We start from the raw sequence: 112,511 nt of genomic DNA, 5'->3' as shown, positions 1-112,511 counted from the left end.
CGCATCGACGAAGCGCTCCTCGCCGACGAACTTGACGCCGCTGTGGAAGACCTCGCGCTCGGTGCGCTGCGCGGCGGCGGCCGCGTCGCCGAGCATCAATTCGCCGTCCTGGCGGCCGATCACCTGCTGCACCGAGCGCCCGAGGATGGACGCCGTGCGCGCATTCACGTAGCGGTAGCGCAGGTCCGCATCCTTCATGTAGACATAGGCGTCGACGCTGTCGAGCACCGTGTCAAGCAGGGTGCGCTGCGCCACCGCGCTGCGGCGCGAGCGGTACAGGGTATAAATGTAGCCATAGATCAGCAGGGTGCCTGCCAGGCCGACGGCCAGCGCCAGCCACGGGAAATAACGGTCAAAGCCGCTGTACAGCTCCGTCTTGCGCACGCGGAAATGCGCCTTCCACGCGCCGCCCTGGTACACCACGGGCAGCACCCTGTCGAAATAATCCGCGTCGCTGCCCGGCCGCGGCGGCGCCGCCGCCAGGTCGCCGTCATCGTTGAACAACAGGCGGTCCTGCGGCGCGATGCGCAGCGCGCCTGCGGCCGGCAGCGGTTCGGCGGCGCTGTACAGGGTCAGGTGCAGCGGTTCGAGCGCGCTGCGTTCGAGCGCGCTGTGCACGAGGCGCGCCACGCCAAAGCCGATGCCCACGGAACCGAGGTAGGCGGCGCGGCGCTCTTCCACGCTGGCCTGCGGCATGCCGTTGCGGTACACGGGCAGGCGCATGCCCAGGCCCACGTGCGCGGGCGGGCCCTTGATCATGATGACCTGTCCCGACGCGCTCACTTCGCCGCTGTCGCGCGCCTGCGCCAGGGCCTGCGCCACCAGCGGGTTGGCGCCGATATCGACGCCCATGCGCTCGGCCAGCAGCGAGCCGGGCTCCAGGTAGGTGAGCACCGTGTACTCGGGCCGCTCGCCGGGCGGGCGGATGGAAAAGTCGGGATAGCCGCCCGGCGTCAGGCTGGCGTCGGCGCGCACGCCGGCGATGTAGGCGGCGCGCCGGGCCGGCGTGACGGCGACGGCATAATTGAGCGATTCGATGGCGGGAAACTGGCGCGTGATATCGAGTCCGCCCACGTAGTCGTGGAACTGGCGGCGGGTCAGCTGGTCGGTGGTGCGAAACAGGGCTTCGAGCCCGCGCAGCAGGTCGGAATAGCTTTTCACGCGCGTGGCCAGGCTGTTCTGGGCGCCATAGGTCAGGTTATCGAAGCGCTGCTCGGCATCGTCATGCACCGTGCGCGCCGCCCCCGCATACAGGGCGCCGCCCACCGCCAGCGCCAGCAGCAGGCCCCCCGCCCAGATCATGATGCCTGATACCGTCCCGCCCTTGCTCAAAGTGTGCATTGTCGATCGCTTATTCCGGTTCCTCGAATGTAGGGCGCAATCCCGCACCGCAAGTACGAGGATACTATCAAAGGCCCCTGTCCACGCGCTTGCCCGAGAAAAAAAAGCCTGCGCGACGGTTGCAATGGAAAGCAAGCCGCCTGCCTGCGGCGCACAGACGATGCTCTGCGCGGCGGCTGAAAAGCAGGAGACGAAGAAAAAACGGGAAAAAAGCACAAATCGCGGGAACGCGGCAGAGCAGGCCTGCGCCCAGGGGCGCCCTGGCGCGCGGGGCACGGCCACCGCCTGCGCGCCCGGGTGTTACAGGTTCAGACAGTGGCGGCCAGCATGCCCCGCCCGCCATGCTCGTCCCAGGCGTCGGCGCAGCGTACCACCTCGCCCACGACGATGATGCTGGGGCTGGCCAGGCCGCTGGCCTGCAGGTCGTCCGGCAAGGCTTGCAAGGTGCTCAGCAACTGGCGCTGGGCCGGCAGGCTGGCCGACTGCACCACGGCCACGGGCGTGCCGGGCGCCATGCCGCCGGCCAGCAAGCCGGCCTGGATGGCGGCCACCCTGGCCACGCCCATGTAGATGACGAGGGTCAGCCGGCTTTGCGCCAGGGCCGCCCAGTTCGGTTCCGCGGCCCCCTCCTTGCCATGCCCGGTGACAAAGATGGCGCCCTGGCTCCAGGCGCGGTGCGTGAGCGGCACGCCGATGGCCGAGGGCGCCGCCAGGCCGCTGCTGATGCCGGGGATCACCGTCACCTCCACGCCATGGCTGCGCAGGTAGGCGCGCTCCTCGCCGCCCCGCCCGAACAGGTAGGGGTCGCCCCCTTTCAGGCGCACCACGTGCTGGCCGGCGCGCGCCTCGGCCAGCATCAGGCGCTCGATGAAGGCTTGCGGCGTGGACGCGCAGCCGCCCCGCTTGCCCACCTCGACCACGCGCACGCCGGGTACCGCGTGGGCCAGCACGGCTGGATTGACGAGGTCGTCCATCAGCAGCACAGTCGCCCGCGCGATGGCCCTGACGGCTTTCACGGTCAGCAAATCCGGGTCGCCGGGACCGGCACCCACCAGTGTCACGCTGCCAAGTTGCGCCATGCTGAAACTCCTTCTCGCGATGTGTCAGAAAAAATGGCCGATGGCAAACGATGCGGCGTACGCTTCCGGCGCACTGCCATCCCACACGACGCCGTCACACAGGGTCGAGCTGCGCATGGGGGCCATGGGCAAGGGCGTGTGCGCCATTTCCGCCGCCTGGCGGTACAGGTCGATGCGGTTGACCTGGCGCGCCACGGCCAGATAGTCGGGCTCGTCGCGCAGCAAGCCCCAGCGCCGGTGCTGGGTCATGAACCACATGCCATCGGACAGGTACGGGAAATTGACGGTGCCGCCGCCATAAAATGCCAAGCCGTGCGCCTCGTGCCAGGTCTTGCCCAGTCCATCCTGATAATGGCCGAGTATGCGCGACGCCAGCATTTCCTGCGGCGTGTTCAGGTAGCCTGGCGCGGCCAGCACGCTGGCCGTGGCCAGGCGGTTCTCGTCGCTGGCATCGATCCAGCGCCCCGCATCGAGCACGGCGGCGATCAGCGCGCGGCAGGTATTCGGGTGCTGGTGCGCAAAAGCGGCGCTGGTGCCCAGCACCTTGCCCGGATGCTCGGGCCAGATCTGCCCGCTGGCAGCGGCCGTCACGCCCACGCCATCGACGATGGCCTTGTAGCCCCACGGCTCGCCGGCGCAAAAGCCGTCCATCTGACCGGCGCGCAAGGCGGCCACCATCTGCGACGGCGGCACCGTCATCACGCGCGCGTCGCGCAGCGGATCGATGCCGTGCGCCGCCAGCCAGTATTGCAGCAGCATCGCGTGGTTACCCGTCGGGAAAGTATGCGCGAACGCGAACGGCCGCGATGCTGCCCGCATGTGGCGCGCCAGCGAAGCGCCATCGCGGGCGCCTTCGCGCGCCAGGGCCGCCGACAGGGTCACGGCCTGGCCGCTGTGATTGAGGTTCATCAATACGGCCATGTCGCTCTGCTGTCCGCCGATTCCCATCTGCACGCCATACACGAGGCCGTACAGCACGTGGGCCGCGTCGAGGTCGCCACTTGCCAGCTTGTCGCGCACGCCGGCCCACGACATCTCGCGGCTCAGCTCGATCTTGATGCCGTATTTTTCATCCAGGCCCAGCTTAGCCGCCATCACCAGCGAGCCGCAATCGCTCAGCGGCAGGTAACCGATGCGTATCGTCTGTTTTTCCGGATGCAGGGAGCGCATCACCTGGGCGCTGCCTGCCGCCGGGCTGCCCGCTTGTTCAGTCATACTTCCATCCTTTGCCTGTCCTTGCCGCCCGCGACGCACCAAAACAGTGCATCGCACCACAATATGTCATGCTGCCATCAAAATAAGCGTATCCGTTCATCCCAGCAAGTCTTCCACGTCGAGGATGCGCTGGGCAAGTTCCGCCAGTTTCAGCTTCTTGTTCATGGCCATGCTGCGCAGGCGCTGGTAAGCCTGCTCTTCCGTCAAGCCATGATGCGTCATCAATAGACCCTTGGCCCGCTCGATGACCTTGCGTTCCAACAATTTATGCCGCGTGTCATGCAGTTCCGCGCGCAGTTTTTCTTCCTGGCGAAAGCGCGCCAGGGCCACGTTCAGCACGGGCAGGATGCGTTCCGCCTGCAAGCCGGCCACGATGTAGGCCGAGACGCCCGCCGCCATGGCCGCGTCGATGCTGGACGTGGCGCCGTCCTCCGTAAACAGCACGATGGGACGGCGCTCGTCGCGCGTGGCGATGACGATGTGTTCGAGTACGTCGCGCGCGTCCGATTCGGCGTCAATGATGATGAGGTCGGGCTGCAGTTGCCCGATGCGCTCGGGAAGGTAGAGGTCGGCAGGCAGGGAGGCGATGATGTCAAAGCCCGATTCCAGCAAGCCGATGCGCAAGGCATTGCCGCGTTGCACTTGCGCCGCCAATGCCGCATCCGCGTGCACGCCGTGCTCGACGATGGTATTGACGACAACGATGCGCAAAGGCTGGGTACGGCTGGACGTCATGGGAGCGATCTGCAATGGCTAAACGATTAGCCATTGCAGTAAGCAAGAAGCGAACCAGCTGATTTTACAGCGGGTTTTACAACTGCTTTTACTTGAGGGTAGGCATGGCAAACTCGGCACCGGCCGCCGTCGAGGCCGGCCAGCGCTGGGTGACAGCCTTCTGCTTCGTGTAGAAGCGCACGGATTCCGGACCATGCGCGTGGTGGTCGCCAAACAGGCTGCGCTTCCAGCCACCGAAGCTGTGGAAGGCCATCGGCACGGGGATCGGCACATTCACGCCCACCATGCCGACTTGCACGCGGTGCGTGTATTCGCGCGCCGTATTGCCGTCGCGCGTATAAATCGCCGTGCCATTGCCGTACTCGTGCGCATTGACCAGGTCCAGCGCCGTGGCAAAGTCCGGCACGCGCACGATGCACAGCACGGGGCCGAAGATTTCCTCCTTGTAGATGGTCATCTCGGGCGTGACGTGGTCGAACAGGCTGCCACCGAGGAAAAATCCCTGTTCATGGCCGGGCAGCACGAAGCCGCGTCCGTCACTGACCAGCTTGGCGCCCTCTTCCACGCCCTTGGCGATGTAGCCGGCAATCTTCTCCTTGTGCACTTGCGTCACCACGGGACCCATTTCCGCCGCCAGGTCCATGCCTTGCGTGATTTTCAGCGCGGCGATGCGCGGCACCAGCGCCTCGACCAGCTGGTCGCCCACATTGCCTACCGCCACCACCACGGAAATGGCCATGCAGCGCTCGCCGGCCGAACCGAACGCAGCGCCCATCAGGGCATCGACCGTCTGGGGAATGTCGGCATCGGGCATGACCACCATGTGGTTCTTCGCGCCACCCAAGGCCTGCACGCGCTTGCCCTGGGCGCAGCCGGTCGCATAGATGTATTCGGCGATCGGCGTGGAGCCGACAAAGCTGACGGCGCGCACGTCCGGGTGGTGCAGCAAGCCATCCACCGCCTCTTTATCGCCCTGCACCACGTTGAAGACGCCGTCGGGCAAGCCCGCGTCCGTCAGCAATTGCGCCAGCAGCAGGCTGGCGGACGGATCGCGCTCCGATGGTTTCAGCACAAAGGTGTTGCCGCAGGCAATCGCCATCGGAAACATCCACATGGGCACCATGACGGGAAAGTTGAACGGCGTGATGCCGACGCAGACACCGAGCGCCTGGCGGATCGACCAGGCGTCGATGCCGCCGGCCACCTGCTCCGAATATTCTCCCTTCATCATTTGCGGGATGCCGCAGGCGAACTCCACCACTTCGATGCCGCGCGTGACTTCCCCTTTCGCATCCGTAAACACTTTGCCATGCTCGGCCGTGATCAGGGCCGCCAGCTGGTCGGAATGCTCTTCCAGCAATTCCTTGAACTTGAACATGACGCGGGCGCGGCGCAGGGGCGAGGTTTGCGACCAGGCGGGAAACGCCGCATGGGCGGCGGCCACGGCCGCATTCAGCTCTGACGGCGTGGCCAGCGACACTGTCGCCGTGACGGCGCCCGTGGCGGGATTGAATACCTCGCTGGTGCGCTCGGAGCGCGAAGCCATCGGGTTGCCACCGATAAAGTGGCCGATCTGTTGCGTCGTCATTGGGATTCCTTTATTTGGTATTCATCAGCCACTCGTGGGCCGGGTCGTTTTTAAAGTGCCACACGCGTTTCGGGCCGGCCATCACGTTCAGGTAATAGCCGTCGTAGCCATACGGCACGGTCACGGGGTGGTAGCCGCGCGGCACCATCACCACGTCGTGGTTTTCCACGGCCATGGCTTCGTCGATGCTGCGGTCATCCGTATAGACGCGTTGAAAGGCAAAGCCCTGCTCGGGATTCAAGCGGTGGTAATACGTTTCTTCCAGCGAACTCTCGGTCGGAATATTGTCGTCATCGTGCTTGTGCGGCGGGTAACTGGACGAGTGGCCCGACGGCGTCACCACTTCCACCACCAGCAAGCCATCGGCCTCGGCCGTCTGCGGCAGGATGTCGCACACATAGCGGGTATTGGCGCCCTTGCCGCGCACGGAGCGCGTCATGCTGGCGGGCTCGATCAGGCGCGCCGGACGGTGCGTGGCGGCTGGCGCGCTGCACAGCGCCACCTCGGCGTTGTCCACGGCCGTGATGCTGACCGCCGTTTCCAGCGGCACATAGACGGCATATGGCGAGCGCTCCTCGAACACGCTGGCGCGCCCGCCGATCTCGCGCCACGTCTGCCCGCCCGCCTGCACGGTGACCGTGCCCGTCAGCACGACGATGCACAGCTCGCGGCTGCCCGTGTGCAGGCTCAGCGCTTCGCCGGCCGCCAGCCGGTGCGCGGCGAAACCGACGTGCGTCCAGCCGGCCGACGCGGGCGTGACTTCGACGAGCTTGCCGCCGCCCTTGTCCGCCTTCACCAATAGCGGGCTCATGCCGCCTCCCGGCCCAGGCGCGGGATGGCGTCAACCAGTTGCGCCAGGTAATCGTGGCCCATCTTCGCATATTCGTAGCTGGGCGCGACGGCCGGGTCCTGCTCCGCTTCCACCACCAGCCAGCCTTCGTAGCCGTGCAGATACAAGCGCGTCAAAATCGCCGGAAAGTCGATGCTGCCGTCGCCTGGCACGCTGAAAGCGCCATTGATGACGGCTTGCAGGAAACTCCAGTGGCCATTACGGGCCAGTTTCACCACGTTGGGACGCACGTCCTTGCAATGCACGTGGCAGATGCGATCGATATGCTTGTTCAGCACCGCCAGCGCGTCGCCACCCGCAAAGGTGATGTGGCCCGTGTCGAACAGCAAGCCCACTTCCGCTCCCGTCAGGGCCATCAGCTGGTCCACGTCGGCCGGCGTTTCCACATAGGCGCCCATGTGATGGTGGTAGGCCAGGCGCACGCCGTGGGCCAGCAGATGCGCGGCAAAGGCCGTCAATTTGTCGGCGTAGTGCTGCCATTGCTGCTGTGACTGGAAACGCGGACGCTTGTACAGGGGGCGCGCTTCGCCCTGGATGGCGTCCGCCACTTCGCCGTAGACCATGACGGTGGCGCCGCTGTCGGCAAGCAAGCGTAAATGCGATTGCACCGCCGCAATTTCTTCCTCGACCGACCGGTGTACCAGCCGTCCCGAATACCAGCCGGACACGCACGCCAGGCCATATTTCCCCAGCACGGCATTCAGCGATGGTGCATCCTTGGGAAACTTGTTGCCCAGTTCAAAGCCCACGTAGCCGATCTCGGCGCCCTCCTTCAAGGCTGTTTCCAGAGGCGTCTCGCCGCCCAGCGACGGCAAGTCATCGTTCATCCACGAGATCGGGTTGATGCCGATCTTCACATTCCAGCTTGGTGCGTTCATTTTTGTTGTCCTTGGCGGTCAAGTTCATAACGGGCGCGGGCAGCTTGCACGCCGGGCTGGGTAGAGACCTCGGGTACGGCCACTTCCCACCAGCAACCGCCCTCTTCTGTTGTGCGCGTCGCATCCGTGTCGATGCAGATCAGATACGTGCGGGTGGCGGCCCGGGCGCGCAGCATGGCTTGCTCCAGCGCGGCAATCGAGTCCACGTGTTCGGACAGCGCCCCCAGCGATTGCGCATGCAGGGCAAAATCGATATGCGGCGCGCCGTCAGGCAGCATATTGTTGAACGATGGATTGCCGCACGCTTGCTGCAGGCGGTTGATGCAGCCGTAGCCCCGGTTGTCCAGCACGACGATGATGAGTTTTTTGCCCAGCATCACGGAAGTGGCGATTTCCGAATTCATCATCAGGTAGCTGCCATCGCCCACCATGACGATGACCTCGGCATCGGGCTTGGCCATCTTGACGCCGAGGCCGCCGGCGATTTCATAACCCATGCACGAGTAGCCGTACTCCATGTGGTAGCCACCGGGCGTGCTGGTGCGCCACAGCTTGTGCAGCTCGGCCGGTAGGGTGCCCGCCGCGCAGACGACGATATCGCGCGTGGCGGAGTCCGCTGCGGAGCGTTGCACGGCGCCGATGACTTCGCCGTCATACGGCAAGCCGGCCACTTCGCGCTTGCCGGTAATGCTTGCCACCGTCGCGCGCCAGGCGTGGCCCGCCTGCTGCGCGCGATCCATCCATTGCCCGGCGCTGTTCCAGCTGCCCAGCTGGCGCGACAGGCCTTGCAAGCCTAGTGTCGCGTCCGCCTGCAAGCCCAGGCCACGGCGTTTCAGGGCGTCGAAGGCATTCACATTAAGGCTGAGCAATTGCGCCTGCCCGAACAGGGAATTCGACCCCGTCGTGAAATCCTGCAGGCGCGTGCCCACGGCCAGCACCACGTCCGCCTCGGCCGCCAGGGCATTTGCCGCAGGCGAACCCGTCACGCCGATGGCGCCCAGCTGCAAGGGGTGGTCCCACGGCAGCGCGCTCTTGCCCGCCTGTGTCTCGGCCACGGGAATGCCATGGCGCTCGGCAAAGGCCTGCAAGGCGGCGCTGGCCTTGCCGTACAGCACGCCGCCACCGGCGACGATCAGCGGCTGTTTCGCGTTTTTCAACAGCGCTGCCGCCTCTTCCAGTTCCTGCTCGACGGGCGGCACGGCGCGGAAGCGCACAGTCCTCGGCGCAAAGAATTCTTCAGGGTAGTCATACGCCATCGTCTGCACGTCTTGCGGCAAGGACAGGGTCACGGGACCGCAGGCGGCCGGGTCCGTCAAGGCGGCAATGGCACGCGGCAAGGCCGTCAGCAATTGCTCCGGATACACGATGCGGTCGAAATAGCGCGACAGCGGCTTGAAGGCATCGTTGACGGACACGCTGCCGTCGCCCGCATCTTCCAGCTGCTGCAGCACCGGGTCCGGCGCGCGCGAGACAAACACGTCGCCGGGCAAGAGCAATACCGGCAAGCGGTTCACGTGGGCCAGCGCGGCGGCCGTCAGCAAATTGGTGGCGCCCGGGCCGATGGAACTAGTGACGGCCATCATGCGCCGGCGCATGTGCGCTTTCGCATAGGCAATGGCCGCATGCGCCATCGCCTGTTCGTTGTGCGCGCGGTAGGTCGGGAAGCTGTCATTGTACTGGTACAGCGCCTCGCCCAGGCCCGCCACGTTGCCGTGGCCAAAGATGGCGAAGGCGCCGCCGAACAACGCTTCGCCCTCTTCCGTGCGCAAGGCAGCCAGGTAGCGCACCAGCGCCTGCGCCATGGTCAAGCGCACGGTTTTGTGTGGGATGGCGCTCATGCCGCACGCTCCAGGCGGTTGCGGGTGCGCTGCCACAGGGAAATCAGTTGTTCGAAGTTGGCGCGCACTGCGGCGATCAGGCCCGCATCGTCGAGTTCGCCCGCCAGCCAGCGGCGGCTCGGTTCCTGGAAGATGGTGCGCCCCACCATGAAGCCGCGGCAGGTGGTGCTGGCGCTGGCCTGCTCGAAACTGGCGGCCAGCGCATCGATGGGCGCATTCAAGCCCAGCAGCACGACGCCACGGCAATACGGATCGCGCTCCTGCACCAGCGCGTCGATGGCTTGCCATTGCTTGGCCGTCATGCTTTCCAGCTTCCACCACTCCGGATAGATGCCCAGGTTGTACAGGCGTTTGACGGCGCGCAGCACTGTATCGTCGCTGTGCGGCAAGGCCTCCGACGGTATGACTTCAAGCAAGAGTTCGTGACCGCTCACTTGCGCCGCGTCATACAGGGCCTTGATCTGCGCTTCCTGTTCCAGCCGGTTTTCCACGGCGTCGTCCGGATGCAGCTGCACCAGGCATTTGATCACATGCTCCTTTGGCCAGCTGAGCAGGTGCGAGCCGATGGAGCGGCCCCAGTCGAATTGCAGCGGGTTGGAACCCGGCAATTCCACGGGACGGCCGATCCACCAGCCGCGCCCGGTCGCATCATTGAGCGCATCGACGCCATAGCGGCCATCGATCAGCACGCCCGTCTTGCCGGCCAGTTTCAACGCCGTTTCCGTCTGTGCCACGGCTTGCACCATCAGCTGCTTCAAGGCGGCGATGCGCGCTTCGGGCGCACCCGTCTGCTGCGCCAGTTCGAAGAACTGCGTGCGGTGGTCGAAAGCAAACACGCACAATTCGTCCCACTGCTGGCGCGCCACCGTCGTGCGGTGCAAGCGCGACAAGGTGGCGTCCTGGTCCGGCTGCGCCAGCCTGGCCGCGTTGGCCAGGAAATAGTCGAGCTCGACGGGCGACGGCATGGCCGGCGCGCAAGCGTGGCGCGACACCACCAGCGCACCGCAGGCATTCGCGTAGCGGCAGCATGCTTCATAGCCTTCGCCGCGCAGCCAGCCTTTCAGGAAGCCGGACAGAAACGCGTCGCCCGCGCCCAGCACGTTGAGCACGTCGACGCGCACGCCGCGGTAGTTATACGCGTCATCCAGACTGGCCGGCACCACATTGTCGATGACGGCGCTGCCCAGCGGCCCGCGCTTGACGACCAGGGTGGCCAGGGTGGCGGCCCGCACGGCGCGCAAGGACGCCATGATGTCGGCGCCGCCGCCGGCGATCATGAATTCCTCTTCCGTGCCGACGATCAAATCAAAATGCGGCAGGATGGCTTGCAAGTGCCTGGTCACGCCTTCGTTGGAAACGAAACGCGTTTCGCCATCGGCCTTGCCCGACAAGCCCCACAGCACGGGCCGGTAATCGATGTCGAGCACGGTGCGCACGTTATTGGCGCGGGCCAGTTTCAAGGCTTGCGTGCTGACGGCGTGCATGGCGCTGGTAGAGAAATGCGTGCCGGTGATCAGCAATGCCTTGCTCGACGCAATGAAGGCCGCATCCACCGATGCGGGATCGATGGCCATGTCGGCGCAATTTTCACGGTAGAAAATCAGCGGAAAGGTATTTTTATCCTTGATTCCGAGCATCACCAGCGCCGTCAGGCGATCCTGGTCGATGCCCACATGGCTGACATCGCAGCCTTCCCTGGACAAGGTAGCCGTCAGGAAGCGGCCCATGTGGTCGTCGCCCACTTTCGACAGCATGGCGGACTTCAAGCCCAGCCGCGCCGTGCCGAAGGCGATGTTCGCCGACGAGCCGCCCAGGTATTTGGCGAAGCTGCTGACGTCTTCCAGCGGGCTGCCGATCTGCTGCGCGTACAGGTCCACCGCCAGGCGGCCCAGGCAGATGACATCCAGCGCCCGGCCCTGGGCAAATTGTGTGGAATTATTCATGGCTATCCTTAAATCGTGACACCGTCGAGTTCACTCATCAGCGTTTGCATTTCCGCGCCGCCCGCCATCATGTCCAGCAAGGCGTCCTTGCTCACCGTTTCCTTGGTGAAGGTGCCCAGCGACTTGCCCCGGTTCAGCAAGGTAAACGAATCGCCGACCGGATACGCATGGTGCACATTGTGCGTGATAAAGATCACGGAAATGCCGCGCTCGCGCGCCTTGTAGATCAGTTTCAGCACATTGAACGACTGCTTCACGCCCAGCGCGGCCGTTGGCTCGTCGAGGATCAGCACGCGGGCGCCGAAGTGGATGGCGCGGGCAATGGCCAGGCACTGCTTTTCGCCGCCGGACATGGTGCCGATGGCCTGGTGCGGGTCGCGCACCATGATGCCCATCTCGGCCAGCTTGGCGCGCGCCGTCTCGGCCGCATAATCGATATCCATCACGGGCACCAGGCCCAGCAGCTTTCTCATCGGCTCGCGGCCCATGAAGAAATTGCGCGCCACGGACAGCAATGGCACCAGCGCCAGGTCCTGGTAGACGGTGGCCACCCCCATGTCCAGCGCTTCGCTGGGCGAATTGAAGACGACGGGCCGGCCATCGACCAGGTATTGCCCGTCGGTCGGCTTGTGCACGCCGGCCAGGGTCTTGATCAGGGTCGACTTGCCGGCGCCGTTATCGCCCAGCAAACAATGCACCTCCCCTTCCTTCAGCCGCATGGTGATGTTTTGCAGGGCCAGCACGGAGCCGAAGCGCTTGCTGACATTTTCCAGGGCAAGAATATGCTCGCTCATGATTTATCTCGCTTCCGTGACGCGTGAGCGTACAAAGTTATTGAACAGCACGGCGATCAGCAGCATCACGCCGAGGAACACGCGGAACCAGTCCGAATTGATGTTGGTGTAGGTGATGCCGATCTGCACCACGCCGAAGATCAGCGCGCCGAAGCAGGCGCCGACGACGGAACCGTAGCCGCCCGTCAGCAAGGCGCCGCCGATGACGGCCGCGATGATGGCTTCGAATTCCTTTTGCATGCCACGGTCGGCGGCGGCCGAACCGATATCGCACACTTGCAAGGTGGCAAACAGGCAGGCGCAGAAAGCCGTGAAGACAAACAGGGAAATCTTTACCTTGCGCACCGGCACGCCCACATTCTTGGCCGCGTTGGCGTCGCCGCCCACGGCAAACATCCAGTTGCCGAAGCGGGTGCGCGACAAGACAAACGCGGCGCCGGCGGCCAGCACCAGCCACCAGGCGATGACTTTGGGAATGCCTTTCACCAGCGGCGAGCCATCGTCGAGCACGGCGATCCAGCCATGCGTGCCCATCCAGTGGAACAGGCCGGTGGCGACATTGCCCTGGAACAGCAGGCTGGCCAGCCAGTCGTTGGCGGCCAGGTCGCCCACGCCGCTGACGATGGTGCGGTTGGCGAACATGATCGACAGGGCCAGGGTCAGGCCGCGCAGGATGAACAGGAAAGCCAGGGTGACGATGAACGATGGCAAGCGCGTCTTGATGACGATATAGCCGTTGAGCCAGCCCAGCGCCATGGAACCGGCGAAAGCGAAAATAATGGCGGCCCACAATGGCCACTGGAAATAGATGGTCGGGATGGCGATCATCATGCCGGCAAAGCCGATCATGGAGCCGATCGACAGGTCGAATTCACCGGCGATCATCAACAGGCAGGCGCCGATGGCGATGATGCCCAGGTAGGATGCCACTTGCATCCAGTTGACGACGCCATCGAGGTTGAACATGCCGGAATCGCCGGCCGTGATGACGAAGAAGGCAAACACGAGCACGGCGCCGGAAATCGAGGCGAACTCGGGACGGCCAAAAAACCGTTTGACCCAGCTGGTCGTGCCCACGCGCTCATCGGCGGCTGGTGCGGGTGTGCTGGAGGCGCCGGATGGCGGAGGAGGATTCATGCCGGGGCTGGCCAGGCTGGATTTGAGCGCAGTCATACAAAGTCCTTTCACTGTTACTTGATGCTATTACTTATCGCCAGCATCGCTGGCGCCAGGCGTGTGCCTCCCGGGCGCCGCCCGCGGGAGGCGGTGCGGCGCTGGGCAAACCCGGTGGCGACTGTGTGGATTAGCGGTATTGGCCGGCGTACTTTTCGACCTTGGCGATGTTGTCCTTGGTCACGAAACCAGGGCCGGAGCTGATGTGGCGCGGGCCATAGATGGGCGTCAAGCCGTATTCCGCCAGGCGGGCCTGGTATTTCGGGTTGGCGATCAGGATTTCCTTGACCTTGGCCAGGTCCGTGATCTTCTGCTGCTTCATGATGGCCATCACGGCGACAGGAATGTAGCCTTGCAGGTAGGGCTGCTGGTCGATGGCGAACTGGATGCTGCCATCCTTGATGCCCTTGGCGATCTCTTCCGACAAGTCGAAGCTGGCGAAGTACATCTTGCCTTTCAAGCCCAGCTTCTCGACGGCGCGCATGGCCGGCGGGGCCGAATCCGGACCCAGCGCCAGCACGGCCTGGGTCTTCGGATTGCTGCGCAGATAGGCGCTGACCTTGCTTTCGATCACGCCTGGGTCGACGCCATTGGTGTCCAGCGTGGACGACTTGAAGTCGACGCCGAGCGCGTCGGCAAAGCCGCGGCAGCGTTCGAACGACGAGGCATTCATCGCATAGTGATTCACGCACACAAAGGACTTGATGCCCGCTTCCTTGGCGCGCTTGCCGGCGCCCAGGCCCGCGTCATACTCGGGCTGGCCCACGTGCATGATGGCTTTCAGCTGTTCACTCTGCGCCAGGGTGCCGGAATTGATGGTCACCAGCATGATCTTCTTGGCCACCACCGTGCCCAGCGGCTTTTGCAGCACGCTGAAGTCGGCAATGTCGGCGATCAAGCCATCGTAGTTGCGGGCCGCCGATTGCTCGATCAGGCGCGCCATGTCGGCCAGGTCGCCATTCGGTGGATTGCGGTAGTCGACGGAGACATTGAAGTCCTCGCCCGCCTGCTTGATGGCGTTCTTGATGGTGTTCCACCAGGAATCGGAATCGGGCGCGTGGCTGACCATGACGAATTTCTCGCCGGCAGCGTGGCTGGCGCCGGTGCTCAAGCCCAGGCTCAGACCCAGGCTGGCGATGGCCAGGCACTTCATCAAACCCTTGCTTTTATTGCTATGCATGAATGTCTCCTAGACGGATTAATTTTTATAGTTGCGAGCTTTTATGAAGGGTGTCACCGGCTTGCCATTGCGGCATGCAAACCGATGCACTGCGCACAGCTTAGGCCACAAAAAAGACAAATGCAATAAAATTTTCAAATTAAATTTAAATAGAAATTCGTTTCTATTTTCGGATTTCCCTCCTATAATTCTCGCCAGAACCAGCCGTGCCGATGGCACGGCCCAGCAAGCAGACCAAGGAAAAAATCATGGCAGCCACCGCCCCCATCGAACAATTGATGCAGCACATTGCCGCCGAGTACGACAACCTGTCGCGCCAGTTGAAAGTCATCGCCCAGTACATCGAGAAGCACCGGGCCAGCCTGATGCTCGAACGCATCAGCGATATCGCCGCCGCCTGCGACGTGCAGCCGTCGGCCATCGTGCGCTTCGCGCAGCGCTTCGGCTATACGGGCTTTAGCGAAATGCAGGATGTGTTCCGCCAGGCTTATACGGACCAGGCCGGCGCCACGCCCGACTACCAGCAGCGCATCCGCAAGCTCATTTCCACGCGCGACGCCGCCCTCAGCGCGGGCGACCTGACGCGCGAATTCGTCGGCGCCAGCCGCGCCGGCCTCGATGACCTGGCGGCAGGTCTCGATGACGCGCAGCTGGAAGCGGCCGTCAACCTGCTGCTGAAAGCGGAAAATATCTATGTGATCGGCGTGCGCCGGTCCTTCCCGATCGCCTCCTACATCGCCTATGCGCTCGAGCATACCGACAAGCGCGTGCACCTGATCAGCGGACTGGGCGGCATGCACCGCGAGCAGATGCGCAGCGTGCGCGAACGCGATGTGGCGATCGCCATCAGTTTCTCGCCTTACGGCAAGGAAACCCAGCAGTGCATCAAGGCGGCGCAGGACAAGGGCGCCAAGGTCCTGGTGATTACCGACAGCAAGCTGGCCCCGCTCGCGCGGGCCGCCGACGCGCTGCTCACCGTCACCGAGGGCAGCGCCTTCGCCTTCCGCTCGCTGACCAGCACCATCTGCCTGTGCCAGGCGCTGTTCATCGCGCTGGCCTACAAACTAGAGCTCGACATCGAAGAAATCCACACCCCAGGAGAACATGATGATTGAAGTAGCGTTGTTCGGCGCCGGACGTATCGGCAAAATCCATGCGGCCAATCTGGCCGCGCAACCCGGCGTGCAGTTCAAGTACGTGGTCGACGTCAACCAGGAAGCGGCGGCCGCCTTGGCCGGCCTGCACGGCGGCAGCAGCGCCACGGTGGAAACGGCATTGGCCGATCCGGCCATCAAGGCCGTCGTCATCGCCTCCAGCACGGACACGCACGCGGACCTGATCCTGCGTTCGGCCGCCGCCGGCAAGGCCATCTTTTGCGAAAAGCCCGTCGACCTGACGATAGACCGGGCGCGCGCCTGCGCCGCCGCCGTCAAGGAAGCCAAGGTGCTGTGCATGCTGGGTTTCCAGCGCCGCTACGACCCCACTTTCAATGCTGTCAAGACACGCATTGAAGCGGGCGAGATCGGCACGCCGGAATTGCTGGTCGTCACCAGCCGCGACCCGGGCCCGCCGCCCGTCAGCTACATCAAGGTCTCGGGCGGCATCTTCAAGGATATGCTGATCCACGATTTCGACATCTTCCGCTGGATACTCGACGATGAAGCCGTCAGCGTGCATGCGACGGGCAGCTGCCTCGTCGATCCGGCCATCGGCGAGGCGGGCGACCTGGACACGGCCGTCGTCACCATCCGCACGGCCAAGGGCCGTTTGTGCCAGATCAATGCCTCGCGCCGCGCCGCCTACGGCTACGACCAGCGCTTCGAGGTGCTGGGCAGCGCCGGCATGCTGCAGGCGGGCAATCACAAACCGACGGAAGTGACGGCCTATGGCGCTATCAACGTCAGCGTGGACAAGCCGGAAGATTTTTTCCTGGAACGCTACCGCGTGGCCTACGCGCAGGAAATGGCGCATTTCTTTGATGCCCTCAGCCACGGCACGCCGCTGCGCACCACCGTGCACGATGGCTTGAAGGCACTGGAACTGGCCGAGGCAGCCACCCTGTCGTGGCGCGAAGGCCGTGTCGTCACTTTATAAACAAAAATAAAAATACCTGGAGACACCATGTCATCCCCAACATTAAACGTCGGCATCGTCGGCCTGGGCCGGCTGGGCCAGCGCCACGCCATCAACCTGGCGCAGCGCGTGCCAAACGCGCAGGTGGTCGCCGCCTGCAGTCCCGTGCAGGCCGAACTGGACTGGGCAGCCAGCCAGCTCGGCATCACCACCGGCTATGCCGACTACGACGCCCTGCTGGCCCATCCGGGCCTGGACGCCGTCTTCCTCGTCACGCCCACCTCGCTGCATGCGGACCAGATCATCGCCGCCCTGCGCGCCGGCAAGCATGTGTTTTGCGAGAAACCGCTGTCGCTGGACCTGGCCGACTGCCTGAAGGTGGAAGCGGAAGCGGCGCGCCACCCACGACTGACGGTCATGATCGGCTTCGTGCGGCGCTTCGACGCCAGCTACCATGACGCGCAGCAAAAGATCGCCCAAGGACTCATCGGCAAGCCCTACCTGGTGCGTTCGCAAACCTGCGACCAGAACGATCCCAGCGGCGCCTTCATGCGCTTCGCCCCCACCAGCGGCGGCATCTTTCTCGATTGCAGCGTGCACGATATCGACCTGGCGCGCTGGCTGCTGGGCAACCCCGTGCCCAAGCGCGTGTATGCGAGCGGCACCAACGCCATCCACACGGGCTTGCAGGCGTTCGGCGACGTCGACAATGGCCTGGCAACCGTCGAGTTCAGCGATGGCAGCATGGCCAGTTTCATGGCGTCGCGCACCATGGCGCATGGCCATGAAACCCTGACGGAAGTATTCGGCACGGGTGGCCGCCTGGCCGTGGGCAGCAATCCGCGCCTGAACCGGGTGGAAATTTCAGATGCGCATGGCGTGCGCAATGAATGCACGCCGGACTTCTATGCCCGCTTCGCCGACGCCTTTCTGATCGAGGCGCAGGAGTTCACGGATGCGGCACTGGGCCATCGCAGCTTGTCACTGACCTTGCACGATGCCACCGAAGCGACACGCATCGGCCTGGCCATGACGCAAGCGATGCGCGAGGCACGGCCCGTGGAGTTTTAATCCCAAGGCAGGGACTCAGGCAGCCGGAGCGGGAAATGGACGTTCGGGCTGCCTGGGTTCCACCGCCAGGCGCAAGCCCATGGCGTCGAGGATGGCCGTCAAGGTGGCGAGCGATGGATTGCCGTCGGGCGACAGGGTACGGTACAGCTGGGTAGGATTGAGCCTGGCCGCCCGCGCCACGGCGGGCACGCCTCCAAAGGCGCGCGTCAGCTGGCGCAGCACGGCCAGCAGTTCGCCATGCTCGCCATCGGCGAGGATGTTGTTGATGAGTTCCAGGGCGAAGGCGGGATCGTCGCGGTACAGCTCAGCCATCGCATCGTCATGCGAGCGGTCGCTCGGTGGTTTGCCGGGTACCTCTTTCATGTCCTCTCTCCTTCCAGTCGTGCCAGCAGGCACAGGCGTATTCGATATCTTTCGGCTGCGTGCGCTTGTCGCCACGCGCTTGCGCCGCCGCATAACAATAAAATGATCTGTTCGCCGGCAATGGCATAGTAGATACGGTACCCGGCCCCCACATCGATACGCAACTCCCACACGCCATCGTGACAAAATTTGTGGTCGCCGAAATTGCCGGGGATCATACGCAACACGCGGCGCACGATGGCCACCCGGGCTGTATTGTCGCGCTGGCGTTTCAGCCATTCCGTATATAAATCCCTGCCCGATGACGTCAGGTAGTGCCGGATCTCGTACATCATATTCGTCCATAAACGAAGAAAGATCAAGGGGGGGGGGAAACACGCAGATACGCAAAAAAAGAAAACCCCGCCATCTTGCTGCCAAACCCGCTCGCGCAGGCCGTGAATGCCGGGTTCACTGAGCTATATCAAGATGCGTTTCCCCAGTTACTGTAACGAAATGATGTGGCGCGTACACGCCTCACGCCTGTGCCAATGCGCTATACAATAAGCGCCTGCCAACCGTGAGAACCCTGCCGCCATGACGCCTGACGATAGCAACCCTCCCCTCCTCGCCGACGTGGCCGAACGCTACGTCAAGCTGGTCCTGGCCATGGGCCTGCACGATGCCTCATATGTGGATGCGTATTACGGCCCGCCCGCCTGGCGGCAGGAAGCGCTAGACCAGCAAGCCAGCCTGAGCGGCATCAAGGCAGCCACGAACGAGACGCTGGCACTGCTGGCGGACGAACACTGCCTGCGCGCCGTCAACCTGCGCAAGCAGTTGCAGGCCGTGCTGGCCAAGGCGGAGATGCTGCAGGGAATGCGCCTGGATTTCGATACGGAAAGCGCGCGCCTGTACGACGCCGTTTCGCCCCATCACAGCCGTGCTTACTACGAAGCACTGGTGGCGCAGATCGACACCCTGCTGCCGGGCGACGGCTCGGTCAGCGACCGGGTCAACGCCTTCCGCGCGCAATTCGTCATTCCCGCAGACAAGCTGCGCGCCGTCATGGACGCGGCCATTCGCGCCGGCCGCGAACGCACCTTGCAGTACATCGCCCTGCCTGTGGAAGAAGATTTCGTGCTGGAATTTGTCAGCGACAAGCCGTGGAGCGGCTACAACTGGTACAAGGGCAACTACCAGAGCGTGATCCAGATTAATACGGACTTGCCCGTGTATATCGATCGCGCCGTCGATCTCGGTTGCCACGAAGCCTATCCGGGCCACCACGTGTATAACGTGCTGCTGGAGCGCGACCTGGTGCGCGCCAAGGGCTGGATGGAATACTGCATCTATCCGCTGTACTCGCCGCAATCCCTGATCGCCGAAGGCACGGCCAATTACGGCATCGAACTGAGCTTCACGGATGCCGAGCGGCTCGACTTCGAACAGCGGGTGCTGTACCCGCTGGCCGGCCTCGACCCGGCGCTGGCGCCCCGCTACACGCAGCTCAACCACCTGCTGGCCAAGCTCAGCTATGCGGACAACGACATCGCGCGCCAGTACCTCGAAGGCAGCCTGACGCGCGAGGAAGCGCTGGAATGGCTGGTCAACGTGCGCCTGTACCCGGCCGAAAAATCCGCGCAGCGGCTGCAGTTCTACGACGCCATGGGCGCATATGTCATCAATTACAACCTGGGACAGGACATGGCGAAAGCCTACGTGGAACGCCAGGGCACGACGCGCGCCGAGCACTGGGCCGCGTTCCGCGACCTGATGTCCTCGCCCCGCGTGCCCAGCGGTTTGCGCGACTAGGATTATTTCGACGGCAGCCAGTACAGCGGCAAGGCCACCGCCAGGCATGCCAGTCCCGCCAGCAGCATGGCCAGCTGGAAGCCGGCGGCCAGTGCGGCAACGTGTCCCGCCCGCTCCAGCATGGCGGCGGCACGCATGCTCATCACGCTGCCCAGCACGGCCACGCCCAGGGTCATGCCCGCCTGCCGCAGGGCATTCATGATGGCCGACGCCATGGCGCCACGCTCGCTGCCCACGCTGGCCATGGCCAGCAAGCCGGTGGCCGGCACGGCCAGTCCCAGGGCCACGCCCAGCAAGCCGAACAGGGTGCCGACGATGGCATACGGCGTGCGCGGCGCCAGCGTTGCCGTGGCCAGCAGCGCCAGTCCCGCCAGCAGGTAGCCGCCCAGCATCAGGCGGCGCAAAGGCACGTGGCGGCTGAGACGCCCAAAACCCAGTGAAACGATGCCCATGGCAGCGAACTGCGGCAGCATGCGCCAGCCGCTGGCGCCCGCCGCCCAGCCCTGGATTTGCTGCAGGTAAAGCGAGAAAAAGAACAGGCTGCTGTAGCCGGCAAAGCCCAGCACCAGCGAGGCCAGGTTGACCAGTGCGAAGCTTCGCTCGCGAAACAGCTGCAACGGCAACAAGGGGCGCGGCGCGCGTGCTTCGACGGCAAGGAAGGCGAGAAAGGCCAGCAGGGCCGCTGCCAATGGCGGCCAGGCAGGCGCATCGTTTGAACCCAGCGCGATCAAGCCATACGTGAGCGCACCCAGCCAGACAATGCTGAGTACCTGTCCGGCCCGGTCCAGCGCCGCCTCTTCGCGGTAGCGGCGCTCCGTGATGCCCCAGGCGCCCAGCGACATGGCCAGCAAACCCAGCGGCAAATTGATCAGGAAGATGCTCTGCCATCCCCTGCTTTCCAGCAGCATGCCGCCCAGCAACGGCCCCAGAATCAGCGCCAGCGCGCTGAAGGCCGACCAGCCGCCGATCACATGTGCCCGTTCGCGCGGATCGGGAAAGGCGTGGCTGAGTATTGGCATGGCGCCTGGAATCAGCAAAGCCCCCGCCACGCCCTGCACGGCGCGCCCCGCCAGCAGCAGCGGCAGGCTGGCGGCCAGCGCGCACAGCAGCGAACCGGCGGTAAACAAGGCGACGCCCAGCAGCCAGATCCGCTTGTGCCCATGCCGGTCGCCCAGCGGCCCGGCCGACAGCATGCAGGCCGACAGGCATAGCGCATACGCATTGACCACCCACTGCAAGCCGGCCATGTCCGTCGCCAGCGCCGTCTGCAATGTGGGCAGGGCCACGTTGACGATGCTGATGTCGAGCGACGCGAGAAAAGTGCCCAGGTAGGCGGCGGCCACCAGGGCCGTGCGGCGATAACGATGCATGGAGTCGCTCCCATTGTTGATATCCTCGCATCTTACATATTGACTGACCGTCGGTCAATTTAAGGTCAAACGTGTGCGCGCTGTGCTTGGGCCGTGCCGGTGCTTCATTTATACTGGCTGCATGACTATTTCTCCTCCTGCCATGCCCGTCCCTGTCTGCGCCGTGCCAGCGCCCGCCCGACCCCGCACCAAGCCGGCCGAAGTGCGCCTCGATGAATTGATGGCTGCCGCCGAGCGCCTGTTCCTGGACAAGGGCGTGGAAGCGACCACCGTCAGCGACATCACCGCCCTGGCGGGTGTGGCAAAAGGCACCTTCTATCATTATTTTCCGTCCAAGCACGAAATGCTGGCGGCGCTGGCCACCCGCTACACCAGCCACTTCCTGGCCAGCCTGGAAGCGTCTGTCGACCGTTGCCTGCCGCACGACTGGGAAGGCCGGCTGCGCGCCTGGGTACAGGCCAATGTCGCCACCTATCTGCGCACTTGGCGGCTGCACGACATCGTCTACACGAGCCACCGGCGCAGCGTCGGCACCGAAGCGGCGGACAACCCCGACAAGAATGCCATCCTGGTCCATCTGGGGACCATCCTGGCGGGCGGCGCGGCGGCGGGCGCATGGCCGTTGCCGCAGCCGCGCCTGGCCGCCCTGATGATTTATTCCGCCGTGCATGGCGTGACGGACGACGCTATCGCGGCGCAGCTGCAGGATAGCAGCGCCTTTGCCGCTGACGTGGCCGACGCATGCCTGCGCATGCTGGGGCGCTAACGACAGGCTGCATGACTTGCTCCCGGTCTGCGCGGCATCAAACGCCACCGGGTGGGGCTGTTCATACTATGGTTTTGGAGACGATGGCAATGCACGGCTTTTTCTTCCGTATCCCTGCCCTGCCGCTGGCCCTGGCCTGCGGCGCGGCAATCCTGCCGCCGGCGCTGGCGCGCGATGCCGCCACCTTGCCCGCCCTGAACGCACGCCAGCAGGCCCTGATGGCCACCGTGGTGGGCAATGCCGCCCACCCGCGCATCCTGCAAGTGAGCCTGGCGGAACTGCACCCGACCCAGCCGGCAGTCGGCTACGACCAGGTGCACTACAAGCTGGGACGCTATGCGGCCGAAGACAAGCACCTCGCCGACGTCGCCAAGCCGAAAAAATTCGCCGACTTGTGCGAAGCTAATGGCCAGGGCGACGTCTTGCCCGGCACGGCCAATGTCGCCGGTGCCACGCTCAGTGCCCCGCCAGCCAGCTACCGCTGCAAGGCGGCCGTGGGCAGCCGCCCGGACGACATGAAAACCGTCGTCATCGGCCCGCGTGGCATCGTGTACCTGACCGATGGCCACCACACGTTTTCCACCTTCCGCGATGCCGATGGCGGGCGCAACGCGCACCTGAAAGTGTGGGTCAAGGTCAGCGACAATTTCAGCGCGCTCGATGACGCCGCCTTCTGGGCGCGCATGCGCGCGGAAAACAAGGTGTGGCTGAAAAACGGCCGCAACGCGCCCATCACGCCGCGGCAGCTGCCCTCGGCCGTCGGTCTGGCCGCGCTGGGCGATGATCCGTACCGCTCGCTCGTCTACTTCACGCGCGGGGTCGGCTACGCGCCGCCCGAACACGCCACGGAATTCCTCGAATTCTATTGGGCCGACTGGCTGCGCGGCAAGCCCGCGCCTGACCTGGCGAAGATCGACCTGCTTGACCCGGCCGCGTATGCCAACGCCATCCTGCTGGCCGCCCAGGCGATGGTGGCGCTCCAGCCCGATGCGATGGTCAGCAACGGCAAGCGCGCCCGCGAGCTGGGCGCGCTGCAGGACATCGACCGCGAGGCGCTCGACGAACTGACCGAAGACAAGGGCAAGCTGGACTACGCCATCAATTACCGCAAGTCGCTGCGGCGCTGACGGCGCCTGGGCGTGTCATCATCCTGACACATGCGCCCGCTAGCATGTCGGCACTTTTCAGCCGACATCACGGGACAGACATGCTCAAGAACAGCAACACCCTGCGCAGCCGCAGCAGCCGCAGCACACTCTCGATTGCCATCGCCATCGCACTGGGCGCCAGCCTGGCCGCCTGTGGTGGCGGCGACACGCCGGCAAGCGAGAATGCAGCGGTCGGCCCGGCCCGCATCGTCAGCGTCGTGGCCGCCACGGGCAAGGCCGTCGCCGGCAGTGTCATCGATGTGTACGATGCCAGCAAGACCAAGGTCGGCTCCAGCGCGGCGGACGCCAGCGGCAAGGTCAACATCGCCATCAGCGCGGGCGCCAAGGCCCCGTTCCTGATTACCACCACTACCGCCAGCGGCGAGGTGCTGTACGCCGTCTCGCTGCAGGAAAAAAGCGTCAACCTGACGCCGCTCACTTCCGTCATCGCCATGCAGCTGCTGGGCAACACGCCGGCCAGCGCCCCCGCCGCCAGCCTGGCGGCCATCGATGCTGCCAAACTGCAAGCGGCGCAAACGCAGCTGGGCACGGCCCTCGCGGCGCCCATGCAAACCCTGGGCATGGCAGCCAACTACGACTTTGTCAATGGCGTCCTGACGCCAGACAGCAAAGACCCGGCCGACGTGCTGCTGGACAACCTGCAAGTGAAGCAAAGCGGCAGTGATATCGACATCGTCAATGCCAGCGGCGGCATCGTTGCGCAAATCGTCAATGGCGGTGTGCCGCTGGCCACCGGCAAGAGCGTGCTGGAAACCCCGCCCGTGCTCAGCGCGCGCCAGCAACTCCTCGCCGCCACGGCCGCCGGCACCGATGCGGCGCCCGTCTTCCTGCAAGTGTCGCTCGACGAATTGCATCCCACCCAGCCGGCCGTCGGCTACGACCAGATTTACTACAAGCTGGGCCGCTACGGCGCGGAAGACCTGGTCATGGCCAAGACCAACAAGCCAAAGAAATTCGCCGAGCTGTGCGAAACCAATGGCCAGGACGACGTGGTCACCAAAACGGCCAACGTGGCCGGCGCCACCCTGAGCAATCCACCCGCCACCTTCCAGTGCAAGTCCGCCGTGGGTACCAAGCCGGGCGACATGAAGACCGTCGTCATCGGCCCGAACGGCACCCTGTACCTGACGGATGGCCACCACACGTTTTCCGCCTTCCGGGATGCCGACAAGGGGCAGAACCATCAATTGAAAGTCTGGGTCAAGGTGACGGACAATTTCAGCAAGCTCAATGAATACGATTTCTGGGCGCAGATGAAGAAGGCCAGCAAGGTCTGGCTGAAAGATGGCAGCAACAAGGCGATCGCCACCAGCCAGTTGCCGGCGTCCATCGGCCTCGCCTCCCTGGGTAACGACCCGTACCGCGCGCTCGTCTACTTCACGCGCGACGCCGGCTACGTGGTGCCGTCAAGGTCCACGGAATTCCTGGAATTTTACTGGGCCGACTGGCTGCGCAAGCAGGCCACGGTCGACCTGAGCAAGACGGATACGCGCGACGCGGCCAGCTACATGGCCACCATCAGGACGGCATCGCTGGCGATGGCGGGCCTGAAAGCGGCCGACATCGTCAGCGGCGGCGTCACGGCGCAAACCCTGGGCTGGACGGGCACCTTCAGCCAGGCCGCCCTGGACGACCTGGTGACGCCGACCGGCAAGCTGACTTACGCCATCGCGTACAAAAAGTCGCTGGCCAAATAAGCGCCGCGCAAACGACAACGGCCCGCCTGTCAACTGACAGGCGGGCCGTTTTTTATGCACCGGTGCTTACGCGATGCGTTCGCCGTTGGCCGGATCAAACATGGCCGCCTTCGACAGGTTGAACGACAGCTGCATGGTCTGCCCCGGCAGCACGGCTTCGCGCGGGTGCGTGCGGCAAGTAACAGCAGCGCCGTTCAGGCGCGTCGTCAGCAGGGTGTCCGGACCGGTCGGCTCGACCAGGTCGATCAGACAGCCCAGTTCCTGGCCCACGTCGCCGTGCGCGCTGCTCATGTCCGTGATCTGTTCCGGACGTACGCCCAGGATCACGTCGCGGCCCGCATAGCTGCGCAGCTTGTCGGCGGCGAATGGCAGGGACAGGCGCAGGCTCTTGCCCGCGTTCTCGATGGCGACAGACACCTCGTTGCCTTCGATGACAGGCTTGACGGTGATGAAGTTCATCGACGGCGAGCCGATGAAGCCGGCCACGAACAGGTTGGCGGGATTGTCGTAGATTTCCTGCGGCGTGCCCAGTTGCTGCACTACGCCATCCTTCATGACGGCGATCAGGTCGCCCATGGTCATCGCCTCGATCTGGTCATGCGTGACATAGACGATGGTGGCTTTCAGGCGCTGGTGCAGCAGCTTGATCTCGGCGCGCATTTCCACGCGCAGCTTGGCGTCCAGGTTCGACAGCGGTTCGTCGAACAGGAACAGCGACGGCTTGCGCGAGATGGCGCGGCCCATGGCCACGCGCTGGCGCTGGCCGCCGGACAGCTGCGCCGGACGGCGGTCGAGCAAGTGCGTGATCTGCAGGGTTTCGGCGACGCGGGCGACGATTTCTTCCTGCTCCGCCTTCGGCACTTTTTTCACGTTCAAGCCGAAGGCGATGTTTTCGCGCACCGTCATCGACGGATACAGCGCGTAGGACTGGAACACCATGGCAATGTCGCGGTCTTTCGGCGGCAGGTCGTTGACGACCTTGCCATCGATGAGGATTTCGCCGGAAGTGACGCTCTCCAGGCCTGCCACCATGTTGAGCAGGGTCGATTTGCCGGAGCCGGAGCCGCCGACGAGGATCAGGAACTGGCCATCCTTGATGTCGATGTCGATGCCTTTCAGGACTTCGACGCCATTCGTGTACACCTTGCGGATGCTGCGTATCGATAAACTGGACATATTCTTTCCTTAACCTTTGACTGCGCCTGCGGTCAGGCCGCGCACAAAATAACGGCCTGCGACCAGATAGACCAGCAGGGTCGGCAGCGCGGCAATCACCGCGGCGGCCATGTTGACGTTGTATTCCTTCACGCCCGTGGACGTGTTGACCAGGTTGTTCAAGCCCACCGTGATCGGCTGCGAATCGCCGCTGGCGAACACGATCCCGAACAGGAAGTCGTTCCAGATCTGCGTGAATTGCCAGATGATGCAGACGACGAAAATCGGACCCGAAATCGGCAGCACGATCTTGCGGAAGATCAGGAAGAAGCCGGCGCCGTCGATACGCGCCGCCTTGATCAGTTCTTCCGGCACGCCGATGTAGTAGTTACGGAAGAACAAAGTCGTGAAAGCCGTGCCGTACACCACGTGGACGAAGACCAGGCCGGCGGTCGTGTTGGCCAGGCCGAATTCGCCCAGCAAACGCGCCATTGGCAGGATCACCACCTGGAACGGGATGAAGCAGCCCACCAGCAAGGCGGCGAACAGCGCTTCGGAGCCGCGGAAACGCCAGTGCGCGAAGACATAGCCGTTGAAGGCGCCCAGGAAGGTCGAGATCAGCACGGCGGGAATCACCATCTTGATCGAGTTCCAGAAGAACGGCTGCATGCCGTCGCAGGTGACGCCGGTACAGGCCGACGACCAGGCCTTGGACCAGGAATCGAACTGCCACACGTGCGGCAGTGCCAGCAGGTTGCCGCTGCGGATCTCGTCGAGCGACTTGAACGACGTCGACAGGGTCACGTACAGCGGTACGATGTAATACACCGCGAACAGAATCAGCAGCAGGTATAAAACCACCCGTCCGAGGGTGAGGCGGTTGTTGCGTGTGTGTGTCATCTCATCGCCTTTGCGCTGCGCGTTTCCAGGTACATCAGCGGCACGAGCACGGCCACGATGGTGGCCAGCATCATCATTGCCGACGCCGAGCCCAGGCCCAGCTGGCCGCGGGTGAAGGAAAACTGGTACATGAAGATGGCCGGCACGGACGACGAGTTGCCAGGTCCGCCAGCCGTCAGTGCGATGACCAGGTCGAAGCTCTTGATGGCGATATGCGCGAGGATCAGCAGCACGCTGAAGAACACGGGCCGCATGGCGGGAATCACGATGCGCCAGTAGATCGTCGGCAGGGACGCGCCGTCGACTTGCGCCGCCTTGATGATTTCATCATCGATGCCGCGCAGGCCGGCCAGGAACAGGGCCATGACGAAGCCCGACGATTGCCATACGCCGGCGATCACCACCGTGTAGATGGCCATGTCGGAATTGACCAGCCAGTCGAAGGTAAACGAGGTCCAGCCCCAGTCATGCATGACTTTTTCCAGCCCCAGGCTGGGATTGAGCATCCATTTCCAGGCCGTGCCGGTGACGATGAAGGACAGTGCCATCGGATACAGGTAGATGGCGCGCAGCGCGCCTTCGGCGCGGATTTTCTGGTCCAGCAGGATCGCCAGGAACAGGCCGATGGCGATGCTGCAACCGATGAACAGGACACCGAAGATGCCGAGGTTCTTGAGCGAGGTCCACCAGCGCTCATTGTCGAACAGCTCGACGTATTGCACCAGGCCGGCGAACTCGTAGTTCGGCATCAGCCGCGATTCGGTCAGCGAGAGCCAACCGGTCAAAAAGATAAAACCATAGACGAAGATCAGGCTGGCGATGAGCGTGGGGCCCAGTACCATCTGTGGTATCCATCGGTCGAAATGCTTGCGTAAGGACATAGGACAGCCGTAGAAGTAGAACGGTGAGTGGCGCCGGCGTAACCGGCGACCGCCAAGCTGCAGCAAGGCGCCGCGCTGGCGCGCGCAGGGGAAGCTGCGACACGTTCCCTGCGCGCGCCAGCGGGCGCCCGTGCCGATTACTTCACTTTTGCCGCTTTGGCCAGTTCGGCAACCGCGTCTTTCGAGCTCATGTTGGTGTTCATGAACTTGGCGACGACGTCAAACACGGCGCCTTGCGTGGCCGATGGCAGCGCCATGCCGTGCGCGAACGATGGCAGCAGGCCGCCCGTCTTGTTGGTGGCGTCCATGTCTTCCATCGATTTCAGGGCGCAAGCGTCGAACTTGTCCTTCGATACGCCGGAACGCACAGGGATGGAACCCTTGTTCAGGTTAAAGATCGACTGGAACTTCGGATTCATGATGGCGTTGGCCAGGGCGATCTGCCCTTTCTTCGCATTCGCATCCTTTTGCGTGAACATGGCAAACGAATCGATGTTGAAGGTGTAGGCTTTTTCCGTGCCTGGCGCGGCGACGCACAGGTAGTCCTTGCCCGGCACTTTGCCGGCGGCCGTGAATTCGCCCTTGGCCCAGTCACCCATGAACTGGAAGCCGGCCTTGTTGTTGATGACCATGGCGGTCGCCAAATTCCAGTCGCGGCCGGCAGCATCCTTGTCGATGTAGGTCTTGACCTTGCCCAGGGTGTCGAACACCTTGATCATGGTCGGACCGGTCAATTCCTTCTGGTCCAGCTTGAGGATGGCTTTCTTGTAGAACTCCGTGCCGCCCACGCCCAGCGCGACGGATTCAAACACGGTGGCGTCCTGCCATGGCTGGCCGCCGTGGGCGATCGCGATGCCGCCCGATTTCTTGATCTTCTCGGCCGCTTCGAAGAAGGCAGGCCAGGTCGTTGGCGTGGTCGTCACGCCGGCTTTTTTCAGCACTTCCGGGTTGACCCACATCCAGTTGACGCGGTGGACGTTGACTGGCGCGGCAACGTAGTGGCCCTTGTATTTCATGATGTCTGCGACGACTTTCGGCAGCACGGCATCCCATTTGCCTGGAATGGCGGCATCATCGATATTCGCCAGCACGCCTTCCGCGCCCCACTCCTGGATCGACGGGCCCTTGATCTGGGCGGCCGTTGGCGGATTGCCGGAAATGACGCGGGTCTTCAGCGCGGTCGCGGCGTTTTCGCCAGCGCCACCAGCCACGGCGAAGTCTTTCCAGCCAAAGCCGCTTTCTTTCACGATTTGCTGCAACTGGCCCACGGACTTGGCTTCGCCGCCGGACGTCCAGTAGTGCAGCACTTCCACGTCGGTCGCGAATGCGCTGCCGGCGAATGCCAGGGTGGTCAATGCGGCCAGTTGGGTAATCTTGAATTTCAGTTTCATCTCCACATTCCTTTTTGATCAAGCTTTTAGGGGGCTTCGGCATACGGGGGCCGAAAAAGGTGAAATCTGCGCCTGTACCGGCGCTCTTGTGCTCAGACCCGCTTGCAAACGGGCATCATCTTGGTATAAAGACGGCGCCGTGATCCATGACATGACTACATTGCATTTATATCACGGGACGGCGCCAAAAACGCATCCGCGAAGGATGCGCCAGGTTGATCTGCACTTGGCAACATCAACACCGGACAAAACCGTCGCGAGCGGCAGCGGTGGGTGGCCGCCAGAGCAACCGTACTGGACAAGGGGGTACCCAGTCGGTGCGCATGGCCGGCCGCACACATGGCGCGCGACAGTTCAAGTCCCTGTGTTTAGAACCAGGTTTCTACTTGGAAACCATACGACGTGCCGCTGGTATTGTTGTTGTAGATCGGGCCGCCGTTGTTCGACGCATTGACCGAAGCGGTGGCCGCATCGTTCCATTTGCCGTACGTCACGAAAGCGCGCAGTTCGGGACGCGACCACAGGCCAGGGCCGGCCGAGATCGTCGGCGCGATGGTCAGCTTGGTCAGGCGCTTGGCCGGCAGGCCGCCCGCTTGCGTCACGCGGTCCGTGCCCAGCTCGCCCACCAGCTTGAAGTTGTTGGTGAACGCGTACACAGGGCGCACGCCTACCGAGGTCCAGGTCGAGGAACCGGTGGCGTTCGACTCGTCTTTTTGCCACAGGGCGACAAATTCCATGCCGAAGTTTTCCATCGGCTGGATCGCCATGTCATTGAAGACGCGCGTGCGCTTGCGGTCCGAACCGAAGGCCGTGTTGCCCGAAGCACCGAACTGGCCGTTGCCGTCGCCGCCGACACCTGGGCCGACGCCGTACTGCACGCCGAAGGTGTTGCCGCCGCCAAAGACCTTGCCTTGACGGTGGAAGGCCGACAGTTGCCAGCCGTTATGTTTCGGGCCGTAGATATCGGTATCCTTGCCTTCTGCCGTGATGATGGTGGCGGCCAGGTCCAGGGTACCGTTGGTGTTGACGGGAATTTCGCCGTAGATGAAGTTCTGGCGCACGGCCGAACGGGTGCCAAGGATGGCACCCGTGTTCGGATCGCGGGCATTGATGTCGTTATCCTTGAAGAAGGCATACGAGAATTTACCCGGGCCGACAGGAATGCGGTCCAGGCCGGCACCGGTACCATTCATGTTGATGTATTGCAGATCCAGCATGTGGATGTCGGGACGGTAGTAGAAACGTTTACCGACCCAGGCCGTGCCGCCGCCCAGGAAATCGAGTCCCTGTGCTTCGACGTAGGCTTTGACGATGCCCAGCTTGCGGTCGCCGAAATCGGAGTTCGGTGCATAGGCATTGACCCAGATGGTAGCCAGGTAGTTCACGCCGCCGGACTTGGCGATGGATTTGGTGTAGCCGAATTCCGTGTAGGCGTCGCACTCATTGCCCAGACGGTATTTCATGGTGTTGCCGCCCAGGCCGAAACAGCCTTGCGAACCGCCGTCGCCGGAGGTATTGCTGCCGGCGCCGGCGCGCAGGTAGCCGTGGAAGCCTTCAGCGTCGGAGGGGTACATCGGGTCGGCCATGGCGGACGTGCTGGCGATGGCCAGGAGCAGGGCAGGCAAAACTTTCAATGCAGTACGGTTCATGCGGTCTCCAGAAGAATGTAGGTGGTAGCGGTGGCGTCCGGAAGGGCAGCACCGCGCACGGTCTAATGCCGAAAACCAAGTCTAGCAGCGCATTTTTAACCACCCTGATACAAAACGAACAAGTCGCGATACTTTCTTTCAAAGTGTTGTTTTTACTCAATGTCGATACTCTCGCGCATAGCGGCCTTGCAAAAGAGTATTGAATTGCGGTTTTGGAGTATCAGAAAGTATCAAACTCCGGTGCTACATTGTGGTCGTGGTGCTAAGTATTCACGCATTGCCAACGACAAAAAACACTGGAGACACACAATGAAACGTACCGCCATTGCCGCGCTGTGCGCCGGCGCCTTCTGCTTCGCCTCGTCCGCCTTCGCCGCAACCGACCTGGTCATTGCCACCGTCAATAACGGCCACATGATCGAAATGCAAAAGCTCAGCAAGTTCTTCGAGCAAGCCAATCCCGACATCAAGCTCAAGTGGGTGACCCTGGAAGAGGGCGTCTTGCGCCAGCGCATGACGACCGATATTGCCACCAAGGGCGGCCAGTTCGACGTGATGACCATCGGCCTGTATGAAACGCCCATCTGGGGCAAGAAAAACTGGCTGATTCCCATCAAGCCGGACGCCAAGTACGATATCGACGATTTGCTGCCCGCCATCCGCGAAGGCCTGTCCGGCGACGGCAAGCTGTACGCGTCGCCGTTTTATGGCGAAAGCTCGATGATCATGTACCGGAGCGACCTGGTCAAAAAAGCGGGCGTGAGCATCGAAGACCGTCCCACCTGGAACCAGCTGCGCGACGTGGCGGCCAAGCTGCACGATCCGGCCAACGGCGTGTACGGCATCTGCCTGCGCGGCAAGCCGGGCTGGGGCGACAACATGGCGCTCATCACCACCATGGCCAATTCCTATGGCGGCCAGCTGTTCGACATGCAGTGGAAGCCGCAATTCACCAGCAAGCCGTGGAAGGACGCCGTCAATATGTACGTCGACCTGATGAAGAAATACGGCCCGCCGGGCGCGGCCGCCAACAGCTTCAATGAGAACCTGGCGCTGTTTAACCAGGGCAAGTGCGGCATCTGGATCGACGCGACGATCGCCGCCTCCTTCATCACCGATCCCAAGCAAAGCAAGGTGGCCGACAAGGTGGCGTTCGCCCAGTCGCCCGTGGGCGTGACGGAGCGGGGCGCCAACTGGCTGTGGATCTGGTCGCTGGCGATTCCCGCCAGCTCCAAGCATCCGAACGAAGCGCAACGCTTCATCAACTGGGCTACCTCGCCCGACTACGTGAAACTGGTGGCCAAGGAAACCAGCTGGGCCAACGTGCCGACGGGCACGCGCAAGTCCACGTATGCCAGCCCCGAGTTCCAGAAAGCGGCGAAATTCGCCGCCGCCGAGGGCAAGGCCCTGGCCACCACGCGCGCCGTGCAAAGCACCTTGCCGCCATCGCCGTACGTGGGCGTGCAATTTGCCTCCATCCCCGAATTCCAGGTCATCGGCGTGGCCGCCGGCCAGCAGATGGCGGCAGCGCTGCTGGGCAAGGTGACGGTGGACCAGGCGCTGGAGTTGTCGCAGCAGACGGCGGAGCGGGAGATGCGCAAGGGTGGGTACTACAAGTAGGAAGATAGCCTGACCAAACCTACTGCGCGTCGCGCTTTGCGGCCGGCGATGCTCACCGTACTACAGTACGGTTGCGCTTCTCGGCCACAAATCACTGCCGCTCGCTACGGTTTTTCCAGGCATCTTTGCTGTGCCGTTTGGTTTGTAAAACAGGTGACGTGACTGGCCTTGCTATTGCGCAAGATCACTCACTCACCTCACGCCCCAAGAGAACATTATGAAACGCATTATCCCCCGGACTTTGCTGACGCCGGCCGTGCTTGCCGTCTCCGTCATTTCCGTGATCCCGCTGCTGATCACCCTGTATTACTCGTTCGTGCGTTATTCCATGCTCGATCCGAGCGGCCATCCTTTCCATGGCCTGGCCAATTTCCACTTTTTCTTTACCGATGCCTCGTTTTTGCCGGCATTGCAGAATACTTTTACCCTGCTGTTTTCCGTCATGCTGATCACCGTGGTGCTGGGTACGGCGCTGGGCTTGCTGATCAATGAAGCGTTCCCGGGCCGCGCCATCGTGCGCGTGCTCCTGATTTCGCCGTTCCTCGTCATGCCGGCCGTGAATGCCCTGATGTGGAAGAACATGCTGCTCAACCCGATCTACGGCCTGTTCGCGCAGATCAGCATCTTTTTTGGCGCCACGCCCGTCGACTGGCTGTCGGCCCATCCGCTGTTTTCCATCATCATGATGGTCTCGTGGCAATGGCTGCCGTTTGCCTGCCTGATCTTCATGACGGCCCTGCAATCGATGGACCGCGAACAGCTGGAAGCGGCGCGCATGGATGGCGCCACCTATCTGCAGCAACTGCGCTACCTCTACATCCCCCACCTGGGCCGCGCCGTCTCGGTGGTGCTGATGATCGAGATGATCTTTTTGCTGTCGATCTTTGCGGAAATCTTTACCACCACGGGCGGCGGTCCCGGCTTCGACACGACCACCATCACCTTCATGATTTACCAGCAGGCACTGCTGTCCTACGACATTGGAGCGGCCTCGGCCGGCGCCCTGTTCGCCGTGCTCATCGCCAACATCGCCGCCTTCTTCCTGATGCGCGTCATCGGCAAGAACTTGTCGAAATAAGGAGACCTTGATGCATAGCAAACTCAATCTGTACGGCCGCACGGCCGCCGCCTGGCTGTTCGCGCTGCTGCTGTTCTTTCCCATCTTCTGGCTGGGCCTGATGGCCTTCAAGACGGAAGGGCAAGCGATATCCACGCCGCCGCTGCTGTTCTTCACGCCGACACTCGACAGCTTCCGCGAAGTACTGGCGCGCGACAATTACTTCGGCTACGCGTGGAACTCGTTGTTTACCAGCGTGGTCTCGACGGCCATCGGCCTCTTGATCGCCATTCCGGCCGCTTATTCGATGGCGTTTTTCCCCACGGGCGGCACCATCGGCTTGCTGAAGTTCATGCTCAGCTCGCGCTACATGCCCGGCGTGGGCGCCCTGATGCCGATCTATATCTGCTACCAGTATTTCGGCCTGCTCGATACGCGCATCGGCCTGACCATCATGTTCATGTTGATGAATCTGCCCATCATGATCTGGCTGCTGTACACCAGCATGAAGGAGCTGCCGCGCGAAATCCTCGAAGCGTCGCGCATGGATGGCGCCACCGTATGGGATGAATTCCGCCACGTCGTGCTGCCACTGTCCGTGGGCGGCATCGCTTCCACGGCGCTGGTGTGCATGGTGTGGTCGTGGAATGAATCGTTCTGGTCGCTGAACCTGGGCGCCTCCAACGCGGGCACCCTGGCCTGGCTCATCGCCTCGTATTCCAGCCCGGAAGGCCTGTTCTGGGCCAAATTGTCGGCCGCGTCGCTGATGGCCATCGCGCCCATCATGGCGCTGGGCTGGTTCTGCCAAAAGCAACTGGTCCAGGGCATGACCTTTGGCGCCGTCAAGTAAATGATGCCTCCATAAACCTACTGCGCGGCCCAATTTCTGCTCTCCGTTGCTCACTGTGCATCCGCACAGCTCCGCTACTCAAACCGAACTTGAACCGCTCGCTACGGTTTCTGAAAGCATCGAATACAATTTAAAAATGAGACTATCATGGCCTACCTTCAACTGAGCAATATCGAAAAATTCTTTGGCGAGCACCGCGCCATCAAGGGCATCGACCTGGAAATCCAGCAGGGCGAGTTCGTCGTCTTCGTGGGGCCGTCCGGCTGCGGCAAGTCGACCCTGCTGCGCCTGATCGCGGGCCTGGAACCGATCGACGGCGGCAAGCTGTCGCTCGACGGGCGCGACATCACGGCCCTGCCATCGTCCAAGCGCGACCTGGCGATGGTGTTCCAGTCGTATGCGCTGTACCCGCACATGACGGTGTTCCAGAACATGTCGTTCGCGCTGAAGCTGGCCGGTGTCGATCCGGCCATCATCCGCGAGAAAGTCGACAAGGCGGCCGCCATCCTCGATTTGGGCAAATACCTGGAGCGCACGCCGAAGGAACTGTCGGGCGGCCAGCGCCAGCGCGTGGCCATCGGCCGCGCCATCGTGCGCGACCCGAAAGTGTTCCTGTTCGACGAGCCGCTGTCGAACCTCGACGCGGCCCTGCGCGTGCAGACGCGCATCGAGATCGCCAAGCTGCACCGCGAGCTGGGCGCCACCACCATCTATGTCACGCATGACCAGGTCGAAGCGATGACCCTGGCCGACAGGGTGGTGGTGCTGCGCGACGGGCAGATCGAGCAGCATGGCTCGCCGCTGGAATTGTATGACCGTCCGGCCAACCGTTTTGTCGCGCAATTCATCGGCACGCCCAGCATGAACGTGGTGCCTGCCGACGCGGCGCCGCAGTTGCTGGCGCAGGCGGGCAGCGCGGCGCAGGCCGATGGCTTTGTCGGCATCCGCCCCGAACACGTGCACCTGGGCGCGGCGCAGCCGGGCAGCTTGCCCGTCACCGTCGACCTGGTGGAATCCTTGGGCGTGGAAACCCTGACCTATGTGCGCCTGCCGAACAATGTGCAGGTGGTTTCGCGCGGCGCGGAACGCAGCAGCCTGCAGCCGGGCCAGCAGACGCACCTGACGTTCGAACCGGGTTTCGTGCATTATTTTGACCGCGCCGGCAAGACCTACGCGGCGGCGAAAGGAGCGCTGTAATGGATGCCATCGCACTGAAACAGGCAAACCTGGCGCAGCTGCCGGACACCATCGCCGTGCCAGCGTATGCGCGGGAGTCGCTCGTGCCCGGTATCGTGCATATCGGCGTGGGCGGTTTTTACCGTGCCCACCAGGCGGTGTACCTGGATGATCTGCTGGCCCTGCCGGGGAATGCCGAGTGGGGTTATTGCGGCGTGGGCTTGCTGGCACACGACGCGGCCATGCGCGACGCCATGCGCTCGCAGGACGGCTTGTACACGGTGGTCGAGCGCAGCGCGGCGGGCGACTTTGCGCGCGTCATCGGCTGCGTGGGCGACTATCTGTATGCGCCCGACGATCCGCAAGCCGTGCTGGAAAAACTGGCCGATCCTGGCACGCGCATCGTTTCGCTGACCATCACGGAAGGCGGCTATTACGTCAACCAGGGCACGGGCGAATTCGACGCACAACACCCCGATATCGTCCATGAACTGGCGCATCCCGACGCACCGCGCTGCTCGTTCGGCTACCTGGCCGCCGCGCTGGCCCTGCGCCACCAGCGGGGCTTGCCGCCATTTACCATCATGTCTTGCGATAACCTGCAAAACAATGGCGACGTGACGCGCAAGATGCTGCTGGCCTTTGTCGCCCTGCGCGATTTGGAACTGGCGCGCTGGCTGGCTGCGCACTGCAGCTTCCCCAACAGCATGGTCGACCGCATCACGCCAGCCACCACGGATGAACACCGGGCGCTGGTGCGCGATACGTTCGGCATCGTCGACGCCTGGCCCGTCGTGTGCGAGCCGTTCCGCCAATGGGTGATCGAGGATGAATTCCCGCAGGGCCGGCCGGCCTGGGAGAAAGTGGGCGCGCAGATGACGCACGACGTGCTGCCATATGAAAAGATGAAGCTGCGCCTGCTCAACGCCAGCCACCAGGCCCTGTGCTATATCGGCATGCAGCTCGGTTACACCTACGCGCACGAAGCGATGAGCGACGCCGGTATTCGCGCGCTGGTGCGGCGCTTGATGGATGACGAGGTCACGCCGCTGCTGGACGAAGTGGAAGGCATCGACCTGGCCAGCTATAAAGATACCCTGATTGAGCGCTTTTCGAATCCGGCCGTGCGCGACCAGCTGGCGCGCATCGGCACGGAGGGTTCCGCGCGCATCCCGAAATTCGTGCTGCCCTCCGTGCGCGAAGCGCTGGCTCAGGGCGGCGCCATCAAGCTGCTGGCCTTCACGGTGGCGTGCTGGTTCCGCTACCTGGAAGGTCACGACGAGCAGGGGCGCGACATGCCGCTGAACGATCCGTACGCGGCGCGCCTGCGCGCGCTGGCGCTGCAGGGCGGCGCCGATGCCACGGCGCTGCTGTCTCTGCGCGAGCTGTTCGGCGACCTGAGCGACGCGCCCGCATTCACGCAGGCGGTGGGCGAGGCGCTGGCCAGCCTGTATGGACTGGGCGCGCGCGCGGCGCTCGAACAGCGCGTGGCCTGACAGGGGAGGGCGCCATGCAACGCAAGGCCGAATATCCACAGCCGCAGATGGAGCTGGAACAGCAGCGCGACGCCACGCCCGGTTTCGAGCCGAAAGGCAGTTTCGGTTTCATCCGCTACCTGGAGCACGGCTTTCCGAATTCGCTGGTACGCTGGCATTACCACGACGAGTACGAGCTGCACCTGATCGTCGAGAGCAGCGGCAAGGTGTTTGTCGGCGACTATATCGGCCAGTTCACGCCCGGCCATCTGGTGCTGACAGGGCCGCGCGTGCCGCACAACTGGGTCTCGCTCGACACGCCGCCCGAAGGCGTGGCGCTGCGCGACATGGTGATCCAGTTTTCGCATCCGCCGCTGGCCTCGATGGCGGCCGTCATCCCGGAATTGAAAGGCATTTTTCCGCTGCTGCAGCGCGCCTTGCACGGCGTGGAATTTTTCGGCGTCAGCGAACAGTCGCTGCGTCGCTTCCAGCGCATCCGCGACAGCAACGGCCTGCCACGCTTCATCGAGTTTCTGACCTTGCTGGGCGAGCTGGCGCAGACCAGCGACTACCAGCTGCTGTCGACGGTGCCCATGCAGTCGAGCGACGACGACGTGGCCCTGGCGCGCATCAGTTCAGCCATCAACTTCATCGTGCACAATTACAGCAGCCAGTTCTCGCTGAAACAGCTGGCCGAGCAGGTGGACATGCCGGAGCGGACCTTTTCGCGCTTTTTCCGCAGCGCCACCGGCAACAGCTTCACGGATTTCGTCAACCGCCTGCGCATCAACAAGGCGTGCCAGCTGCTGATGGAGACGGAGAGGTATGTGAGCAACATCTGCTACGAGGCGGGTTTTAATAACGTGGCCAATTTCAACCGGCGCTTCCTGGAACTGAAAGGCATGACGCCGAAGGAGTTCCGCCAGCAGGCGCTGGGCCGCTTTGGCGAATAATGGAAATTGGGGTACATTGGACGGCAAAGGCGGGAGACAGCCTGCAAAGAGACGAACATGGAACACACATGGCAGAACGGCTACCGTGACAGCGAGCGCAAGGCGCCCGAGCTGGAACGCGAAAGCTACGACGGCATCATCAATTACCTGGAACACGGCTATCCCAGCTCGCGCGTGCGCTGGCACTGCCACGAGGAATACGAGCTGCACCTGATTGTCGCCACCAGCGGGCGGCTGTTCGTCGGCGACTACATCGGCGAATTCTCGCCCGGCCACCTGGTGCTGACAGGGCCGCGCCTGCCGCACAACTGGATCTCGAACGTCATGCCGGAAGGCGGCGTGGCCCTGCGCGACATGATCGTGCAATTCGCCCACGCGCCGCTGGCCGGCGCCGCGCGCGTCATCCCGGAATTGCGCGAACTGCTGCCGCTGCTCGAGCGTTCCAGCTATGGCGTGGAGTTTTTCGGCATGGGGGCCGAGGCGGAGCAGCACCTGGCGCGCATCCGCGCCACGCATGGCGCCGAACGCTTCGCCGCATTTGTGCAGCTGATGAGCAAACTCGCGCGCACGGCCAACTACCGCCTGCTGTCGAGCGCGTCCCTGCGTTCCTACGACGATGACGCCACCCTGGCCAAGGTCAATTCCGTCCTCAACTACATCACGGAGAATTACCGCGAACCGATTTCGGCGGAAATGCTGGCCGAGCAGGTGGGCATGTCGCTGAGTAAATTCTCGCGCTTCTTCCGCAAGGCGACGGGCAACAGTTTTACGGACTTCATCAGCCGCCTGCGCATCAACAAGGCGTGCCAGCTGCTGATGGACACGGATCAATACGTGTCGAACGTCTGCTATGACGTGGGCTTCCAGAACGTGGCCAATTTCAACCGCCGCTTCCTGCAGGTGAAGGGCGTCACGCCGAAGGAATTCCGGCGCCAGGCCGATGGCCGTTTCGGCGGCATCGGCGGCCCGGAACGCCTGGATGTTGCCTCAGCAACACATTTTTCAACGACTTGATCTATGTTGCTTATTTGAAACTACTTGTTAAACTGTAACGCGCTTGTCACTTTTGCCAGATACACTCCTCGCATTTGACCATCCCAAACCCGAGGAAGCTGATGAACCGTGTCTTGAAACCGATCCCGAAATTGTCCGTACTTGCCATCGCCGCCGGACTGGCCCTGGCCGCCTGCGGCGGCAGCGACAGCCATGATGAACCGGCCAAGCCGGTGGCACTGACGGGCGTGTTCCTCGACGGCGCGGTGGAAGGCCTCGATTACGTGGCGGGCAGCGCGGCCAAGGCCAGCACCAATGCCAAGGGCGAATTCACCTGCACGCCAGGCGATACGCTGACCTTCAGCGTGGGCGGCCTGGCGCTGGGCACTTCGCAGTGCGGCACCCTGATCACGCCGCTGGCGCTGGCCGCCACGGCCAATGTGCAGGACGACAAGGTCGTCAACCGCCTGCTGGCGCTGCAACTGCTCGACGACGACAGCGACCCGTCGAACGGCATCAAGCTCACGGCCGAAGTCAAGGCGGCGCTGGCCGGCAAGACCCTGGACTTCAATGCGGCTCCGGCCACCTTCAACACGGCGCTGGCCGCGCACCTGGCGGCGCTGGGCGGTAAATTCGCCGGCCGCACGGTCGATGCGGAGCGCCGCGCCCTGGTGCGCGAGCATTTCGAAGACACGCTGGCGTCGAAAATCGGCGCGCCCGTCAACGAAGCGCTGACGCAGGCCAACCCGGTCGGCGAAGTGAAAGTCACCGTGACGCGCTACCAGATCCAGGCGGCCGATAAATTCTACGTGCCGTACGAAGGCGCGAACGCGAAAATCAAGGGCGAATTCCCGAACGGCTTCCTGCCGTCGTACGGCTCGGGCCTGGCCTACAAGGGCAAGAACGCGGCGGGCGACCTGGAATTCTATGGTCTGACGGACCGCGGCCCGAACGGCGATGGCCCGCTGGTGCCCGACCCGGCGGGCAAGGGCACGATCGGCAGCAAGATTTTTCCATCACCGAGTTTTACGCCATCGTTCGGCGTGATCACCGTGGGCAAGGGCGGCGCCGTGCTGGCCTCGTCGACGCCGATCAAGGTGTCGGCCACCGTCAACAGTTCGGGCTTGCCCGTGCCCGTGGGCGCGGTCGGCAATTCGGCCGAGATTCCCGTCATGGATGCGATGAAGTTCGACGCCGCTGGCAAGGCTGTCTTCAATGCGGGCGGCCTCGATTCGGAAGCCATCGTTGTTGACGCCAAGCGCAATGCGCTGTGGGTCTCCGATGAATACGGTCCTTTCATTGTCAAGATCGATGCGGCCACCGGCATCATCCAGGCCAAGTACGAACCGGGCAAGGGCTTGCCGGCGCTGTTCGCCAAGCGCCGCGCCAACCGCGGCATGGAAGGCATGACGCTGGACGCCAGCAACGACAAGCTGTACGCCTTTTTGCAAAGCCCCCTGAGCGATGGCACGGCCATGTATTCGGTCACCAAGAAGGCCGAGCAGGTAGAGCGCTTCGCCCGCTTCACGCGCTGGATCGAATTTGACCCAACGACAGGCACGAGCGGCAAGATGTATGCGTATCCGCTGGACGCGGCCGACTACCAGGATGGCCGCACGGGCAATGCCAAGCTGGGCGACATGGTAGCGCTGGGCGGCGGCAAGTTCCTCGTCATCGAGCAGGGCGCCGCGCCATCGGGCAAGGTGTTCAACAAGCTGATGCTGGTGGAACTGAAGTCTGCCACGGATATCGCGGCCGCCGCCTTCAACGCCACCACCTCGGACCTGGAAAAAAGCAGCATGGGCGGCGTGGCCGTCAACGGCGCTGACTGGGCCGCCGTCACGCCGCTGAAGAAAACCCTGCTGCTTGACTTGAACGCCATCGGCTGGGCGGCGGAAAAGGCCGAAGGCCTGACCCTGATCGACGAGTCCACCATCGCGCTGGCCAACGACAATGACTTCGGCCTGAAAACCAAGGTGTATGACGCCGCTGGCGTGGAAGTGAAGGATGCCGACGTGACCAAGTGCACGGTCGACGCGAACGGCGCCATCGTTACCAGCAGCGCGGCCGGCTGCAACGCCGCCAACACCATCCGCGTGGCGCGCGGCGACGACCGCGAGCGTCCTAGCCGCTTGTGGATCGTGAAGTTCGCCAAGGCGCTTAATACGTATTGAGCGAGGGTAGTGGTGATGTCGGATTACGCGCCGCTGTGCGGCGCTAATCCGACCTACATGACAAAAAGCCGCGCGGTGCAGAAATGCAGCGCGCGGCTTTTTTACGTAGGTCGGATTAGGCGGGGCCGCCGAGACCGAAGGCCGTAATCCGACATGTATCCGCTTACTTCTTCGTGTAGGTATTCAACCAATCCAAAACGGTGTGATGCCACAGCAGCGAATTGGCTGGCTTCAGCACCCAGTGGTTCTCGTCCGGGAAGACCAGCAGCTTGCTCGGGATGCCCTGGCGCTGCAGCGCCGTGAAGGTGCCCAGGCCTTGCGTGGTCGGGATGCGGAAATCGAGGTCGCCCTGGACCACCAGCATTGGCGTCTTCCAGTTCTTCACGTAGTTCACGGGATTGAACTGTTCGTACTTGGCCGGCGCGTCGTAGTAGGTGCCGCCGTTTTCCCACTCGGTGAACCACAGTTCTTCCGTCGCGTAAGCCATGCCGCGGTTGTCGAACACGCCATCGTGGTTGACCAGGCACTTGAAGCCTTCCGGCCAGTTGCCGGCGATCCAGTTCATCATGTAGCCGCCGTAGGAGGCACCCAGCGCGCAGCTGCGTTCGCGGTCCAGCCAGGCGAACTTCTTGGTGGCCGCTTCCAGGCCTTTTTGCAGGTCGACCAGCGGCTTGCCGCCCCAGTCGCCGCTGATGGAGTCCGTGAACTTCTGGCCATAGCCGGTCGAACCGTGGAAGTCGATGAAGACGGTGGCGTAGCCGGCGCCCGCATACACCTGCGGATTCCAGCGGTAGCTCCAGCTGTTGCCGAAGCTGCCTTGCGGGCCGCCGTGGACTAAAAAGGCGATCGGATACTTTTCGCCGGCCTTGGCATTCCATGGCTTCATCACGTGGCCATACACGGTGGCGCCATCGGCGCCGGCAAACGAGAACTGCTCGTACTCGCCGAAACGCACGTCAGCCAGGGCCGCCGCATTCTGTTTCGTCAGCTGCACCATCGGCGCCGTTTCCGACCTGGCGTCGAGCTTGCGCGTGTACAGCTGCGCGCCCGACGTCAGGCTCGCTTGCGCCAGCACGATGGTGTTGCCGCGCACGTCGAATCCAGCCACGGCGCCCTTGCCCGTCAGGGCGGTGACCTTGCCGCTGGCCGCGTCGATGTTGAACAAGCGGTGCTGGCCCACGTCGTCGGCCGTCACCAGGAAGGCCTTGCCGTCCGGCGTCCAGCGGAAGTCGGACACGGAACGGTCCCAGTCATCGGCGACGGTGCGCTTCTTGCCGGTGGCGACATCCATCAGCACCAGGTGGAAACGGTCCGCCTCGAAGCCGGGGCGGGTCATGGCGACATAGGCCAGGGTGCGACCGTCCGGCGAGTAGGTCGCTTTCGCATCCCAGGCGGGATTGTCGCTGGTCAGATTGCGCGGCGCCTGGCCGCCGGTGGCGGGTATCGTGTAGACGTCGAAGTTGGTCGACCACGATTCCGTGCGGCCGGCCACGCGCACGGAAAAGGCCACGCTCTTGCCGTCCGGGCTGAAGTTGTATTCGCTGTTGTCGCCGAACGGCTTCGATGGCGCATCGCCATTCAGGGTGCCGCTCAGGCTGACGGGTGTGGCGCTGACCTTGCCGGTGGCGTCGATGGGCGCCGAGTACAGCGCATTGCGGCGGCCGTCGGCCCAGGTATCCCAGTGGCGCACGAACATTTCATCGTAGACCATGCCGGTGGCCTTGTTCCTGGCTTTTTCATCGAGGCGCTTCTTCGTGCAGGCGATGTCCGCGCAATCGAGGAAGACGCCCATGCTGAAGGCCAGGCGGTCGCCCTGCGGCGACAGACGGTAGGTGTCGACGTCCAGCGCCAGGTCGGTGACCTTGGCCGCTTCGCCGCCGTTCAGGGGCAGCTGCCACACTTGCGAGGAACCGGAACGGCCGGACAGGAAGTAGATGGCGTCGCCGTTCGGCGACCATTGCGGGTCGCTGGCGCTGGCATCGCCGCGCGTGAGCTGGCGTGGCGCCGCGTTCGGCGCGCGCAGGTCGATCATCCACAGCTGCGTGTTGCCGCGGTTTTTATCCAGGTTGGTGGTGCGCACCGTGTAGACGACGCGCGTGGCGTCCGGCGACAGCACGGGGCTGCCCACGCGCTCCATGGCAACCATGTCTTCGACGGTGAAACCGCGCGGCGCGGCCAATGCCGGCACGGCGGCAGTGGTGGCCATGGCGGCACTGAATGCTCCCAAGAGCAGCAGACGTAAACTCATTCAAACTCCCAATGTTATTGCGACGTTGTCGATGTGGTATGAACGTGGCCGGCTGTACCGCCGGCAGGCCGACATCATAGCAATAAAGATGGGGCTGCTGCGGGAGTTGACCGCCGGTTAGCCGGCCGGCACTGCCAGTTGGTCGAGCGCCACGTGGCCGCGGAAGCCGCCCTGGCTGGCCGCCGGCAAGCCGTTTTCGATGGCGTGGGCGAAGCGGATGCCGGGGTCCTGTTCCAGTGCCGCCAGCAGGCGCGCCACGTCGGGATAGTCGCGAAGCTGCGCCAGCTGCAGTGGTTCGGCCCAGCGCGCCGTGGCCGCCAGATAAGCGTCGGCGATGCCCGGCGCCGTGTCCGAGGCCAGCCAGGCGCGTCCCATCAGCAGGCGCTCCAGGTGCGCCAGGCATTTATTTACCTTCTCGATGGCCATCTCGCGCCAGACGGCGGCGCGTGCATCGTTGTCTGCCGCGCGCGCGGCCTGGAAGGCGGGCATGAAGGCCGCGTGAAAGCTCGTGTGCAGGAACGACAGGACGCTGTTCAGGCGGTCGTATTCCGGCGTGCCCTGCATGAAACCCAGGCTGCTGCCTGGCGCGCGGGCCGCGATATGCAGCAGGATCGCCATGCTTTCCAGCAGCGGCGCGCCCGTGTGCGTGAGCAGGGCCGGCGTCTGGCTCAGGGGATTGATGGCGAGAAAGGCCGGATGCTGCTTGCTGGCCGGGTCGCGCGCTTCCACGCGTGCCAGGTGAAACGGCAAGCCGCTCCATTCGAGTGCGGCGATGGCGGCAAACGAGCAGCCGAAGGGCACGCTGTAGATCAGGGTGGTTTCCATGCTGGACTTCCGTATGAGCTGAGGGAAGGGCACTCTAGCCGCTATGGTTACTATTTGGAAGAAGGCAGAATAATGTGGTATAGGTACATTTTTTATACCATGTCGAAGGCGTACCATGAAAGACAATGTCTCCGGCTGTGCCGTGGAAGAAGCCATGCGCCTGCTGGGCGGGCGCTGGAGAGTCGTGCTGCTCAGCTACCTGATGGCGGGGCCGAAGCGTTTCAGCGAAATCCGCCGCGCCGTGCCGAACATTTCGCAGCGCATGCTGACCCTGGACTTGCGCGCGCTGGAAGACGCGGGCTTGCTCACGCGCACCGTCTACGCGCAAGTGCCCGTGAAGGTGGAATACCGGCTGACGGACGAGGGGCTGCGCCTGCGCGAACTGGTCGAGATGCTGCGGGCCATCGGCTTGCGCCTGCGGGGTCAGGCGGACGCGGGTGGCGCCTTTCTCGCGCCCGATGCCGGCTAGATGTCTCTACAGAAACAACTGTTTTTATGTAAAGTGCTAGACTGCCGACCTTTGATCACTGCCCCTACTTGCCATGCGCCTGACTTCCCTCGCCCTGTCCGCCTCCGTCCTGTTCGCCACCCTGCCTGCGCACGCCGCTACCATGCCGACGCTGGAGCAAATCCACGCCGCCGTGCAGGCGGGCGTGGCCAAGACTCAGGCGAGGACCCAATCGCCGATGCCGTTCGCCATCAAGGTCACCAGTCTGGCCGGCTGCCAGGATTCGCAGGAAGTGGCGGGCGAGGTGGTATGCCTGGTGAGCATGAGCGCCGGCATGCGCGACGGTTTTACCGTGCTGCCGCTGCGTAACGAGAACGGTACCTGGGTCGGCGTCGAGCGCAAGCACGCCAAATTCGCGGGACCGTCGCCAGCCGAGGCGCAAGCGATGATACGCGCGTGGGCCAAGGAAGAAGTGGCGCGCGACCCGGAAGCGGCCAAGGACGTGCAGATGCAGGAAGCGCAGTCCACCATGCAGGTGAAAGCCATCAACGAGTGCGACGTCAAGCGCAAGACGGGCTACCTGGCATGCAATACGGAACTGAGCGTGCCGAGCCGCCCGGACGGCATCAAGACGGAACTGAGCTTCATGCTCGAGAACGGCGGCTGGCGCTACGTGCCCCGCTAAACCCTGACGTGTTTCTCGCCGGGACAGCCACGCTGTCCCGGCGCTGCGTTCACCACCTTCCCGCGGCCACACGGCCTCTGCAATATTTGCAGATTCGCAAGGCAATTTCGCCCGTAAAAATTGCCCATATAAATTAATAATTCAATATTAAAATTAATGTAACGGTGCAGGCTGCCGCCGGCTTCCCGCCGTCCGGCATTTGCCCGCTTCCCCGTGCCCGCAAGGGCGACAGCCAAGGATCCGACCATGCGACTTAATCTTCCCGTCAGCGATACCGAGATCAATCTGAGCGATACCGAGACCATTGTCTCGACTACCGACTTGCAAGGCAATATCACGTATGCGAATCCATATTTCATCGCCGTCAGCGGTTATAGCGCGGAGGAACTGATCGGCGCGCCGCAAAATATCCTGCGCCACCCGGACATGCCGGTCGAAGCGTTCGCCGATTTCTGGGCCACCATCCGCTCGGGCCGCTCGTGGAGCGGCATGGTGAAGAACCGCTGCAAGAATGGCGATTACTACTGGGTGCTGGCGAACGTCACGCCCGTGGTGGAAGATGGCGTGGCCGTCGGCTACATGTCCGTGCGCACCAAGCCCACGCGCCAGCAGGTGGCGCAGGCGTCTGCCCTGTACGCGCGCATCAAGGCGGGGCAGGCCGATGGCGTCGTCATCAGCCAGGGCGCGGCCGTGCGCACGGGCTGGCTGGCGCGTGTCGCGGCGCTGCGCGACCTGGCGCTGGCCAGGCGCATCGGCTGGAACCTGGGCTTGCTGACCCTGGTGTTGCTGCTGCAGCTGGCGTGGAACGCGGGCGTGCTGCCGGCCGCCGCTCACGGCTGGCTGACGGGCCTGTCCGTGCTGGCCGTGCTGACGACCCTGTATTTCTGGTACAGCCTGCACCGCGCCGTGCTGCAGCCGCTGCGCCAGGCGCGCCAGGCCTGCGACGTGATGGCGGGCGGCGACCTGACGGGCGAACTCGATACGACGCGGCGCGACGAGATGGGCCAGCTGCTGCGCTCCCTGCGCCAGCTACGCGTGAATCTGCATTCCATCGTTGGCGACGTGCGCGGCAACTTCCTGCGCATCAGCACGGCCAGCCAGGAAATTGCCGCCGGCAATATGGACTTGTCGGGCCGCACGGAAGCGCAGGCTTCGGCCCTGCAGCAGACGGCGTCGAGCATGGAGCAGCTGGCCGCGACGGTGCAGCAAAACAGCGGCAATGCCATACAGGCCAGCGACATGGCGGGCAAGGTGCACGGCCTGGCCGGGCGCGGCGGCGAGATCGTCGGCCAGGTGGTCACGATGATGGCGGAAATTAACGCCTCATCGAAGAAGATCGGCGACATCACGGGCATCATCGAAGGCATCGCCTTCCAGACGAATATCCTTGCCTTGAACGCGGCCGTCGAAGCGGCGCGCGCGGGCGACCAGGGCCGCGGCTTTGCCGTGGTGGCGGGCGAAGTGCGCAGCCTGGCCCAGCGCAGCGCCTCGGCCGCCACGGAAATCAAGCAGTTGATCACGGCGTCGCTGGCGCAGGTGCAGGCGGGCGCGAAGCTGGCGGAGCAGGCGGGCGCCAGCAGCGCGGAAATGCTGGGCGCCGTGCAGGGCGTGCACGGCATCATGGAAGAGATCGCTTCAGCTTCGCGCGAGCAAAGCCATGGCATCGGTCAAGTGAATATGGCCGTCACGCAGATGGATGAAGTGACGCAGCAGAATGCTGCGCTGGTGGAGGAATCGGCTGCCGCTTCCGCCTCGCTGCAAGACCAGACCTTGCAGCTGGAGCAGGCGATGGCCCTGTTCAAGCTGGAACGGCGGCGCGGCGGCCCTGTGCCTGTGCGGCTGGGCGAGCGCCGCCGTGCTACAGCAGGCGCTCTGACAGCGCCTTGAAGGCGACCCCGGGTACGAGAAAGGCGAACGGCGTGGACAGGGGCGGCAATTGCGCCAGCAAGCCGCACTGCGCGTGCGACGCTGCCAGCGCTTGCACCTGATCCAGGTTGACGGGCAGGTCGATCTCGCCGAAGACCAGCTTGCCGTTGCGCGGCACGTGGGCGATGGCCGCATCCTGGCAGGCGAGGAATGCGACGGCGTCGCGCCAGTTGCCGAAGAGCGCTTGCCAATCCGCATCGAGGACCTGTTCCGCAACGATGTCCGTCTGCACGTCCAGCGATGGCGCGCTGCCGGCGCCGGGTGCAATCGCACAGCGTGCCTGCGTGGCGGACACGTCCAGCGTCATGCCGGCGGCCAGGTGTGTCGGCAGGATATCGCTGAACAGGCGCGTGCCCAGCGCGTGCGGCAGGCTGTCCATGATATTTTTCAAAAAATACACGCAGGGCACGGCGGGCGCGCCTGGCGGCGTGTGGTGCAGATACAAGCGCCAGTTGCTTTGCAGCGGAGACGGCAGGAGCCGGCGCAGCGGACCCGGCAGCGCCGGGCCGAAATGCCCGTGGCGGTAGGTCAGCACCGTGAATGGGGTCTTGCCATCGCGCTGCCACAGAACCACGCCGGCCGGCAGCAAGCGCTGCGCGGCAGCGGCGTCCACCAGCCAGCTCACGTACACGACATCGCGCACGTCGCTATGCAGGGTCAGGAAGGGCAGGCGGGACAGGATGGCCTGGCGCACGTTGGCAAGGCGCGTGCAGTTGGCGAGCGCGGCAAAGAGTCGCCCCGGCCAGCCCGCGCGCGGGTGGCGGTAAGTGTTGTCGTGCAATGGAAAAGCTTTCGGAAATGGAACGGAGGAGATAGGCCTACGCTGCAACGTCCGTCCACATCATCGCGAGCGGCAGCGATGTGGGGCCGAGACGCGCAGCTGTGCTGGAGCACAGCGGGCATCGCAGGCCGCACAGAGTGCCGCGCAGCCGATGTGGGCGGGCGTGACTATTATTGCATGTGCCAGCCGTGGCTGACGACGATCGACTGGCCGCTCAGGGCCGTCGACGGGAACGCCGCCAGGAACACGGCCGTTTGCGCCACGTCCTGCGTGGTGGTGAATTCGCCGTCGATGGTGTCTTTCAGCATGACTTTCTTGATGACGTCTTCCTCGCTGATGTTCAGCTGGGCCGCCTGTTCGGGGATTTGCTTGTCGACCAGCGGCGTGCGCACGAAGCCGGGACAGATGACGTTGGCGCGGATGCCGTCCTTTGCGCCTTCCTTGGCCACCACCTTGGCCAGGCCCAGCAAGCCGTGCTTGGCGGCCACGTAGGCGCTCTTGAACGGCGAGCCTTCGTGCGAGTGCACGGAACCCATGTAGATGATGGCGCCGCCGCGGCCCGCCTTGATCATTTCGCGCATGCAGGCGCGCGTGGTGAGGAAGGCGCCGTCCATGTGAATGGCCAGCATCTTTTTCCATTGATCGAACGGGTAGTCGACGACGGGGCTGATGATCTGGATGCCCGCGTTGCTGATCAGGATATCGATGCCGCCGAAGTGGGCCGCCGCATCCGCCACGCCCTTGTCGACTTGCGCTTCGCTGGAGACATCCATGGCGACGGCAAACGCCTGGCCGCCCGACTGCTTGATTTCCTCGGCCGTCTTGCTGGCCGCTTCCAGGGCCAGGTCGGCGATGACGACCTTGGCGCCTTGTTTTGCGTATTCAATAGCCATTTCCTTGCCGATACCACTGGCGGCGCCGGTAATCAGTGCGACTTTGTCTTTGAGTTGCATATTAATCCTTTGCATTGCGGGTTGGAGTGATCATGGAAAACCTGACTATGCCAGTATAGCCAGAAAACGTGCCGTGCATGCCCCGCGCGCGCCTAGGGAACTTGCTGCCCGTCAAGCCGCCGCTCAAGCATTTGCTGCAGGCGCCAGGCGCCGGGATTGGTGCCGGCCCAGGTGCGGAACGCGTGGTTGAACGCGCTTTGCTCCTGGTAGCCGAGCAGGAAGGCAATGTCGACCAGCGACAGCTCCGGCTGGCGCAGGTAGTCGCGCGCCAGGCCAAAGCGGACCTGGTCCAGCACGGCCTGGAAACTGGTGCCGGCGTCGGCCAGCTTGCGCTGCAGGGTGCGCGGCGTGACGGCCAGGGCGGCGGCGATGGTGGCCAGCTTGGCCGCACCGTGGCGCAGGCCGGCCACGATGGCCGAGCGCACTTGCGCTTCGATGCCGCGCGCGCCATCGGCGTGCATTTCGCCATGGCGCTGCGCCAGCAGCTGTTCCGCATGCCGGCACAGCACCGGGTACAGGCTGACGTCGGCGTTGGGCACGGGCCAGTCCAGCAGGCGCGCATCGAAGGTGGCCGCGTTGGCGCCCGCGTTGAAGGCCGGCAGGCTGCCCAGCACGCGCACATATTCGTCGCGGTGCGCCGCGTGGCGCAGCAGCTCTCCGCCGCCATCGTGGCTGAACGCCAGCTGGGCCGGCGGCAGCGGCATGCCGGCCAGCCAGTCGCCGCACACCTTGACACCGGCAAAGACGCTGTCGACCAGGTGGCGGCTGGCGCCCGGGAAGTTGCTGGCCCAGCGGTAATGCGCGATGGCGCCGTCGCGCTGCAGGGTGGAGCGGCCCAGGTCGTGCGCCAGCCGTTCATAGCGGGCCGTCTGTTCCAGCGCCTGGCCAAAATCCTTGCAACTGAGCAAAATCAAGCCATACGCGCTGTAGGTGCCCATGCGCGCGCGCTGGCCCACGTGCAGGCCGAAATGCGCGTCGCCCGCCAGCCGCGCGCCCGCGTCGAGCAGGCGCACGTAATCGCGCGCGGCCAGGGTGGCCGCCGGCGCTTCCAGGCTGTGCGGCAGCACGCCCGCCGCCTGCGCCAGGGTAGCGCAGGCGATGCCATGCGCGCTGGCCGCTTCCAGCAGCGGCTGCAGATAGGCGATGGCCACCCGGCCTTCCGCGTGGCGGCCGTCAGTGCCTGGCATGATGGAACAATACGATTGTCATGAAAAACCAATACCCGTGGTCTGTGGCGGCATATGCTATTGATCTGGCAAGAGATCAGCAAGAACAGTATAGCAAGCCGCCGTGGCGCGCAACTGGGCGCGCCTGGACCAATCAAGGGGAAATCGATGCAACGCTGGAATGGCTGGGGAGATGAAAACATCGTGTATGCGCTGAGCGACGAGGCGCTGGCATTCCTGGGCGCGCGCCTTGGGCCGGGCAGCCCCATGGTGGAGGCCACGTTCGACGGCGCCTGCGCGCAGGTGCCCACGTCGCGCCTGGCGCCGCATCCGCTGATCGATACCCAGCCTGCCACGCGCGTGCGCCATGCCCTGGGCCAGAGCCTGCCCGACTGGTTCAAGCTGCGCCATGGCCGCATCGGCGCGGTGCCCGATGGCGTGGCCTTTCCCGACAGCGCGCAGCAGGTGCGCCAGCTGCTCGAGTACGCGCGCCAGGCTTGCGTGGCCGTGATTCCCTACGGCGGCGGCACCAGCGTGGCCGGGCATTTGACGGTGGCGCCGGGGCCGCGTCCCGTGCTGGTGCTGAGCCTCGCGCGCCTGTGCGCGCTGGGCCACCTGGACCGCGAAGCGCAGCTGGCCACGTTTGGCGCGGGCGTGTATGGCCCCGACCTGGAGGCGCAGCTGCGCGCGCATGGCTACACCCTGGGACACTATCCGCAATCGTTCGAGTATTCGACCCTGGGCGGCTGGATCGCCACGCGCTCGTCGGGGCAGCAGTCGTTGCGCTATGGCCGCATCGAGCAGCTGTTCGCCGGCGGCGAAGTGGAAACGCCGGCCGGCACCTTGAGCATTCCCACCTTTCCCGCCTCGGCGGCCGGCATCGACCTGCGCGAAATGGTGCTGGGCTCCGAAGGCCGCCTGGGCGTCCTGACGCAGGCGACCGTGCGCGTCTCGCCGCTGCCGCCCTATGAAGCCTTCCACGCCGTGTTCTTTGCCGGCTGGGGCCAGGCGCAAGCGGCCGTGCGGGCGCTGGCGCAGGCCGGGCTGCAGCTGTCCATGCTGCGCCTGTCGAACGCGCTCGAGACGCAAACCATGCTGACCCTGGCCGGCCACAAGAAACTCGTGGGCTTGCTGGAGCGCTACCTGTCGCTGCGCGGCTGCGGCGACGGCAAGTGCATGCTGATGGTGGGCGTCAGCGGCGAAGCGAAAGGCGCGCGCGCAGCCTTGCGCGCCGCCTTGGCGCTGGCGCGCCGCCATGGCGGCGTGCACGTGGGACGGCACATGGGCGACAAGTGGAAGCAGGGGCGCTTTCGCAATGTGTATTTGCGCAATGGCGCCTGGGAACACGGCTATGTGATCGACACGGTGGAAACGGCCGTCGACTGGCCCCGCGTGACACTCATGATGGCGGCGCTGGAGCGGGCGGGCAGCGGCGCGCTGGCGCAGCACGGCGAGCAGGTGCACGCGTACACGCATCTGTCGCATGTGTATGCGCAGGGCGCCAGCGTGTACACCACGTATGTGTACCGGCTGGCGCCCACGTACGAGGAAAACATGGCGCGCTGGCGCAGCCTGAAGGATGCCGCCAGTGCCGCCATCGTCGCCAATGGCGGCACCATCAGCCACCAGCATGGCGTGGGCACCGACCACGCGCCGTGGCTGGCGGCGGAAAAGGGCGATCTCGGCATCGCCGCCATGCGCGCGCTGTTCCGCCAGGTGGACCCGCAGGGCATGATGAATCCCGGCAAGCTGCTGCCCGAGGCGGGAGGCATATTGTGAATTCCGTCGCGCGCAGCGAGGAATTGCCTGGCATCCTGGCGCGCGAGTGGGACGTGCTGATCGTCGGCGGCGGCATCACGGGCGCCGGCATCCTGCTGGAAGCATCGCGGCGCGGCTTGAAGGCGCTGCTGGTGGAGCAGCGCGATTTCGCCTGGGGCACGTCGAGCCGTTCCTCCAAACTGGTGCATGGCGGCTTGCGCTACCTGAAGCAGGGCCAGTTCGGCATGACGCGCGAGTCCGTGCACGAGCGGCAAGCCTTGCTGGCCGATGCGGCGGGGCTGGTCGAGCCGCAGGGCTTCGCCTTTGGCGACTACGCGGGCCGGAAGCCGGGCCGGCGCCAGTTCATGCTGGGGCTGGCCATCTACGACGTGATGGCTGGCCGGCGTGCGCGCCGCTATGTCGAGGCGGCGGATTTTGCCATGCTGGCGCCGCACATCGAACGCGCGGGCCTGCGCGGCGGCATGCTGTACCAGGATGCGAAGACGGATGACGCGCGCCTGGTGCTGCGCGTGCTGCGGGAAGCGCGGCGCCATGGCGGCGTGGCCGTCAATTACCTGGGCGTGGCGTCGCTGCTGCGCGAGGGCGACAAGGTCGTCGGCGCCACCTTGCACGATGCGGCCGATGGCGCGGCGCCTGCCGTGCGTGCGCGCCTGGTGATCAGCGCCACGGGTGCCTGGGCCGACAAGCTGCGCGGGCAGGTGGGGCAAGCGCCGAAACTGCGGCCCTTGCGCGGCAGCCATCTGCTGCTGCCGGCCTGGCGGCTGCCGCTGGCGCAGGCCGTCAGCCTGATGCATCCGCATGATGGCCGGCCCGTGTTTGCCTATCCGTGGGAGGGCGTGAGCCTGGTGGGTACCACCGATGTCGACCATGCGGGCGGGCTGGACAGCGAGGCGGCCATCACGCGCGGCGAACTCGATTATTTGCTGGTGGCGCTGCGCTGGCAGTTTCCCGGCCTCGACCTGGGTGAACATGATGTGCTGGCCACGTTTGCCGGCGTGCGGCCCGTGATCGACAGCGGCCAGCTTGACCCGTCGAAGGAAGCGCGCGAACATGCGCTGTGGCTGGAAAACGGCTTGCTGACGGTGGCCGGCGGCAAGCTGACGACCTTCCGCGTGATCGCGCTAGACGCATTGCGCCGCGCCGCGCCGCTGCTGCCGGGCTGGCAGGCGGATTTGCGTCCGCTGCCCATTTTTGACGCGGCGCCGCCGCTGTCGGGCAAGGCCCTGCTGCTTGACGCGCAGCAGCGCGAACGCCTGCTGGGCCGCCACGGCGCGGATGCGCAAGCGCTGTGCGACGCGGCGCACGATGGCGAGTTGTCGCCGATACCGGGCACGCAGACCCTGTGGGCGCAACTGCGCTGGGGCGCGCGCATGGAAGATGTGCGGCACCTGGACGACTTGCTGCTGCGGCGCACGCGCCTCGGTTTGCAGCTGGCAGGCGGCGCGCTTGCTATCATGCCGCGCCTGCGTGCCATTTGCCGGACGGAGCTGGGCTGGGACGATGCGCGCTGGGACGCGGAACAGCTGCGCTACCTGACGCTGTGGCAGCGCCACTACAGCGTGCCGCAGGGCGCGTAAAAACATCAGAATAAACCAGAGGAGAGCATCATCGAGACCACCGTGTTTGGCGAGAGCCTGGAACTGGGCGACGCCCGCATCACCTATGACAGCCTGTCGCCGCTGGACTTGCGCCAGCCGGTGCACGCCATCGTCGACGACCTGGGCGAAGACCTGCTGCAAATCACCTGCGCGAATGGCGATATCGTCGACGTGGGCTGGTACCCGGCATGGAATGAACAGGGGCGCTTGCGCGTGGTGGCCGTGCGCGGCCAGGACTGGGAAGCGCCCGTGTTCAGCGCCCGGCCGGAAAAAGATCCGCAGGCGCTATTGCAGGCGCTGCGCGCCGCGCTGGCCGCATTGACTCAGGCGGGCTAAGGCCATGGCCAGCCTACCCGGCCCCGGCCCCGGGCCGTATATCCTTTCCATCGACAATGGCACGCAAAGCGTGCGCGCGCTGCTGTTCGACCGGGACGGCAACCTGGCGGCCAAGGCGCAAGTGTTCCTGGAAGCGTATTACTCGGACCACCCCGGCTGGGCAGAGCACGACGCCAACGGCTACTGGCAAGCCGTGTGCGCAGCGTGCCAGCAGCTGTGGCGCGGCACGGACATCGACAAATCGTCGGTCGCCGGCGTGGCCGTCACCACGCAGCGCGGCACGGTCGTCAACGTGGACGAAGATGGCCAGCCCTTGCGCCCCGCGATCACCTGGCTGGACCAGCGCAGCACGCGCGCGATTCCGCAACTGGCGCCGTGGTGGCGCGCCATCTTCCGCGCCACGCGGCTCGACGGCACCATCGCCTACTTCCGCCGCGAAGCGGAGATCAACTGGATCAGCGCGCGGCAGCCCGATATCTGGCGCCGCACGCACAAATTCCTGCTGCTGTCGGGTTTTTTGAACCATCGCCTGTGCGGCAACTACGTCGATTCGACCGGCTCGCAAGTGGCGTACATCCCGTTCGACTACAAGCGCCATGCGTGGGCCGGGCGCTTCGACTGGAAGTGGCAGGCGCTGGCCATTCGCCGCGCCATGCTGCCCGAGCTGGTGACGCCGGGCACGCGCATGGGCGCCATCACGGCCGCTGCCGCTGCCGCGACGGGCATCCTGGAGGGCACACCCTTGCTGGCGGCCGCCGCCGACAAGGCCTGCGAAGTGCTGGGCGCCGGCTGCGTCGAGCCGCACGTGGCGTGCCTCAGCTACGGCACGACGGCCACCATCAACACCACCAACCGCAAGTACGTGGAAGTGACGCGCTTCATTCCGCCATATCCGGCCGCCATGCCGGGTGCCTACAGCACGGAAGTGCAGATTTTTCGCGGCTACTGGATGGTCAACTGGTTCAAGGAGCAGTTCGGCGACCGCGAGCGGGCGGCGGCCGCCGAAGACGGCACGGGCCTGTCGGCAGAAGCGCTGTTCGACCGCCTGGTCGACGCCGTGCCGCCCGGTTCCATGGGCCTGATGCTGCAGCCATACTGGAGCCCCGGCATCAAGGTGCCGGGGCCGGAAGCGAAGGGTGCCATGATCGGCTTTGGCGACGTGCATACGCGCGCGCACATCTACCGCGCCATCCTCGAGGGCCTCGCGTATGCGCTGCGCGAAGGCAAGGAGCGCATCGAGCGGCGCAGCGGCATCGCCATCACGGAGCTGCGCATCGCGGGCGGCGGTTCGCAAAGCGACGCGGCCATGCAGCTGACGGCCGACATCTTCAGCCTGCCGGCCGCGCGCGCACACGTCTATGAAAGCTCGGGCCTGGGCGCGGCCATCGCCGCCAGCGTGGGCCTGGGCTGGCACGCGGATTTCCCCTCCGCCGTGCAGGCGATGACGCGCAAGGGCAAGGTGTTCCAGCCCCATCCCGAGCACCGCAAGATCTACGAGCAGCTGTACCGGCGCGTGTACCAGAAGATGTATGCGCGGCTGCAGCCCCTGTACCGCGAGATTGCGGCCATCACGGGCTATCCGGAATAGCCGCGCATTAAATCGTATTGCGAATCATTCGCATCTATTATATGATGTGCTCCGCATTTCACTTAGGCAACTTATCCCGGTGACTGCAGTGCGCCGCCGGCCATGCGCCGGCGGCGTGTCCGCGCGGGCAGAATTCCGCCGCAACGCTTCCTTCAACGCCGCCGCTTGATCGTGCACAGTCTGTTTTCTCTGCCCTGCGTTTTTTCATTCCACAAGCATGAAGTAGCCGGCAAGGACAGCAATGAAGACGAACCGCAAGCACCGCATGCGCGCCAGCGCATTAACCCCGATGGCCGCCGCACTGGCGCTGGTACTGGCCAGCATGGGCGGCAGCGCCCGCGCCGAAAATGCCACCGATGCCGCCAATCCGGACAATGCCGCGCAGATGCCCGCCATCAGCGTCTTTGGCGACGCCATCAGCGCCGGCACGGCTGGGCGCTCGTATATCAGCAGCGCTGACATCGAGCGCCAGCAGGCCGACAACGTCGCCTCCCTGCTCGACACCCTGCCTGGCGTGGACCTGGCCGGCACGGCCCGCCCCAGCGGCCAGAGCCTGAATATCTGGGGTTTTAATAAAGTACAGGACGTCAAGGTCATTCTCGACGGCGTGCCGAAGGGCTTTGAAAAATACCGCCAGGGTTCCATCTTCATCGAGCCAGAACTGATCAAGCAGATCGAAGTGAACAAGGGCGCACATACCAGCTTGTATGGCAATGGCGGCTTTGGCGGCGTCATCACGGTCGAAACCAAGGATGCCAAGGACATGCTCGAAGGCGACGAGAAAATCGGCGCCATGCTCAAGTATTCGCGCCACTCGAACAACGCGGAAAACGATGCCACCGTGGCCGTGTATGGCCGCTCGGAAGATGGCCGCTACGACGCGATGGCCTTCACCACGCGGCGCAAGTCTGACGATTTGCGCAAACCCGATGGCAAGCCATTCCGCTTTTCCGCCATCGACGCGCCATCGAGCCTGGCGAAACTGAATATCCGTCTGACGCCCGAGCAGCTGCTGACCCTGACGGCGATGAAGAGCGGCAGCACGGGCTGGGGCCCGTTCGCCGCCATGGGCGAAGACGTGCCTACGCCGACGGAGGCGGAAATCAGGAAGTACGGCCTGGAAGAAGCGTGGCAGCGCAAGGCTGTCTACCGCGACCAGAACGACGACACGTATTCCGTGAAATGGCAGTACGCGCCGCAGAATAATCCGTGGATCAAGCTGACGGCCAGCGCCGGCTATTCGCACACGGACCAGCATGACAAGCGCCTGCCTTCGGCTTCGCTGGGTTCCTACCTGGGCTCCCTCGGCAACGAGAGCTGGGCCTCGTACGTGGACCGCATTGCCGAAGTGCGCAACGAAAGCGTATTCAGCACGGGTGGCGTCTCGCACGTGCTGCAAACGGGCCTGCAATGGCACAAGAACGTGCGCGATACCCTGATGTACTACCCGTCGTCGACGGCGCTGAAAGACCCGACATACAACTACGGTTATTTTCAGCCCTACTACATGCCGGCCGGGCGCCAGGAAACCACGGGCCTGTACCTGCAGGATGCGATGACGTATGGCGATGTGACCTTGACGGCGGCACTGCGCCACGACCGTGTCGTTTCCGAGGGCGTGCCGAACAAGGCGTCGCGCTACAACAGCCCGCTGGCGGCGGCCGGCCATGACTTCAGCGAGAAAGTCCATGCCGACTGGTCTCCCCGCCTGGGCCTGTTCTGGAAGGCGTCCAGCGCGGTGGCGCTGTTCGGCGACTTGAGCCGCACCTGGCGCGCGCAACCATCGACGAGATGTATTCGAATGAATACTATGTCTCGTCGCGGCTCGGCTCCTCGACGCCGGGCACCAGCCGCGACCTGGCCGTGGAGCGGGTGACGGCCGTGCGCGCTGGTGTCATGCTGCACCGGCAGAACGTGCTCATGGAGCGCGACGACGTGCAGCTGCGCCTGACGGCTTACCAGAACCGCGTCAGCGACAATATCGGCCCGCGCCTGGGCATCCTGATCGAAGGCTATGTGCCGGGATCGGGCAAGGTGCCGCCGGCCCTGTCGTCCTACCGCAACCTGGCCGGCTTCCACACCCGGGGCGTGGAGGTCGAGTCCTATTACAACTCGCCGCGCCTGTTCGCCAGCGCTTCGCTGTCGAAGCAGCGCGGCACGCGCAGCGGTTCCCAGCGCGACCCGTGGGGCCAGGACGAACCCGTGTCGACCATTGCGCCGGACAAGCTGATGGCGGGCCTGGGCTGGCGCATGCCGGACCTTGGCGCCAGCATCGGCTGGCAGGGTCGCTTCGTCGCCAAGCAGGACCGCGTGCTGCCGGTGGGCAATGTGTACCGCTTGCCGCCGTCGAAGGGCTATGCGCTGCATACCCTGTTCGCCTCGTGGAATGGGCGGCAAGGCATCTGGCGCGGCACGGAAGTGCGGCTGACGGTGGATAATATTTTCAACCGCAATTACATGCCGTATCTGAGTGAAGCGGTTACCGGTGTGGGACGCAATGCAAAGTTGAGCGTGTCACGTAAGTTTTGATCAGTTTTAAGAATGGCGGGCCGGAGACGCCCGCTTGGCCGGGGTGCCTTTTTTTGTGACTTGGGCCTACTCCCGGTTCGCCGTATCCTTAACGTAACACCAACGCTTTGACCGTCTCCCAGGCCGTGCTGCCCGAGTGGGTGGCGCAGACCTGGTTGCGGCCGCCTTCCTTGGCCACGTACATGGCGCGGTCGGCGGCGACGAACAGCGCCTTGCGGTCGTCCAGCTGGTGCGGTTCGATGGTGGCCACGCCGATGCTGACGGTGATCCAGGGCGAAGTGCCAGAGCGCGGATGCGGCAGCTGCAGCGCTTCGATATGCGCGCGGATGGTTTCGGCCAGGGCCAGGGCGCTGGCGGCGTCCGTGTCGGCAAGCAGCATGACGAATTCCTCGCCGCCGTAGCGCGCCGCCAGGTCGCCCGGGCGGCCGGCGTGGGCGTCGATGGCTTGCGCCACCTGCTGCAGGCAGCTGTCGCCGGCCGGATGGCCCAGGCTGTCGTTGTACAGCTTGAAATGGTCGACGTCGAGCACCACCAGCGACAGCGCGCCGCCATGGCGCACGGCGCGCTGCCATTCTTTTTCCAGGAAGCTGTCGAAATGCCGGCGGTTGGCGATCTTGGTCAGCGGATCGAGATAGGCGGCCCGCTGCAGTGCATCTTCCGACTGCTTGTGGTGCGTGATGTCGTGCAGCAGGCCGATATACAGGGGCTGGCGCAGATACATGGGCGTCAGGGTCAGGTCCATGCTCAGGGCTTCGCCATTGCGGTGGCGGATCGCCACTTCGCGCGTGCCGTGGTTATGCGCCGTTTCCGGACTGGCCGCGTACTTGGCAAAGTAATCGAGGTATTCCTGCGTCACCATGGGGCTGAGCAGCTCGCCGATCGAACGCCCCGCCAGTTCATTTTCGCGGTAGCCCAGGTACTGGTCGCAGGCCGGGTTAGTGTACTGGATGCGCCCGTCGGCCTCGATGATCAGCAAGCCCTCCGCCATGTTGTTGACGATGGTGCGCAGGCGCTCGGCCTGCTCCTGCTGGGTTTCATTGTTGCTGCGGATTTGCAGCTGGGCGCGCACCCTGGCGCACACTTCGGCCATGCGCAGCGGCTTGCTGATGTAGTCGACGGCGCCGCAGTCGAAGCCGGCCACCACGTCGTCCGTTTCCGTCTTGGCGCTCATGAAGATGACGGGGATGCGCTGCGTCAGCGGGTGCTGCTTGAGGCGCCGGCAGGTTTCGATGCCGTCCATGTCCGGCATCAGCACGTCGAGCAGGATCAGGTCGGGATGGGCGCGCTGGGCGATCGCCAGCGCCCGTTCGCCGGACGTGGCGACGTAGGTTTGATAACCCTGTTCGCTCATGAGCTTGCGCAACAGCTCAAGGTTGGCCGGCGCATCATCGACAATCAATATGGCGGCTTCGCGCCGTTGGGGAGACCCCACACTGCCTGGACTCATTGCTACCGGCCTTTCGGATGTGCTGCGCGGGGCCAGCGTTTGCTGCACTTTCGGAGATGCCGAAGCCCGGCAAGCCGCGCCCGCAGGTAGCGGCCGGGCAGGTTGGCGCCGGGAGTGTCGCCCTGGCCGCAGACCGCGGACCGTGAGCGCATGTACACGTGTAGTCAAAGGCTGACCGGATTCAAATCTGACACTTTGGCCAAATCATACCGCTTTGCCAATTTTTTGGGTGAAAAATCGATGCTCTGCGCCGCAGTAAACTATTATTTTTATACTATTTTTAAAAATAAATACACGGAGTTGTTGCCGTAAAGACTGTTTTTAGTGGAAAAAGGCGCGTACCCGTCGTCAGGCATTCCGGGCAGGAGGGAAGCCCCGCGCAAGGCGGGGCGTGCAGCGGTATTACATTTTTGCGGCGATCAGCTTGCCCAGGATCGCGATGCCTTCACGGATGCGTTCCGGCGGCACCGTCACGAACGACAGGCGCAGGGTGTGCGTGTCCGGCGTATTCGCATAGAACGGCGCGCCCGGCACGAAGGCCACCTTGTTGGCGATGGCTTCGTCGAGCAGCTTCATGGCGTCGATGTGTTTCGGCAGGGTGACCCAGATGAACATGCCGCCTTCCGGCTTCGTCCAGCTCACGCCGGCCGGGAAATGCTCTTCCAGGGCCGACAGCATGGCCTGGCACTGGTTGCCGTACAGGCTGCGGATGCTGGGGATGTGGCGCTCCAGGAAGCCGTCCTTGATCACTTCATGCACCACCATCTGCGTCAGCTGCGAGGTGTGCAGGTCGGCCGCCTGCTTGGCCAGCTCCAGGCGGCGCACCAGCGGCGGCGGGGCCACCACGTAGCCGAGGCGGATGCCGGGCGTGAGCACTTTGGAGAACGATCCCATGTAGATCACGCCGTCCGGATTCATGTTGAGCATCTTCGGGTACGGCTCGCCGCTGTAGCTGAGGGCGCCGTAGGGATCATCCTCGATCAGCGGCAGGCCGTGGCGGGCGCAGGTTTCCACCAATTCCACGCGGCGTGCCACGGACAGGCTGCGGCCTGTCGGGTTCTGGAAGTTCGGCAGCGCGTACAGCAGGCGCGCGCCATCCGCGACGGGGTCGATGGACGATGGCACCAGGCCTTCGTCATCGGTATCGACGGACACGAATTCGGGACGGTAGACGGAAAACGCCTGCAGGGCGCCCAGGTAGCTGGGGGTTTCCACCAGCACGCGGCTGCCTTCGTCGATGAGGACCTTGCCCAGCAAGTCCAGCGCCTGCTGCGAGCCGGACGTCATCAGCACCTGTTCCGGCGCGATCGTACTGCCCTGGCTGGACAGCGAGTCGGCGATCCACTGGCGCAGCGGCAGGTAGCCGTCGGTGGGGCCGTATTGCAGTGCCACCTTGCCATGGTCCGACAGGACCTTGTCGAAGGCCGTCTTCATTTCTTCGACGGGGAAGGTGGCGGGCGAGGGCAGGCCGCCGGCAAACGAGATGATTTCAGGGCGCTGCGTGATCTTCAGGATTTCGCGGATGAACGAGCTTTGCAGCTGTTCCGCGCGTTCGGCAAAGCGCCATTGGATCGGATTCGGATTTTCAATTTTCATGCGAGTCTCACGGAAGATGCCGAGCTGCGCCGGCTGGTTTTGTTGGCCCGCTTGTGGCGGTGCTTGCGCAAGCGGTGCCGGATAGGCGCCGCCATGGTGCCGGGGTATTGTACGGCTTGCAAGCCGGTCTGCCCATCCGCACGCGAAAACAGCGTTGCAAACGGGCGTCATCGCCGCCTATTTCAGCTTGCGCCCGGCCGCCACCACGGCGATCACGGCGCCCGCGAACAGCAGGCTGTCCGCCGTCAATGGCTCGCCCAGCAGCACGGCGGCGCCCAGCAGGGTGAGGAAGGGCTGCAGCAGCTGCGTCTGGCCCACGCGCGCCACGCCGCCCAGCGCCATGCCCCGGTACCAGAAAAAGAAGCCGATAAACATGGAAAACACGGAGATATACGCAAAGCCCAGCCAGGCTGCGCCGCTGGCCTGCGCCATCAGCGCGCGCTGCGGCCAGGCGTTCCACAGCACCACGGGCAAGACAAAAGGCACGGCCAGCAGCAACGCCCAGGAAATCACATGCTGGCCCGGCATGGCTTGCGCCAGGCGCCCGCCTTCCGCATAGCCGAGTGCCGCCAGCAGCACGGCGGCAAAGATCAGCCAGTCGGCCACGTGGAAGCTGCCGCCGCCCTGGCGCAGCGCGAAGGCCACCACCAGCGCCGTGCCGATGACGGCCATCAGCCAGAAGCCGGGCGATGGACGTTCTTTGCCGCGCAGCACGGCAAAGACGGCTGTGGCCAGCGGCAATATGCCCACCAGCACGGCGCCGTGCGAGGCGGGCAGGCTGCGCATGGCGATCGACGTCAGCCAGGGAAAACCCAGCACGCAGCCCAGCGACACGAGCGCCAGCGGCAGCCATTGTTCGCGCCGCGGCAGCGGCGCGCGCTGGTGCCACAGCCACAGGCCTGCCAGGCTGGCGGCCACCAGGGCGCGGCCCAGCGCGACAAAGGTGGGATCGAGCTCGGCCACGGCCAGCCGCGTGAAGGGCAGGGTCAGGCTGAAGAGGGCGACGGCGATCAATCCCAGCAGCAGACCCTGGCGGTCGGCGCCGAGGCGAGGTGGCTGGCTGGCGGCGATGGTACTGGTGCTGGTATGCGTAGGCATGGGGTTCCCGGGGCTGGCGTGACTGGACATGGGCATGGATTAATCCGCCCTGTACTGTTATCCTAGAGTCGAATAGCAGTACAGTACAAATACACTTCAACGCATAATTTCCCATACTGTAATGGCCATATGAGCAATACACCCGCATCACCGTCGCTACCTTTGCTGTCGCGCGCCTCGGGCGAAACCCTGATCGACCAGATCGTGCGCTCGCTGGCGGCGCGCATCGACGACAAGCTGCTGCGCGGCGGCGCGCGCATGCCCTCGATCCGCCAGTGCGCGGCCAGCATGAACGTGTCCTGCGCCACGGTGGTGGCCAGCTACGACAAGCTGGTGGCACGCGATTACCTGGAATCGCGGCGCGGCGCCGGTTTTTTCGTGCGCGAACGCGCGCCGCTGAACACGCCCATGCCGCCGTCCGGCGCGCCGGAGGCCGGTGCGCAGCCCATGGATGTCGTCTGGCTGATCCGCAATATGTTCCGCCAGACGCCGGCCATTCCCGCACCCGGCACGGGCATGCTGCCGGCCGAATGGCTCGATGGCGACCTGGTGGCGCGCGCCTTGCGCGACGTCAGCCGCCAGCCTGGCAATCTGCTGCTCGGCTATGGCGCGCCGCAGGGCTTTTTGCCATTGCGCCAGCAGTTGCAGCTGAAACTGGCGGGGCTGGAAATCGCCTGTCCGCCCGAGCAGATCGTCACCACGGTGGGCGTGATGCAGGCGCTGGACCTGGTGGCGCGCGAGTTTGCCCGTCCCGGCGACACCATTTTCGTCGACGATCCCGCCTACTGGCTGATGTTCGGCGCCTTTGCCGCCATGGGCATGCAGGTGATCGGCATCCCGCGCCTGGGTGACGGCCCCGATATCGGCGTGCTGGAACAGCTGGCGGCCGTGCACCGGCCCAAGCTGTATGTGATCAATTCGGTGCTGCACAATCCCAGTTCCACCTCGCTGTCGGCGGCCAAGGCCTTCCAGGTGCTGCGCCTGGCCGAGCAGCACGATTTCCTCATCGTCGAAGACGATATCTACTGCGACATGCATCCCGGTGGCGCGGTGCAGCCGGCCACGCGCCTGGCCGCGCTGGATCAATTGCGCCGCGTGATTTACCTGGGCGGCTTTTCCAAGAGCCTGTCGGCCAATCTGCGCGTGGGCTTCATCGCCACATCACAGGAACGGGCGCAGCGACTGGCCGACCGCAAGATGCTGGCCACCTTGACCACCAGCGATATCGGCGAACGGGTGGTGTATAAGATCCTTTCGCAGGGCCTGTACCGCAAGCATGCGGAGCGCCTGCGCGCGCGCCTCGACAAGGTGCGCGAGGGCACGTACCGCCGCGCCGAGCGGGCCGGCCTGCGCTTCGATCCGGCGCCGGCCGGCATGTTCATCTGGGCCGATGCGGACTGCGACACGAATGTGCTGGCCGAGCAGGCGCTGGCCGAAGGGCTGGTGCTGGGGCCGGGCAGCCTGTTCTCGCCGCGCCAGCTGCCGTCGACCCGCATGCGCCTGAACCTGGCCACGGTGCAGGACGAGCGCATCTGGGCGTTTCTTGCCCGCGCACTGGGCTAAAACAGCGCATTTGCCGGGGGCTCTTGAAATCGCTTGTACCATCCCCAACTCCGTAGTATCCGTCCCATCCACAAGACTATGAGGTAAAAATGGCTGTCTCCGAAAAGCAAACCCTGGGTTTTCAGACCGAAGTAAAGCAAATGCTGCATCTGATGATCCATTCCCTGTACTCGAACAAGGAAATCTTCCTGCGCGAATTGATCTCGAACGCGTCCGACGCGGCCGACAAGCTGCGCTTTGAAGCGATCGATAACGATGCCCTGTATGGCAACGATCACGAATTGAAGATCAAGGTCAGCTTCGACAAGGATGCGCGCACCATCACCATTTCCGACAACGGCATCGGCATGACCCGTGACGAGGCGATCTCGCACCTGGGCACCATCGCCAAGTCGGGCACCAAGGAATTTTTCGGCAAGCTTTCCGGCGACCAGCAGCAGGACGCGGCCCTGATCGGCCAGTTCGGCGTGGGCTTCTATTCGGGCTTCATCGTCGCCGACAAGATCACCGTTGAAACGCGCCGCGCCGGCGTGGACGCCTCGGAAGGCGTGCGCTGGGAGTCAAGCGGCGAAGGCGATTACAGCATCGAGAGCATCGACAAGCCATCGCGCGGCACGGACATCATCCTGCACCTGCGCGAAGGCGAAGACGAATTGCTGTCGAGCTGGAAGATCAAATCCATCATCCGCAAATATTCGGACCATATCTCGCTGCCGATCGTGATGCAGAAAGAAGAGTGGGACGAAGAGAAAAAAGAAACCGTCCTGAAAGACGAATTCGAAACCGTCAACCAGGCCAGCGCCCTGTGGGCCCGCAACAAGGCCGACATCACGCCGGAACAGTACGACGAGTTCTACAAGCACGTGTCGCACGACTTCCAGGCACCGCTCACGCATACGCATAACCGCGTCGAAGGCCGCAGCGAATACACGCAGCTGCTGTACATCCCGGCCAAGGCGCCGTTCGACATGTGGGACCGCAACAAGCGCGGCGGCATCAAGCTGTACGTCAAGCGCGTCTTCATCATGGACGATGCCGAGCAACTGATGCCAACCTATCTGCGCTTCGTGCGCGGGGTGATCGACTCGGCCGACCTGCCGCTGAACGTATCGCGTGAAATCCTGCAGGAGTCGCGCGACGTGAAAGTCATCCGCGAAGGCTCGACCAAGCGCGTGCTGGGCATGCTGGAAGAACTGGCGAACGCGGACGAGCAGGACAAGAAGGACAAGTACGCCGTCTTCTGGAAGGAATTCGGCCAGGTACTGAAAGAGGGCATCGGCGAAGACGCGGCCAACAAGGAACGCCTGGCCAAGCTGCTGCGCTTTGCCTCGACCGCCAACGACAGCGACGAACAGATCACCTCGTTCGCCGACTACGTGGCGCGCATGAAGGAAGGCCAGGACAAGATTTACTATGTCACGGCCGACAATTACGCCGCTGCGAAAAACAGCCCGCACCTGGAAATCTTCCGCAAGAAGGGCGTCGAAGTGCTGCTGCTGACGGACCGTGTCGATGAATGGATGCTGTCCTTCCTGCAGGATTTCGAGGGCAAGGAACTGGTTTCCGTGGCCAAGGGCGGCCTGGACCTGGGTGCGCTGGAAGACGAAGCGGAAAAGAAAGAGCACGAAGAAACGGAAACCTCGTACGCCGACCTGGTGGGCAAGATGAAGACGGTGCTGGCCGACAAGGCCAAGGACGTGCGCGTGACGTTCCGCCTGACCGATTCGCCAGCCTGCCTGGTGGCCGATGAAAACGAATTGTCGGGCAACCTGCTGCGCATGCTCAAGGCTGCTGGCCAGAGCGCGCCGGAATCGAAGCCGATTTTGGAAATCAACCCGAACCACCCGCTGGTGACGCGCCTGAAGTACGAAGACGCGGAAGGCGGCAAGTTCGGCGACTGGGCCAACATCCTGTTTGACCAGGCCATGCTGGCCGAAGGCGGCTCGCTGGCCGATCCTGCCAGTTTTGTGAAACGCCTCAACGAATTGCTGCTCAATTCGGCGAAGTAATCACCGCCGCGCACCTGAAATGTAGGTCGGATTAGCGCAAGTGTAATCCGACAAGCGCAGCATGAATGGTGTAGTCAAGCCGGCCCTTTCCTCGTGAAAGGGCCGGCTTTTTTTATGCTACAGTGACGATTATTTTATTTTGTGGAAAAAGCAATGGCGCATTGCCCGGCATGTGATAGTTCCAACGTTCAACGCCTCTCCATGGTGCATGCCTCCGGTATTTCCCGCACCTCCACGCATATGTCGGGCAGGATCGATGGTGATTTCATCCACGGCCATGCGCATACGCGCAGCCAGACCTTGCTATCCCGGCAGGCTGCCAGGCCGACGATGCAGGCAGGCCAGAAGGTCGGGCTGATTGTGTTGGGCGTGATCGCTTTTGTCATCGCCGCCGTCGTCTTTTATCGCGCTGGCGCAAATGGCCTGTTCTGGATATTTGTGGCAGGGGGCGTCGTCTCTATTGCCTGGTCGCAAACGGCCTTTATCGCCAGTTGGGACAAGGATGCCGCTGCCTTGCAGGACAAATATGCGCGTACCTTCATGTGCCATGCCTGCGGCCACCGCTTCGTTCCCGTACTCAATCAACCATGAAATTCGTTTGATTGCAGGTCTGGGCGCGTATGCGCCGGGCTGCCTTGAGTCGGCATGGCTCGGATTGGCGGGTCCGCCGAGGCGAAGCGTCATCCGACACGGCGGCTGATGCAAAGGCCGGCCCTTTCCTCGTGAAAGGGCCGGCTTTTTCACGTCTGCCGTTCAGCGCCGCATGCGCGTGCCCCGATCCCTGGCTGCAGCTACTTCAGGCATAATTGCCCCTTGTTGAATTTAATCCGTCAATGGCCGGCATGGCCGTTGGTGCAGGAGCCAGTCATGTCAGTGAGTACCCGCGACGCCCTATTGAAAAGCGCAGAGATCCACCTGCGTTCGAAAGGCTACGCCGCTTTCAGTTATGCCGATTTGTCGGAAGAAATCGGCATACGCAAGGCCAGTATCCACCATCATTTCCCCACCAAGGAAAACCTTGGCGTGGCCTTGATCACGCAATACATCGAGGTGTTTACGGAAAAGCTGCAAACGATCGATGCGGCGCATGCCGATCCGGTCGAACGCCTGCGCGAGTTCGCTGGGCTGTTCCTGGCCAGCGCCAATGACCATTTGCTGCCGCTGTGCGGCGCGCTCGCGGCCGAAATGGCGGCGCTGCCCGAATCGCTGCAGGCCCTGGGCCGGCAGCTGATGGCGCAGCAGCTGGACTGGATGGAGAGCAATCTCAAACAGGCGGCGCAGCTGCATGGCTGGACCTTGCGAAAACCTGCGAGGGATTACGCCTTCATGCTGCTCAGCGCCTTGGAGGGCGCCAGCTTCATCGGCTGGGCCCTGGGGCCATCGACCGATCCGCTGGCAGCGTTTCATTACATGCTCGACAATCTGGCGTAGCGCAGGCCAGCCTGTTCAGGCCAACAGGGCCGGTTTGGCGATCATCAGTGCGCAGACGATCAAAAAGACGGCCAGCTTGATGCACAGCCAGATTCCCAGCCTGGCGCCCGCCTGCGCGTATCCCTGTTCCACCTTCGCTTCTACCTTCGCTTCCACCTTGTCCGCCCAGAAATGGTCGATGGCTTGCGCGCCGATAAACAGCGCGAGGGACAGCCGCATCCAGCCCATCTGCAGCCAGGCCCACTGTTGCTGGTACAGCAGGACCAGCCCGCCGGCAAGCAGTGCCCAGCCTGCGACGGCGATCTGCTGATGGAGTTTATGTAATGTGTCGCGGCCGGCGGCATCGCGCATCAGATGCAGCAGGCGCGGCGTCAGCAGCATCGGGCCGATGAAGGCGATGGCGGCGACTACGTGCAGTATCAGCAGGAATGTATGGGTGTTCATGACGTTCTCGTATCGGCAAGGACAGTTGTTTATGGAACGTTTAGAATAAGATTGACCACCTACTTACGCTACTCGCATTCATGGCAAAAACTGCAGCACATGCGGAGCCCCGCAAACGGCCTTCCCAGGCCCGGTCGGCTGCCACCGTCGCGGCGATGCTGGAGGCGGCTGCTCGCATTATTGAAGTGCGGGGATGGGCCGCGTTGACGACAAATCACGTTGCCGAGCTGTCTGGCGCCAGCATCGGCTCCCTGTACCAGTACTTCCCGTCGAAAGAGGCGCTGCTGGCCGAACTGGTGCGCCGCGAACGCGCAATGCTGCTGCACGACGTGGCGCAAGCCATGGCGCCGGAGGGCGAACTGCCGTTTGCGATAGAACAAGGTATCCTGGCCGGTCTGGCGCACCAGTTCAGGCGCTCCGCGCTTGCGCTTGCGCTGGAATCGGCGCCATCGTCGCCATCGTTGCAGCGTGAGGACGAGGCCTTGCGGCAGGCACTTGCGGGCCAGCTCGCGGGGCGGCTGGCGCGTCATGCCGTCGCCGATCCTGATATGGCCGCCGCCGACGTGATTGCGCTATGCCGCGGCATCATCGACGCCGCGGCGCTGCGGGGAGAAACGGATATGGCGTCGCTTGCGCGGCGCCTGGGACGCGCGACCCGCGGCTACCTGGACACGGCGGTACCTGCCAGGGAAGCTGCCGCCAGCGCTTAAGGGAGGGTGCAGCCGTCCAGGCCACAGACCTCGCCGGAAGATGCGGCCAGCTCCTGCCGCGATTGCGCATGGAGATTTTCCAGCGCCTGCCTGAAAACTTCTGGCGGCTGTGCCCCCGAAATGTGCGTCCCGTTGCCAAAGACGAACAGCGGCACGCCGGAGGCGATGCGCGAGGCGCTGCGCTCATCGTCCTGCACCTGCTGGCGCCATTGCGGTGTCGACCAGGCCTGCTCCACCACCTCGGCAGGCACGCCCGCTTGCGCCGCGAGCACGGCGAGAGAGCCGCGGTCGAACAGCGACTTGCCGTGCGAAATACTCTGCGCATACAGCACTTCGGCCAGGCGCTGCTGCGATGCCGTGTCGCCGGCGGCCTTGACCAGCATGTGCGCGTCCATGGTGTCGCCAAACAGCATGGTGTCGAAGCGGTAGTCCAGGCCTTCGGCCGCTCCATGCGACTGCACCGAGTACAGCATGCCCTCGGCGGCCAGCGGATCGCGAAACTTTTTCAGCAAGGCTGCCTTGATCGGTTCGGCTGGATGGTCCGGCGCGATGCGGTACGCGCGCAGCCTGACCTGCACGGCGTCCCTGTGTTCAAAGCCGGCAAGGGCCTTCTCGAAGCGGCGCTTGGCGATCCAGCACCAGGGGCAGACGAAATCGGACCAGATGTCGACGACCAGCGCCTGTGTGTTGTTTTTCATGGTTGCTCCTTGAGTGGCCGGCCAGGCGTGCGCGCATGCCCGGCCGGCTGACGCGGCGCTATCAAGCCTTGTCGAACGCGTCCAGCACGTGGGTGCTGTACACAACGGCGGCGCCGGCATTCAGATTGATCGCCACGCCGAGCGCCTCGGCGATTTCCTCGGTGGTGATGCCCAGCTTCTTGGCGGCGGCCGCGTGGAAGGCGATGCAGCCATCGCAGCGCGTGGTGACGGCGACGGCCAGCGAGATCAGTTCCCGCGTTTTCGCGTCGAGATGGTTGGTCTTGTCGCCGGCGCCGCCCAGTGCGGCGATGCCTTTCATGGTGTCGGGCGTCAATGCGGCGAGTTGCATCGCGCGCGTGTTGATATCTTGCCGGGCTTGTTTCCAGTCTTCCATCATTTCCTCGCTATGTAGGCGCTTGCGCGCGGGTTGGGTTGATTCCAGAGAGGGGAATCAGGCCTCGATTATTTCCAGGGTGGGCAGCATGCGGATGGCCTTCGAGAAATTGGCCAGATTGACCGACGTTTTGGTGACGGCCTGGTGCAGCGCTTCGACACGCTCGCGCGAGGCATCCGTGCGCAGCCGCACCACGTAGCTGACTTCGTCGTAGCCGGGATTGACGTTCTCGTCCAGGCCGAGGAAGCCACGCAGGTCCAGCTTGCCGTCCGTGTCGATTTCCAGACTGTGCACGGTGATGCCCATGGCCGCCGCATTGGCCGCGTAACCGACCGACAGACAGGCGTTGAGGGCGGCCATCAGCAGCTCTTGCGGATTGGGCGCCGTGTTTTGGCCCAGCAATTCATGCGGTTCGTCGGAAGCGATCTCGAAATGGCGCGCATGCTTTTCGCCGCCCAACACATAGTGGCTGACGGTGGCCACGCTGCGCGTCTGGTGTTGCCAGCGGGTCTTGACGTTGAAACGCGCTTCGCCTTTGGCGGGATGGCTTGCCACGCCCTGCGCGAATTGCTGCAATGCTTCTACGTCGATGCCATTGAGCATGTTGGCGCCGGCCGCCGGGCCATGGGTCGGATAGTCGGTATAACCGTGGGACAGGGGACCGCTGGCGCCGTAGTAGGTCGAGCGGTCGCTGTCGGCCAGCGGCCAGTTGTTTTGCATGCGTTCCACCAGATCCGGGTTGGAAATGAACGGCATGCCGAAGGCGATCAGATCGAGGTCGCCTTTTTCCAGCTCGCCGCGCGCCAGTTCCTGCGTGAAGCCGCCCGCGCCGATCAGGGTGCCGTGATAGTCCTGGCGGAACCGCGCGCCAAAGCCAGCTGGCACTTCCGCCGTCGTGATGGTCGGCTGGTAGTTCAGGTGTACATAGGCCAGCTTCCTTGTATCGAGCGCCTGCGACACGCTGCGCCACACCTGCGCTTCGTCCGCATAGGCGCGCATGTCGTACAGGCGGCCGAACGGCGAGATACGCACGCCGACTTTGCCGCTGCCGATGGCGGCCGACACGGCGTCTATGGTGTCGAGCAAGAAGCGCTGGCGGTTGGCGATACTGCCGCCGTACTGGTCGGTGCGCGTATTGACGGCGCTGCTGAGGAACTGGTCGAACAGGAAACCGTTGGCCGCCATGATCTCGATCCCGTCAAAGCCAGCTTCGATAGCGACTTTTGCCGCATGTACGAAGTCGGCGGTGACGCGCGCGATCTCGTCGACAGTCAGCGCGCGCGGCACGCTGGGCAGCACCGGTCCGGCCTTGCCCGCTTCGATCCAGGCATACACCGTGGTGTTTTCCGCCGCCACGTCGCTTGGTCCGACGGGGGCCACGTTGCCAGGCTGGATAGAGACATGCGACATGCGTCCCACGTGCCACAGCTGGGCGAAGATCTTGCCGCCCTTGGCATGCACGGCATCGGTGACCTGGCGCCAGCCCTGGCCTTGGGTGCTGCTGTAGATGCCGGGCGTGTACAGATAGCCGCGGCCCTCATCGGAGACTGGCAAGCCTTCGGTGACGATCAGGCCGGCCGAGGCGCGCTGCGCGTAATACAGGGCGGTGAGCGCATCGGGATTGTTTTCGAGGGTGCGCGTGCGCGTCATCGGCGCCATGACAACGCGGTTGGCCAGGGAAATGCCGGACAGGTCATAGGGAGTGAACAGTTGATGCATGTAATGCCTCGCAAAGGATCGAATGCGCCGTGGCGCGGAAGGATTGCCGGGTGAAATGCCGGCTTCGAAATAAGTCTACCATCTAGTAGGTAGACAAGTCAACCGGTCGCAGCGCCCGCGGAATCGCTATGATGCGGCTTTGCATGGGACGATACGGATGATGATAATGAAGAACCGCCTGATGGCCGGCCTGGGCGCGCATGCGCTGGGCTGCGTGGTGTTTATTGTGTTGAGCTGGCTGGGTTTTTTCCTGTACACGCAGCTGTTCGGCAGCCTCGGCTCGCGCGGCGTGGCGGGCGGCCTGGCGCTGCTGCTGGTGTTTTACGTGTATGCGGGCACAAACCTGCTGCTGGCGCTGCTGCCGCCCGGCAGGTGGAAAGCTGTGCTGTGTGCCTTGCTGGGCGTGGCCGTGCTGGCCTATTTGCTGCCCCAGCATCCGCTGCGGGCGATTTACTTCAGCGTGCTGTCGGGCACCTTGAGCTGGCTGGCCGTGCTGGCCAGCGCGCGTTTAGCTGAACGTCTGCGCGGCTGACAGCCTGTCGACAAAGTCGGCGACGGCGACGCTGGCCGCTTCCGGCGCCGCCTGCAGCAGCATGTGCGGCGCGGCGATATCGACCAGTTGCGCGCCCGGTGCCAGGCGCAGTATCTGCATGGCGTTCGTCGGCGGCACCAGGCGGTCGTGGCGCGCGCGCAGGTACAGCACGGGCAGGCTGCCACGCGCAAATAGTCGCGTGGCGTCGGTCTCGATCACGGCGCGCAGGCGCTGGCGCAGCACGGCTGGCGGCACCAGCGCCAGCGCGGCGGCCAGTTCCGCCTGCAGCGCCGGCGTGGCGAATGGCGCCAGCAGCGTCTGGCGCAGGGCGATGCCTGGCATGGCGCCGAAGGGCACAAGACCGAGCAGGTGGCGCAGCGGCGCCAGCATCGGGCGCGGATTGCGCACGAAGGAGCAGCACAGGATCAGGGCGCGCATGCCGGCAGGCGGATCGGCGCGCAAAGCTGCCCCCAGCGGTCCGGAAAACGATTCAGCCAGCAGCACATAGGGGCGCTCTTGCGGCAAGCGTTCGCGCACGAAGGTTTCCAGCGCCGCATAATCGAGCGGCGCGGCGGGGAAGGCGATGGCCTGGGTGGTGATGGCTGTGCGCGCGCGCATGGCCGCGTCAAAGCGCTGGAACAGCCGGCCAGTGCCATCCATGCCAGGCAGCAGGACTAGCAGGGGCGGGGCGTCGGTCGATGTCGTCATTGATGTCGTCATTGCGGCCATCATAGCAGCCCATCGCCCCGGCGTACCGCGCGACTGCCGCACGGCGTGGGCGCTGGCGCCATGCTAGAATCGCCGACGCGCCACGCGTGGCCGGAATAACGGGTAGATCCCGGGCAGACAGAAACATGCATATCACTTTATCGACATACCGTTCCCTGGGCGGCGCCTTGCTGGTGGCCGCCAGCATCCTATCCCTGCCGGCCAGCGCCAGTACGGCGGCATCGCCGGCCTCCGGAAAAAAGCTCGCTTCGCTGCTGGCCGGCGGCCCTTTGCCGCGCCTGAGCGAAGAGCCGCAAGTGCGCGCCGCGCTGTTTGATTTTTTCGGCTACGCGCGCGGCAGCTATACGGAAGACGATGAATTGCTGCTGGCGCAAGCGCTCGAAGCCATCAGCGAAAAGCGCGACGCCACGCGCACCATGCTGCCCGACGGCCGCCAGTTGCTGGCCTCGATGAATGACCGCAACCAGGGCCGCGAACGGGGTGCCATGCTGATCGACAAGCGCGGCACCGTCGTCGCCTTTGGCCTCGTCAATGGCCATTGCCGCCTCGGGGGCCAGCCCTTGGCCAAGGTCTGCAATCCCGATCCGAACACGGTACTGACGGTGTTTCACCGCAAGGGCATGCTGGTCGGCGAAGCGGCGCCCCTGCTGGCGTGGGCCCGGCAGCTGCCGCCCATGCTGGCGCTGATCGCGGGCGACAAGGACACGGCCGCCGAAGGGCAGAAGATCGCCACTGTCGAATACGTGCTGGCGCGGCCCGCGCTGCCAGGCTGGAACCGCGCCCAGTTGCCGCCCGCGTTTCCGCCGGCGCTGCTGCCGCTGCTGCTGGATAAATCCACGGTGCTGACTTCGGCGCGGCGCCGGCGTGTTTGCCTATCCGCTCACCCTGAAGGGCAAAAAACAGAACAATGTGCTGGACCAGGCCGAGGGGCGTCCGCCGCGCGACCTGGAAGTGGCGCTGCGCAGCTATGCCAGTTTCGATACGGTGGTCGAGCGCTACCGGCAGATGGCCAAGGGCGCGCGGGTGCAGCGCAACGAACGCACCGCCTACCTCGATGGCGACATGGGGCAGGGCAGCTACCGCGTCTACATCCGCAACACCGGCGATGATGGCGTGATGATCGACGTGGCCTTGTGGCAGCGCAAGCTGTCCGCCGGCCGCTAGCCTGCCGTCATATCTGCGTCAGTAAAAGCGCGCCCTGGCGTAGCCCAGCTGCTCAATCCGGGCGCGGATTTCTTCGTCACGCTTTCTTTTTCCCGTCGCCAGGGTCAAGTGGGTCAGTGTCGCCGGCAAGCCATCGGCCAGCAGCGCGTCGATGTCGAGCTGCGTCAGCTGCACGCCCAGGTTGTCGAGCGCCGGCAGGGCAGCGAGGCCAGGCAGGCGCGCCAGCGTCTTGCAGTTGCGCAGCACCAGCCATGCCAGCGCGGGGTTGGACCCCAGGCGCACTTCCTGCAGCTTGATCTGGTCTTCCACCGCCAGGCGCCGCAAGCGCGGGAAGCGGCCGATGTCGCCCAGGTCTTCCAGGCCCCGCACGCGCACCACTTCCAGTTCTTCCAGCAGCGGCGCCGTGACGTGGGCGACCGACGTGCGTCCGCCCAGGATGAAGCGCAGGCGCGCCAGCGCCGGCATGGCGCTGATGAAGTCTACCTCGTCCTTGCTCTTGACCTGCGACAGCGACAGCTGCGCCAGCGCGGGCAGTACCGTGATGGCGGCGATGTTTTTCACGTGGCCCGTGGTGTGTAGCTGCGCCAGCTGCGGCCAATGCCGCAGCGGCGCCAGGTCGACGTTGGCCTTGCGCGTCTCGCCCAGGCTCAGGTATTCCAGCGCACGCAGATTCTCCAGCGCCAGGATGTCGTGTTCCTGCATTTCGTAGACGCCCAGCTGCAGCTGCCGCAGCTGCCGCAGTTCGCCCAGGCACTCCAGGTTGATGGCGCTGGTATGGCAATCGAGCGAGAGGTTGGCCACATGCGGCAGCGCGCGCAGGATGGCGGCGTCGAACGGCGAGAAGTGGTAGCCGTAGAAGCGGATTTCCAGCGCCGCGCCGCAGTCCGCCGCCAGCGCATCGAGGTCCGCCAGTAGCGGTGCCGCATCAAAATGTTCGCCGAACTGCACGATGACCTTGCCGTCGGCGGCGATGGCGGCGCGCAGGGCGGCCGCATCGATGCTGGCCGGGTTGTGGATGCGCTGCGGCTGCCGTGTCTGCGTCATCGTCATAGTCCTATCGGATAGTCCACTTTCCTGGGGGGAGGACAGCCCTCCGGCCCGGGGAAGGTCTGCTTGCCTGTCTCGTCGTAGCGCTTGCCGCACTCGACCAGCACGCGTTTGCGGAAGGTATAGATGCTGGCCACCTTGCCGTTCGGGTGGTAGCAGATATTGTCGCCATCGCGGTCGGCCGACGCGTAGCTGATCATGGTCTCGCCGTTGACCGTGCGCGTGCTGTGGCCGCTGCGCGGCTCCGTGCATTTGAGCTGGCCGCTTTCGTAATACGCGTTGACGACGGAGGTGTCGGCGGCGCGGTCGACCAGCAGTTCGTCCTTGCGCTTGCCATTCGGGTAGTTCGAATAGCCTTCCTGGCGCTGGCCGTACTGGAAGGCGTAGTAGTACTGCGGCTTGCCGTCCGGGTAGTACATGTGGTGGTATTCGCACACGTCGTCGCGCGTGCTGCCGTATTCCTTGAAGGTGCAGCGGTGGATGTCGTTGAGCAGCTGGCCGTCTTCATAGTATTCGCGCAGGTGGGTAAGCAGCCGGCCCTTGTCGACGACGGCCAGGCGTTCGGGCTTGCCGTTCGGGTAGTAGCGCGCGTCCAGGCCCTGCTTCTTGCCATTGTCCCACAGGGTATCGAGGCGCAGGATCTTGCCGCTGTCGTCAAACGCCTGTTCGCGGCCATCGAGCTGGCCATTGCGGTAGGTGGCCGTGTAGACGACGTATTCCTTGCCCACCGGGCCAAGATAGCGCGTGCGGCTGCCTTCGAGCACGCCCGCCTGGTAATGGTCGCGCTGGCGCAGCGCGCCCTGGGCATCCGTGTCCACCGCCTCGCCCTGTTTTTTGCCTTTCACGAAAGTGACGCTTTGCGTGGCCTTGTCCTTGAGCTTGAGCTTCCACGGCCCGTCGCGCAAGCCTTCGATGAAATTGCCGTCGCCGTCTTCCGTGATCCACGGCCCATGGCGCGAGCCGTCGACGTAGTTGCCGCGCGTTTGCACCTTGCCGCCCATGCGGCGCTCATGCGGGCCATTCAGCTGGCCGCCCGCGTAGGTGTCGAAACCCGTCACTTCCTCCGCATCGGCGTAATTCACGACCGTCCATCGGCCTTCGCGCTTGCCGGCCCGGTACATGCCGCTCTCGCCCTGTTTGGGATAGTTGAAGTACCACATGCCCTCTTGCAGGCCGTTGACGAAATGCCCCTTTTCAGTGCCTTCGTGCATGCCTTCGCGCACCCACAGGCCCTGGCGCTTGCCCTTCAGGTACTGGCCCCGTTCGACCACCGAGCCGTCATCCCAGGCCAGGCTGTAGATGACGGACGGGCCCTCCGCGCTGCCCGTGAATTGCTTAGGCGCCGTTTCCCACGTCACTTGCCACAAGCGGTAGTTGGGCAGGATGCCCGCGCCCGCGTCGCTGTACAGGGTGTAGCTGGCGGTGAGAAAAAGCGCGCCTTTTTTCTGGAAGGTTTTCTTGTAGGTGATGGCGTCCTTGCCGCCGGCCGCCACCGGCTCGCCGTCATCGTTGTAGTAGCCGACGATGCTGCCCTGCGTGTGATCGATGGCGTCGAAGTCGGCGTTGCCGCTCTTGCCGCGCGCGACGCTGTAGTCCATCGGCGCCAGCTTGGCCAGCGCCGCCTTGACCTGGCCCGCGTTGGGCGCGCTGCTTTGCGCCACGATGCGGTCCAGTGCCGGCTGCAGGCCATCGAGGCGCCGGTACTTGCCGGAACCGCGGTGGTAGCGGTAGGCGCGCAAGCCGTGCTTGCGGTCCTGGCGGAACAGCACCAGCATGGTCTGCACGCTGCTGTCCGACTCCTTGTCCAGCGAGGCATAGAAGACGGAGCGGATGACGGCGTTGCCGAACTGGTCGAGCAGGACGGGTTTCGAGGTGTCGCGCTTGCACTCGCAGTAATAGCCATTCACGCCATCTTTTTCCTTCAGGAAGGCGACGTCAAGCCCGCTGTCCTGCGAGGCGCTGATGGCGGGATGGGCAAGGCTCTTGCCTTCGTAAAAGGGCGCGCCGTGGGCCAGCGCGGAGCAGAGCAGCAAGGGCAGAAGCAGACGTTTCATCGTGTGGCTGGCGCCGGGGCGCCGCAATGGAAAGGCCACGATTCTGCCTGCGTTCTTCCTTGTCGGCAAATGTATGCGCGTCTATCGTGCGCCCGTGCGCGCCCTGCTCAGGGCTGGTGCGCGGCGCAGAAGTCCAGCAGCAGCTGTTCGCCTTCCGGCCAGGGACCGTAGCCGGCATCGCCATTGATATGGCCGGCGTCGCCGATCATGGTGAAATCGCTGCCCCAGGCGGCGGCAAACGCGCGCGCCCGCGCGAAGCTGACGTAGGGATCATTGCCGCTGGCGACCACCAGGCTCGGAAACGGCAAGGCTTGCATCGGCATCGGTGCAAAGCCCGTCGTGCCGGCGGGGTAGGAGGGGGCATCCACATCGCTGGGGGCGACGAAAAAGGCGCCGGCGATCCTGTGCGGCGAGCCGCTGGCAGCCCAGTGGGCCACCATCACGCAGGCCAGGCTGTGCGCCGCCAGCACGGGTGGACGCGGGCAGGCGGCGATGGCGCGATCGAGTTCGGCCACCCATGCGTCCTTGTCCGGCGTCTGCCATTCACCATGATCCACGCGCGACCATTGCGGGTGGCGCGCTTCCCAGTGGGTTTGCCAGTGCTGCGGCCCGGAATTCCACAGGCCGGCCAGGGTCAGGACCAGAGGCGACATCATTTTTTCTCCTTTTATAATGCCTGATAAAATCGTAGCGAGCGGCAACGCATTGTGGCCGAGACGCGCAGCTGTGCGCAAGCACAGTGAGCATCGCAGGCCGCAAGACGCGCCGCGCAGCAGATTTGATCTGGCATTTTCAGAGCTCCGTGCGTAAGGCAAAGAGCTCCGGGAACAATACCACGTCGAGCATCTTGCGCAAGTAGCTCACGCCCGCCGTGCCGCCCGTACCCGTCTTGAAGCCGATGATGCGCTCCACCGTCGTCACGTGGCGGAAGCGCCAGAAGCGGAAGGCCGTCTCCAGGTCGACCAGCTTTTCGGCCAGTTCATACAGGGCCCAGTGCTTCGACGGGTCGCGGTAGACTTCCAGCCAGGCCGCCTTGACGGTGGCATCGGCGGCGGTCGGCAGGCTCCAGTCGGCGTCCAGGCGTTCCGGGGCGATATGCAGACCGCTGCGCGCCAGCAGCTTGATGGATTCATCGTAGACGGATGGCGTGCGCAGGGCCGCGTCCAGCACCTTGTAGGTTTCGGGCGCCGTGGCATGCACGTTGAGCAGGGCCGCGTTCTTGTTCCCCAAAATGAATTCGATTTCGCGGTACTGGTAGGACTGGAAGCCGGACGAGGCGCCCAGGTAGGGGCGGATGGCCGTGTATTCGGGCGGCGTCATGGTGGCCAGCACGTCCCAGGCGTGCACCAACTGGTCCATGATGCGCGCCACGCGGGCCAGCATCTTGAAAGCGGGCGCCAGGTCGCCGCTTTGCAGGTTGGCGCGCACGGCGTGCATTTCGTGCAGCATCAGCTTCATCCACAGTTCGCTGGTCTGGTGCTGCACGATGAAGAGCATTTCGTTGTGGTTGGGGGAGAGCGGATGCTGGGCCGTCAGGATGCGGTCGAGCGCCAGGTAATTGCCATAGCTCATCGATTCGCTGAAGTCCATCTGCGCGCCATGCCACTGTGCATCCTGGCTGCCCGCGTGCATGGGGCAGCCGCTGCTGTTTTCCTTGTTCATATTCTTGTCGTCGCTCATGGGGGGATTCAGGTGACGGCATCGCGCTTGGCGGCGATGTCGTAGGCTTGCGTGTCGAGGATGTCGCGCAGGATCTCGACGGCATCCCAAACGTCGGCAAAGCTGGTGTACAGGGGCGTGAAGCCGAAGCGCATGATGGCCGGCTCGCGGTAGTCGCCGATCACGCCGCGCGCGATCAGCGCCTGCATCACGGCATAGCCGTGCGGATGCGTGAAGCTGACCTGGCTGCCGCGGCGCGCATGCTCGCGCGGCGTGACGAGGCCCAGCGGATGGCTGGCGCAGCGCTGTTCCACCAGGGCGATGAACAGATCGGTCAGGGCCAGCGATTTGTGGCGGATGGCGTCCATGCTGGTTTGCGCAAAGATCTCCAGGCCGCATTCGACCAGGGCCAGCGAGACTATCGGCTGCGTGCCGCACAGGGCGCGGGCGATGCCGTCGGCCGGCGCGAAGCCCGGCTCCATGGCGAACGGCGCCGCATGGCCCCACCAGCCGGACAGCGGCTGGCGGAAGCGTGCCTGGTGCTTTTCCGGCACCCAGATGAAGGCGGGCGAGCCGGGGCCGCCATTCAGGTATTTGTAGGTGCAGCCGACGGCCAGGTCGGCCCCCGCGCCATTCAGGTCCAGCGGTACGGCGCCGGCCGAATGGGCCAGGTCCCACAGCGCCAGTGCGCCTTGCGCGTGGCAATGGCTGCTGATGGCGGCCATGTCGTGCTGGTAGCCGCTGCGGTAATTGACGTGCGTGAGCATGGCGACGGCGCAGTCGGCATCGATGGCCTGCGCCAGTTCCGCAGGACTGTCGACCAGGCGCAACTGGTAGCCGCGGTCCAGCCAGGCCGCCAGGCCTTGTGCCATGTACAGGTCGGTGGGGAAGTTGCTGCGTTCGCTGACGATGATGCGCCGCGCGGCACGTGCCGGATCGCTTGCCTGCATCTGCAGGGCGGCGGCCAGGGCCTTGAACAGGTTGACGGAGGTGGTGTCGGTGATCACCACTTCGCCCGTGGCGGCGCCCAGCAGCGGCGCCAGGCGGTCGCCCAGGCGCTTGGGCAAGTCGAACCAGCCGGCCGTGTTCCAGCTGCGGATCAGGTCCGTGCCCCATTCGGTCGCGATGACGTGCTGGGCGCGGGCCAGCGCCGCTTTCGGCCGCGCGCCAAGCGAGTTGCCGTCGAGGTAAATCACGCCGGCGGGCAAGTCGAACTGCAGGCGCAGGGGCGCCAGCGGGTCGTCGAGGTCGCGCGCACTGCAATCGTGTCGAGAAATCATGGTGGCTTTCATGTTGATACTTGTCTGGATGGCATGATATTGTTTGAAGCTTAAAGTATCACGCAAGAGCTGGCAGTGTAACAAATCCCGCCGATAACGCCAGATTTCCAGCACGTAAGGCCTGCGGAAATGGCCTGACTGCGGGGCGTCAACGAAAAAAATCACGATTTTTAAAAATATTTTCAGAAAACCCTAAAGTTCTCGCAAACGCCGCCGTCAATGAATACATGAACGGCGGAAATCGGGCAGGACACCGCAGCCGGAATGTTGAAATATTTTTTAAAAAGCCCCTAAAGTTCCTGTTGAGGTTGCCGTTACATAGGTAGATAGGCTTGATTCAGGTCAAGTTGTTGTAAAAATGTGATATTAAATGCAGGTCAAAAGTCAGTCAAACCTGACGCCTTGCATACCTCCCGAATCCGCGCCGTTACTGGCGTGCGACCATGATCGAGCAGTGTTTGTCAGACAAACACCTACGGTCCTTTCCGCTATTCCCCGACCAAAAATACAGAGCTGCGCCTCTGTTGCGTTTGATGTTGCTCCTGCAGAATGTATCTCACTGGCAACACACAAAGCCAGCTGAATTCAACGGATTGAGGAGATGGAAATGACTGCTAACGATATGATGGCCGAGATTCGCGACGCTAACCTGAGCTACCTGATGCTGGCCCAGCAAATGATTCGTGCAGACAAGGTGACCGCCATCTTCCGTTTGGGCATTGCCGCCGACATCGCTGAACTGATCGAAGGCATGAGCAATGCGCAGATCCTGAAACTGGCTGGCGGCAACATGATGCTGGCCCGCTTCCGCTTCGACGACAGCGCCATCCTGGGCATGCTGACGAACTACAATAAAGACCGCTCGCTTGCCCAGTCGCATGCCGCCATCCTGATGGCAGGCCAGGGCGTCGAAGAAATCGCCTAAGGTTTCCCCTCAAGACGTCCATGGCGGCGTTGCATTGCCTTGCCGTACCTTTGTACTGGCTTCGGCAGCGCGCCTTGCCCTGAACATTTTGCCGGAAACCTGTAGTCAATATCAGTAAAATGCGGAGCAACTAGCATGGCCAAGAAAAGTGTCGTATCGGAAGCGCAGGAAATTCAGCTGGCCATCGAATTGATACAGCTGGGTGCCCGTTTGCAACTGCTGGAGACGGAAGTCTCGCTGTCACGCGAACGTCTGCTCAATCTGTACAAGGAATTGAAGGGCGTCTCGCCGCCCAAGGGCATGCTGCCGTTTTCCACCGACTGGTTCCTCACCTGGCAGCCGAATATCCATTCCTCGCTGTTCATCAACATCCATAAATTCCTCATCGACCACGCCGGCGCCACCGGCATCGAGGCGGTGATGAAGGCCTATAAGCTGTACCTGGAGCAAATGCCGCCGGAAGCGGGCGAAGAACCGCTGCTCTCGCTGACCCGCGCCTGGACCCTCGTGCGCTTCTTCAGCAGCAAGATGCTGGACATGGCGCCGTGCGGCAAGTGCGGCGGCAAGTTTGTCGTCAATTGCCTAGACCTCAACGCCGATTATGTCTGCGGCCTGTGCCACATGCCTTCGCGTGCCGGCAAGACCAAGAAGGCGCGCGACGAAGCGGCCGCCGCGGTGCCGGGCGTGGCCGCCTGAGTCACAGCATATATATACAGAGAAAGCCGGAGCCGGTCGCCTGACCGCTCCGGCTTTTTCTTGCCGCCATTGCCACGCTTCAATCGATTACACTGGCGTTTTCTTCCATGCACCTGCCCATGCTGCAACAGATCCTGCGCGCGCCCGCGCTCAAGGCCATCCTCATCCAGGTGCTGGCCTTTCCCCTGATGCTGCTGCTGGTGTATGCGCTGGCGCGCGCCGGGCGTCGGGCTGTCGCTGCTGGCCGTGGCCGGCGTGCAGGGGCGCGCTGGCGGCGCTGATTACCTGGCGGGCCGGGCTGGCGCGCTGGTGGTGCGCCATCGGCCTGCTGTTCGCGCCCGCCTTGCTGGGCGCCAGTCGGCTGGACTTGCCCCCCATCGTCTTCCTGCTGGCTTTTATCTTTCTGCTGAGCTTGTACTGGTCCACCTTCCGCACGCAAGTACCGTTCTATCCCTCGGGGCCGAAGGTGTGGCAAGCCGTGGCGGAACTGATCGCCGCGCGGCCCGGCGTGCGCGTGGTCGACATCGGCAGCGGCCTGGGCGGCCTGGTGCTGGACCTGGCGCGGCGCCGTCCCGACGGGCAGTTTGACGGCATCGAACTGGCGCCGCTGCCGTGGCTGGTGAGCCGCCTGCGCGCGAAACTGGCAGGCAGCCGTGCGCGTTTCCTGCGCGGCGACTACGAATCACTCGATTTCAGCCAGTACGATGCGGTGTTCGCCTACCTGTCGCCGGCGGCGATGGCGGCCCTGTGGCGCAAGGCGGAAGCGGAAATGTTGCCCGGTAGCATGCTTCTTAGTTACGAATTCAAGATTGCCGCGCGTGCACCCGATAAGACCATTGCCGCCACAGAGCGTGGCCCCTTGCTCTACATATGGTGCTTTTAAGCAATTGTCTGCGTTATTTGCTTGCCCGTAGGGCAATCTCACGTTATTGTAGTTCCACACGGCATTTTCTCAGGATAGTGTTGAAATGCAGGTCGTTTCAATCTACCTTTGGTTACTTTTTTGTCGCTGTTCCCCGCCCGCGGCACAGCCGCAGGCCGCCGGGAACTGCTTAGAGCATGCCGGGCGCGCAAGCCCGGTCTTATTTGGGAGTCAGGGCACTTGTTAGTCATAATCGGATACATCATCGTTTGCGCCTCGGTATTTGGCGGCTTCGCCATGGCGGGCGGCCATCTGGCGGCGCTGTTCCAGCCGCTGGAGCTGCTGATGATCGGCGGCGCCGCCCTGGGCGCTTTCCTTGTTGGTAACAATAACAAGGCCATCAAGGCGACGATCGCCGCCTTGCCCAGCCTGTTCAAGGGTTCGCGCTATACCAAAGAGCTGTACATGGAGCTGATGTCGCTGCTGTTCGAAGTGCTCAGCAAGGTGCGCAAGGAAGGCTTGATGTCGATCGAAGGCGATATCGACAAGCCGGAGGAAAGCCCGCTGTTCTCCAAGTATCCGGCCGTGCTGGCCGACCACCATATCGTCGAGTTCATGACCGACTACCTGCGCCTGATGGTATCGGGGAACATGGATGCGTTCCAGATCGAGAACCTGATGGACAACGAGATCGAGACGCACCATCACGAAGGCGCCGTGCCGGCCCACGTGATCGCCAAGGTGGGCGATGGCTTGCCCGCCTTCGGTATCGTCGCCGCCGTGATGGGCGTGGTGCATACCATGGAATCGGTGGGCATCCCGCCGGCCGAGCTGGGCATGCTGATCGCGCACGCGCTGGTCGGCACCTTCCTCGGCATCCTGCTGGCCTACGGTTTCGTCGGGCCGCTGGCCAGCCTGCTGGAACAGAAGCTGGAAGAGTCGAGCAAGATGTTCCAGTGCGTAAAAGTCACCCTGCTGGCCAGCCTGAACGGCTATGCGCCGGCGCTGGCCGTGGAGTTCGGCCGCAAAGTGCTGTTCTCGACCGAGCGCCCGACGTTCAACGAGCTGGAAGACCACATCAAGAAATCGAAAACGAAGTAAGCAGTGAATACACGCTTGGACATCATGAGTCATTTGCAGCACACGGAAGGGGGACGCCATGGCCGATGAAGGCATGCGCCCGATTATCGTCAAGCGTATCAAGAAGACGGCTGGCGGCCACCATGGCGGGGCGTGGAAAATCGCTTACGCCGACTTTGTCACGGCCATGATGGCCTTCTTCCTGCTGATGTGGCTGTTAGGTTCCACCTCGAAGGGCGACCTGAACGGCATCTCCGAATTCTTCAAGACGCCGCTGAAAGTGGCGATGGCGGGCGGCTCCGGCAGCGGCGAAAGCAATTCCGTGATCCAGGGCGGCGGCCAGGATCTGTCGCGCCAGGATGGCCAGGTGCGCAAGGCGCAGGAAGACCAGCAGCGCAAGTCGTTCGACCTCAATTCGGCCAAGGCCGCGCTGGAACGCGAAGAGGGCCGCCGCCTGCAGGCGCTGAAGGCACGCATCGAGGCGACCATCGACGCCAATCCCCTGCTGAAAAAGTACAAGAACCAGTTGCTGCTCGATATCACCAGCGAAGGCTTGCGCATCCAGATCGTCGACGAGCAGAACCGTCCGATGTTTGCGCTGGCCAACGCCAATCTGCAACCGTACACCAAGGAAATCCTGCATGCCATCGGCTCCGTGCTCAATGAGGTGCCGAACCGCATCGGCCTGTCCGGCCATACGGATTCGACGCCCTACATGAGCGATGCCGGCTACAGCAACTGGGAACTGTCGGCCGACCGCGCAAATGCGTCGCGGCGCGAACTGGTAATCGGCGGCATGATTGAAGACAAGGTCTTGCGCGTGGTGGGGCTCGGTTCGGCCGCGCACCTGGACAAGCTCGACCCGTTCAACCCGATCAACCGGCGCATCAGCATCATCGTCATGAACAAGCGCACGGAAGAAAACGTCCTGCGCGATGGTTCGGCGATGGAGTTGCCGGTGACCGACGCCGCCTCCGCCGCTGTGGCTTCCGGGCTGGTAGCCGGTTCGCCGCCCCCCGCGGCGCCCGTCCCCAGCCCGGCAGCGGCGAAAAAATAACACGCAAGGCCCGTCAACGCGTGGTGTATTGAAACAATGAGACCTTTATGACAAGAAAGAAAATACTTGGCTCGCATGTAAAGCGCCTGCTGTCTGGCGTGTCGGACCATGGCCGCAAGCACTTGACGGAGGTGGAAACCGACCTGGTGCAGACCGGCATCTTGCTGGAAGAGGCGATCGAGAAGCTGTCCTTCAATTTCATGGCGATCCATGCGGCCGTCGCGGCGCAGCAGGACACCATCGCCATGCTGCTCGAAGGCGGCGTGCCGCCGGCGCAGCAGCGGGAAAAACTGCTGGCGTTGCAGGATGAGGTAGGGGGCTATGTGAATGCCGCCATCACCAGCCTGCAGTTCCAGGACATGACCAGCCAGCTGATCGAACGCACCCTGAAGCGCGTGACGGGCTTGCGCGAGTTCCTGGGAACCCTGGGTTCGCATGGTGCGGAAATGCTGCCGGAGAGCGACAACGAAGAGATTGTCGCCTTGCTGGGGCGGGTCAGCATGGCGCTGGCGATTCAAAGCCTGGAGTTGCGCAGCGTGCTGCGCAAGGCTGTCAGTCAACAGCATTTGGAAAGCGGCGACATCGAGCTGTTCTAGCATGAGGATGCGGAACGCTTGCGGTTGCATGGATTGATTAATCAAATATTCGGGCAGGATGCCCGGAACAAGTGGGAGCAAAGATGGCCAAAACGATACTTGCAGTGGACGATTCCAGCTCATTGCGCCAGATGGTGGCGTTCAGCCTGAAAGCCGCCGGTTACCAGGTGGTGGAGGCCGTTGACGGCCAGGATGGACTGGAAAAAGCCAAGCTGCAAACCGTGGACCTGGTGTTGACGGACCAGAACATGCCGCGCATGGACGGCCTGGAGCTGATCAAGCTGCTGCGTGAACTGCCAACCTACCAGAAGGTGCCCATCCTGATGCTGACGACGGAATCGTCGGATGAAATGAAGTCGAAGGGGCGTGCCGCCGGCGCCAATGGCTGGCTGGTGAAACCGTTCGATCCGCAACGCCTGATCGAAGTGGTCAAGAAGGTGATTGGCTGATGCCAGCCGCGCAGCGCAACGATGCACATGACGGAGTCACCCTATGACCATCGATATTAGCCAGTTTTTTCAGGTCTTTTTCGATGAGGCCGAAGAACTGCTGGCTGAAAAAGAACGGCTGCTGCTGGCCGTCGATATTGCGGCGCCCGACGCCGAAGACCTGAATGCCATTTTCCGCACCGCCCATTCGATCAAGGGGGGCGCATCGACGTTCGGCCTCTCCGACATGAGCGAGGTAACGCATATCCTCGAGTCCCTGCTCGACCGCATCCGCCAGGGCCAGATGGCCCTGACGGCGGAACACGTCGACGCCTTTTTGGCGGCCAAGGATATCCTCAAGATGCAGCTCGACGGCCACCGCCTGGGCAGCCCGGTCGACCAGGATGCCGTCGCCGATGTGCGCATGATGCTGCAGTCGTTTTCGCAGGATGTGCCGATGGCGGCGCTCACGCCTGTCGCGCCGGCTTTCCACACGGCGGAAAAGGAAGTCGTCAGCCATGCCGGCGGCCAGCGTTTCCGCCTCGAGCTGCCGCAGATGGAAGAGCGCGAAGTCGAAGCGCTGGCGGCCGAACTGGGCTTGCTGGGCGACGTCGTGGTGTCAAGCCTGGCCGACGCGCGCAAGGTGCTGGAAGTGACGACGCATGAAAGCCTGGACGATATCCTGGCCATCTGCTCCTTCGTGCTCAATCCGGACGACATGGTGATCACGCAGGCGCCGCCTCTGGCGCCAGGCGAAGCCGATGCGACCCGCGCGGCCCAGGAAAAAGCCCAGGGCTACGGTTTCTTCGACCCGTTGCCGGGTGCGCCCACCGCCGCGCAGGCGCCGGCGGACCCCGGCTATGGCTTTTTCCAGCCGCTCGAAGACATCCGCGCCGCGGCCGGCGTGCAGAGCGACGCCGAACGCGGTTATGGTTTCTTCCAGCCGTTGGAGCAGATCCGCGCCGACGCTGCCAAGGCCAGTCCCGCCGTTGCGGCGCCGGTCGCTGTCGTGGCTGCCGCCGACGCGGAGCAGGACAAGAAGCCGGCCAAGAAAGAGGGCGACAAGGCAGGTGCCGAATCGTCGTCGATTCGCGTCTCGATCGAGAAAGTCGACCAGCTGATCAACCTGGTGGGCGAGCTGGTGATCACGCAAGCCATGATCGAGCAGCGCGCCGGCGCGCTCGATCCGATGCTGCATGAAAAACTGCTCGACAGCGTCAGCCACCTGACGCGCAATACGCGCGACTTGCAGGAAGCGGTAATGTCGATCCGCATGATGCCGATGGATTTCGTCTTCTCGCGCTTCCCGCGCATGGTGCGCGACCTGGCCACCAAATTGGGCAAGAAGGTCGATTTCATCACCAACGGCGCCGCCACGGAACTCGACAAGGGCCTCATCGAGCGCATCGTCGATCCGCTGACGCACCTGGTGCGCAACAGTATCGACCATGGCGTGGAAATGCCGGCCGCCCGCGTGGCCGCCGGCAAGACGGAAGCGGGTCGCTTGTTCCTGTCGGCCAGCCACCAGGGCGGCAACATCATCATCGAGGTGTCCGATGACGGCGCTGGCCTGAACCGCGAGCGCATCCTGGCCAAGGCCATGCAGCAGGGCCTGGACGTGTCGGACACGATGAGCGACGCCGAAGTATGGCAGCTGATCTTCGCGCCCGGCTTTTCCACCGCCGAAGCCGTCACCGACGTGTCGGGCCGCGGCGTGGGCATGGATGTCGTCAAGCGCAATATCAGCGCCATGGGCGGCGTCGTCGACATCCGCTCGGCCAAGGGTTTTGGCACGACGATTTCCATCTCGCTGCCGCTGACCTTGGCCATTCTGGACGGCATGTCGATCCGCGTGGGCGACGAGGTGTATATTTTACCGCTGGGCTTTGTCATCGAATCGCTGCAGCCGGCCGTTGAAGACATCAAGGACATCGCTGGCCGCGGCCAGGTGGTGAAGGTGCGCGGCGAATACCTGCCACTGATCCCGCTGTACCAGATGTTCGACATCGCGCCGCGCTTTACCAGCCCGTCGGAAGGCATCTGCGTGATCCTCGAGACGGAAGGGCGCAAGGCGGCGCTGTTCGTCGACGACCTGGTGGGCCAGCAGCAAGTCGTGGTGAAAAACCTCGAATCGAATTACCGCAAGGTGGTGGGCATTTCCGGCGCCACCATTCTGGGCGACGGCGGCGTGTCGCTGATTCTCGACGTCGCCGCACTGATCCGCTCCTCCCGCCAGCTGGCGGACGAGTCCATTTTTTCGTAACACCGATAGATCAAGATAGGAAAACACACCATGTCAGATAATCAACAAGCATCCGGCAGCAAACCGGGCGACGGCAAGGATATCGCCGGCCGTGAATTCCTGGCCTTTACCCTGGGCTCCGAAGAATACGGCATCGATATCCTGAAGGTCCAGGAAATCCGCGGCTACGAAGCCGTCACGCGCATCGCCAATGCGCCTGAATTCATCAAGGGCGTGATCAACCTGCGCGGCATCATCATTCCCGTGGTCGACATGCGCATCAAGTTCAACCTGGGCACGCCCGTGTACGACCAGTTCACGGTGGTGATCATCCTGAACATCGGCGGGCGCATCGTCGGCATGGTGGTCGACAGCGTTTCCGACGTCACCACCCTGACGCCGGAGCAGGTGAAGCCGGCGCCGGAAATGGGCACCGCCTTCTCGACCGACTACATGATCGGCCTGGGCACCATCGACGAGCGCATGCTGATCCTGGTCGACATCGACAAGCTGATGTCGAGCAGCGAGATGGGCCTGATCGACAAGCTGGCAGCGTAACGCCGGCGGGCGGCGCCAGGTGCGCCGCCGTTTTACCACGCAAAGAATCACTACAGATATGCATGTACTGGCGCGGGCATCAGCCTGAGGCGCGCCGGCAGGCTGCAAGGTCCGTCAGAGACCAGGCCATAACACGGTGCAGTCCGGTTGAACGGGCGCCGTTCACATAAATATTGGAGACTGTAATGAGTTTGCGCGATTTTAAGATTGGTACGCGGTTGGGCATTGGTTTTGGCAGCATCCTGGCCATCCTGGTGGTGGTGATCGTGTCGGCGAATGCGCTGAATTACCGCAACAAGGCCGAGTTGCTGACTGGCCTGGCGCTGGCAGGAGAAAAGAATACGCAGGCCTCGCTGATGAAAAGCGCCATGCTGGAAACGGGTATCGCCATGCGCAATATCGGTTTGCAGGGCGACGTGGGCCTGATGCAGGTGGAAGAGGGCAAGGTGCGCGAGCACCGCAAGGTCTATGACGGCGCGCGCGGCAAGCTGGCCAGCCTGGGACTGTCCGACAGCGAAAAGGCGCTGCTGGCCAACATCGCTAAGGTCGACGGCGAAGTCGATGCCGCCTTCAAGGAAGCGATGGGGCAGGTGCTGGCGTTTAACAGCGAAGGCGCGGCCAAGGTCATCGCCACGCGCATCGATCCCTTGAACAAGAAGACCCTGGCCGATATCAACAAGCTGCTCGACTTGCAGCACGTGGCGCAGCAAAGTTTCATGGATGGCTCGCTGGCGGCCGATGCGCGCCTGATGCTGGTACTGTTCATCCTGGGCGGCGCGGCGGTGGCGATCGGCGCCTGGTGCGCCATCTTCATCACCCGCTCGATCACGGTGCCGCTGTCCGGCGCCCTGGCCGTGGCGCAGAAAGTGGCGGCGGGGGAACTCACTTCGCGCGTGGTGGTCGAAGGCAAGGATGAAACGAGCGCGCTGCAGCAGGCGCTCAAGGACATGAACGAGAGCCTGGTGAAGACGGTCAGCGACGTGCGCAATGGCACGCAGACGATCACCGTGGCATCGCGCGAGATCGCCAGCGGCAACGCCGACCTGTCGGCGCGCACGGAAACGCAGGCCAGTTCGCTGGAAGAGACGGCATCGTCAATGGAAGAACTGACGTCGACCGTGAAGCAGAACGCGGACAATGCGCGCCAGGCCAACCAGCTGGCCGTATCGGCGTCGTCGGTGGCGCAGCAGGGCGGCAAGGTGGTAGCGCAAGTGGTCGATACGATGGGTTCCATCAAGGACAGTTCGCGCAAGATCGTCGATATTATCGGTGTCATCGACGGTATCGCCTTCCAGACGAATATCCTGGCCCTGAATGCGGCTGTCGAGGCGGCGCGCGCGGGTGAGCAGGGACGCGGCTTTGCCGTGGTGGCCTCCGAAGTGCGTAATCTTGCACAGCGCTCCGCCGGCGCGGCGAAAGAGATCAAGGGCCTGATCGGCGATTCGGTCGACAAGGTCGACGCCGGCAGCCGTCTGGTGGACGAGGCAGGACAGACCATGGGCCTGATTGTCACGTCGATCCGGCAAGTGGCCGATATCATGGGCGAGATCACGGCGGCGACGCAGGAGCAAAGCCATGGCATCGAGGAAGTGAACCAGGCCATCGCGCAGATGGACCAGATGACGCAGCAGAACGCGGCGCTGGTCGAGGAAGCGGCGGCCGCCGCCGAGAGCATGCAGGACCAGGCGCAGAAGCTGGCCGATGCCGTCAGCATCTTCAAGCTTGGCAGCGAGCATCAGCAGGTGCAGGCAGCCATCCCCGCGCAAGTCAAGGCGGTGGCGGCGCGTCCGGCCCTCAAGGCGGCAAGTGGCAAGCGGGTGGCGCAGGCGGTGAAGACCGCCACGCCGCCATCCGCAAAAAAGCTGGCGGCAGCCGGCGGCGACGATTGGGAAGAGTTCTAAGGTATTCCCGGCCCCGCTAGTTATACTGCAAAGGCATTGTTCAGAGTAGTTATGGAGAGGTAAAAACAAATGCCGCAAACTAAAACGGATTCGGTCAAGGAATTTGATTTCACCGGCAAGGACTTCGAGCGGGTCCGCGCCATGATTTACAAGCGGGCCGGCATCGCGCTGGCCGACAGCAAGCAGGAGATGGTCTACAGCCGCCTGGCGCGGCGCCTGCGCGCGACCGGCATTTCCTCGTTCGTCCGCTATCTGGACGACCTGGAAGCGGGCCGCATGGGCGACGAGTGGGAAGCGTTCACGAATGCGCTGACGACCAACCTGACGTCCTTCTTCCGCGAGGCGCACCACTTCCCGCTGCTGGCCGAACACGTGAAGAAACTGAGCGGGCCGATCACCATCTGGTGTTCGGCCAGTTCCACCGGCGAAGAGCCGTATTCGATCGCCATGACGGTGTGCGAGGCGTTCAATACGCTTACGCCGCCGGTGACCATCATCGCCACGGATATCGACACGAACGTGCTGGCCACGGCCGCCAATGGCGTCTACAACCTGGACCGCCTGGACAAGATGCCGGCCGACCGCGCGCGGCGCTTTTTCTTGCGCGGCAAGGGCGACCGCGAGGGGCAGGTCAGGGTGCGCCCGGAACTGCGCCAGATGATCACCTTCAAGCCGCTCAACCTGCTGGCCGACAGCTGGCCGTTGACGGGGCAGTTCGATGTCATCTTCTGCCGCAACGTGATGATTTATTTTGACAAGGCGACCCAGCGCAAGATCCTGTCGCGCTTTGTGCCATTGATGAAACCCGATGCCCTGCTGTTCGCGGGACATTCGGAGAATTTTCTGTACGTGTCGGATTCATTGAAGCTGCGCGGTAAAACAGTCTATGAGCTCGACCAGCCACGGGGCAGCGCACCCAAGGCATCGTCGCATCGTACATGAGAGTGAAATATGAGCCTGGAACCCAAAGAGCAATTTGCCACTAACGTCTATTACGACAGGACGTTCAATTGTGACGCCGCCAAGATCCTGCCTGGTGAGTACTACTTCACCAACAAGGACATGCTTATCGTTACCGTGCTCGGCTCCTGCGTATCGGCCTGCATCCGCGATCGCGTGACTGGCCTGGGCGGCATGAACCATTTCATGCTGCCGGATGGCGGCAGCGATCCGAACAGCCCGATCTCGGCCTCCATGCGCTATGGCACCTACGCCATGGAGATCCTGATCAATGATCTGCTGAAGGCGGGCGCGCGGCGCGAAAACATGGAAGCGAAGGTATTCGGCGGCGGCGCCGTGCTGCGCGGCTTCACGGCGATCAACGTCGGCGAGCGCAATGCTGCCTTCGTCATCAACTACCTGAAGGCGGAGAAAATGCGCGTGGTGGCGGAAGACCTGAACGACATCCATCCCCGAAAAGTGTATTTTTTCCCCCGCAGCGGCAAGGTGCTGGTGAAAAAGCTGATGCAGACGCATAACGATACGCTGGTCCGCCGCGAACTCGATTACGCCAGCCGCCTCAAGGTGGCGCCGGTCGGCGGCGAGGTCGAGCTGTTCTGATAACGCCAGACCAAAGCTGCTGCGCATCGCGCTGTGCGGCTTGCGGCGGTTTGTCCGGTGTACTAATTTAATAAAGAATAAGGGCCGCAAGGCCTGGAAGGAAAACTATGAAGATCAAGGTATTGATCGTGGATGACTCGGCGCTGATCCGCAGCGTCATGACGGAGATCGTGAATAGCCAGCCCGACATGGAAGTGGTGGGCGCGGCGCCCGACCCGCTGGTGGCGCGCGAGATGATCAAGCAGACCAATCCCGACGTGCTGACCCTGGACGTCGAGATGCCGAAGATGGATGGCCTCGATTTCCTGGAAAAGCTGATGCGTTTGCGCCCGATGCCGGTGCTGATGGTGTCGTCGCTGACGGAGCGCGGTTCGGAAATCACCATGCGCGCGCTGGAACTGGGCGCCGTCGATTTCGTCACCAAGCCGAAGATTTCGATCCAGAGCGGCATGCGCGAATACACGGACATGATCGCCGACAAAATCCGCGCCGCCTCGAAAGCACGCATCCGCGCGCGCACCCTGCCGTCGGCCGGCGACAAGACGGCCGCGCCGCTGCCTGCCTTGCGCAGCCCGCTGACGTCGAGCGAAAAGCTGATCATCGTGGGTGCCTCGACGGGCGGCACGGAAGCGATCCGCGAATTCCTCATGCAGATGCCGTCCGATTGTCCCGGCATCCTGATCACGCAGCACATGCCCGAAGGGTTTACCCGTTCGTTCGCGCGCCGCCTTGATTCGCTGTGCAAGATCTCGGTGCAGGAAGCGGCGGGCGGTGAACGCGTGCTGCCGGGACACGCCTACATCGCGCCCGGCCATTCGCACCTGACGCTGACGCGCAGCGGCGCCAACTACATGACCAAGATCGACCAGGGAGAACCGGTGAACCGCCACCGCCCGTCCGTCGACGTGCTGTTCCGCTCGGCCGCGCAATCGGCCGGCAAGAATGCCGTCGGCGTGATCCTTACCGGCATGGGCAAGGATGGCGCGCAGGGCATGCTGGAGATGAAGGCCGCAGGAGCGTATAATTTCGCCCAGGATGAAGCCAGTTGCGTGGTGTTTGGCATGCCGCGCGAGGCGATTGCCATCGGTGCTGCACATGAGGTCGGCGCCCTGACGGCGCTGCCCGGCATGGTGCTGGGCCATCTGGCGGCACATGGCATGCGTGCTTTGCGCGTGTAAGCCACGTTTTATATGATCTGAGGCAAGTTTGTTCGCCTAAAAGCAACGAAAATGCTATCCTACAACTTGCTGCCGTAGTGTCGACCATAATGTCGGCATTCATGTCGATATTATTAACAAACCGCTACAGAAACAACGGAGTTATTCATGGCTGATCCAAAGATGAAATTTTTAGTCGTTGACGATTTTTCGACGATGCGCCGCATTGTCCGGAATCTGTTGAAGGAACTGGGTTATGCCAACGTCGACGAGGCGGAAGACGGCGTCATGGGCCTGGCCAAGCTGCGCGCGGAATCCTACGATTTCGTTGTCTCGGACTGGAACATGCCGAACATGGATGGCCTGACGATGCTGCAGCATATCCGCGCCGATCCGGCACTGGCCAAGCTGCCCGTGCTGATGGTGACGGCTGAAGCGAAAAAGGAAAACATCATCGCCGCCGCGCAAGCGGGCGCCAGCGGTTATGTGGTCAAGCCGTTCACGGCCGCGACCCTGGATGAAAAGCTGAACAAGATTTTCGAGAAGCTGGAAAAAGCCGGCGCTTGATCCGGGTCTGACCGTTATCAGGAAAAACGCTGCCAGTGCGAACTGGCAGCGTTTTTTTTCGTCAGCTTGCGTCTTGCTTACACCAGGCCGCCATTCGCGCGCAGGGTTTGCCCGTTGATCCACCGCCCATCCGGCCCTGCCAGAAAAGCCACGGCGGCGGCGATGTCGTCCGGCGTGCCCAGGCGTTCCAGCGGCGCCATCTTGCTCATGCGTTCGATGGTTTCTTGCGTCTTGCCGTTCAGGAATAGCGCCGTGGCCGTGGGGCCGGGGGCCACGGCGTTGACGGTGATGTGCTTGCCGCGCAATTCCTTGGCGAAGATATTCGTCATTGTCTCGATGGCCGCCTTGGTGGCACCGTAGACGGCGTAGCCGGGCAGGGCCAGGCCGATCACGCTGGTCGAAAAATTGACCACGCTGCCGCCGTGGCGCAGGCGCGCCGCCGCCTGGCGCATGGTGTTGAAGCTGCCCTTGACGTTGATGGAGAACAGGCTGTCGAAGGTGGCGTCGTCCGTGTCGGCCAGGGTGGGCAGCGTTGGCGGCATGATGCCCGCATTATTGACCAGCACGTCGACGCCGCCGAAGGCTGCCACGGCCGCATCGAACAGCGCTTGCACCTCGGCCGCATCGGCCACGTTGGCTTGCACGGCGATGGCTTGCCCGCCATCGGCGGCGATGGCGGCAACCAGCTGCTCCGCCGCCACCTTGCCGCTGGCGTAATTGACGACGACCTGCATGCCGTCGCGTGCCAGGCGGCGGGCGATGGCCGCGCCTATGCCGCGCGACGCGCCCGTGACGATGGCAACCTTGGCGTGGGTGGATGCGGTGTGCATGGTGCTTCTCCTGTGTGGTGGGAGGCCCGGGATAAGAGCCAGTGGCGCCATTGTGGTCTTTATTTTCGGATGGATAAAGATGGTGTATCTGGCTTCAGTGTGCAATTTCTGTTAATAATCATTGTTGCGCTGCCTGATGCAGGCCCGGCAATATGATGCTGACTGCAAGATTGCGCAAAGGAATAAAATATTTCCCAAAGTTAACTTTAAACGTCAAATAATTTGGCCCATGATCGCTGCAGTATTTCCCCTTTGTCCCCGCCCCCGACAAGAAGGAGCGCAGCATGCGCCGAGCACCCGTATTATTTTTTGCCCTGAGCACGGCCTTGCTGGCCGCTTGCGGCGTGAGCCTTGAACAAGCCGCCGTCGCGCCGGTTGCGCCGGTGGCGTCTGTTGCGTCAGTCGGCAATGAAGCGCCGCCGTCCGATGCCCAGGAAGCCGCCGTGCCGCCGGCCAACGACGGTGAAGGCGATGGCAGGCATGCCTATCTGCACCGCGTGGGTGGCCACGACTATGTCAGCCTGAGCCAGAGCGGCCCGCAGGGCGGCTTACCCATCCTGACGGGGATGCGGCGCCACGCGCGCGCCATCCGCCTGCTGGCTGCCGATCCGGCGCAGGCACGCGCCATGCTGCGCAGCCTGAGATTGCCCGCGCACCAGCGCAAGCTGTGGGGTGGCCAGGAAATCGTGCTCGATGCGGCCAGCTATGACATGCTGCAGGCGGCGCGTGGCAGGGGCAAGGCGTTGTACGCCGAGCTCAGGCTGGTAGGGCTGGAAAAGTAGCACACATAAGAGAACGGGGCCGTATGGCCCCGTCGTGGTGATGCTGAAAAGACCCTGTCAAATCTCCAGGTTGTCGATCAGGCGCGTCTGTCCCAGCTTGGCGGCGGCCAGCACCACCAGCGGTTCACCAGCGGCCAGCTCTGCCGCGTTCGGCGCTTGCAGGTTGGCGCGCTTGCGCACGGCGATGTAGTCCGATTTCCAGCCGCGGCCGTCCAGCAGCCGCATGGCCGCCTGTTCCAGTTCTTCCACGGCCAGGTTGCCCTTGCGTACTTCCTCGGCGACGAAATTAAGGCCCTTGAACAGTTCCGGCGCTTCCGCGCGCTCACTTTCAGACAGGTACATATTGCGCGACGACAAGGCCAAGCCATCGTCTGCACGGTACGTCTCGGCGGCGATGATTTCCGTCGGCAGCGCGAACTGGCGCGCCATGTTGCGGATGATCATCAGCTGCTGGTAATCCTTCTTGCCGAACACGGCCACGCGTGGGCCCACGCACGAAAACAGCTTGGTGACGACGGTGCACACGCCTTCGAAGAAACCGGGGCGGAATTCGCCTTCCAGCGTATTGCCCAGGTCATCGGGCGGGCGCACGCGGTATTCCTGCGGTTCCGGATACAGTTCCTTTTCCGTTGGCGCGAACAGCACGTACACACCTTCCTTTTCCAGCTTGGCGATATCGGCGGCCATGGTGCGCGGATATTTTTCAAAGTCTTCGTTCGGGCCGAATTGCAGGCGGTTCACGAAGATCGAGGCGACGACGGGGTCGCCATGCTTGCGTGCCAGGCGCATCAGCGACAGATGGCCTTCATGCAGGTTGCCCATGGTGGGGACAAATGCCGTGCGCAGCTGTCCGCTGAGCTGGTCGCGCAATTCTTCGATGTCGGAAATAATTTTCATGGATTGCTTTCGCTAAAACCCCGTTGTACGGTGGTCAGTGACAAAGGGAGGGAGTCAGGCAGGCGAATAGGCCAGCCGGACGTAGATGGGTGCAAACGGTTCGGCTTGCGTGATTTCGATCAGGGTTTCCTTGGCCAGTTCCAGCAGGGCAACGAAATTGACCACCACCACGGGCACGCCGCCGGCAATGTCGAACAGTTCGCTGAATTCCACGAAGCGCGACGATTGCAAGTGGCGCAGGATGCTCGACATGTGCTCGCGCACGGACAGTTCCTGGCGGCTGATGCGGTGATGCTGGGTCAGCTTGGCGCGTTTCAGCACGTCGAGCCACGCCTGCTGCAAGTCCACCGGTTCCACGTCGGGCCAGGTGGGTGTCAGGCTTTGCTCGATGAAAATCTGCGTGCGCACGAAATCGCGCTCGAACTGCGGGATGGCGTTCAGGTCGTAGGCGGCCAGCTTGATCTGCTCGTACTCGAGCAGGCGGCGCACCAGTTCGGCTCGGGGGTCGCCGCCATCTTCCTCGACGTCGCTCTTGCGCGAAGGCAAGAGCATGCGCGACTTGATCTCGATCAGCATGGCCGCCATCAACAGATACTCGGCCGCCAGTTCCAGGTTGCGCACGCGGATCTGGTCGACATATTTCAGATATTGCAGGGTTACCTGCGCCATCGGGATATCGAGAATGTTGAAGTTTTGCTTGCGGATCAGGTAGAGCAGCAAGTCGAGCGGGCCTTCGAAGGCTTCGAGGAAGATTTCCAGCGCGTCCGGCGGAATGTACAAGTCCGTCGGCATGCGCATCATCGGCTCGCCATACAGGCGGGCGATGCCCAGCGGGTCGGCGGCGGGCGCCGCGTCCGTTACTGCCGTGGCGGATGCTGCAGGGTCGCCGCTGCCGTCGCCGTCAGCGACAGGTTGGGGCGACTCGATGACTGCGCCGGCGCCGGAAGCGTCGGCTTCCGGCGTGACTGCAGACTCTTCAGGCAACATCGTGCCGGTTCCAGATATTAGTTCTTGTTCTGGTAAACGTAAGCCTGTTGCTTGACGGCCGATGCCATCTGGCGTTCCTGCTCATCCATGCTGACGGGCGGCTTGTCCCACAGCAGGGCGCGGCCCGCTTGCTGGCCCGCTTCCATGCCAGGGTTCTTGGCCTTCAGTTCGGCGATGAACAGGGTGTGGTCGGATACGTAGTTGTTGTGTTTTGCAGGCAGTTTCATAGTGTCTTCTGAGTGTCTTATAAGTAAGGTCAGCCGGCCGTATTCTACCGCGCCGGATGCACTGGCGGGTTGTTGTATGGGCAAGCCGGGGGCAAAAATGCTAAAAATCAATACCTTAGCAGGCGTCGCATCACCATCGGCGCCGGTTCGGCGGGGTTGGCGTGCGAATATTCCAGTTCTTCGGCGAGGTCGAATTCAAAGGCCGCGTAAAAATCGATCAGCTTGCGCTGGTCGCGCCGCACGGCCAGGCGCAGTTCTTCCGCCTGGCACGACAGGCCGTGATGAATAATGGCTTCGAGCAAATGCTGCGATACGTTGCCGCCCCGGTAGGCGGGCAGCACGCCCATGCGTGAAATCTTCCAGATGGCGGGATCGCTGTCGAGCGGCATCCAGCGCAGCGAACCGGCTGGCACATCGTCGATCAGCAGCACGAAACCACCGCCGTGGCGCAACTGCTCCGCCACCAGTTCGGCTGTTTCGTGGTGCCCGCTCGATGACGGGGCCACCTTGCCGGCCCATGCTGCGCGGGTCAGCTCGGCGATCAGTTGTGCATCGGCATCTGTTGCTTCGCGCACCACGATATTCATCATCGGTCCTTGTGCGGGCTTAGCGGATGCGCATGCCAGGTTCGGCGCCCGGCCACGGGTTCAGGATGTAGATGCCCGGATTGGCCTTCTCGTCGGCACTCGATGCGGCCATGACCATGCCTTCGGAAATACCGAACTTCATCTTGCGCGGCGCCAGGTTGGCCACCAGCACCGTCAGCTTGCCGACCAGTTCTTCCGGCTGGTAGGCCGAGCGGATGCCCGAGAACACGTTGCGCAAGCGGCCTTCGCCCGCATCGAGGGTCAGGCGCAGAAGCTTGTCGGAGCCGTCGACCAGTTCGCAGTTGACGATCCTGGCGATGCGCAGGTCGACCTTGAGGAAATCGTCGATCTTGATCTCGGGTGCCAGTTCCTCGATGGCCGTGGCCGGTACTGCCGCGGCGGGTGCTGGAGCGGCGTCATTCGCAGCGTCGCCTGCCGGTGCGGCAATGGCGGGGACCGCTTGCGGCGCGTCGAACAGCGCTTCGATCATCTTCGCATCCATGCGCGTCATCAGGTGGCTGTAGGCGCCGATGGTGCGGCCCAGCATGCTGTTCGAGACGGCGTCGCCGAACACCTGCGTGTCGGCCCAAGTAAATTCTGCGTCATTGAGGAACGATGCCACGTTATTCGCCACGCCCGGCAGCACCGGCGACAGCAAAATCGTCAGCTGGCGGAACAGGATCAGGGCCGTCGTGCACACGTCGTGCAGCTCGGCGGTCTTGTCCGCATCCTTGGCCAGGATCCACGGTTTGTTTTCATCGACATACTGGTTGGTGATGTCGGCGATTTCCATGATTTCGCGCAAGGCCTTGCCGAATTCGCGGTTCTCGAAGTGCGCGGCGATGCTGGCCTGGCGCTCGACGATGACGCCGTTGACGTCCACCGTCAGTGCGCGGTTGATCCAGCCTTGCGCGCTGTCCGACAGCGATGATGCCAGCTTGCCGTCGAATTTCTTGGCGATGAAGCCGGCGCAGCGGCTGGCGATGTTGACGTATTTGCCGATCAGGTCGCTGTTCACGCGGGCAACAAAATCTTCGCCGTTGAAGTCCAGGTCTTCCACTTTCGAGTTCAGCTTGAAGGCGATGTAGTAGCGCAGCCATTCCGGGTTCATGCCCAGGTCCAGGTAGCGCAGCGGCGAAATGCCGGTGCCGCGCGATTTCGACATTTTCTCGTTGTTGACTGTCAGGAAGCCGTGGACATTGACTTTCAGTTTGTCGATCACCGGGTGGCCGGCGAATTTCAGCATGGCGGGCCAGAACAGCAGGTGGAAGGAAACGATGTCCTTGCCGATGAAGTGGATCTGTTCCGTCGACGGGTCATTCAGGAGGGCGTCGAAATCGATGCCTTTCTTGTCGCAATAGTTTTTCAGGCTGGCCAGGTAGCCGACAGGCGCATCCATCCACACATAGAAGAACTTGCCCGGCGCGTCCGGGATCGGGATGCCGAAGTAGGGCGCATCGCGCGAGATATCCCAGTCGGCCAGCTTTTCACCGGCTTCGCCCAGCCATTCGCTGACCTTGTTGACCATTTCCGGCTGCAGGCGGCCGGGTGTATTCAGCCAGCTTTTCAGGAATTCGAAGCAGCGCGGGTCGGACAGCTTGAAGAAATACTGTTCCGACGGCTTCATCACGGGCGTCGCGTTGGTGAAGACGGAGAATGGATTGACCAGGTCGGTCGGCTGGTAGGCGGCGCCGCACACTTCGCAGTTGTCGCCGTACTGGTTCTTGGCGCCGCATTTCGGGCATTCGCCCTTGATGTTGCGGTCGGCCAGGAACATGCCTTTGACGGGGTCGAAGAAGCGGTCGACGGTTTTCGTGACGATCAGGCCCGTATCGCGCAGCTTGCGGTAGATCGATTGCGACAGGTCGACGTTTTCCGGCGAGTCGGTCGAATACCAGTTATCAAAGGCGATATGGAAACCGTCCAGGTACTGGGCGCGGCCGGCGGCGATGTTGGCGACGAATTGCTGAGGCGTGATGCCTTCCTTTTCGGCGGCGATCATGATGGGCGTGCCATGCGTATCGTCGGCGCCCACAAAGTGCACTTCACGGCCGGCTGCGCCATCGCGTTGCATTCGCTGGAACCGGACCCAGATATCGGCCTGGATGTATTCCATGATATGGCCAATGTGAAAAGCGGCGTTTGCGTAAGGCAGGGCAGTGGTGACGAACAGCTTGCGAGTCATGATTGATGCACTTTTGGGATGGATAATAGGGCATTTTAACAGCGGAAACGCAATATGAGCAGATGCCGGGCCGGCAAGTAGTGCTTTTGTCTCCATCGCGCCATGCAAATTTACGCTAGACTGCGCGTATTGCATACGGAGATTGTCATGAGCATCACAGTAGAAGACGTCAAGGCCGCACTGGCCCAGGTTATTGATCCAAATACACATAAAGATTTCGTTTCCAGTAAAACCGTCAAGAATCTGAAGGTCGATGGCGATGATATTTCGCTCGATATCGAGCTTGGCTATCCGGCGAAAAGCCAGATCGACCTGATCCGCAAATCCGTGCTGGCCGCGCTGCGCGTGCTGCCGGGCGTGGGCAATGTCAGCGTTGGCGTGTCGTCGAAGATCATTTCGCACACGGTGCAGCGCGGCTTGAAGCCGATGAGCAACGTGAAAAACATCATTGCCGTCGCTTCCGGCAAGGGCGGCGTGGGCAAATCGACGACGGCCGTCAACCTGGCCCTGGCCTTGGCGGCCGAAGGCGCCACCGTCGGCATGCTGGACGCCGACATCTATGGCCCGTCGCAGCCGATGATGCTGGGCATCAGCGGTCAGCCGAAGACCCTCGATGGCAAGAGTATGGAGCCGATGGAAAACCACGGCCTGCAAGTGTCGTCGATCGGCTTCATGATCGATCCGGACGAGCCGATGGTGTGGCGCGGCCCGATGGTTACCCAAGCCCTGCAGCAGTTGCTGGACCAGACCAACTGGCGCGACCTCGATTACCTGATCGTCGACATGCCGCCAGGCACGGGCGACATCCAGCTGACCCTGTCGCAAAAAGTGCCTGTCACGGGCGCCGTCATCGTCACGACGCCGCAGGACATTGCCCTGCTGGACGCGCGCAAGGGCTTGAAAATGTTCGAGAAAGTCGGCATTCCTATCCTCGGCGTGGTGGAAAACATGAGCACGCACATCTGCTCGAACTGCGGCCATGCGGAAGAAATCTTCGGCGCCGGCGGCGGCGCGAAGATGTGCGCGGACTTTGGCGTGGAATTCCTCGGCGCCTTGCCGCTGACCATGGCGATTCGCCAGCAGACGGATTCGGGCACGCCGACCGTCGTGGCCGAGCCGGAAGGCCCTGTCGCCGTGATCTACAAGCAGATCGCCCGCACCATCGCCATCAAGGTGGCGGAAAAGGCGAAGGACATGACGAGCAAGTTCCCGAGCATCGTGATCAAGAACGATTGATGATCGGCCATGGGGTCAGACCCACCGGGGGAGTGCATCCCAATGGGATGCGCTCCGATCGCGAAGCGACTGACCCCAGCAGCACCCCGGCGCCATGGTCGCCAGGAATATGGTTTCATGCAGTCCGTGTTGTTATTAAACAAGAGGAGACATTATGCAATTGACTACCGTATTCCTGCGCCGGGCCGGCGTCGTGATTGCCGGCAGCCTGCTGGCCGCCAGCGCCTTTGCCCAGTCCGTGTCATTCGTCGAACCCCTTGACGGGGCCACGGTGAGCAGCCCGTTCAAGGTCAAATTCGCCGTCAAGGGCATGGATGTCAAGCCGGCCGGCGATATGACGGCCAAGACGGGCCACCATCATTTGCTGATCAACAAGGGCGCCATGAAGGCGGGCGAGATGATCCCGATGGACGATATGCACCTGCATTTCGGCAAGGGGCAGACGGAAACGGAAGTCAAGTTGCCGCCGGGCCAGTACACGCTGACCATGCAATTTGCCAATGGCGCCCATCAGTCGTACGGACCGGAATGGGCCAAAAGCATCCAGGTGACGGTCAAGTAGCCAGCAGCCAGTTTTGCAGCGCCTCGACAGGCCGGACTCCCAAGGGATTCCGGCCTTGTTTTTTTCATAGTGTTGCTTATTGTCATCATTGCGTCATATAGTCTGCGTATGCTGCCCGCTGGCCAGCATAGGGCTACCCGATAGCATCCCGATAATGTGTATTGATAAACGAGCGGATATGACGAAGAATTTCTCCCTTTCCCGGCAACTGGCGCAGGCGCTGCTGCTGGTGGCAAGCGTGGCGGCATGCCAGGCGCATGCGGCCAAGGCCGTTCCTGTGGCGTCGGCTGCCGTGGCGCAGCCCAAGCTGGTAGTCGTGCTGGTGGTCGACGGCTTGCCGCAAGAGCAGGTGACGCGCTACCGCGGCCAGTTTGTCCAGGGTGGCTTCCGCCGGCTGCTGGAGCAGGGCGCGTGGTTCAGCGATGCGCACCAGGCGCATGGCATCACCGTTACCGCCATCGGCCATTCGGCCGTGCTGTCGGGCGCCTACCCTTACCAGCATGGCGTGATCGGCAATAACTGGATCGATCCCGTCACGAAAAAATCCGTGTACTGCACCGAAGACGGCAATTTCCATTACATCGGCGAAGAAACGCAGCCAGACGACGGTACGGCGCCGACCAAGCTGCGCGTCAGCACCCTGGGCGACGAGCTGCGCTACTCGACGGGCAACCAGGCCAAGGTCGTGACGGTGTCGGGCAAGGACCGCGGCGCCATCCTGCTGGCCGGGAAAACCGGCACCGCCTATATGTACATGGAAAAGACGGGCAACTTCGCCAGCAGCACATACTATATGCAGCAGCACCCGCAATGGGTGCAGCGCTACCAGGCGGCCAGGCCGCAGGACCGCTATTACGGCAAGAGCTGGACGCCGCTGCTGGCAGATGGCGCCTACGCCAATGACGCGCGCGACGACATCGTTCCCGCCAAGGCGGGTACGCGCAACACCTTCCCGTTCGCCTACTACAGCGACAGCGGCAAGCTCGATGGCGAGTACTACAGCCGCCTGAAGTCCGGTCCCTTCCTCGACGAGCTGACCCTGGAATTCGCTCGTGCCGCCATCGATGGCGAAAACCTGGGCCGCAACCCGGCGGGCGTGCCCGATATCCTGGGCGTGAGCCTGTCCGCGCACGATTATGTGAACCATGCCTACGGTCCGGAAAGCAAGATGTCGCACGACCACCTGCAGCGCCTGGACCGCATGCTGGCCGGTTTCTTTGCCGACCTGGATAAAAAAGTCGGCATGGACAATGTGCTGGTGGTGCTGACGGCCGACCATGGCTTTGCCAATGTGCCGGAATTCGCCGAAACGCGCGGCTTCTCGGCCAAACGCATCGATGGCGCCAAACTGGTCGATGCGCTGAACCAGCACCTGGCGGCAAGCCTGGGTATCGACAAGCTGGTGACCACGTCATCGCTGCCGAACATTTACCTCGACTACGCGCTGGCGGAAAAGCGCGGCGTCAATCGCACGGCCCTGGAAGACGCGGCGGCCCGCTTCCTGCTGCAGCAGGACGGCCTGGCGCAAGTGTATACCCGCACGCAGATGGAGACGGGCGCCGTGGCCACGCGCATGGACACCTTGATGCGCCGCGCCTGGAACCGCCAGTTGTCGGGCGACCTGATGGTCGTCACAAAGCCGGCCTGGTACTTCGGCAAGGGTAGCGGCGGCACTTCGCACGGCACGCCGTACACCTATGACACCAACGTGCCGCTGATGGTCTTCGGCCCGCGCTGGATCAAGCCGGGCGCGTATGGCGAATACGCGGAAGTGGTCGACATCGCGCCGACCCTGGCCCACCTGCTGCGCATCCGCCAGCCGTCGGCGTCGGAAGGGCGCATTTTGACGGAAGCGGTGCGGTAAGCTTCCCGGCTTGTGGTGTTGTCGGCTTACGCGCTGCGCGCTAACCCGACCTACGAGGTTTGCGTGCCGGCAGCGCCACCAACACCACCGGCACTGTTTGCGCGTCGGTGCCGCCACCAATACGACCGTCCTTGGCCTGGCGAAGAGCGTAGGTCGGCTTAGCGGGGCAAGGCCCCGCGTGATCCGACAACAGTGTTGGCCCATCCTGTGATGCAGTCGGCTTACGCGCTGCGCGCTAAGCCGACCTGCGTTGGACTGGCGCCGCCATAGCGGGGCAAAGCCCTGCGTCATCCGATTACATCGCTGGCCAATCCGCTTACAGCAGCCAGTCGATCGGCAGCACCGACAAAATCGCCACGCCCATGCGCTTCCAGATGCTGGTGCCCGGCTCCGTGTCGTAGCGCGTGGTGCTGCCGTTGGCGTTGCGAGCGACCCAGTACAGCGAACCGTCCGCTGCCAGCATGACCTGGTAGGCGCGCTGCGGGATGGTGGTGCGCATGGCCTGGCCCAGCTGGCTGGCCAGCACCGGGCTGTCGATGACGAGGCCCATTTCCGTATTCAATTCGACGGAGCGGGGATCGAAGTTGAACGAGCCGACAAAGATGCGCCGGTCATCGACGGAAAAGGTCTTCGCGTGCAGGCTTGATGCGGAACTGCCGAAGCGTCCTGGCTGTTCGCGCGCGTCGCCCGCTTCCCACGAGCGGCGCGATTCATACAGCAGCACGCCTGCTTCGAGCAGCGGTTTTCGCCACTTCGCATAGCCGGCATGCACGGCCGCCACGTCGGTCGCTTCCAGCGCATTCGTCAGCACGCGCACGCCGACGCCCTTGTGCGCCAGGTCGGCAAAGGCCTGGGTGCCCGACTTGCCGGGCACGAAATACGGCGAAATCAGATCGAGTTCCTTTTCCGGCACCCCCAGCAGGTCTTGCAGGTTTTCCGCCACGCTGCTGCCGGGTTTTGCCTGGTTCAGCACCTTGGCCGGGTCGTCGCTGATCATGCGCGTGCGTGCCCATTCGAACGGCAGGGTGCGTTCCATCATCTGCCTGACGAAGGGCGTAGTGCGCAGTGCCTGCACATATTCTTCGGCTGCCTTGGTATCGTCGATGCGGTCCGCCTCGGCGGCGATGGTGGCCGCGTCGCCATCGACGGCCCTGGTCAGCAGCAGCTGCGCCGGATAGGCCGATGCGCTGTTCCAGTAGCGGTCGAATTCCTGCGAGACGTCGTTGACGACGGGGCCGACGGCCAGTACGTCAAGGTCGGCAAACAGCACATCGCCGGCCGCGCCGAAATATTCATCGCCCACATTGCGCCCGCCGACGATGGTGGCCTGGTTATCGGCCGTGAAGGATTTATTGTGCATGCGCCGGTTCAGGCGAGAAAAATCCGTGGCAAAGGCCAGTGCCCGCGGAGAGCGGGGGACGAAAGGGTTGAACAGGCGGATTTCGATATTCGCCTGCTTGCCCAGCATGCTCAGGGTCTGATCCAGGCCCGCCGTGTTGTTATCGTCGAGCAGCAGGCGCACGCGCACGCCCCGTTCCGCCGCCTGGCGCAGGGCGTCGAACAGCAGGGTGCCGGTAATATCCTTGTGCCAGATGTAGTACTGCACGTCCAGGCTGCGCTGGGCGGCGCCTGCCAGCAGTGCGCGCGCGGCAAACGCATCGCGCCCGTCGGCCAGCGGATAGATGCCGGACACGCCCGGATGCTGCGCCGCCAGTGGCGCGATGGCCAGACCCAGTTGCGTGTTGGCCGTATCGGTGATGACGCTGGACGCCACGCGCCCTCCAGCGAGGGCAGCGCGGCGCAGCCGGCAAGGACAAGGGAGAGCAGCAGTGGAAGCGCGAAGCTGGCGCTGCGGCGCAAGGTGAGGGTGGTGGCGGGCATGGCGGGCTTTCATCGAGTTGTGCCGATGGTAGCAGATGCGCATGCCCGCACGCGGGCGCGGATTGGAAACCGCCTGGTAACGGCTTAGAACTGTTCCAGGGCGATCAGCTCGGCCACAGTCTGGCGGCGGCGGATCAAGCGGGACTGCTCGCCATCGACCAGGTATTCGGCCGCATGCGGACGGCTGTTGTAGTTCGACGACATCGACGCGCCGTAGGCGCCGGCGCCTTCGAAGACCACGTAGTCGCCGACCTGCGCCGCAGGCAGCAGCCGTGTTTCGACCACGCCGCCATCGCGCTGGGTAAACACGTCGCCCGATTCGCACAGGGGGCCGCCGACCACGGTGGCGCATGCGGGGCTAGCGTCCAGAGCACGGCCATCATGTGCGATGACCGACATGGCGTGGTAGCTGCCGTACATGGCGGGGCGCATCAGTTCATTGAAGCCCGTGTCAAGCAAAGTGAAATGGTTGCCGCCCATTTGCTTGGTGGCGCGCACTTCGGCCACCAGCAGGCCGCTGTCGGCGACGAGGAAGCGGCCCGGTTCGATTTCCAGGTGCACGGGGTGGCCCAGGTGCGCCTCGATCTGCTTGCGCGCCGTATCCCACAGCTGGAAATAATGGTCCGTGTCGACGGGCTGTTCGCCTTCGCGGTAAGGCACCGACAGGCCGCCGCCCGTGGAAATGGCTTCGATATCGTGGCCCATGTTTTTCACCAGGTCGACCATGGTGCCGCAGACGGTTTCCAGGTGGCTGTAGTCGACGCCGGAGCCGATGTGCATGTGCAGGCCCACCAGGTGCAGGCCATGGGCGCGGATGACGGCCAGCGCTTCCGGCAGTTCTTCATGCCAGATGCCGTGCTTGCTGTTTTCGCCGCCCGTGTTGGTCTTGTTGCTGTGGCCGTGGCCATAGCCGGGATTGATGCGCAGCCAGACGCGGTGGCCGGGCGACACTGGTCCCAGCTGGCGTAGCATGTCGACGGAACCGCAATTGACTTCAATTTTTGCTGCCGCCACGCGCGCCAGGGTGGCGCGGTCGAACAGGTCGCAGGTGAAGACCACGCCGGCGGCGCCGTTGGTCTGCGCCGGCGTGAAGCCCGCCTGCAGCGCGCGTTCGATCTCGCCCAGCGACACGGCGTCCACGTGCACGCCCGCTTCGCGCATCAGGGTGAGCAAATGGATGTTCGAATTGGCCTTTTGCGCGAAACGCACGGTGTCGAACTGCGCCAACTGCTTGATGCGCGCACGGATGGTGGCCGCGTCGTAGACCCACAGCGGAGTGCCGTGTTCCTGGGCGAGTTGGGCGAGGGTGGCGTCTGGCACTGGCTTCATGGTGGTGGTCTTTGTCATGTTTAGGGTGGCGTCGGATTACGCGGGCTTTGCCCGCTCATCCGACCTGCGATGCTGACCATGATGCGGGTTTTCTTTGTAAACATAAAATATCCATTTAAGCTGACCTTATTCATTTATGATATGGACATGACTATCTCTTTGCGCCATATCGAAGTCTTCCGCGCCATCATGACGACGGGCAGCGTGACGGCCGCCGCCGCCATGCTGCATACTTCGCAGCCCACCGTCAGCCGCGAGTTGGCGCGCCTCGAGCATTTGACGGGCCTGACCCTGTTCGAGCGCGAGCGGGGGCGCTTGCGCCCGACGGCGCAGGCGCTGCAGCTGTTCGAGGAAGTGCAGCGCGCGTATTTTGGACTGGAACGCATAGTCAGCACGGCGACGGCTTTGCGCCAGTTCGACCAGGGGCAGCTGTCGATTGCCTGCCTGCCCGTGTTTTCGCAGTCGCTGCTGCCGCAGGCGTGCAAACTGTTCGTCGCCGATTTCCCCAAGGTGAGCATCAGCATCACGCCGCAGGAGTCGCCGCTGCTGGAAGAATGGCTGTCGGCGCAGCGCCATGACATCGGCCTGACGGAAGTGGGCAATGCGCCGCCGGGCACCGTGCTTGATACCTTGATGTCCGTCGATGAAGTGTGCGTGCTGCCGGACGGCCATGCGCTGGCGTCCAAGGCCGTGCTGCAACCGGAGGATTTCGCCGGCCAGCCTTTTATCAGCCTGGCCGCCGTCGACCCGTATCGCCAGCAGATCGACGCCATCTTCGCGCAGACCGGCGTGGAGCGGCGCATGGCGCTCGACACCCACAGCGCCGCCTCCGTCTGCGCCATGGTGCGCGAAGGCGTGGGCCTGGCCATCGTCAACCCGCTCACGGCCCTCGACTATGCGGGGCAGGGCTTGCAGATCCGCCGCTTCAGTGTGTCGCTGCCGTTTACCGTGAACCTGGTCAAGCCGTTGCACCGGCCCCTGTCGCAGCTGGTGGCCCTGTTCGAGCAGGCGCTGCATGCGCAGGCGGAAGAGGTGAAAAGGCGGCTGCTGGCACTATAAGACAAGCCCCTTGAAGGGCCGGGGTCAGACCCTCAGGGGAAATGGGACCCAGTGAGCCCCATTTCGATCACGAAGTGACTGACCCCGGGGTTTGCCTTAGGGATTTGCTTAGGTAGTAAAATGGCGTTTTACTTATTCAAGCCTGATTACTTCGATGACCACAACCGCCACTCCCGTCCGCACCCGTTTCGCTCCCAGCCCGACCGGCTACCTTCACCTTGGCGGCGCCCGCACCGCTTTGTACAGCTGGGCATTTGCCCGTCACTTCGGCGGCACCTTCGTGCTGCGCATTGAAGACACGGACGTGGAGCGTTCGACGCCGGAAGCGGTGCAAGCCATCATCGAAGGCATGCAGTGGCTGGGCCTGGACCACGACGAAGGCCCGTTCTACCAGATGCAGCGCATGGACCGCTACCGCGAAGTGGTGGCGCAGATGCTGGCCGAAGGCACCGCCTACCATTGCTACTCGTCGTCCGATGAAGTCGAAGCGATGCGCGAGCGCATGCGCGCCGCCGGCGAAAAGCCGCGCTATGACGGCACCTGGCGTCCGGAGCCGGGCAAGACCCTGCCAACCGTTCCTTCTGATCGCAAGCCTGTCGTGCGCTTCAAGAATCCGCTCGACGGCGACGTCAGCTGGGGCGATGTTGTCAAGGGCACCATTACGATTTCGAACCGCGAACTGGATGACCTGGTGATCGCGCGTCCGGACGGCACGCCAACCTATAACTTCTGCGTCGCCGTCGACGACTGGGATATGGGCATCACGCACGTGCTGCGCGGCGATGACCACGTCAACAACACGCCGCGCCAGATCAACATCCTGCGCGCCATCAACGCGCCGCTGCCGCTGTACGGCCACCTGCCGATGATCCTCGGTTCGGATGGCCAGAAGATGTCCAAGCGCCGCGATGCCGTCAGTGTCATGGATTACCCGGCGCAGGGCTTCCTGCCCGAGTCGATGCTGAACTACCTGGCGCGCCTGGGCTGGAGCCATGGCGACGATGAGGTGTTCTCGGTGGAGCAGTTCTGCGAGTGGTTCAACCTCGACCACCTGACCAAGTCGGCCGCGCAGTTCGACCTGGAAAAGCTCAAGTGGCTCAATAACCACTACATCAAGCAGGCCGACAATACGCGCCTGGCCGACCTGGCTAGAGCGCAGATGCTGGCAGCTGGCGCCGTCTTCGAAGGCGCGCCGGACCTGGCGCTGGTGCTGGACATGATGAAAGAGCGCGCGAACACCGTCAACGAACTGGCTGCCGCTTCGATGCTGTTCTTCCGCGAGCCTCAGCCGGAAGCCGATCTGGTGGCGCAGCACATCACGGACGCGATCAAGCCCGTGCTGGCGCAGTTCGCCGAGCGCATCGCCACGGTGGAGTGGAGCAAGGAAGCAGTCGCCGCCATGATCAAGGAAGTGCTGGCCGCCAACACCATCAAGATGCCGCTGCTGGCCATGCCTTTGCGTTTGATCCTGACGGGGCAGCTGCAGACGCCGGCCATCGACCAGGTGGTGGTGGTATTTGGTCGCGAGACCGTGCTGGCGCGTCTGGCAAAGTGGCTCTAATCGCCGCGATTGAATACGCGTAGAAATCAGCGTAGAAACAGCGTGCGGAAACCCTCCCTATGAAAAGTTGCTCATAGACGAAAAAGGGTATTTGCAGAGTGAAACTTCTTTGCTATACTCTTGTTTCTGCACCAACGGGGGTATAGCTCAGCTGGGAGAGCGCTTGCATGGCATGCAAGAGGTCAGCGGTTCGATCCCGCTTACCTCCACCAGCAGCAAAATCGCAGTCAGGTTTTGTTAGTTGTTGAAGTGGTGCAGTTGTTGTTAGGTAGTTCCGCGGTCCCCATCGTCTAGAGGCCTAGGACATCACCCTTTCACGGTGAGTACAGGGGTTCGAATCCCCTTGGGGACGCCAGGTAGTTGTGGTATAGTAGTGGCAGTTGTTTGTACTGATTGTTGTAAGTTCAGGCCCGTAAAAAGCGGAATCTGGATGGAAAGCAAGTAGTGGAACAAAGTCGCCAAGTGCGGCTTTTATTATTTCTGCGCCCGGGGGGTATAGCTCAGCTGGGAGAGCGCTTGCATGGCATGCAAGAGGTCAGCGGTTCGATCCCGCTTACCTCCACCAACAGCGCAGGAGTAAAGTAGCAAACTGTAGAAGTAAAATGTAGTATCCAGGTCCCCATCGTCTAGAGGCCTAGGACATCACCCTTTCACGGTGAGTACAGGGGTTCGAATCCCCTTGGGGACGCCAGTTAAGTCTGGTGTTGTTGTAGTAAAGAAGTAGCAGTGTTTCTGCGCCCGGGGGGTATAGCTCAGCTGGGAGAGCGCTTGCATGGCATGCAAGAGGTCAGCGGTTCGATCCCGCTTACCTCCACCAACAGCGCAGAAATCACATGATAATCAAAGTCGCTTAGAGCGGCTTTTTTTTATTTCCGGATTGTTTTCCGCCATCCCCCTGGGGGAAATATGGCTAAGCTGTTAGCGCGCTTGCATGGCATGCAAGAGGTCAGCGGTTAGCTCCCGCATTACCTCCACCAACAGCGCAGAAATCACATGATAATCAAAGTCGCCTGGGGCGGCTTTTTTTATTTCAGGATTGTTTTCCGCCATACCCCTGGGGGAAATATGGCAAAGCTGTTAGCGCGCTTGCATGGCATGCAAGAGGTCAGTGCTTAGCTCCCGCATTACCTCCACCAACAGCGCAGAAATCAAATGATAATCAAAGTCGCCTGGAGCGGCTTTGTTTGCCATTCCTCGCTGCCTGCGCTCGGCGTATCCACATCATTTGCATTTCAGAATGCCATTTTTGCCGTTCATCGTTTTTGCGCGGACACCGGGATATTCAGTGCTTAAGATATCCATTGCTCGGACTGTGGCTGGCCAAGTTCGCGCACGCGTCTTTTTTATACCTGCCAGCACCATAAAATCACTGAACTCCGGAGGTGGAATGTCCCGTTTATTTGCCAGCATGTTGTGCGCCGCTTGTATGCATGTTCCCGCGTTCTCGGCGGAGGCGCCTGTCGCTCCTTTCGATCCCGCTGCCCGCAAGTTGCAAGCGGGGGGTATCAATGAAGTGATGGTGCTGGGCACGCCGCATTTGTCGCAGTTGCCGAAGTCGTTTGATGCCGCGCATCTGAGTGCATTGAATGCGCGCTTGCTGGAATGGAGGCCGGATGCCATCGCCATCGAGGCCGTGTCCGGCCCGCAGTGTGCGTACCTGCGCAGCTACCCGCAGCGCTATGCGGACACGATCAAGTCTTATTGCTGGGATCCGGCCGCGGCACGGGCGACGACGGGGCTGGATGTGATGGCGGCCACCGTGCAGGCCCAGCGCCTGCTGGCCGCGTGGCCTGCTTCGCCATCTGCCGCGCAGCGGCGCACGCTGGCATCGCTGTTCCTGGCTGGCGGCGAGCCGGCGTCCGCGCTGGTGCAGTGGCTGCGCCTGCCGGAAGCGGAGCGGCGCGCAGGTGACGGGCTCGATGCAGCGCTGGTGGCCGTGCTCAATGCCAGGCTGCAACGGCGCGGCGAGGATGTGCGGATCGCTGCCGTGGTGGCGGCGAAGAGCGGGCACGAGCGCGTGTATGCCATGGATGACCATACGGCCGATGCGCCTGCCGAAAATGAGGCGGACGAGAAGGCCTACGGCGAGGCGATCATGAAGGCGTGGGATAACCCGTTTGCGGCGCAGCGCAAGCGTATCAGCGATGCGCTGGAAGCGGCATCGACGACCCCGGCCGCCGTGCTGGCCATGTACCGCGCGCACAACGGGCCGGCCATGGCCGAGATGGCTTTCCGTGGCGATTTCGGTGCGGCGCTCGAGGAACCATCGCCCAGCCATTATGGCCGCAATTACGTGGCCTACTGGGAAACGCGCAATTTGCGCATGGCATCGAATATCCGCGAGGTGATGATGGCGCGCCCTGGCATGCGGGTGCTGGTGGTGGTGGGCGCGTCGCACAAGGCGTACCTGGAGGCGTATCTGCGGCAGATGCATGATGTGCGCATCGCCGGCACGGACGATCTGCTGCGCCAGGCCGACTGAGAGCCCGTGCCCTGGCTTTCTGCCATCTTCGCCCTCGCATGGAGCGGGGAATGCAATAAGATGGAAAATAAGAAGGCCGGCTGTTGATTTCGTGAATCGCTTCGTGTTAAACTTCGCGCACGCTTTTTTGAGGGGCTAAACAAAGCCTTCAACGAAGAGTCCGCTGAGAGTAAAACCAGCACAGGTCCCCATCGTCTAGAGGCCTAGGACATCACCCTTTCACGGTGAGTACAGGGGTTCGAATCCCCTTGGGGACGCCAGGATTTAGTTGTAAAGCAATATTGCAGTGCTGAATGGGCCTGACAAGTCAGGCTTTTTTTGTTTCTGCCATATTGCTGCGGTGCCGGGTCAGGATGCGAAGTAGTGCATTCAGGACAGATTTCTGTCCCCATCGTCTAGAGGCCTAGGACATCACCCTTTCACGGTGAGTACAGGGGTTCGAATCCCCTTGGGGACGCCAGATTCGTGTAGTAAAGCAAGTAACAGGTCGGGGTGCAGGGTAGCGCATCCAGGACAGATTTTCTGTCCCCATCGTCTAGAGGCCTAGGACATCACCCTTTCACGGTGAGTACAGGGGTTCGAATCCCCTTGGGGACGCCAGACCGGCTGAATCAGCCAACAACAAAGCCGCCTGGTAACAGCGCGGCTTTTTTGTTATGGCTCCATGTCCACCAGTTTCTGTATCGCCATCTATCCGGACGACGCCACCTCCGTCGAATCACTGCTGGGCGTGGCCGACACGGCCCTGTACGAAGCCAAGCGCGCCGGCAAGAACCGCTATTGCTG

Annotated in this window: 101 protein-coding genes, 8 tRNA genes and 2 pseudogenes (1 of these 111 running past the window's edge); 61 read left to right on the top strand and 50 right to left on the bottom strand. The window is 63.4% G+C overall.

The genetic code is table 11. The features are described 5' to 3' along the window. The 12 genes from JaAD80_RS09915 to JaAD80_RS09860 all read right to left on the bottom strand — a co-directional run. A protein-coding gene (locus tag JaAD80_RS09915) for a CHASE domain-containing protein (protein ID WP_102294014.1) crosses the window boundary here: on the bottom strand, window positions 1-1,341 show its beginning. 1,701 nt of this gene lie to the left of the window's left edge; only the first 1,341 of its 3,042 coding nucleotides appear in the window; its start codon is at window positions 1,339-1,341; the stop codon falls past the left edge of the window. A gap of 308 nt (window positions 1,342-1,649) precedes the next feature. Further along, on the bottom strand, window positions 1,650-2,420 hold the full coding sequence (gene cobA, locus JaAD80_RS09910; RefSeq protein WP_102294013.1) for a uroporphyrinogen-III C-methyltransferase: 771 nt from the start codon (window positions 2,418-2,420) through the stop codon (window positions 1,650-1,652). 24 nt (window positions 2,421-2,444) lie between these two features. Then, window positions 2,445-3,635, bottom strand: coding sequence for a CmpA/NrtA family ABC transporter substrate-binding protein (locus JaAD80_RS09905; protein WP_102294012.1), 1,191 nt, complete (start codon window positions 3,633-3,635; stop codon window positions 2,445-2,447). A gap of 96 nt (window positions 3,636-3,731) precedes the next feature. Beyond that, a complete protein-coding gene (locus JaAD80_RS09900) occupies window positions 3,732-4,370 on the bottom strand; it encodes an ANTAR domain-containing response regulator (protein WP_102294011.1) in 639 nt (212 codons plus the stop codon). 88 nt (window positions 4,371-4,458) lie between these two features. Further along, entirely contained in the window at window positions 4,459-5,958 is a 1,500-nt protein-coding gene (locus tag JaAD80_RS09895) for a CoA-acylating methylmalonate-semialdehyde dehydrogenase (protein WP_102294010.1), read from the bottom strand. A 10-nt stretch (window positions 5,959-5,968) separates the two neighbouring features. Further along, a complete protein-coding gene (iolB, locus tag JaAD80_RS09890) occupies window positions 5,969-6,769 on the bottom strand; it encodes a 5-deoxy-glucuronate isomerase (protein WP_102294009.1) in 801 nt (266 codons plus the stop codon). Continuing rightward, window positions 6,766-7,686, bottom strand: coding sequence for a myo-inosose-2 dehydratase (gene iolE / locus JaAD80_RS09885; protein ID WP_102294008.1), 921 nt, complete (start codon window positions 7,684-7,686; stop codon window positions 6,766-6,768). The genes iolB and iolE overlap by 4 nt, the downstream gene beginning before the upstream one ends. Next, the gene (gene iolD / locus JaAD80_RS09880; RefSeq protein ID WP_102294007.1) at window positions 7,683-9,524 is read right to left on the bottom strand and encodes a 3D-(3,5/4)-trihydroxycyclohexane-1,2-dione acylhydrolase (decyclizing); all 1,842 of its coding nucleotides are present in this window, start codon (window positions 9,522-9,524) and stop codon (window positions 7,683-7,685) included. Before iolD ends, iolE begins: the two co-directional genes overlap by 4 nt. Further along, window positions 9,521-11,467 carry a 5-dehydro-2-deoxygluconokinase gene (iolC, locus tag JaAD80_RS09875; protein WP_102294006.1) on the bottom strand — a complete coding sequence of 649 codons (1,947 nt, stop codon included), beginning with the start codon at window positions 11,465-11,467 and terminating at the stop codon, window positions 9,521-9,523. Before iolC ends, iolD begins: the two co-directional genes overlap by 4 nt. An 8-nt stretch (window positions 11,468-11,475) precedes the next feature. Continuing rightward, a complete protein-coding gene (locus JaAD80_RS09870) occupies window positions 11,476-12,261 on the bottom strand; it encodes an ATP-binding cassette domain-containing protein (protein ID WP_102294005.1) in 786 nt (261 codons plus the stop codon). Between the two features lie 3 nt (window positions 12,262-12,264). Continuing rightward, window positions 12,265-13,398: an ABC transporter permease gene (locus tag JaAD80_RS09865; protein WP_180979362.1), complete on the bottom strand. Its 1,134-nt coding sequence runs from the start codon at window positions 13,396-13,398 to the stop codon at window positions 12,265-12,267. Window positions 13,399-13,564: 166 nt separating this feature from the next. Next, entirely contained in the window at window positions 13,565-14,614 is a 1,050-nt protein-coding gene (locus JaAD80_RS09860) for a sugar ABC transporter substrate-binding protein (protein WP_102294003.1), read from the bottom strand. 248 nt (window positions 14,615-14,862) lie between these two features. On the opposite strand from JaAD80_RS09860, the gene JaAD80_RS09855 reads away from it, so the two are divergent. The 3 genes from JaAD80_RS09855 to JaAD80_RS09845 are packed head-to-tail and all read left to right on the top strand — an operon-like array spanning window position 14,863 to window position 17,758. Beyond that, the gene (locus JaAD80_RS09855) at window positions 14,863-15,729 is read left to right on the top strand and encodes a MurR/RpiR family transcriptional regulator (protein ID WP_034757651.1); all 867 of its coding nucleotides are present in this window, start codon (window positions 14,863-14,865) and stop codon (window positions 15,727-15,729) included. Then, window positions 15,722-16,708, top strand: coding sequence for an inositol 2-dehydrogenase (iolG, locus tag JaAD80_RS09850; RefSeq protein WP_102294001.1), 987 nt, complete (start codon window positions 15,722-15,724; stop codon window positions 16,706-16,708). Before JaAD80_RS09855 ends, iolG begins: the two co-directional genes overlap by 8 nt. A gap of 27 nt (window positions 16,709-16,735) precedes the next feature. Continuing rightward, window positions 16,736-17,758 carry a Gfo/Idh/MocA family oxidoreductase gene (locus JaAD80_RS09845; protein WP_102294000.1) on the top strand — a complete coding sequence of 341 codons (1,023 nt, stop codon included), beginning with the start codon at window positions 16,736-16,738 and terminating at the stop codon, window positions 17,756-17,758. A gap of 15 nt (window positions 17,759-17,773) precedes the next feature. On the opposite strand, the gene JaAD80_RS09840 is transcribed toward JaAD80_RS09845, so the two are convergent. Together JaAD80_RS09840 and JaAD80_RS09835 are read right to left on the bottom strand one after the other, a co-directional pair. Beyond that, window positions 17,774-18,121, bottom strand: coding sequence for a DNA-binding protein (locus JaAD80_RS09840; protein WP_102293999.1), 348 nt, complete (start codon window positions 18,119-18,121; stop codon window positions 17,774-17,776). Beyond that, window positions 18,118-18,456 carry a type II toxin-antitoxin system RelE/ParE family toxin gene (locus tag JaAD80_RS09835; protein ID WP_374755236.1) on the bottom strand — a complete coding sequence of 113 codons (339 nt, stop codon included), beginning with the start codon at window positions 18,454-18,456 and terminating at the stop codon, window positions 18,118-18,120. The genes JaAD80_RS09840 and JaAD80_RS09835 overlap by 4 nt, the downstream gene beginning before the upstream one ends. Before the next feature lie 241 nt (window positions 18,457-18,697). Here JaAD80_RS09835 and JaAD80_RS09830 point away from each other — a divergent pair, with 241 nt between their 5' ends. Then, entirely contained in the window at window positions 18,698-19,915 is a 1,218-nt protein-coding gene (locus JaAD80_RS09830) for a hypothetical protein (protein WP_180979360.1), read from the top strand. Window positions 19,916-19,917: 2 nt separating this feature from the next. Here the strand turns inward: JaAD80_RS09830 and JaAD80_RS09825 are convergent, their stop codons facing one another. Further along, window positions 19,918-21,285, bottom strand: a complete 1,368-nt coding sequence (locus JaAD80_RS09825) for an MFS transporter (RefSeq protein ID WP_102293998.1) — start codon at window positions 21,283-21,285, stop codon at window positions 19,918-19,920. A gap of 121 nt (window positions 21,286-21,406) precedes the next feature. Between JaAD80_RS09825 and JaAD80_RS09820 the strand changes: the two genes are divergently transcribed. The 3 genes from JaAD80_RS09820 to JaAD80_RS09810 all read left to right on the top strand — a co-directional run bounded on the left by JaAD80_RS09820 (window position 21,407) and on the right by JaAD80_RS09810 (window position 24,917). Beyond that, window positions 21,407-22,051 (top strand): TetR/AcrR family transcriptional regulator, encoded by a 645-nt coding sequence (locus tag JaAD80_RS09820; protein ID WP_258002898.1) that lies wholly within the window; start codon window positions 21,407-21,409, stop codon window positions 22,049-22,051. Between the two features lie 89 nt (window positions 22,052-22,140). Next, window positions 22,141-23,178 carry a ParB/Srx family N-terminal domain-containing protein gene (locus tag JaAD80_RS09815; protein ID WP_180979359.1) on the top strand — a complete coding sequence of 346 codons (1,038 nt, stop codon included), beginning with the start codon at window positions 22,141-22,143 and terminating at the stop codon, window positions 23,176-23,178. An 80-nt stretch (window positions 23,179-23,258) separates the two neighbouring features. After that, entirely contained in the window at window positions 23,259-24,917 is a 1,659-nt protein-coding gene (locus JaAD80_RS09810) for a ParB-like protein (protein WP_102293995.1), read from the top strand. A 66-nt stretch (window positions 24,918-24,983) separates the two neighbouring features. Here JaAD80_RS09810 and JaAD80_RS09805 read toward each other — a convergent pair whose 3' ends face one another. From JaAD80_RS09805 to JaAD80_RS09785, 5 genes are all read right to left on the bottom strand, one after another. Continuing rightward, window positions 24,984-26,093: an ABC transporter ATP-binding protein gene (locus tag JaAD80_RS09805; RefSeq protein WP_102293994.1), complete on the bottom strand. Its 1,110-nt coding sequence runs from the start codon at window positions 26,091-26,093 to the stop codon at window positions 24,984-24,986. A gap of 9 nt (window positions 26,094-26,102) precedes the next feature. Then, window positions 26,103-26,972 (bottom strand): carbohydrate ABC transporter permease, encoded by an 870-nt coding sequence (locus tag JaAD80_RS09800; RefSeq protein WP_102293993.1) that lies wholly within the window; start codon window positions 26,970-26,972, stop codon window positions 26,103-26,105. Beyond that, window positions 26,969-27,853, bottom strand: coding sequence for a carbohydrate ABC transporter permease (locus JaAD80_RS09795; protein ID WP_102293992.1), 885 nt, complete (start codon window positions 27,851-27,853; stop codon window positions 26,969-26,971). Before JaAD80_RS09795 ends, JaAD80_RS09800 begins: the two co-directional genes overlap by 4 nt. A 137-nt stretch (window positions 27,854-27,990) precedes the next feature. Next, window positions 27,991-29,244, bottom strand: a complete 1,254-nt coding sequence (locus tag JaAD80_RS09790) for an ABC transporter substrate-binding protein (RefSeq protein WP_102293991.1) — start codon at window positions 29,242-29,244, stop codon at window positions 27,991-27,993. 368 nt (window positions 29,245-29,612) lie between these two features. Beyond that, window positions 29,613-30,893, bottom strand: a complete 1,281-nt coding sequence (locus JaAD80_RS09785) for a carbohydrate porin (RefSeq protein WP_102293990.1) — start codon at window positions 30,891-30,893, stop codon at window positions 29,613-29,615. A 309-nt stretch (window positions 30,894-31,202) separates the two neighbouring features. Between JaAD80_RS09785 and JaAD80_RS09780 the strand changes: the two genes are divergently transcribed. The 8 genes from JaAD80_RS09780 to JaAD80_RS09745 all read left to right on the top strand — a co-directional run bounded on the left by JaAD80_RS09780 (window position 31,203) and on the right by JaAD80_RS09745 (window position 41,191). Next, a complete protein-coding gene (locus JaAD80_RS09780) occupies window positions 31,203-32,513 on the top strand; it encodes a sugar ABC transporter substrate-binding protein (protein WP_102293989.1) in 1,311 nt (436 codons plus the stop codon). A gap of 217 nt (window positions 32,514-32,730) precedes the next feature. After that, window positions 32,731-33,591 carry a carbohydrate ABC transporter permease gene (locus JaAD80_RS09775; RefSeq protein WP_102293988.1) on the top strand — a complete coding sequence of 287 codons (861 nt, stop codon included), beginning with the start codon at window positions 32,731-32,733 and terminating at the stop codon, window positions 33,589-33,591. Window positions 33,592-33,601: 10 nt separating this feature from the next. Continuing rightward, window positions 33,602-34,420: a carbohydrate ABC transporter permease gene (locus JaAD80_RS09770; protein ID WP_071324500.1), complete on the top strand. Its 819-nt coding sequence runs from the start codon at window positions 33,602-33,604 to the stop codon at window positions 34,418-34,420. Window positions 34,421-34,567: 147 nt separating this feature from the next. Beyond that, on the top strand, window positions 34,568-35,617 hold the full coding sequence (locus tag JaAD80_RS09765; RefSeq protein ID WP_102293987.1) for an ABC transporter ATP-binding protein: 1,050 nt from the start codon (window positions 34,568-34,570) through the stop codon (window positions 35,615-35,617). Further along, window positions 35,617-37,092, top strand: a complete 1,476-nt coding sequence (locus JaAD80_RS09760) for a mannitol dehydrogenase family protein (protein ID WP_180979358.1) — start codon at window positions 35,617-35,619, stop codon at window positions 37,090-37,092. The genes JaAD80_RS09765 and JaAD80_RS09760 overlap by 1 nt, the downstream gene beginning before the upstream one ends. Window positions 37,093-37,106: 14 nt before the next feature. After that, window positions 37,107-38,024 carry an AraC family transcriptional regulator gene (locus JaAD80_RS09755; RefSeq protein ID WP_102293986.1) on the top strand — a complete coding sequence of 306 codons (918 nt, stop codon included), beginning with the start codon at window positions 37,107-37,109 and terminating at the stop codon, window positions 38,022-38,024. A gap of 57 nt (window positions 38,025-38,081) precedes the next feature. After that, entirely contained in the window at window positions 38,082-39,038 is a 957-nt protein-coding gene (locus JaAD80_RS09750; protein WP_102293985.1) for an AraC family transcriptional regulator, read from the top strand. A 101-nt stretch (window positions 39,039-39,139) separates the two neighbouring features. Continuing rightward, entirely contained in the window at window positions 39,140-41,191 is a 2,052-nt protein-coding gene (locus JaAD80_RS09745; protein WP_102293984.1) for an esterase-like activity of phytase family protein, read from the top strand. A 163-nt stretch (window positions 41,192-41,354) separates the two neighbouring features. Here the strand turns inward: JaAD80_RS09745 and JaAD80_RS09740 are convergent, their stop codons facing one another. Then, window positions 41,355-43,439 carry a S9 family peptidase gene (locus JaAD80_RS09740; RefSeq protein ID WP_102293983.1) on the bottom strand — a complete coding sequence of 695 codons (2,085 nt, stop codon included), beginning with the start codon at window positions 43,437-43,439 and terminating at the stop codon, window positions 41,355-41,357. A 117-nt stretch (window positions 43,440-43,556) separates the two neighbouring features. Then, window positions 43,557-44,264 (bottom strand): glutathione S-transferase family protein, encoded by a 708-nt coding sequence (locus JaAD80_RS09735; protein WP_102293982.1) that lies wholly within the window; start codon window positions 44,262-44,264, stop codon window positions 43,557-43,559. A 115-nt stretch (window positions 44,265-44,379) separates the two neighbouring features. On the opposite strand from JaAD80_RS09735, the gene JaAD80_RS09730 reads away from it, so the two are divergent. The 3 genes from JaAD80_RS09730 to JaAD80_RS09720 all read left to right on the top strand — a co-directional run bounded on the left by JaAD80_RS09730 (window position 44,380) and on the right by JaAD80_RS09720 (window position 47,284). Further along, window positions 44,380-44,733 carry a helix-turn-helix domain-containing protein gene (locus JaAD80_RS09730; protein WP_102293981.1) on the top strand — a complete coding sequence of 118 codons (354 nt, stop codon included), beginning with the start codon at window positions 44,380-44,382 and terminating at the stop codon, window positions 44,731-44,733. Between the two features lie 73 nt (window positions 44,734-44,806). Then, window positions 44,807-45,397 carry a hypothetical protein gene (locus JaAD80_RS09725; protein WP_102293980.1) on the top strand — a complete coding sequence of 197 codons (591 nt, stop codon included), beginning with the start codon at window positions 44,807-44,809 and terminating at the stop codon, window positions 45,395-45,397. Window positions 45,398-45,643: 246 nt separating this feature from the next. Further along, window positions 45,644-47,284, top strand: coding sequence for a PAS domain-containing methyl-accepting chemotaxis protein (locus JaAD80_RS09720; protein ID WP_102293979.1), 1,641 nt, complete (start codon window positions 45,644-45,646; stop codon window positions 47,282-47,284). On the opposite strand, the gene JaAD80_RS09715 is transcribed toward JaAD80_RS09720, so the two are convergent. The 3 genes from JaAD80_RS09715 to JaAD80_RS09705 all read right to left on the bottom strand — a co-directional run bounded on the left by JaAD80_RS09715 (window position 47,256) and on the right by JaAD80_RS09705 (window position 50,244). Continuing rightward, complete coding sequence (locus JaAD80_RS09715; protein ID WP_102293978.1) at window positions 47,256-48,104, bottom strand: DUF2071 domain-containing protein; 849 nt, start codon at window positions 48,102-48,104, stop codon at window positions 47,256-47,258. The two genes, JaAD80_RS09720 and JaAD80_RS09715, sit on opposite strands and share 29 nt — an antisense overlap. Before the next feature lie 170 nt (window positions 48,105-48,274). Next, window positions 48,275-49,057, bottom strand: coding sequence for a 3-hydroxybutyrate dehydrogenase (locus tag JaAD80_RS09710; RefSeq protein ID WP_102293977.1), 783 nt, complete (start codon window positions 49,055-49,057; stop codon window positions 48,275-48,277). 92 nt (window positions 49,058-49,149) lie between these two features. Further along, window positions 49,150-50,244 (bottom strand): AraC family transcriptional regulator, encoded by a 1,095-nt coding sequence (locus JaAD80_RS09705; protein WP_102293976.1) that lies wholly within the window; start codon window positions 50,242-50,244, stop codon window positions 49,150-49,152. A 147-nt stretch (window positions 50,245-50,391) separates the two neighbouring features. Between JaAD80_RS09705 and JaAD80_RS09700 the strand changes: the two genes are divergently transcribed. The 5 genes and pseudogenes from JaAD80_RS09700 to JaAD80_RS09680 all read left to right on the top strand — a co-directional run bounded on the left by JaAD80_RS09700 (window position 50,392) and on the right by JaAD80_RS09680 (window position 58,053). Beyond that, window positions 50,392-52,002 carry an FAD-binding oxidoreductase gene (locus tag JaAD80_RS09700; protein ID WP_102293975.1) on the top strand — a complete coding sequence of 537 codons (1,611 nt, stop codon included), beginning with the start codon at window positions 50,392-50,394 and terminating at the stop codon, window positions 52,000-52,002. Continuing rightward, window positions 51,999-53,579 carry a glycerol-3-phosphate dehydrogenase/oxidase gene (locus JaAD80_RS09695; RefSeq protein ID WP_102293974.1) on the top strand — a complete coding sequence of 527 codons (1,581 nt, stop codon included), beginning with the start codon at window positions 51,999-52,001 and terminating at the stop codon, window positions 53,577-53,579. The genes JaAD80_RS09700 and JaAD80_RS09695 overlap by 4 nt, the downstream gene beginning before the upstream one ends. A gap of 42 nt (window positions 53,580-53,621) precedes the next feature. Continuing rightward, a complete protein-coding gene (locus JaAD80_RS09690) occupies window positions 53,622-53,936 on the top strand; it encodes a hypothetical protein (protein WP_102293973.1) in 315 nt (104 codons plus the stop codon). Window positions 53,937-53,940: 4 nt separating this feature from the next. Next, entirely contained in the window at window positions 53,941-55,524 is a 1,584-nt protein-coding gene (locus JaAD80_RS09685; RefSeq protein ID WP_102293972.1) for an FGGY-family carbohydrate kinase, read from the top strand. A gap of 241 nt (window positions 55,525-55,765) precedes the next feature. Then, window positions 55,766-58,053 (top strand): annotated as a pseudogene (locus JaAD80_RS09680) (TonB-dependent receptor domain-containing protein). Between the two features lie 88 nt (window positions 58,054-58,141). Here JaAD80_RS09680 and JaAD80_RS09670 read toward each other — a convergent pair. From JaAD80_RS09670 to JaAD80_RS09660, 3 genes are all read right to left on the bottom strand, one after another. Then, window positions 58,142-59,500 carry a diguanylate cyclase domain-containing protein gene (locus JaAD80_RS09670; RefSeq protein ID WP_102293969.1) on the bottom strand — a complete coding sequence of 453 codons (1,359 nt, stop codon included), beginning with the start codon at window positions 59,498-59,500 and terminating at the stop codon, window positions 58,142-58,144. A gap of 402 nt (window positions 59,501-59,902) precedes the next feature. Next, entirely contained in the window at window positions 59,903-61,096 is a 1,194-nt protein-coding gene (locus JaAD80_RS09665; RefSeq protein ID WP_102293968.1) for a PLP-dependent aminotransferase family protein, read from the bottom strand. 177 nt (window positions 61,097-61,273) lie between these two features. Next, window positions 61,274-62,194, bottom strand: coding sequence for a DMT family transporter (locus JaAD80_RS09660; RefSeq protein ID WP_102293967.1), 921 nt, complete (start codon window positions 62,192-62,194; stop codon window positions 61,274-61,276). A gap of 129 nt (window positions 62,195-62,323) precedes the next feature. Between JaAD80_RS09660 and JaAD80_RS09655 the strand changes: the two genes are divergently transcribed. The 4 genes from JaAD80_RS09655 (at window position 62,324) to JaAD80_RS09640 (ending at window position 67,197) form a co-directional block, all read left to right on the top strand. Continuing rightward, window positions 62,324-63,757, top strand: a complete 1,434-nt coding sequence (locus JaAD80_RS09655; RefSeq protein ID WP_102293966.1) for a PLP-dependent aminotransferase family protein — start codon at window positions 62,324-62,326, stop codon at window positions 63,755-63,757. Window positions 63,758-63,846: 89 nt separating this feature from the next. Further along, complete coding sequence (htpG, locus tag JaAD80_RS09650; RefSeq protein WP_102293965.1) at window positions 63,847-65,766, top strand: molecular chaperone HtpG; 1,920 nt, start codon at window positions 63,847-63,849, stop codon at window positions 65,764-65,766. Between the two features lie 201 nt (window positions 65,767-65,967). Next, window positions 65,968-66,357, top strand: coding sequence for a hypothetical protein (locus JaAD80_RS09645; protein WP_180979357.1), 390 nt, complete (start codon window positions 65,968-65,970; stop codon window positions 66,355-66,357). 276 nt (window positions 66,358-66,633) lie between these two features. Further along, window positions 66,634-67,197 carry a TetR/AcrR family transcriptional regulator gene (locus JaAD80_RS09640; RefSeq protein ID WP_102293963.1) on the top strand — a complete coding sequence of 188 codons (564 nt, stop codon included), beginning with the start codon at window positions 66,634-66,636 and terminating at the stop codon, window positions 67,195-67,197. A 15-nt stretch (window positions 67,198-67,212) separates the two neighbouring features. Here JaAD80_RS09640 and JaAD80_RS09635 read toward each other — a convergent pair whose 3' ends face one another. Next, on the bottom strand, window positions 67,213-67,641 hold the full coding sequence (locus tag JaAD80_RS09635; protein ID WP_102293962.1) for a hypothetical protein: 429 nt from the start codon (window positions 67,639-67,641) through the stop codon (window positions 67,213-67,215). Window positions 67,642-67,721: 80 nt separating this feature from the next. Here JaAD80_RS09635 and JaAD80_RS09630 point away from each other — a divergent pair, with 80 nt between their 5' ends. Then, a complete protein-coding gene (locus tag JaAD80_RS09630) occupies window positions 67,722-68,351 on the top strand; it encodes a TetR/AcrR family transcriptional regulator (protein WP_102293961.1) in 630 nt (209 codons plus the stop codon). Here JaAD80_RS09630 and JaAD80_RS09625 read toward each other — a convergent pair. The 4 genes and pseudogenes from JaAD80_RS09625 to JaAD80_RS09615 all read right to left on the bottom strand — a co-directional run. Then, window positions 68,348-69,049 (bottom strand): DsbA family oxidoreductase, encoded by a 702-nt coding sequence (locus JaAD80_RS09625; protein WP_102293960.1) that lies wholly within the window; start codon window positions 69,047-69,049, stop codon window positions 68,348-68,350. The genes JaAD80_RS09630 and JaAD80_RS09625 overlap by 4 nt on opposite strands. Before the next feature lie 61 nt (window positions 69,050-69,110). Next, the gene (locus tag JaAD80_RS09620; RefSeq protein ID WP_102294029.1) at window positions 69,111-69,443 is read right to left on the bottom strand and encodes a carboxymuconolactone decarboxylase family protein; all 333 of its coding nucleotides are present in this window, start codon (window positions 69,441-69,443) and stop codon (window positions 69,111-69,113) included. A gap of 57 nt (window positions 69,444-69,500) precedes the next feature. After that, the gene (locus JaAD80_RS31195; protein WP_219726804.1) at window positions 69,501-70,046 is read right to left on the bottom strand and encodes an OsmC family protein; all 546 of its coding nucleotides are present in this window, start codon (window positions 70,044-70,046) and stop codon (window positions 69,501-69,503) included. A 24-nt stretch (window positions 70,047-70,070) separates the two neighbouring features. Then, window positions 70,071-71,162: pseudogene (locus JaAD80_RS09615) on the bottom strand (alkene reductase); the annotation flags it as partial. A gap of 166 nt (window positions 71,163-71,328) precedes the next feature. On the opposite strand from JaAD80_RS09615, the gene JaAD80_RS09610 reads away from it, so the two are divergent. Then, window positions 71,329-71,694, top strand: coding sequence for a hypothetical protein (locus JaAD80_RS09610; protein ID WP_102293958.1), 366 nt, complete (start codon window positions 71,329-71,331; stop codon window positions 71,692-71,694). Here the strand turns inward: JaAD80_RS09610 and JaAD80_RS09605 are convergent. From JaAD80_RS09605 to JaAD80_RS30630, 3 genes are all read right to left on the bottom strand, one after another. Beyond that, the gene (locus tag JaAD80_RS09605) at window positions 71,671-72,402 is read right to left on the bottom strand and encodes an alpha/beta fold hydrolase (protein WP_102293957.1); all 732 of its coding nucleotides are present in this window, start codon (window positions 72,400-72,402) and stop codon (window positions 71,671-71,673) included. The genes JaAD80_RS09610 and JaAD80_RS09605 overlap by 24 nt on opposite strands. Window positions 72,403-72,611: 209 nt before the next feature. Continuing rightward, entirely contained in the window at window positions 72,612-72,962 is a 351-nt protein-coding gene (locus JaAD80_RS30635; RefSeq protein ID WP_180979356.1) for a hypothetical protein, read from the bottom strand. Between the two features lie 68 nt (window positions 72,963-73,030). Beyond that, complete coding sequence (locus JaAD80_RS30630; RefSeq protein WP_102293955.1) at window positions 73,031-73,261, bottom strand: hypothetical protein; 231 nt, start codon at window positions 73,259-73,261, stop codon at window positions 73,031-73,033. A 26-nt stretch (window positions 73,262-73,287) separates the two neighbouring features. Here JaAD80_RS30630 and JaAD80_RS30625 point away from each other — a divergent pair, with 26 nt between their 5' ends. Further along, complete coding sequence (locus JaAD80_RS30625; RefSeq protein ID WP_102293954.1) at window positions 73,288-73,587, top strand: hypothetical protein; 300 nt, start codon at window positions 73,288-73,290, stop codon at window positions 73,585-73,587. Window positions 73,588-73,605: 18 nt separating this feature from the next. Here JaAD80_RS30625 and JaAD80_RS09585 read toward each other — a convergent pair whose 3' ends face one another. The 5 genes from JaAD80_RS09585 to kynU all read right to left on the bottom strand — a co-directional run bounded on the left by JaAD80_RS09585 (window position 73,606) and on the right by kynU (window position 79,627). Beyond that, a complete protein-coding gene (locus JaAD80_RS09585; protein WP_102293953.1) occupies window positions 73,606-74,631 on the bottom strand; it encodes a hypothetical protein in 1,026 nt (341 codons plus the stop codon). Window positions 74,632-74,633: 2 nt separating this feature from the next. After that, a complete protein-coding gene (locus tag JaAD80_RS09580; protein WP_146012330.1) occupies window positions 74,634-76,688 on the bottom strand; it encodes a toxin-antitoxin system YwqK family antitoxin in 2,055 nt (684 codons plus the stop codon). A 107-nt stretch (window positions 76,689-76,795) separates the two neighbouring features. Then, a complete protein-coding gene (locus JaAD80_RS09575; protein WP_308410578.1) occupies window positions 76,796-77,344 on the bottom strand; it encodes an alpha/beta hydrolase in 549 nt (182 codons plus the stop codon). A 136-nt stretch (window positions 77,345-77,480) separates the two neighbouring features. Beyond that, complete coding sequence (gene kynA, locus JaAD80_RS09570) at window positions 77,481-78,368, bottom strand: tryptophan 2,3-dioxygenase (RefSeq protein ID WP_102293951.1); 888 nt, start codon at window positions 78,366-78,368, stop codon at window positions 77,481-77,483. 8 nt (window positions 78,369-78,376) lie between these two features. Next, a complete protein-coding gene (kynU, locus tag JaAD80_RS09565) occupies window positions 78,377-79,627 on the bottom strand; it encodes a kynureninase (protein WP_102294027.1) in 1,251 nt (416 codons plus the stop codon). A gap of 607 nt (window positions 79,628-80,234) precedes the next feature. Here kynU and flhD point away from each other — a divergent pair. From flhD to cheY, 15 genes are all read left to right on the top strand, one after another. Next, window positions 80,235-80,552 (top strand): flagellar transcriptional regulator FlhD, encoded by a 318-nt coding sequence (gene flhD / locus JaAD80_RS09560; protein ID WP_010396649.1) that lies wholly within the window; start codon window positions 80,235-80,237, stop codon window positions 80,550-80,552. 135 nt (window positions 80,553-80,687) lie between these two features. Continuing rightward, entirely contained in the window at window positions 80,688-81,248 is a 561-nt protein-coding gene (flhC, locus tag JaAD80_RS09555; protein ID WP_102293950.1) for a flagellar transcriptional regulator FlhC, read from the top strand. 119 nt (window positions 81,249-81,367) lie between these two features. Continuing rightward, on the top strand, window positions 81,368-81,529 hold the full coding sequence (locus JaAD80_RS31430) for a hypothetical protein (protein WP_258002894.1): 162 nt from the start codon (window positions 81,368-81,370) through the stop codon (window positions 81,527-81,529). 62 nt (window positions 81,530-81,591) lie between these two features. Continuing rightward, window positions 81,592-82,131 (top strand): class I SAM-dependent methyltransferase, encoded by a 540-nt coding sequence (locus tag JaAD80_RS09550; RefSeq protein WP_258002893.1) that lies wholly within the window; start codon window positions 81,592-81,594, stop codon window positions 82,129-82,131. A gap of 219 nt (window positions 82,132-82,350) precedes the next feature. Beyond that, entirely contained in the window at window positions 82,351-83,211 is an 861-nt protein-coding gene (gene motA / locus JaAD80_RS09545; protein ID WP_034758373.1) for a flagellar motor stator protein MotA, read from the top strand. A gap of 58 nt (window positions 83,212-83,269) precedes the next feature. Beyond that, a complete protein-coding gene (motB, locus tag JaAD80_RS09540) occupies window positions 83,270-84,247 on the top strand; it encodes a flagellar motor protein MotB (RefSeq protein WP_102293949.1) in 978 nt (325 codons plus the stop codon). A 47-nt stretch (window positions 84,248-84,294) separates the two neighbouring features. Continuing rightward, window positions 84,295-84,843 carry a chemotaxis protein gene (locus JaAD80_RS09535; protein ID WP_102293948.1) on the top strand — a complete coding sequence of 183 codons (549 nt, stop codon included), beginning with the start codon at window positions 84,295-84,297 and terminating at the stop codon, window positions 84,841-84,843. Window positions 84,844-84,926: 83 nt separating this feature from the next. Continuing rightward, window positions 84,927-85,292 carry a response regulator gene (locus JaAD80_RS09530; RefSeq protein WP_034758362.1) on the top strand — a complete coding sequence of 122 codons (366 nt, stop codon included), beginning with the start codon at window positions 84,927-84,929 and terminating at the stop codon, window positions 85,290-85,292. Window positions 85,293-85,335: 43 nt separating this feature from the next. Further along, window positions 85,336-87,534 (top strand): chemotaxis protein CheA, encoded by a 2,199-nt coding sequence (gene cheA / locus JaAD80_RS09525; RefSeq protein ID WP_102293947.1) that lies wholly within the window; start codon window positions 85,336-85,338, stop codon window positions 87,532-87,534. A gap of 30 nt (window positions 87,535-87,564) precedes the next feature. Next, window positions 87,565-88,071 (top strand): chemotaxis protein CheW, encoded by a 507-nt coding sequence (locus JaAD80_RS09520; protein WP_102293946.1) that lies wholly within the window; start codon window positions 87,565-87,567, stop codon window positions 88,069-88,071. 185 nt (window positions 88,072-88,256) lie between these two features. Then, the gene (locus JaAD80_RS09515) at window positions 88,257-89,972 is read left to right on the top strand and encodes a methyl-accepting chemotaxis protein (RefSeq protein ID WP_102293945.1); all 1,716 of its coding nucleotides are present in this window, start codon (window positions 88,257-88,259) and stop codon (window positions 89,970-89,972) included. Between the two features lie 69 nt (window positions 89,973-90,041). Beyond that, on the top strand, window positions 90,042-90,914 hold the full coding sequence (locus JaAD80_RS09510; protein ID WP_102293944.1) for a CheR family methyltransferase: 873 nt from the start codon (window positions 90,042-90,044) through the stop codon (window positions 90,912-90,914). A 9-nt stretch (window positions 90,915-90,923) separates the two neighbouring features. Beyond that, window positions 90,924-91,532, top strand: a complete 609-nt coding sequence (cheD, locus tag JaAD80_RS09505) for a chemoreceptor glutamine deamidase CheD (RefSeq protein WP_102293943.1) — start codon at window positions 90,924-90,926, stop codon at window positions 91,530-91,532. Between the two features lie 107 nt (window positions 91,533-91,639). Continuing rightward, a complete protein-coding gene (locus JaAD80_RS09500) occupies window positions 91,640-92,710 on the top strand; it encodes a chemotaxis response regulator protein-glutamate methylesterase (protein WP_102293942.1) in 1,071 nt (356 codons plus the stop codon). A gap of 147 nt (window positions 92,711-92,857) precedes the next feature. Next, entirely contained in the window at window positions 92,858-93,256 is a 399-nt protein-coding gene (gene cheY / locus JaAD80_RS09495; protein WP_010396677.1) for a chemotaxis response regulator CheY, read from the top strand. Between the two features lie 77 nt (window positions 93,257-93,333). Here the strand turns inward: cheY and JaAD80_RS09490 are convergent, their stop codons facing one another. After that, a complete protein-coding gene (locus tag JaAD80_RS09490; RefSeq protein WP_180979355.1) occupies window positions 93,334-94,086 on the bottom strand; it encodes an SDR family oxidoreductase in 753 nt (250 codons plus the stop codon). Window positions 94,087-94,370: 284 nt separating this feature from the next. Here JaAD80_RS09490 and JaAD80_RS09485 point away from each other — a divergent pair, with 284 nt between their 5' ends. After that, a complete protein-coding gene (locus JaAD80_RS09485; protein WP_102293940.1) occupies window positions 94,371-94,868 on the top strand; it encodes a hypothetical protein in 498 nt (165 codons plus the stop codon). 57 nt (window positions 94,869-94,925) lie between these two features. Here the strand turns inward: JaAD80_RS09485 and panC are convergent, their stop codons facing one another. The 5 genes from panC to metG form a co-directional block, all read right to left on the bottom strand. Then, a complete protein-coding gene (gene panC / locus JaAD80_RS09480; protein ID WP_102293939.1) occupies window positions 94,926-95,765 on the bottom strand; it encodes a pantoate--beta-alanine ligase in 840 nt (279 codons plus the stop codon). 54 nt (window positions 95,766-95,819) lie between these two features. After that, on the bottom strand, window positions 95,820-96,752 hold the full coding sequence (locus JaAD80_RS09475; protein ID WP_058048495.1) for a ScpA family protein: 933 nt from the start codon (window positions 96,750-96,752) through the stop codon (window positions 95,820-95,822). 17 nt (window positions 96,753-96,769) lie between these two features. Next, window positions 96,770-96,979 carry a DUF3460 family protein gene (locus tag JaAD80_RS09470; RefSeq protein WP_102293938.1) on the bottom strand — a complete coding sequence of 70 codons (210 nt, stop codon included), beginning with the start codon at window positions 96,977-96,979 and terminating at the stop codon, window positions 96,770-96,772. A gap of 107 nt (window positions 96,980-97,086) precedes the next feature. After that, the gene (locus tag JaAD80_RS09465) at window positions 97,087-97,566 is read right to left on the bottom strand and encodes a GNAT family N-acetyltransferase (RefSeq protein WP_102294026.1); all 480 of its coding nucleotides are present in this window, start codon (window positions 97,564-97,566) and stop codon (window positions 97,087-97,089) included. Between the two features lie 19 nt (window positions 97,567-97,585). Further along, a complete protein-coding gene (gene metG, locus JaAD80_RS09460; RefSeq protein ID WP_102293937.1) occupies window positions 97,586-99,751 on the bottom strand; it encodes a methionine--tRNA ligase in 2,166 nt (721 codons plus the stop codon). Window positions 99,752-99,898: 147 nt separating this feature from the next. Between metG and apbC the strand changes: the two genes are divergently transcribed. The 3 genes from apbC to JaAD80_RS09445 all read left to right on the top strand — a co-directional run bounded on the left by apbC (window position 99,899) and on the right by JaAD80_RS09445 (window position 103,413). Next, the gene (apbC, locus tag JaAD80_RS09455) at window positions 99,899-100,987 is read left to right on the top strand and encodes an iron-sulfur cluster carrier protein ApbC (protein WP_034758315.1); all 1,089 of its coding nucleotides are present in this window, start codon (window positions 99,899-99,901) and stop codon (window positions 100,985-100,987) included. 154 nt (window positions 100,988-101,141) lie between these two features. After that, window positions 101,142-101,549, top strand: coding sequence for a DUF4399 domain-containing protein (locus JaAD80_RS09450; protein WP_102293936.1), 408 nt, complete (start codon window positions 101,142-101,144; stop codon window positions 101,547-101,549). 178 nt (window positions 101,550-101,727) lie between these two features. Continuing rightward, the gene (locus JaAD80_RS09445) at window positions 101,728-103,413 is read left to right on the top strand and encodes an alkaline phosphatase family protein (RefSeq protein WP_102293935.1); all 1,686 of its coding nucleotides are present in this window, start codon (window positions 101,728-101,730) and stop codon (window positions 103,411-103,413) included. A 316-nt stretch (window positions 103,414-103,729) separates the two neighbouring features. On the opposite strand, the gene JaAD80_RS09440 is transcribed toward JaAD80_RS09445, so the two are convergent. Both JaAD80_RS09440 and lysA read right to left on the bottom strand, forming a co-directional pair. Continuing rightward, window positions 103,730-105,187 (bottom strand): phospholipase D family protein, encoded by a 1,458-nt coding sequence (locus JaAD80_RS09440; protein WP_258002892.1) that lies wholly within the window; start codon window positions 105,185-105,187, stop codon window positions 103,730-103,732. 191 nt (window positions 105,188-105,378) lie between these two features. After that, a complete protein-coding gene (gene lysA / locus JaAD80_RS09435; RefSeq protein ID WP_102293934.1) occupies window positions 105,379-106,623 on the bottom strand; it encodes a diaminopimelate decarboxylase in 1,245 nt (414 codons plus the stop codon). 147 nt (window positions 106,624-106,770) lie between these two features. Here lysA and JaAD80_RS09430 point away from each other — a divergent pair, with 147 nt between their 5' ends. The 7 genes from JaAD80_RS09430 to JaAD80_RS09400 all read left to right on the top strand — a co-directional run bounded on the left by JaAD80_RS09430 (window position 106,771) and on the right by JaAD80_RS09400 (window position 110,060). Next, window positions 106,771-107,682, top strand: a complete 912-nt coding sequence (locus JaAD80_RS09430; RefSeq protein ID WP_102294025.1) for a LysR family transcriptional regulator — start codon at window positions 106,771-106,773, stop codon at window positions 107,680-107,682. A gap of 154 nt (window positions 107,683-107,836) precedes the next feature. Next, a complete protein-coding gene (gene gltX, locus JaAD80_RS09425) occupies window positions 107,837-109,243 on the top strand; it encodes a glutamate--tRNA ligase (protein ID WP_102293933.1) in 1,407 nt (468 codons plus the stop codon). Between the two features lie 136 nt (window positions 109,244-109,379). Next, window positions 109,380-109,455: transfer RNA gene (locus tag JaAD80_RS09420), tRNA-Ala, on the top strand. Between the two features lie 67 nt (window positions 109,456-109,522). After that, window positions 109,523-109,598: transfer RNA gene (locus JaAD80_RS09415), tRNA-Glu, on the top strand. A gap of 134 nt (window positions 109,599-109,732) precedes the next feature. Further along, window positions 109,733-109,808: transfer RNA gene (locus JaAD80_RS09410), tRNA-Ala, on the top strand. Between the two features lie 50 nt (window positions 109,809-109,858). After that, a tRNA-Glu gene (locus JaAD80_RS09405) sits at window positions 109,859-109,934 on the top strand. Window positions 109,935-109,984: 50 nt separating this feature from the next. Next, window positions 109,985-110,060, top strand: a tRNA-Ala gene (locus tag JaAD80_RS09400). 404 nt (window positions 110,061-110,464) lie between these two features. Here the strand turns inward: JaAD80_RS09400 and JaAD80_RS30620 are convergent. Next, window positions 110,465-110,653, bottom strand: a complete 189-nt coding sequence (locus JaAD80_RS30620; RefSeq protein WP_180979363.1) for a hypothetical protein — start codon at window positions 110,651-110,653, stop codon at window positions 110,465-110,467. 16 nt (window positions 110,654-110,669) lie between these two features. On the opposite strand from JaAD80_RS30620, the gene JaAD80_RS09395 reads away from it, so the two are divergent. The 5 genes from JaAD80_RS09395 to JaAD80_RS09375 form a co-directional block, all read left to right on the top strand. Further along, window positions 110,670-111,725, top strand: a complete 1,056-nt coding sequence (locus JaAD80_RS09395) for a DUF5694 domain-containing protein (protein WP_258002891.1) — start codon at window positions 110,670-110,672, stop codon at window positions 111,723-111,725. A 184-nt stretch (window positions 111,726-111,909) separates the two neighbouring features. After that, a tRNA-Glu gene (locus tag JaAD80_RS09390) sits at window positions 111,910-111,985 on the top strand. A gap of 124 nt (window positions 111,986-112,109) precedes the next feature. Further along, window positions 112,110-112,185, top strand: a tRNA-Glu gene (locus tag JaAD80_RS09385). Window positions 112,186-112,249: 64 nt separating this feature from the next. Then, window positions 112,250-112,325: transfer RNA gene (locus tag JaAD80_RS09380), tRNA-Glu, on the top strand. Between the two features lie 64 nt (window positions 112,326-112,389). Further along, window positions 112,390-112,511: diguanylate cyclase domain-containing protein (locus JaAD80_RS09375; RefSeq protein ID WP_146012328.1), on the top strand; the 122-nt coding region annotated here is incomplete at its 3' end.

The sequence above is a fragment of the Janthinobacterium sp. AD80 genome (assembly GCF_002878455.1).
Classification (GTDB): domain Bacteria; phylum Pseudomonadota; class Gammaproteobacteria; order Burkholderiales; family Burkholderiaceae_D; genus Janthinobacterium.
Note: the sequence above shows the minus strand (reverse complement) of the source record. Positions and strands in the feature narration are given on the sequence as shown.

What these genes read in the sequence shown, in the direction of transcription:
- JaAD80_RS09855 (WP_034757651.1), top strand. Translation starts at nt 14,863, where the DNA reads ATGGCAGCCACCGCCCCCATCGAACAATTGATGCAGCACATTGCCGCC.
- JaAD80_RS30620 (WP_180979363.1), bottom strand. Translation starts at nt 110,653, where the DNA reads ATGCTGGCAAATAAACGGGACATTCCACCTCCGGAGTTCAGTGATTTT.
- JaAD80_RS09520 (WP_102293946.1), top strand. Translation starts at nt 87,565, where the DNA reads ATGTCAGATAATCAACAAGCATCCGGCAGCAAACCGGGCGACGGCAAG.
- JaAD80_RS09530 (WP_034758362.1), top strand. Translation starts at nt 84,927, where the DNA reads ATGGCCAAAACGATACTTGCAGTGGACGATTCCAGCTCATTGCGCCAG.
- JaAD80_RS09905 (WP_102294012.1), bottom strand. Translation starts at nt 3,635, where the DNA reads ATGACTGAACAAGCGGGCAGCCCGGCGGCAGGCAGCGCCCAGGTGATG.
- JaAD80_RS09720 (WP_102293979.1), top strand. Translation starts at nt 45,644, where the DNA reads ATGCGACTTAATCTTCCCGTCAGCGATACCGAGATCAATCTGAGCGAT.
- JaAD80_RS09745 (WP_102293984.1), top strand. Translation starts at nt 39,140, where the DNA reads ATGAACCGTGTCTTGAAACCGATCCCGAAATTGTCCGTACTTGCCATC.
- JaAD80_RS09860 (WP_102294003.1), bottom strand. Translation starts at nt 14,614, where the DNA reads ATGCATAGCAATAAAAGCAAGGGTTTGATGAAGTGCCTGGCCATCGCC.
- lysA (WP_102293934.1), bottom strand. Translation starts at nt 106,623, where the DNA reads ATGAAGCCAGTGCCAGACGCCACCCTCGCCCAACTCGCCCAGGAACAC.
- JaAD80_RS09500 (WP_102293942.1), top strand. Translation starts at nt 91,640, where the DNA reads ATGAAGATCAAGGTATTGATCGTGGATGACTCGGCGCTGATCCGCAGC.
- motB (WP_102293949.1), top strand. Translation starts at nt 83,270, where the DNA reads ATGGCCGATGAAGGCATGCGCCCGATTATCGTCAAGCGTATCAAGAAG.
- JaAD80_RS09535 (WP_102293948.1), top strand. Translation starts at nt 84,295, where the DNA reads ATGACAAGAAAGAAAATACTTGGCTCGCATGTAAAGCGCCTGCTGTCT.
- JaAD80_RS09770 (WP_071324500.1), top strand. Translation starts at nt 33,602, where the DNA reads ATGCATAGCAAACTCAATCTGTACGGCCGCACGGCCGCCGCCTGGCTG.
- JaAD80_RS09805 (WP_102293994.1), bottom strand. Translation starts at nt 26,093, where the DNA reads ATGTCCAGTTTATCGATACGCAGCATCCGCAAGGTGTACACGAATGGC.
- JaAD80_RS09685 (WP_102293972.1), top strand. Translation starts at nt 53,941, where the DNA reads ATGGCCAGCCTACCCGGCCCCGGCCCCGGGCCGTATATCCTTTCCATC.
- JaAD80_RS09585 (WP_102293953.1), bottom strand. Translation starts at nt 74,631, where the DNA reads ATGACGCAGACACGGCAGCCGCAGCGCATCCACAACCCGGCCAGCATC.
- JaAD80_RS09630 (WP_102293961.1), top strand. Translation starts at nt 67,722, where the DNA reads ATGGCAAAAACTGCAGCACATGCGGAGCCCCGCAAACGGCCTTCCCAG.
- JaAD80_RS30635 (WP_180979356.1), bottom strand. Translation starts at nt 72,962, where the DNA reads ATGGCCATTGACGAGGCCAAAGGCGACGACGGTGCCGCGCTTGTCGAT.
- JaAD80_RS09450 (WP_102293936.1), top strand. Translation starts at nt 101,142, where the DNA reads ATGCAATTGACTACCGTATTCCTGCGCCGGGCCGGCGTCGTGATTGCC.
- flhD (WP_010396649.1), top strand. Translation starts at nt 80,235, where the DNA reads ATGACTGCTAACGATATGATGGCCGAGATTCGCGACGCTAACCTGAGC.
- JaAD80_RS09785 (WP_102293990.1), bottom strand. Translation starts at nt 30,893, where the DNA reads ATGAACCGTACTGCATTGAAAGTTTTGCCTGCCCTGCTCCTGGCCATC.
- JaAD80_RS09760 (WP_180979358.1), top strand. Translation starts at nt 35,617, where the DNA reads ATGGATGCCATCGCACTGAAACAGGCAAACCTGGCGCAGCTGCCGGAC.
- JaAD80_RS09865 (WP_180979362.1), bottom strand. Translation starts at nt 13,398, where the DNA reads ATGAATCCTCCTCCGCCATCCGGCGCCTCCAGCACACCCGCACCAGCC.
- flhC (WP_102293950.1), top strand. Translation starts at nt 80,688, where the DNA reads ATGGCCAAGAAAAGTGTCGTATCGGAAGCGCAGGAAATTCAGCTGGCC.
- metG (WP_102293937.1), bottom strand. Translation starts at nt 99,751, where the DNA reads ATGACTCGCAAGCTGTTCGTCACCACTGCCCTGCCTTACGCAAACGCC.
- JaAD80_RS09610 (WP_102293958.1), top strand. Translation starts at nt 71,329, where the DNA reads ATGAAGAACCGCCTGATGGCCGGCCTGGGCGCGCATGCGCTGGGCTGC.
- JaAD80_RS09895 (WP_102294010.1), bottom strand. Translation starts at nt 5,958, where the DNA reads ATGACGACGCAACAGATCGGCCACTTTATCGGTGGCAACCCGATGGCT.
- JaAD80_RS09900 (WP_102294011.1), bottom strand. Translation starts at nt 4,370, where the DNA reads ATGACGTCCAGCCGTACCCAGCCTTTGCGCATCGTTGTCGTCAATACC.
- iolB (WP_102294009.1), bottom strand. Translation starts at nt 6,769, where the DNA reads ATGAGCCCGCTATTGGTGAAGGCGGACAAGGGCGGCGGCAAGCTCGTC.
- JaAD80_RS09475 (WP_058048495.1), bottom strand. Translation starts at nt 96,752, where the DNA reads ATGTTGCCTGAAGAGTCTGCAGTCACGCCGGAAGCCGACGCTTCCGGC.
- JaAD80_RS09800 (WP_102293993.1), bottom strand. Translation starts at nt 26,972, where the DNA reads ATGACACACACACGCAACAACCGCCTCACCCTCGGACGGGTGGTTTTA.
- gltX (WP_102293933.1), top strand. Translation starts at nt 107,837, where the DNA reads ATGACCACAACCGCCACTCCCGTCCGCACCCGTTTCGCTCCCAGCCCG.
- JaAD80_RS09780 (WP_102293989.1), top strand. Translation starts at nt 31,203, where the DNA reads ATGAAACGTACCGCCATTGCCGCGCTGTGCGCCGGCGCCTTCTGCTTC.
- iolG (WP_102294001.1), top strand. Translation starts at nt 15,722, where the DNA reads ATGATTGAAGTAGCGTTGTTCGGCGCCGGACGTATCGGCAAAATCCAT.
- JaAD80_RS09835 (WP_374755236.1), bottom strand. Translation starts at nt 18,456, where the DNA reads ATGATGTACGAGATCCGGCACTACCTGACGTCATCGGGCAGGGATTTA.
- JaAD80_RS09465 (WP_102294026.1), bottom strand. Translation starts at nt 97,566, where the DNA reads ATGAATATCGTGGTGCGCGAAGCAACAGATGCCGATGCACAACTGATC.
- JaAD80_RS09655 (WP_102293966.1), top strand. Translation starts at nt 62,324, where the DNA reads ATGAGCAATACACCCGCATCACCGTCGCTACCTTTGCTGTCGCGCGCC.
- JaAD80_RS09735 (WP_102293982.1), bottom strand. Translation starts at nt 44,264, where the DNA reads ATGGAAACCACCCTGATCTACAGCGTGCCCTTCGGCTGCTCGTTTGCC.
- JaAD80_RS09870 (WP_102294005.1), bottom strand. Translation starts at nt 12,261, where the DNA reads ATGAGCGAGCATATTCTTGCCCTGGAAAATGTCAGCAAGCGCTTCGGC.
- JaAD80_RS09515 (WP_102293945.1), top strand. Translation starts at nt 88,257, where the DNA reads ATGAGTTTGCGCGATTTTAAGATTGGTACGCGGTTGGGCATTGGTTTT.
- JaAD80_RS09510 (WP_102293944.1), top strand. Translation starts at nt 90,042, where the DNA reads ATGCCGCAAACTAAAACGGATTCGGTCAAGGAATTTGATTTCACCGGC.
- iolC (WP_102294006.1), bottom strand. Translation starts at nt 11,467, where the DNA reads ATGAATAATTCCACACAATTTGCCCAGGGCCGGGCGCTGGATGTCATC.
- JaAD80_RS09795 (WP_102293992.1), bottom strand. Translation starts at nt 27,853, where the DNA reads ATGTCCTTACGCAAGCATTTCGACCGATGGATACCACAGATGGTACTG.
- JaAD80_RS09705 (WP_102293976.1), bottom strand. Translation starts at nt 50,244, where the DNA reads ATGCCAGGCACTGACGGCCGCCACGCGGAAGGCCGGGTGGCCATCGCC.
- JaAD80_RS09710 (WP_102293977.1), bottom strand. Translation starts at nt 49,057, where the DNA reads ATGCAACTCAAAGACAAAGTCGCACTGATTACCGGCGCCGCCAGTGGT.
- kynA (WP_102293951.1), bottom strand. Translation starts at nt 78,368, where the DNA reads ATGAGCGACGACAAGAATATGAACAAGGAAAACAGCAGCGGCTGCCCC.
- iolE (WP_102294008.1), bottom strand. Translation starts at nt 7,686, where the DNA reads ATGAACGCACCAAGCTGGAATGTGAAGATCGGCATCAACCCGATCTCG.
- apbC (WP_034758315.1), top strand. Translation starts at nt 99,899, where the DNA reads ATGAGCATCACAGTAGAAGACGTCAAGGCCGCACTGGCCCAGGTTATT.
- JaAD80_RS09700 (WP_102293975.1), top strand. Translation starts at nt 50,392, where the DNA reads ATGCAACGCTGGAATGGCTGGGGAGATGAAAACATCGTGTATGCGCTG.
- JaAD80_RS09660 (WP_102293967.1), bottom strand. Translation starts at nt 62,194, where the DNA reads ATGCCTACGCATACCAGCACCAGTACCATCGCCGCCAGCCAGCCACCT.
- JaAD80_RS09765 (WP_102293987.1), top strand. Translation starts at nt 34,568, where the DNA reads ATGGCCTACCTTCAACTGAGCAATATCGAAAAATTCTTTGGCGAGCAC.
- JaAD80_RS09740 (WP_102293983.1), bottom strand. Translation starts at nt 43,439, where the DNA reads ATGAGTTTACGTCTGCTGCTCTTGGGAGCATTCAGTGCCGCCATGGCC.
- JaAD80_RS09620 (WP_102294029.1), bottom strand. Translation starts at nt 69,443, where the DNA reads ATGGAAGACTGGAAACAAGCCCGGCAAGATATCAACACGCGCGCGATG.
- JaAD80_RS09625 (WP_102293960.1), bottom strand. Translation starts at nt 69,049, where the DNA reads ATGAAAAACAACACACAGGCGCTGGTCGTCGACATCTGGTCCGATTTC.
- JaAD80_RS31195 (WP_219726804.1), bottom strand. Translation starts at nt 70,046, where the DNA reads ATGCTCAATGGCATCGACGTAGAAGCATTGCAGCAATTCGCGCAGGGC.
- JaAD80_RS09635 (WP_102293962.1), bottom strand. Translation starts at nt 67,641, where the DNA reads ATGAACACCCATACATTCCTGCTGATACTGCACGTAGTCGCCGCCATC.
- JaAD80_RS31430 (WP_258002894.1), top strand. Translation starts at nt 81,368, where the DNA reads ATGCTGCAACAGATCCTGCGCGCGCCCGCGCTCAAGGCCATCCTCATC.
- JaAD80_RS09790 (WP_102293991.1), bottom strand. Translation starts at nt 29,244, where the DNA reads ATGAAACTGAAATTCAAGATTACCCAACTGGCCGCATTGACCACCCTG.
- JaAD80_RS09825 (WP_102293998.1), bottom strand. Translation starts at nt 21,285, where the DNA reads ATGCATCGTTATCGCCGCACGGCCCTGGTGGCCGCCGCCTACCTGGGC.
- JaAD80_RS09485 (WP_102293940.1), top strand. Translation starts at nt 94,371, where the DNA reads ATGCGCCGAGCACCCGTATTATTTTTTGCCCTGAGCACGGCCTTGCTG.
- cheA (WP_102293947.1), top strand. Translation starts at nt 85,336, where the DNA reads ATGACCATCGATATTAGCCAGTTTTTTCAGGTCTTTTTCGATGAGGCC.
- JaAD80_RS09470 (WP_102293938.1), bottom strand. Translation starts at nt 96,979, where the DNA reads ATGAAACTGCCTGCAAAACACAACAACTACGTATCCGACCACACCCTG.
- JaAD80_RS09445 (WP_102293935.1), top strand. Translation starts at nt 101,728, where the DNA reads ATGACGAAGAATTTCTCCCTTTCCCGGCAACTGGCGCAGGCGCTGCTG.
- htpG (WP_102293965.1), top strand. Translation starts at nt 63,847, where the DNA reads ATGGCTGTCTCCGAAAAGCAAACCCTGGGTTTTCAGACCGAAGTAAAG.
- JaAD80_RS09395 (WP_258002891.1), top strand. Translation starts at nt 110,670, where the DNA reads ATGCATGTTCCCGCGTTCTCGGCGGAGGCGCCTGTCGCTCCTTTCGAT.
- JaAD80_RS09755 (WP_102293986.1), top strand. Translation starts at nt 37,107, where the DNA reads ATGCAACGCAAGGCCGAATATCCACAGCCGCAGATGGAGCTGGAACAG.
- panC (WP_102293939.1), bottom strand. Translation starts at nt 95,765, where the DNA reads ATGAAAATTATTTCCGACATCGAAGAATTGCGCGACCAGCTCAGCGGA.
- JaAD80_RS09810 (WP_102293995.1), top strand. Translation starts at nt 23,259, where the DNA reads ATGCTCAAGAACAGCAACACCCTGCGCAGCCGCAGCAGCCGCAGCACA.
- cobA (WP_102294013.1), bottom strand. Translation starts at nt 2,420, where the DNA reads ATGGCGCAACTTGGCAGCGTGACACTGGTGGGTGCCGGTCCCGGCGAC.
- kynU (WP_102294027.1), bottom strand. Translation starts at nt 79,627, where the DNA reads ATGATTTCTCGACACGATTGCAGTGCGCGCGACCTCGACGACCCGCTG.
- JaAD80_RS09580 (WP_146012330.1), bottom strand. Translation starts at nt 76,688, where the DNA reads ATGAAACGTCTGCTTCTGCCCTTGCTGCTCTGCTCCGCGCTGGCCCAC.
- JaAD80_RS09645 (WP_180979357.1), top strand. Translation starts at nt 65,968, where the DNA reads ATGGTGCATGCCTCCGGTATTTCCCGCACCTCCACGCATATGTCGGGC.
- JaAD80_RS09665 (WP_102293968.1), bottom strand. Translation starts at nt 61,096, where the DNA reads ATGAAAATTGAAAATCCGAATCCGATCCAATGGCGCTTTGCCGAACGC.
- JaAD80_RS09750 (WP_102293985.1), top strand. Translation starts at nt 38,082, where the DNA reads ATGGAACACACATGGCAGAACGGCTACCGTGACAGCGAGCGCAAGGCG.
- JaAD80_RS09830 (WP_180979360.1), top strand. Translation starts at nt 18,698, where the DNA reads ATGACGCCTGACGATAGCAACCCTCCCCTCCTCGCCGACGTGGCCGAA.
- JaAD80_RS09730 (WP_102293981.1), top strand. Translation starts at nt 44,380, where the DNA reads ATGAAAGACAATGTCTCCGGCTGTGCCGTGGAAGAAGCCATGCGCCTG.
- JaAD80_RS09605 (WP_102293957.1), bottom strand. Translation starts at nt 72,402, where the DNA reads ATGACGACATCGACCGACGCCCCGCCCCTGCTAGTCCTGCTGCCTGGC.
- cheD (WP_102293943.1), top strand. Translation starts at nt 90,924, where the DNA reads ATGAGCCTGGAACCCAAAGAGCAATTTGCCACTAACGTCTATTACGAC.
- JaAD80_RS09815 (WP_180979359.1), top strand. Translation starts at nt 22,141, where the DNA reads ATGCACGGCTTTTTCTTCCGTATCCCTGCCCTGCCGCTGGCCCTGGCC.
- JaAD80_RS09845 (WP_102294000.1), top strand. Translation starts at nt 16,736, where the DNA reads ATGTCATCCCCAACATTAAACGTCGGCATCGTCGGCCTGGGCCGGCTG.
- JaAD80_RS09575 (WP_308410578.1), bottom strand. Translation starts at nt 77,344, where the DNA reads ATGATGTCGCCTCTGGTCCTGACCCTGGCCGGCCTGTGGAATTCCGGG.
- JaAD80_RS09430 (WP_102294025.1), top strand. Translation starts at nt 106,771, where the DNA reads ATGACTATCTCTTTGCGCCATATCGAAGTCTTCCGCGCCATCATGACG.
- cheY (WP_010396677.1), top strand. Translation starts at nt 92,858, where the DNA reads ATGGCTGATCCAAAGATGAAATTTTTAGTCGTTGACGATTTTTCGACG.
- JaAD80_RS09840 (WP_102293999.1), bottom strand. Translation starts at nt 18,121, where the DNA reads ATGAAAGAGGTACCCGGCAAACCACCGAGCGACCGCTCGCATGACGAT.
- JaAD80_RS09490 (WP_180979355.1), bottom strand. Translation starts at nt 94,086, where the DNA reads ATGCACACCGCATCCACCCACGCCAAGGTTGCCATCGTCACGGGCGCG.
- iolD (WP_102294007.1), bottom strand. Translation starts at nt 9,524, where the DNA reads ATGAGCGCCATCCCACACAAAACCGTGCGCTTGACCATGGCGCAGGCG.
- JaAD80_RS09725 (WP_102293980.1), top strand. Translation starts at nt 44,807, where the DNA reads ATGCGCCTGACTTCCCTCGCCCTGTCCGCCTCCGTCCTGTTCGCCACC.
- JaAD80_RS09670 (WP_102293969.1), bottom strand. Translation starts at nt 59,500, where the DNA reads ATGAGTCCAGGCAGTGTGGGGTCTCCCCAACGGCGCGAAGCCGCCATA.
- JaAD80_RS09640 (WP_102293963.1), top strand. Translation starts at nt 66,634, where the DNA reads ATGTCAGTGAGTACCCGCGACGCCCTATTGAAAAGCGCAGAGATCCAC.
- JaAD80_RS09820 (WP_258002898.1), top strand. Translation starts at nt 21,407, where the DNA reads ATGACTATTTCTCCTCCTGCCATGCCCGTCCCTGTCTGCGCCGTGCCA.
- JaAD80_RS09775 (WP_102293988.1), top strand. Translation starts at nt 32,731, where the DNA reads ATGAAACGCATTATCCCCCGGACTTTGCTGACGCCGGCCGTGCTTGCC.